Source organism: Spongiimicrobium sp. 3-5, from assembly GCF_046557915.1.
GTDB lineage: Bacteria > Bacteroidota > Bacteroidia > Flavobacteriales > Flavobacteriaceae > JBHEBG01.
This window is the reverse complement of sequence record NZ_JBHEBG010000004.1, coordinates 230687-346029: the sequence shown is the minus strand read 5'-3', so window position 1 is coordinate 346029 and position 115343 is coordinate 230687. Positions and strand designations below refer to the sequence as shown.

At 39.7% G+C, this 115343-nt stretch carries 89 protein-coding genes, 2 tRNA genes, 1 other RNA gene and 2 pseudogenes (1 of these 94 cut by a window edge); 40 read left to right on the top strand and 54 right to left on the bottom strand.

Going from position 1 to position 115343, the window contains the following annotated elements; translation table 11 throughout:
• Positions 1 to 19: 19 nt before the first annotated feature.
• The 11 genes from ACEQ81_RS15825 to ACEQ81_RS15775 form a co-directional block, all read right to left on the bottom strand.
• Entirely contained in the window at positions 20 to 865 is an 846-nt protein-coding gene (locus tag ACEQ81_RS15825) for an ROK family protein (protein ID WP_411031884.1), read from the bottom strand.
• Positions 866 to 870: 5 nt separating this feature from the next.
• The gene (locus ACEQ81_RS15820) at positions 871 to 2136 is read right to left on the bottom strand and encodes an MFS transporter (RefSeq protein ID WP_411031883.1); all 1266 of its coding nucleotides are present in this window, start codon (positions 2134 to 2136) and stop codon (positions 871 to 873) included.
• A gap of 36 nt (positions 2137 to 2172) precedes the next feature.
• Positions 2173 to 3069, bottom strand: coding sequence for a PIG-L deacetylase family protein (locus ACEQ81_RS15815; protein WP_411031882.1), 897 nt, complete (start codon positions 3067 to 3069; stop codon positions 2173 to 2175).
• Positions 3070 to 3249: 180 nt separating this feature from the next.
• Complete coding sequence (locus ACEQ81_RS15810) at positions 3250 to 4644, bottom strand: RagB/SusD family nutrient uptake outer membrane protein (protein ID WP_411031881.1); 1395 nt, start codon at positions 4642 to 4644, stop codon at positions 3250 to 3252.
• 16 nt (positions 4645 to 4660) lie between these two features.
• Positions 4661 to 8185: a TonB-dependent receptor gene (locus tag ACEQ81_RS15805; RefSeq protein ID WP_411031880.1), complete on the bottom strand. Its 3525-nt coding sequence runs from the start codon at positions 8183 to 8185 to the stop codon at positions 4661 to 4663.
• Positions 8186 to 8253: 68 nt separating this feature from the next.
• Positions 8254 to 9408, bottom strand: coding sequence for a FecR family protein (locus ACEQ81_RS15800; RefSeq protein ID WP_411031879.1), 1155 nt, complete (start codon positions 9406 to 9408; stop codon positions 8254 to 8256).
• Between the two features lie 112 nt (positions 9409 to 9520).
• A complete protein-coding gene (locus ACEQ81_RS15795) occupies positions 9521 to 10147 on the bottom strand; it encodes an RNA polymerase sigma factor (RefSeq protein ID WP_411031878.1) in 627 nt (208 codons plus the stop codon).
• Positions 10148 to 10209: 62 nt separating this feature from the next.
• On the bottom strand, positions 10210 to 10578 hold the full coding sequence (locus tag ACEQ81_RS15790; protein ID WP_411031877.1) for a nuclear transport factor 2 family protein: 369 nt from the start codon (positions 10576 to 10578) through the stop codon (positions 10210 to 10212).
• Between the two features lie 3 nt (positions 10579 to 10581).
• The gene (locus ACEQ81_RS15785; RefSeq protein ID WP_411031876.1) at positions 10582 to 11781 is read right to left on the bottom strand and encodes an NAD(P)/FAD-dependent oxidoreductase; all 1200 of its coding nucleotides are present in this window, start codon (positions 11779 to 11781) and stop codon (positions 10582 to 10584) included.
• A 3-nt stretch (positions 11782 to 11784) separates the two neighbouring features.
• Entirely contained in the window at positions 11785 to 12969 is a 1185-nt protein-coding gene (argE, locus tag ACEQ81_RS15780) for an acetylornithine deacetylase (RefSeq protein WP_411031875.1), read from the bottom strand.
• A gap of 19 nt (positions 12970 to 12988) precedes the next feature.
• Positions 12989 to 14323, bottom strand: a complete 1335-nt coding sequence (locus tag ACEQ81_RS15775; protein ID WP_411031874.1) for a sodium-dependent transporter — start codon at positions 14321 to 14323, stop codon at positions 12989 to 12991.
• 169 nt (positions 14324 to 14492) lie between these two features.
• On the opposite strand from ACEQ81_RS15775, the gene ACEQ81_RS15770 reads away from it, so the two are divergent.
• Positions 14493 to 15344, top strand: coding sequence for a MurR/RpiR family transcriptional regulator (locus tag ACEQ81_RS15770; protein ID WP_411031873.1), 852 nt, complete (start codon positions 14493 to 14495; stop codon positions 15342 to 15344).
• A 48-nt stretch (positions 15345 to 15392) separates the two neighbouring features.
• Here ACEQ81_RS15770 and ACEQ81_RS15765 read toward each other — a convergent pair whose 3' ends face one another.
• The 26 genes from ACEQ81_RS15765 to ACEQ81_RS15640 all read right to left on the bottom strand — a co-directional run bounded on the left by ACEQ81_RS15765 (position 15393) and on the right by ACEQ81_RS15640 (position 52666).
• Complete coding sequence (locus tag ACEQ81_RS15765) at positions 15393 to 16445, bottom strand: DUF2911 domain-containing protein (protein ID WP_411031872.1); 1053 nt, start codon at positions 16443 to 16445, stop codon at positions 15393 to 15395.
• A gap of 39 nt (positions 16446 to 16484) precedes the next feature.
• Positions 16485 to 16703: a hypothetical protein gene (locus tag ACEQ81_RS15760; RefSeq protein WP_411031871.1), complete on the bottom strand. Its 219-nt coding sequence runs from the start codon at positions 16701 to 16703 to the stop codon at positions 16485 to 16487.
• Positions 16704 to 16738: 35 nt separating this feature from the next.
• Positions 16739 to 17152 (bottom strand): hypothetical protein, encoded by a 414-nt coding sequence (locus ACEQ81_RS15755; RefSeq protein ID WP_411031870.1) that lies wholly within the window; start codon positions 17150 to 17152, stop codon positions 16739 to 16741.
• Positions 17153 to 17169: 17 nt separating this feature from the next.
• Entirely contained in the window at positions 17170 to 17703 is a 534-nt protein-coding gene (locus ACEQ81_RS15750; protein WP_411031869.1) for an RNA polymerase sigma factor, read from the bottom strand.
• Positions 17704 to 17887: 184 nt separating this feature from the next.
• Entirely contained in the window at positions 17888 to 19243 is a 1356-nt protein-coding gene (fucP, locus tag ACEQ81_RS15745; protein WP_411031868.1) for an L-fucose:H+ symporter permease, read from the bottom strand.
• 23 nt (positions 19244 to 19266) lie between these two features.
• The gene (locus ACEQ81_RS15740) at positions 19267 to 20562 is read right to left on the bottom strand and encodes a TRAP transporter large permease (protein ID WP_411031867.1); all 1296 of its coding nucleotides are present in this window, start codon (positions 20560 to 20562) and stop codon (positions 19267 to 19269) included.
• 4 nt (positions 20563 to 20566) lie between these two features.
• Positions 20567 to 21025: a TRAP transporter small permease gene (locus ACEQ81_RS15735; RefSeq protein WP_411031866.1), complete on the bottom strand. Its 459-nt coding sequence runs from the start codon at positions 21023 to 21025 to the stop codon at positions 20567 to 20569.
• 1 nt (position 21026) lies between these two features.
• Positions 21027 to 21998, bottom strand: a complete 972-nt coding sequence (locus ACEQ81_RS15730; RefSeq protein WP_411031865.1) for a TRAP transporter substrate-binding protein — start codon at positions 21996 to 21998, stop codon at positions 21027 to 21029.
• Positions 21995 to 23461 (bottom strand): tagaturonate reductase, encoded by a 1467-nt coding sequence (locus ACEQ81_RS15725; protein WP_411031864.1) that lies wholly within the window; start codon positions 23459 to 23461, stop codon positions 21995 to 21997. Before ACEQ81_RS15725 ends, ACEQ81_RS15730 begins: the two co-directional genes overlap by 4 nt.
• Before the next feature lie 29 nt (positions 23462 to 23490).
• Positions 23491 to 25128, bottom strand: a complete 1638-nt coding sequence (locus ACEQ81_RS15720) for a UxaA family hydrolase (RefSeq protein ID WP_411032033.1) — start codon at positions 25126 to 25128, stop codon at positions 23491 to 23493.
• Between the two features lie 31 nt (positions 25129 to 25159).
• Entirely contained in the window at positions 25160 to 25825 is a 666-nt protein-coding gene (locus ACEQ81_RS15715) for a bifunctional 4-hydroxy-2-oxoglutarate aldolase/2-dehydro-3-deoxy-phosphogluconate aldolase (RefSeq protein ID WP_411031863.1), read from the bottom strand.
• A gap of 60 nt (positions 25826 to 25885) precedes the next feature.
• Positions 25886 to 26926: a PfkB family carbohydrate kinase gene (locus tag ACEQ81_RS15710; RefSeq protein WP_411031862.1), complete on the bottom strand. Its 1041-nt coding sequence runs from the start codon at positions 26924 to 26926 to the stop codon at positions 25886 to 25888.
• An 18-nt stretch (positions 26927 to 26944) separates the two neighbouring features.
• Entirely contained in the window at positions 26945 to 28342 is a 1398-nt protein-coding gene (gene uxaC, locus ACEQ81_RS15705; protein ID WP_411031861.1) for a glucuronate isomerase, read from the bottom strand.
• A gap of 139 nt (positions 28343 to 28481) precedes the next feature.
• Complete coding sequence (locus ACEQ81_RS15700; RefSeq protein ID WP_411031860.1) at positions 28482 to 30068, bottom strand: glycoside hydrolase family 28 protein; 1587 nt, start codon at positions 30066 to 30068, stop codon at positions 28482 to 28484.
• Positions 30069 to 30298: 230 nt separating this feature from the next.
• Positions 30299 to 31867, bottom strand: coding sequence for a solute:sodium symporter family transporter (locus ACEQ81_RS15695; protein ID WP_411031859.1), 1569 nt, complete (start codon positions 31865 to 31867; stop codon positions 30299 to 30301).
• Positions 31868 to 31903: 36 nt separating this feature from the next.
• Positions 31904 to 32770 carry an inositol oxygenase family protein gene (locus ACEQ81_RS15690; RefSeq protein ID WP_411031858.1) on the bottom strand — a complete coding sequence of 289 codons (867 nt, stop codon included), beginning with the start codon at positions 32768 to 32770 and terminating at the stop codon, positions 31904 to 31906.
• A gap of 164 nt (positions 32771 to 32934) precedes the next feature.
• Positions 32935 to 33747, bottom strand: a complete 813-nt coding sequence (locus ACEQ81_RS15685) for an SDR family oxidoreductase (RefSeq protein WP_411031857.1) — start codon at positions 33745 to 33747, stop codon at positions 32935 to 32937.
• Positions 33748 to 33891: 144 nt separating this feature from the next.
• On the bottom strand, positions 33892 to 37956 hold the full coding sequence (locus tag ACEQ81_RS15680; RefSeq protein ID WP_411031856.1) for a two-component regulator propeller domain-containing protein: 4065 nt from the start codon (positions 37954 to 37956) through the stop codon (positions 33892 to 33894).
• Between the two features lie 25 nt (positions 37957 to 37981).
• On the bottom strand, positions 37982 to 39820 hold the full coding sequence (locus ACEQ81_RS15675; RefSeq protein ID WP_411031855.1) for a metallophosphoesterase family protein: 1839 nt from the start codon (positions 39818 to 39820) through the stop codon (positions 37982 to 37984).
• Positions 39810 to 40046 (bottom strand): hypothetical protein, encoded by a 237-nt coding sequence (locus tag ACEQ81_RS15670; RefSeq protein ID WP_411031854.1) that lies wholly within the window; start codon positions 40044 to 40046, stop codon positions 39810 to 39812. The genes ACEQ81_RS15675 and ACEQ81_RS15670 overlap by 11 nt, the downstream gene beginning before the upstream one ends.
• A 153-nt stretch (positions 40047 to 40199) precedes the next feature.
• The gene (locus tag ACEQ81_RS15665) at positions 40200 to 41297 is read right to left on the bottom strand and encodes a phosphatidylinositol-specific phospholipase C1-like protein (protein ID WP_411031853.1); all 1098 of its coding nucleotides are present in this window, start codon (positions 41295 to 41297) and stop codon (positions 40200 to 40202) included.
• 158 nt (positions 41298 to 41455) lie between these two features.
• Positions 41456 to 43750 (bottom strand): GH92 family glycosyl hydrolase, encoded by a 2295-nt coding sequence (locus ACEQ81_RS15660; protein ID WP_411031852.1) that lies wholly within the window; start codon positions 43748 to 43750, stop codon positions 41456 to 41458.
• On the bottom strand, positions 43747 to 45798 hold the full coding sequence (locus tag ACEQ81_RS15655; RefSeq protein ID WP_411031851.1) for a glycosyl hydrolase 115 family protein: 2052 nt from the start codon (positions 45796 to 45798) through the stop codon (positions 43747 to 43749). The genes ACEQ81_RS15660 and ACEQ81_RS15655 overlap by 4 nt, the downstream gene beginning before the upstream one ends.
• Positions 45799 to 45821: 23 nt before the next feature.
• Positions 45822 to 47918 carry a glycoside hydrolase domain-containing protein gene (locus ACEQ81_RS15650; RefSeq protein ID WP_411031850.1) on the bottom strand — a complete coding sequence of 699 codons (2097 nt, stop codon included), beginning with the start codon at positions 47916 to 47918 and terminating at the stop codon, positions 45822 to 45824.
• Between the two features lie 128 nt (positions 47919 to 48046).
• Positions 48047 to 49672: a RagB/SusD family nutrient uptake outer membrane protein gene (locus ACEQ81_RS15645; RefSeq protein ID WP_411031849.1), complete on the bottom strand. Its 1626-nt coding sequence runs from the start codon at positions 49670 to 49672 to the stop codon at positions 48047 to 48049.
• Positions 49673 to 49729: 57 nt separating this feature from the next.
• Complete coding sequence (locus ACEQ81_RS15640; RefSeq protein WP_411031848.1) at positions 49730 to 52666, bottom strand: SusC/RagA family TonB-linked outer membrane protein; 2937 nt, start codon at positions 52664 to 52666, stop codon at positions 49730 to 49732.
• A gap of 303 nt (positions 52667 to 52969) precedes the next feature.
• On the opposite strand from ACEQ81_RS15640, the gene ACEQ81_RS15635 reads away from it, so the two are divergent.
• Genes ACEQ81_RS15635 through ACEQ81_RS15625 form a run of 3 tightly spaced genes read left to right on the top strand, consistent with a single transcriptional unit; the run spans position 52970 to position 56353 of the window.
• Positions 52970 to 53962: a Gfo/Idh/MocA family protein gene (locus tag ACEQ81_RS15635; RefSeq protein ID WP_411031847.1), complete on the top strand. Its 993-nt coding sequence runs from the start codon at positions 52970 to 52972 to the stop codon at positions 53960 to 53962.
• Between the two features lie 25 nt (positions 53963 to 53987).
• The gene (locus ACEQ81_RS15630; RefSeq protein WP_411031846.1) at positions 53988 to 55187 is read left to right on the top strand and encodes a DUF6786 family protein; all 1200 of its coding nucleotides are present in this window, start codon (positions 53988 to 53990) and stop codon (positions 55185 to 55187) included.
• A 5-nt stretch (positions 55188 to 55192) separates the two neighbouring features.
• Positions 55193 to 56353 carry a helix-turn-helix domain-containing protein gene (locus ACEQ81_RS15625; protein ID WP_411031845.1) on the top strand — a complete coding sequence of 387 codons (1161 nt, stop codon included), beginning with the start codon at positions 55193 to 55195 and terminating at the stop codon, positions 56351 to 56353.
• A 162-nt stretch (positions 56354 to 56515) separates the two neighbouring features.
• On the opposite strand, the gene ACEQ81_RS15620 is transcribed toward ACEQ81_RS15625, so the two are convergent.
• A complete protein-coding gene (locus ACEQ81_RS15620) occupies positions 56516 to 57640 on the bottom strand; it encodes a 1,4-beta-xylanase (protein ID WP_411031844.1) in 1125 nt (374 codons plus the stop codon).
• Between the two features lie 628 nt (positions 57641 to 58268).
• On the opposite strand from ACEQ81_RS15620, the gene ACEQ81_RS15615 reads away from it, so the two are divergent.
• From ACEQ81_RS15615 to ACEQ81_RS15545, 15 genes and pseudogenes are all read left to right on the top strand, one after another.
• Positions 58269 to 59441, top strand: a complete 1173-nt coding sequence (locus ACEQ81_RS15615; RefSeq protein WP_411031843.1) for a serine hydrolase domain-containing protein — start codon at positions 58269 to 58271, stop codon at positions 59439 to 59441.
• Between the two features lie 144 nt (positions 59442 to 59585).
• Complete coding sequence (locus ACEQ81_RS15610) at positions 59586 to 59921, top strand: DUF3291 domain-containing protein (protein WP_411031842.1); 336 nt, start codon at positions 59586 to 59588, stop codon at positions 59919 to 59921.
• 11 nt (positions 59922 to 59932) lie between these two features.
• Complete coding sequence (locus tag ACEQ81_RS15605; RefSeq protein ID WP_411031841.1) at positions 59933 to 60256, top strand: DUF2834 domain-containing protein; 324 nt, start codon at positions 59933 to 59935, stop codon at positions 60254 to 60256.
• 98 nt (positions 60257 to 60354) lie between these two features.
• Positions 60355 to 60795, top strand: a complete 441-nt coding sequence (locus ACEQ81_RS15600) for an SRPBCC family protein (protein ID WP_411031840.1) — start codon at positions 60355 to 60357, stop codon at positions 60793 to 60795.
• Between the two features lie 51 nt (positions 60796 to 60846).
• A complete protein-coding gene (locus tag ACEQ81_RS15595; protein WP_411031839.1) occupies positions 60847 to 61254 on the top strand; it encodes a gamma-glutamylcyclotransferase in 408 nt (135 codons plus the stop codon).
• A gap of 348 nt (positions 61255 to 61602) precedes the next feature.
• On the top strand, positions 61603 to 64710 hold the full coding sequence (locus ACEQ81_RS15590) for a tetratricopeptide repeat protein (protein WP_411031838.1): 3108 nt from the start codon (positions 61603 to 61605) through the stop codon (positions 64708 to 64710).
• Positions 64711 to 64915: 205 nt separating this feature from the next.
• Positions 64916 to 67030, top strand: a complete 2115-nt coding sequence (locus tag ACEQ81_RS15585; protein WP_411031837.1) for a sterol desaturase family protein — start codon at positions 64916 to 64918, stop codon at positions 67028 to 67030.
• 53 nt (positions 67031 to 67083) lie between these two features.
• Positions 67084 to 68361, top strand: a complete 1278-nt coding sequence (locus ACEQ81_RS15580; protein ID WP_411031836.1) for an IPT/TIG domain-containing protein — start codon at positions 67084 to 67086, stop codon at positions 68359 to 68361.
• Between the two features lie 24 nt (positions 68362 to 68385).
• The gene (locus ACEQ81_RS15575; protein WP_411031835.1) at positions 68386 to 69753 is read left to right on the top strand and encodes an IPT/TIG domain-containing protein; all 1368 of its coding nucleotides are present in this window, start codon (positions 68386 to 68388) and stop codon (positions 69751 to 69753) included.
• 25 nt (positions 69754 to 69778) lie between these two features.
• Positions 69779 to 71119 carry an SBBP repeat-containing protein gene (locus ACEQ81_RS15570; RefSeq protein WP_411031834.1) on the top strand — a complete coding sequence of 447 codons (1341 nt, stop codon included), beginning with the start codon at positions 69779 to 69781 and terminating at the stop codon, positions 71117 to 71119.
• A gap of 19 nt (positions 71120 to 71138) precedes the next feature.
• Positions 71139 to 72398, top strand: a complete 1260-nt coding sequence (locus ACEQ81_RS15565) for an IPT/TIG domain-containing protein (protein WP_411031833.1) — start codon at positions 71139 to 71141, stop codon at positions 72396 to 72398.
• A gap of 432 nt (positions 72399 to 72830) precedes the next feature.
• On the top strand, positions 72831 to 73352 hold the full coding sequence (locus ACEQ81_RS15560; RefSeq protein ID WP_411031832.1) for an AAA family ATPase: 522 nt from the start codon (positions 72831 to 72833) through the stop codon (positions 73350 to 73352).
• A 516-nt stretch (positions 73353 to 73868) separates the two neighbouring features.
• Positions 73869 to 76283, top strand: coding sequence for an ABC transporter permease (locus ACEQ81_RS15555; RefSeq protein WP_411031831.1), 2415 nt, complete (start codon positions 73869 to 73871; stop codon positions 76281 to 76283).
• 124 nt (positions 76284 to 76407) lie between these two features.
• Positions 76408 to 76617: pseudogene (locus ACEQ81_RS15550) on the top strand (tyrosine-type recombinase/integrase); the annotation flags it as partial.
• 63 nt (positions 76618 to 76680) lie between these two features.
• Positions 76681 to 78114, top strand: coding sequence for a P1 family peptidase (locus tag ACEQ81_RS15545; RefSeq protein ID WP_411031830.1), 1434 nt, complete (start codon positions 76681 to 76683; stop codon positions 78112 to 78114).
• Positions 78115 to 78400: 286 nt separating this feature from the next.
• Here the strand turns inward: ACEQ81_RS15545 and ACEQ81_RS15540 are convergent.
• Positions 78401 to 78775: pseudogene (locus ACEQ81_RS15540) on the bottom strand (transposase).
• Between the two features lie 204 nt (positions 78776 to 78979).
• Entirely contained in the window at positions 78980 to 79456 is a 477-nt protein-coding gene (locus ACEQ81_RS15535) for an IS110 family transposase (RefSeq protein ID WP_411031829.1), read from the bottom strand.
• Between the two features lie 282 nt (positions 79457 to 79738).
• On the opposite strand from ACEQ81_RS15535, the gene ACEQ81_RS15530 reads away from it, so the two are divergent.
• The 3 genes from ACEQ81_RS15530 (at position 79739) to ACEQ81_RS15520 (ending at position 81562) form a co-directional block, all read left to right on the top strand.
• The gene (locus tag ACEQ81_RS15530; protein WP_411031828.1) at positions 79739 to 80242 is read left to right on the top strand and encodes an RNA polymerase sigma factor; all 504 of its coding nucleotides are present in this window, start codon (positions 79739 to 79741) and stop codon (positions 80240 to 80242) included.
• Positions 80239 to 80826: a hypothetical protein gene (locus ACEQ81_RS15525; protein ID WP_411031827.1), complete on the top strand. Its 588-nt coding sequence runs from the start codon at positions 80239 to 80241 to the stop codon at positions 80824 to 80826. The genes ACEQ81_RS15530 and ACEQ81_RS15525 overlap by 4 nt, the downstream gene beginning before the upstream one ends.
• A 232-nt stretch (positions 80827 to 81058) precedes the next feature.
• Complete coding sequence (locus ACEQ81_RS15520; RefSeq protein WP_411031826.1) at positions 81059 to 81562, top strand: hypothetical protein; 504 nt, start codon at positions 81059 to 81061, stop codon at positions 81560 to 81562.
• 156 nt (positions 81563 to 81718) lie between these two features.
• On the opposite strand, the gene ACEQ81_RS15515 is transcribed toward ACEQ81_RS15520, so the two are convergent.
• From ACEQ81_RS15515 to ACEQ81_RS15505, 3 genes are all read right to left on the bottom strand, one after another.
• Positions 81719 to 81796: transfer RNA gene (locus ACEQ81_RS15515), tRNA-Pro, on the bottom strand.
• A gap of 27 nt (positions 81797 to 81823) precedes the next feature.
• A tRNA-Ser gene (locus ACEQ81_RS15510) sits at positions 81824 to 81907 on the bottom strand.
• A gap of 114 nt (positions 81908 to 82021) precedes the next feature.
• On the bottom strand, positions 82022 to 84067 hold the full coding sequence (locus tag ACEQ81_RS15505) for an HD family phosphohydrolase (protein ID WP_411031825.1): 2046 nt from the start codon (positions 84065 to 84067) through the stop codon (positions 82022 to 82024).
• A gap of 153 nt (positions 84068 to 84220) precedes the next feature.
• On the opposite strand from ACEQ81_RS15505, the gene ACEQ81_RS15500 reads away from it, so the two are divergent.
• Positions 84221 to 85396: an acetyl-CoA C-acyltransferase gene (locus ACEQ81_RS15500; RefSeq protein ID WP_411031824.1), complete on the top strand. Its 1176-nt coding sequence runs from the start codon at positions 84221 to 84223 to the stop codon at positions 85394 to 85396.
• 24 nt (positions 85397 to 85420) lie between these two features.
• On the top strand, positions 85421 to 86176 hold the full coding sequence (locus ACEQ81_RS15495) for an NlpC/P60 family protein (protein WP_411031823.1): 756 nt from the start codon (positions 85421 to 85423) through the stop codon (positions 86174 to 86176).
• 50 nt (positions 86177 to 86226) lie between these two features.
• Here ACEQ81_RS15495 and ACEQ81_RS15490 read toward each other — a convergent pair whose 3' ends face one another.
• Together ACEQ81_RS15490 and gyrA are read right to left on the bottom strand one after the other, a co-directional pair.
• On the bottom strand, positions 86227 to 87489 hold the full coding sequence (locus tag ACEQ81_RS15490) for a tetratricopeptide repeat protein (protein WP_411031822.1): 1263 nt from the start codon (positions 87487 to 87489) through the stop codon (positions 86227 to 86229).
• Positions 87490 to 87525: 36 nt separating this feature from the next.
• Entirely contained in the window at positions 87526 to 90057 is a 2532-nt protein-coding gene (gene gyrA, locus ACEQ81_RS15485) for a DNA gyrase subunit A (protein ID WP_411031821.1), read from the bottom strand.
• Between the two features lie 257 nt (positions 90058 to 90314).
• On the opposite strand from gyrA, the gene ACEQ81_RS15480 reads away from it, so the two are divergent.
• Together ACEQ81_RS15480 and ACEQ81_RS15475 are read left to right on the top strand one after the other, a co-directional pair.
• On the top strand, positions 90315 to 92864 hold the full coding sequence (locus ACEQ81_RS15480; RefSeq protein WP_411031820.1) for an ATP-dependent Clp protease ATP-binding subunit: 2550 nt from the start codon (positions 90315 to 90317) through the stop codon (positions 92862 to 92864).
• Positions 92865 to 93062: 198 nt separating this feature from the next.
• Positions 93063 to 93473 (top strand): STAS/SEC14 domain-containing protein, encoded by a 411-nt coding sequence (locus tag ACEQ81_RS15475; protein WP_411031819.1) that lies wholly within the window; start codon positions 93063 to 93065, stop codon positions 93471 to 93473.
• Between the two features lies 1 nt (position 93474).
• Here the strand turns inward: ACEQ81_RS15475 and ACEQ81_RS15470 are convergent, their stop codons facing one another.
• Positions 93475 to 95022, bottom strand: a complete 1548-nt coding sequence (locus tag ACEQ81_RS15470) for an NAD(P)H-hydrate dehydratase (RefSeq protein WP_411031818.1) — start codon at positions 95020 to 95022, stop codon at positions 93475 to 93477.
• Positions 95023 to 95280: 258 nt separating this feature from the next.
• On the opposite strand from ACEQ81_RS15470, the gene thrA reads away from it, so the two are divergent.
• The 9 genes from thrA to ACEQ81_RS15425 all read left to right on the top strand — a co-directional run bounded on the left by thrA (position 95281) and on the right by ACEQ81_RS15425 (position 104773).
• A complete protein-coding gene (gene thrA, locus ACEQ81_RS15465; protein ID WP_411031817.1) occupies positions 95281 to 97725 on the top strand; it encodes a bifunctional aspartate kinase/homoserine dehydrogenase I in 2445 nt (814 codons plus the stop codon).
• Between the two features lie 2 nt (positions 97726 to 97727).
• Entirely contained in the window at positions 97728 to 98651 is a 924-nt protein-coding gene (locus ACEQ81_RS15460) for a homoserine kinase (protein ID WP_411031816.1), read from the top strand.
• Positions 98652 to 99947, top strand: a complete 1296-nt coding sequence (gene thrC / locus ACEQ81_RS15455) for a threonine synthase (protein ID WP_411031815.1) — start codon at positions 98652 to 98654, stop codon at positions 99945 to 99947.
• A 95-nt stretch (positions 99948 to 100042) separates the two neighbouring features.
• A complete protein-coding gene (gene gcvT / locus ACEQ81_RS15450) occupies positions 100043 to 101131 on the top strand; it encodes a glycine cleavage system aminomethyltransferase GcvT (RefSeq protein WP_411031814.1) in 1089 nt (362 codons plus the stop codon).
• A complete protein-coding gene (locus ACEQ81_RS15445) occupies positions 101128 to 102042 on the top strand; it encodes a glutaminase (protein WP_411031813.1) in 915 nt (304 codons plus the stop codon). Before gcvT ends, ACEQ81_RS15445 begins: the two co-directional genes overlap by 4 nt.
• A 3-nt stretch (positions 102043 to 102045) precedes the next feature.
• Positions 102046 to 102867 (top strand): sugar nucleotide-binding protein, encoded by an 822-nt coding sequence (locus ACEQ81_RS15440; RefSeq protein ID WP_411031812.1) that lies wholly within the window; start codon positions 102046 to 102048, stop codon positions 102865 to 102867.
• Between the two features lie 89 nt (positions 102868 to 102956).
• The gene (locus ACEQ81_RS15435; RefSeq protein WP_411031811.1) at positions 102957 to 103238 is read left to right on the top strand and encodes a 4a-hydroxytetrahydrobiopterin dehydratase; all 282 of its coding nucleotides are present in this window, start codon (positions 102957 to 102959) and stop codon (positions 103236 to 103238) included.
• Positions 103239 to 103323: 85 nt separating this feature from the next.
• Positions 103324 to 104034 (top strand): YebC/PmpR family DNA-binding transcriptional regulator, encoded by a 711-nt coding sequence (locus tag ACEQ81_RS15430; RefSeq protein ID WP_411031810.1) that lies wholly within the window; start codon positions 103324 to 103326, stop codon positions 104032 to 104034.
• Positions 104035 to 104275: 241 nt separating this feature from the next.
• Positions 104276 to 104773 carry a hypothetical protein gene (locus tag ACEQ81_RS15425; protein WP_411031809.1) on the top strand — a complete coding sequence of 166 codons (498 nt, stop codon included), beginning with the start codon at positions 104276 to 104278 and terminating at the stop codon, positions 104771 to 104773.
• Here the strand turns inward: ACEQ81_RS15425 and ACEQ81_RS15420 are convergent.
• From ACEQ81_RS15420 to ACEQ81_RS15395, 6 genes are all read right to left on the bottom strand, one after another.
• Complete coding sequence (locus ACEQ81_RS15420) at positions 104770 to 105309, bottom strand: 1-acyl-sn-glycerol-3-phosphate acyltransferase (protein ID WP_411031808.1); 540 nt, start codon at positions 105307 to 105309, stop codon at positions 104770 to 104772. The genes ACEQ81_RS15425 and ACEQ81_RS15420 overlap by 4 nt on opposite strands.
• A gap of 113 nt (positions 105310 to 105422) precedes the next feature.
• A complete protein-coding gene (locus tag ACEQ81_RS15415; protein WP_411031807.1) occupies positions 105423 to 106550 on the bottom strand; it encodes an iron-containing alcohol dehydrogenase family protein in 1128 nt (375 codons plus the stop codon).
• Positions 106551 to 106553: 3 nt separating this feature from the next.
• Positions 106554 to 107258: an HAD family hydrolase gene (locus tag ACEQ81_RS15410; protein ID WP_411031806.1), complete on the bottom strand. Its 705-nt coding sequence runs from the start codon at positions 107256 to 107258 to the stop codon at positions 106554 to 106556.
• Entirely contained in the window at positions 107249 to 107977 is a 729-nt protein-coding gene (gene kdsB / locus ACEQ81_RS15405; RefSeq protein WP_411031805.1) for a 3-deoxy-manno-octulosonate cytidylyltransferase, read from the bottom strand. The genes ACEQ81_RS15410 and kdsB overlap by 10 nt, the downstream gene beginning before the upstream one ends.
• Positions 107978 to 107984: 7 nt before the next feature.
• The gene (locus tag ACEQ81_RS15400) at positions 107985 to 108551 is read right to left on the bottom strand and encodes a DUF4126 domain-containing protein (RefSeq protein WP_411031804.1); all 567 of its coding nucleotides are present in this window, start codon (positions 108549 to 108551) and stop codon (positions 107985 to 107987) included.
• A 32-nt stretch (positions 108552 to 108583) separates the two neighbouring features.
• A complete protein-coding gene (locus ACEQ81_RS15395; protein WP_411031803.1) occupies positions 108584 to 110014 on the bottom strand; it encodes an ATP-dependent RecD-like DNA helicase in 1431 nt (476 codons plus the stop codon).
• Positions 110015 to 110115: 101 nt separating this feature from the next.
• Here ACEQ81_RS15395 and ACEQ81_RS15390 point away from each other — a divergent pair, with 101 nt between their 5' ends.
• Genes ACEQ81_RS15390 through ACEQ81_RS15380 form a run of 3 tightly spaced genes read left to right on the top strand, consistent with a single transcriptional unit; the run spans position 110116 to position 112117 of the window.
• A complete protein-coding gene (locus ACEQ81_RS15390) occupies positions 110116 to 110766 on the top strand; it encodes a hypothetical protein (protein WP_411031802.1) in 651 nt (216 codons plus the stop codon).
• Positions 110744 to 111577, top strand: coding sequence for a DUF3822 family protein (locus ACEQ81_RS15385; RefSeq protein ID WP_411031801.1), 834 nt, complete (start codon positions 110744 to 110746; stop codon positions 111575 to 111577). The genes ACEQ81_RS15390 and ACEQ81_RS15385 overlap by 23 nt, the downstream gene beginning before the upstream one ends.
• Positions 111578 to 112117, top strand: coding sequence for an RsmD family RNA methyltransferase (locus tag ACEQ81_RS15380; protein ID WP_411031800.1), 540 nt, complete (start codon positions 111578 to 111580; stop codon positions 112115 to 112117).
• Between the two features lie 18 nt (positions 112118 to 112135).
• Here the strand turns inward: ACEQ81_RS15380 and rnpB are convergent.
• Positions 112136 to 112445: RNase P RNA component class A (gene rnpB / locus ACEQ81_RS15375), an RNA gene on the bottom strand.
• A 145-nt stretch (positions 112446 to 112590) separates the two neighbouring features.
• On the opposite strand from rnpB, the gene ACEQ81_RS15370 reads away from it, so the two are divergent.
• A complete protein-coding gene (locus ACEQ81_RS15370; RefSeq protein ID WP_411032032.1) occupies positions 112591 to 114411 on the top strand; it encodes a DNA polymerase III subunit gamma/tau in 1821 nt (606 codons plus the stop codon).
• Here ACEQ81_RS15370 and ACEQ81_RS15365 read toward each other — a convergent pair.
• A complete protein-coding gene (locus ACEQ81_RS15365; protein WP_411031799.1) occupies positions 114400 to 114759 on the bottom strand; it encodes a transmembrane 220 family protein in 360 nt (119 codons plus the stop codon). The genes ACEQ81_RS15370 and ACEQ81_RS15365 overlap by 12 nt on opposite strands.
• A 72-nt stretch (positions 114760 to 114831) precedes the next feature.
• Here ACEQ81_RS15365 and ACEQ81_RS15360 point away from each other — a divergent pair, with 72 nt between their 5' ends.
• Positions 114832 to 115343, top strand: partial view of a tRNA-(ms[2]io[6]A)-hydroxylase gene (locus tag ACEQ81_RS15360; RefSeq protein WP_411031798.1) — the 5' portion only. Its footprint extends 70 nt past the window's final position; only the first 512 of its 582 coding nucleotides appear in the window; its start codon is at positions 114832 to 114834; its stop codon lies beyond the right edge, outside the window.

Below are 115343 nucleotides of genomic sequence, written 5' to 3'. Positions count from 1 at the left end.
TATTAAACTTCTGACAATGTTACTTTTTTAAATTTTGAAAACACAAACTGGCGGCTCCCAACACAGGTGCATCAGATAGATCTGACACCATCACTTTTAAATCTTTCAGCTGCCTTGGATATGCAAAGGTGTTAAGCTTTTGATACATGCTATCTTTAAACAGCGGAAAGGCTTTGCTGATAGATCCGCCCAAAACAATGGCCTCTGGGGCAAACAGATATAGTATATTCTTTAGTGCCTCTCCCAAATGCGTTCCAAATTCCAAGAAAGCTTCTAACGCTCTTTCGTTTTTACGCTGGGCCATATTATGCAAGGTTTTGGCATCTAACCCGTATTTGTCGGAGAAAAAAAAACTACTGGTATACTGTTCCAAAATGGTTTCTTTATAGGATAACATCCCTATTTCACCTGCGCCCGAAAGAACGCCATTATACAATTCGTCATTAATAATTATGCCCATTCCAAGTCCGGTACCAATAGAAAGGCCAACAAAGTTCTTGTAAGCACCGCCTTTACCGAATAACTTCTCTCCCATTGCGAAACAATTGGCGTCGTTATTAATGAAAATAGGCAGCCTATACTTTTGTTGGAGCATATCTGCTAAACCTATTTCTTTCCACGAGGGAATGTTCTGTACATCGTAAACCACTCCGCTTGCAGTATCTACCACCGCGGGTACCCCTACGCCAATAGCTTTTGTTTCTTTCGTAATAACTTCATCTATCCCTTTGAAAAGACGATTTAGCGTAGCCTTGGCAGATTCTTTGGTATCAACATCATTATGGGATTGAGCCAAAACAACAGCTTCCTTCACCCTTCCTACTTTGATGTTGGTTCCTCCAATATCTACTCCAAGAACTTCCATACGTATTAACCTTCTGCCTTTTTAAAACTTATTGTCTTATTATTTACAAGAGGATTGGCCCAAAAACCTATCGACAGAATAAAGACCAAGGGTATTAGGAGTAAAAACATTCCGGTTTTAAGACTAAGCGCCTCGCCAAAGGCACCTACTAAAAAGGGAATAATAGCACCCCCTGCTATTCCTGTACACAAAATCCCAGAAAGTGATCCATGATGTTCCTTCACCGAATTTAACGCTAAAGAAAAAATTACAGACCACATTACCGAAATGAAAAATCCGATGGCTGGAAAAGCGATCAAAGCAATATTTGCATCTCCCGTAAGTGCCAATATTAAGGATATCATGGTAATGATCGTGGCGCCAATAAGAAGCTTTCTACTATCCATAAACTTTAACAGCACCAGTCCCAACAAACACCCAACGGTAAGCATAGCCCAAAAGTAGGCTACGGTTTCGGCACCAACCGTTTGTGCGTCCAACCCATGGTACTCGGAAAGAAATTGGGATATCCAATTGCCTACGCCTTGTTCCGTACCCACGTAACAGAATATTCCGAAGAAAAACAGTATGGTCCATTTATTCTTTAAAAGACTTAAATAGGATTGAGAATCTCCTGCAACCTCATCATCTTTCTTTTTATATTTTGGGTATTTGGTAAAAAATACAACGAACAAAAGAATCAATGCAATAAACGAAAATACAATGTAGAGCGAAACCCAAGGCAAATCTTCTGGTACCACACCTACTAAAAATTCTGCTATTCCCCCATTTTCCTCAACATTGGGATTCACCAAATATTTATATAGAAACGGACTTGCAAAGGACGCCAACCCAAAAACCAATTGTGCTAAAACCGAGTTAAAGGCGAAATGTTCCTCACCCCCGGCTACTCTTAACATTGGGTTTATAATTACCTGTAGCACAGCCATACAACAACCCAATAAAAACAGGGTGATACTGAATACCAAATATCCAGGGAAAAAAGCGAACCCTAACGATGCCAGGGTCATCAACAAGAATGAAAACGACAAAAGCGTTCTATCACTATACTTTTCCGATAAGAACCCTGCGGGTATCGACATTACCCCGTACGCAATAAAAAAAGAAAATGGCAATAGCCCCGTAAGTGTAAGGCTTAAATCAAAACTATTCTTAACATCAACTATAATGGAGTTAAGTATGTTGGTAATGAAGGATATTACAAAGAATACCAACATCACCAAAATAATTATGTTATAATGCCTTTTCGGGACAATTTTGTCTTTAGCCATTTCTTGGTTTGCTTTTATGGGATGGTTATTTAATTTTTACTTCTTACCTACCATTGGAAACATGGCACTTATTTCTTCGTCCGAAGGTTGTTTACCATATTCACATATTTCAAAAAACTCTGCATGCTTAACTGTGGAAACGTCCTTATTTGGGTACCATTTTTTTATGGCTTCTTTTTCGCTATCGTTCCATGTTTTCTCTGCTGCCCATCTATTTTTCAACCAAACCAATCTTTCGGCCTTTCCTGAAGGTATTTGTGACATGTCCGCTCCGCTCACCCAGGGTAACCATTCGAACATCTGTGAATCATGGGCAGCCAAGGCTTCTACCTTGGTATCTATAACCTCATCAATAACAACCGCTATATCTTTAGAAAAGGGGTAGGGTTTCTGAAAGCCATCTTTCATATATAAAAACACCGGATTCTTTTTTAAAGGCGGGGTATCTGGCGTTACATTAGGCACAATAACCAGATACGCGGCATCTTGCACTACGATACCGGCATTTCTATGATCTGGATGATAGTCATTGGGTCTTAAACCTAACACAATATCCGCATCCCATTCCCTAATTTTTCGGATTACCTGATGTCTAACATTAAGGGTCGGTATAAGTTCGCCGTCATGGTTGTCCAATACATCGTACTTAACGCCTAATATCTCCCCAGCTTTTTGAGCTTCTGCCCGTCTTCTGTTTCCAAGTGCTCCCCCACCTTCGCTTTGGTGACCGGCATCGCCGTTGGTAAGCGCCAAAAACTTTACTTTATGTCCCATTTTTGCAAACAGAGCGGCGGTTCCTCCAAACTTGGAATCACAATCGTCTGGATGTGCCCCGATAGCTATAATGTTCAATACTTTCTTATCGCTTTCCTGGGCTTGAACCTGAATAAGGCACAGCGCAAAAAAACAGGCCGTAATAAAAATTTTTTTCATAATTGTTCTATTTTAATTTTATGAATATCGAAATTAAGTTTGGTAACAATACCAAATGTACTGCCTAAGTTTGGCCATCTCTTCTCGAAACCAAATTTCGATCGAGACGGGCCGTAAAACATAAGTAGGAAATTAACAATAATTTGGATTCAAATTAACTAACTCAAAAAAATCAACATTTTAATTACTATTCTGAACAAAATTTGTATTGATATCCAGTTCGCGCTGCGGAATAAAAAACAAGTTTCTTATGGAACCGGCATCAATTAATGGTTCTGCTTGGGTAATCTTTTGCACCGCCACGCCGAATCTTTTGAGATCTGGCCAGCGATGGTTTTCAAAAGCAAGTTCTACCTGTCGTTCGTTTAGCAACTTCTCATCAAATGTACCCGGCGTGGTGGCATCTATATTTGGCAGACCCGCCCTAGTCCTCACCTGATTGATCAATGCATAGCTCTCCCCTGATTCTCCCAGAGCTTCAGCGAGCATTAGTAATACATCGGCATATCTAAAAACGATAAAATTAATGTCGGAGTCGTTCTCCGTAGGAGGGTCGCTTTCGTATTTCCTAACATAGTTTTGAATCTCCACTTCACTATCCTCATTTATCCATGTTGTTCCCATTGAGATTTCAAACCTAAGATCACCGGCCTCATATGCATTCTCCATAGTTTCCGTTGGCCTATTTCTTCCGAAACCTTGTCCGGTCTGCAAGATAGCACTTGGGGAAAACTCGTTAGAAAAGGCACTACCCTGACCAATTCCGCCACTTATGTATTGTACTTCAAAGATGGATTCTTGATTGTTCTCATTGGCAGCACCCCATAAATCGGCGTAGTTGGGAACGAGGGAGTACCCATAGTTATCTACTATCCTTCTGAGTACGGTGGCTGCGTCCGAATCTTGTCCGACGGTCAGCAGTACTTTTGCCAACAAGGTGGCTGCGGCACCTTTTGTAGCTCTCCCTACATCGCTTGCCGGATAACTAACCGGTAAATTAGCTTCCGCCGTTGTTAGATCGGAAATAAGTTGGGTATATACCGCACTGGCATCTACCTGTACCAACTCGTCCCCAGGAATGAACGGCGTAAGCTGAAGTGGGATATTGCCAAAGGCTATCCCTAAATGGTAGTACATCAATGATCTAAGAAAAAGTGCTTCACCAATAATTCTATTTTTAAGAGTGGCATCTATTTCCACTCCTTCTATCCTGCTCAGAACAACATTGCAGTTCGCAATAACAAGGTAAGATCCATCCCAAGCTGCACCCACCTGTTCATTTAACGGGTCTTCGGTAAAGGCGTTTATTTCAGTATATTGTCTAGCCAAACCAGTTGCATCTGGCCCTTGATCCGTATTATCCCCGCGCATCTCGAACATGGTCCAATAGGCTCGTCCATATACTCCCGGGTTTTGCAATGCCGCATAGCTGGCATTTAAGGAGGCTATAAAATCACTGGTATCATTGAAGAAATCCGCTTCGTTCCTATTGGAAATGGGAGCCAATTCTGTAAAGTCCTCACTACACCCCCAAAAGGTTACTATAGCTAACAGTATTATTATTTTATTTTTCATCTTTCTAAATTTTGTATTAAAAGGTAAGATTAACTCCCATGGTAAACGATCTGGTCAAAGGATACGCTCCATAATCCTCTCCTGGGGTAAGGCTGTTCGTTGAGATATTACTGACCTCTGGGTTATACCCAAGATAATCTGTAATGGTAAACAAATTGGTCCCAGTCATGTATATCCTTAGTTTGTCGATACTTGCTCCAAAAAGCTTGTCTGTTGGAATAGAGTATCCCAAGGTAACATTCCTTAATCGTATGAACGAACCGTCTTCTACTTGAAAAGAAGAAGGTCTGTTATTGTTTCCATGGTTACCCGTTTGCCTATCTGCCCTAGGAATACTTCCGTTTCCTGGGTCGGATGCTGAACGCCACCGGTCGTTGAATACCGCATAGGAATTAAAGTTAGCTTCTCCGTTCTTTAAATGCCTAGAAGTTAAATTTAATATTTCATTGCCCTCGGTACCTTGGATCAAGAAGCTTAAATCCAATCCTTTGTAACCAAACCTATTATTTACACCCCAAGTAAAATCAGGGAAATAACTTCCGGTAACGGTTCTATCATCTGGTGTAATCTCACCGTCCCCATCTACATCTTTAAACCTAAAATCTCCGGGTGAAGGATCTGGCGCTTGTGTATCCACCGGGGCATTATCAATGTCTGCCTGTGTTTGATAGATACCATCTACCACATAACCATAGTAGCTACCGATAGGGTCCCCCACACGGGTAACATGTCTTACACCTGCACTACCTGCGGAAAAAATTGGTTCGTTGTTTTCATTAAGGGATACTACTTCGTTAGAGTTCGTAGAAAAGTTAATATCCGTTTCCCAAGTGAAATCTCCTACGAAATTCTTGGTTCGTAAAGCAAGTTCAAAACCTTTGTTTTCTACTTCACCTAAATTCTGTAAAGTAGTATTAAAGCCCGAAACGGACGATATACTAACATTCAACAAAAGATCCGATGTTTTGGTATTGTAGTAGTCGGCCAATAAAAATACCCGATTTTGAAATAGTCCCAGTTCCAAACCAAAGTTGGCTTGTTCGGATTTTTCCCAAGTAAGCTCCGGATTTGGTATGGTAGATTGTATTAAACCGTTCACCTCATTGCCTGCTAAGTTGTAATTGTTGGCCGACAACAATCCTATGGCTCCGTAATTTGGAATTTCAAAGTTTCCTGTCTGACCCCAGCTAAAGCGTAGTTTCAATTCTGAAATGGCATCTATGGAAGCTAAGAAATCTTCCTCATTTACACGCCACCCCACGGAGAAAGAAGGGAAATAACCTGTTTGATTGTTACTACCAAAACGCGATGACCTATCCGAACGGAATGTCCCGGTAAACAAGTACTTATCCTTATAGCTATAATTGGCTCTGAACAGTGCCGAGGCCAATGACCATTGTTCCCTAATGGAATTACCCGCAAACACTTGGCCGCCACTTATCGTAGTTACCAAATCGTCCAAGAAATTATCTGCCAATACCTGCTTAACGGTTAGGTTGTCTCTCTGTGCCGTATAACCAACTACGGCATTTACAAAGTGATCTCCAAATTCCTTCTCCCAGTTTAAGGTATTTTCCCATAACCAGTTTGTTTCTGTGGATGATGTAGCCTGGGCATAGGACTCTCCTTCTGTAGCATTCCTATAAAGTAGCGAATTGCCCCTGAAAAAATCCTGGTCGAACAAATTGATATATGCGCTACCAAAAGTTTTTAAGGTTAGTTCTGGTGTTATTTCATAGGAAAGGCCCATGGCCGCCCTTGTCTGAAATTGAAATATTTTATCATCTATAGCTTCAATAATTGCCAATGGGTTACTGGCCGTGGTGGTACCTCCTCCTAAAAAGGATTGGTTGTTAGATTGATTTATGGTACCATCTGGATTAAACGGACTTACCGTTGGCGAATGTACTATAGCAGAATATACAATTCCCGGAGGTCTTGCAAAATAAGGTGCGGAAGCTGGTAACCTTTGATTCTCCGTAATGGAAGGAGCTATTCTAACATCTAGGTTCAACTTATCCGTAAGTTGCGAATTAAGGTTCAACAACAGATTATACCTATCAAAGTTGGACTTATCCAAAATTCCCTCTTGCGTAAAGTATCCGAGAGAAGCATAAAAGCTCGTATTATTCTGGATGGGTGAGGCGTAAGAGAAATTATAACTCTGCGTAATACCGGTCTGAAAAATCTCATCTTGCCAGTCGGTATCCGTACCATCCCAATTGATAAAGGATTCTGGCATTTCAAAGTTGGTATCGCCCCTATCTCCATCGCCTATAGGATCATCAATAGATGCTCCTGGTACCGAAGAAAGGTAATTGTTATTTCTTGCATCGCGCGTAAAATCTATTAATTCAGCCGCATTCATTAAGTCCAACTTGTTGGCCACGGTCTGTACACTTAGGAAGGAATTGAAGGAAAACTTTCCCTTATCGCCGTTAGCACCTTTTTTTGTAGTAATAAGTAACACCCCATTACCACCTCTAGATCCATAAATAGCTGCTGCCGATGCATCCTTTAAAACTTCAATGGAGGCAATATCGTTAGGATTTAAAGTTGCTAAAGGATTCACCGGTGGTGGCTGAAAAGCTGAACGTCTTCTTGCCAATCCGCCTTGGATGCCCGAGGTTGTGAGGTTTCTCGAAATAGGAATACCATCAATTACAAACAAGGGATCGTTACCTGCAGAAATGGAGCCAGACCCCCGTATTCTAATATTAGGGCTAGCACCGGGTTCTCCCGAAATTTCTTGAACTTGTACACCTGCCACTTGTCCTATTAAGGCGCTTTCGGCAGTTAAAACAGGAATTTCCACTATCTTCTCGGACGAAACAGAAGCTACCGAACCGGTAATTCTTTTCTTTGATAAGGTTCCATAACCCACTACAACCACCTCATCCAAAGATGCCGCATCGGCAGCCATGGTAATGGATATGGTAGATTGGCCGGCAACATCGACTTCTTGGCTTTTAAACCCTATGTAACTAATTACCAAAATATTAGATCCATCTGGCATAGTCAGTGTAAAGTTACCATCGAAATCGGAGATTACCCCTACCGAAGTCCCTTTTACAAGTACGCTAGCACCTGCAAGGGGTACGCCGTTTCCGTCCAAAATTGTACCCGAAATAGCGGCCTGTACCATAGACCTACTCTTAAGTTTTCTGGGTTCAATTCTTTTTGGAGGAATGGTTTCCCCATTTTTTTTACTGATTACAATCTGCTTGGAGACAATATTAAATTGCATCTCCGAACTTTTAAAAAGATCGGCAAGCACTTGTTCTATACATTCTTCTTTTGCTCTCAAAGTAATTTTTTCGTCAAGATCTAACTCGGAAATTTCGTAAAAGAACTTATATCCTGTTACTTCTGTGATCTCTTCAAATACTTGTTTAAGCTGAACATTCTCTAAACTAAGAGATATGAGTTCGTTGGTCCCACATGGGGCAGCTTTGGCATAGGCGAAAAACAGTAGGAACAAAATACTCCATCCTGTCTTAAGGCCTTTCCAACCTCTACGTACGGTCGACTTTTTTTTCATTGAGTGTTAATTATTAGTTAGTAATAGTTTTGTTAGGTACTTTAAAATTTTTCATGGATCTGTCTATTTTAGTTAGTTGGTTCTATAATTATGATGTTACCATCTTTGGTATAAGAAAATGGTGTATGTGTCTTTATTACACCAAGAATTTCATCTACATTTTCGATATCGAAGGTCCCGGTAAACAAACGGGTATCCAAAGCAGCACAATTGTTCGTGATCCGAAGGTTAAAATGACGTTCTAGTTTTTTGATGATGGTAACGATATCATCGCTCTGAAAATGTAAAATACCTTTTCTCCATAGTGTATAGGAAGAAGCTTCTACTTCCGATACCGTAATATTTTTTTCGCCATTGTGCCCTTTGGCCGCTTTTTGGTTGGGTACTAATCTTATTAGGTCATCGGTATTTGGCAATGGCTTGCCAAAATCCTTAACACCTACCTTGCCTTCTACCAAAACTACCTCACATACCGCATCATCCGCATAGGCCGATACATTGAATTCCGTACCAAAAACCTGGGTCTGTAGGCTCCTTGTATTTACTACAAAAGGTCTTTCGGGGTTTTTGTTGACATTAAAATAGGCTTCTCCTTCCAGAGCAACCTCACGTTTATCTTTGTTTGTGAAAGTAGCAGGGTAACGGAGTTTGGAGCCCGAATTAAGATAAACAATGGTACCATCTGTAAGGGTTACCTGAAACCTTTTACCATAGGGCACTTTAATTGTATGGTCATGGACCACATTGTCCCTCCCTAATTTGACATTATAGGTAAAGTTTCCGCCTTTTAGGTGTCCCAAATACGCTCCATCGATACGAACCTCGGTCATTTCTCCTTCCAAAGCAATGGTTTTTGTCTCCTTACCATGTATTTGTAAGGTAATGGCATTTGGATCTATTGTAACTTCACTTCCTTGCTGATTTAGATATACCGCCGCGCTTAGAGCGAAAATTGCAATGAATATTGCAGTGTATTTTAGAACCTGAGGCACAAAGGCTTTTCGGCGCTCCTTTTTTATCTGAACAAGAAAGTCCATAAACGCTTCGTCCTCATCGAACTTTTTGGATTGTGACTTTAGTAAAGATTCCGTTCTTACATATCTTTTAAAAAAAACCTGATTTTCCTTGGATTGAAGCCATTTTAAAAGTGCAGCTTCCTCGCTGGCACTCGCCTGCGAATCCATATACTTTACAATGATTTTTTTTATTTTGGACTGCTTCATATAAGGGCAATACTACTTTCTTACCATTATGACGGGAAGTTTTGGAAATACCCCCACTCTATTCCTATAATTTTAACAGAAAAATTGAAAATAACTTAACAAACGTTGGTTCTTACTTCATAGAACTGACTCTATACATGGCCAGGTAGAGTATTACGGGTGAAGGTTCTGTACTGGAAGTATTTCTATTGAAACCGTCTCGTAATCTTTTCAGTGCTTTCGCCATATGCCTTTCTACCGTTTTAATGGAAATATCCAACTGCTCCGCAATCTCTTTATACTTTAGCCCGTCTTTTTTGCTCAGTAAGAATACATTTCTACATTGTAAGGGTAATTTATTGATTTCGGTTTCTAGGAGGCAAATCTTTTGGTCCAAGTCCTCCGGAGTACTTTCGAGCAATTCAATGATAGCTTCATATTTTAGGTCCTCTATCAATTGGTTTTCGCGTTTTTTCTGACGTACCGCATCCATATATTGATGATAGGCTACTTTAAAAATATACTTTTTCAAACTTCCGTGTATAAACAGTCTATCGCGCTTGCGCCACAATTTTATGAAAGTCTGTTGGGCAATTTCTTGGGCCTGAACTTCATTTCCACTAATGGCGAACATGTAGCTACACAATTCGGCATAGTAAGTTTTATACAAAAATCCATAAGCATTTTCATCTCCGCTCTTAAGATGTTCTTTTAGAATTTCTTCATTCCCATATCGGTCATATTTCATTAATTTCTTCATGGCAATAGTGCTATTAATGAGTGTCTTATACCTTCTTTTTTAATGTTTGAAGTCGGTTCGTTTTAAAAAACCAATTTCTCCATGTTATCCCATACTCTTCGTACGAACGAAGCTCTTTTTATTAGATTATCCTCCAGTTCAAAAATGGAAGTGGCCATTATGGTTTGTCCTCCATCAAAACCTTCGATAAATTGTGCATCCACAACCACATTGTCGTTTACTATTCTGTTAAGGGTAGTGACGTAGATATTTGGGTTCTCCGAAAATCGTTTGGTATATATCTTTCGTGCTTCCTCAATATTGGAACATAATAACTGTTCCGTATCATAAAGCAATGCTGTAAAATTTGGGTGCATATAAGATATGTATTCGTCTACATTTCTCCTGTTATAGGCTTCCATAAATTTTTGGACTATTTTACCTGCTTGCATACCTTATAATTTTCGATTGATTACATATCTTGCTTCTTCCACTTGATGCGTGGTACTACTAAGGTTTCTCCACCTATGTCTTTTGGAAAACTCGTGCGATTTTCCTTCTACTATATCTGCTGTCATTTCTCCAAGTAAGGGGCCCATTTTTAGCCCATGACCGCTTCCCCCTGTGCTCACGGAAAGACCTTTGATCTCTGGATGGTTGTCTATCCAAAAATGACCGTCCAAGGTATCTATATAAAGACATCGTCTGGTATATACCAAAGGGGCTTGGGATAATTCTGGGAAGGTCATTTTTACAAATGATCGCATATCTGTGACTTCGGCATCCGTAATTTGCCTATCGTCCTTATCTGGATGAACGGGGGTACCGTTGGAATGTTTGGCGATTTTCACTACTCCTTGTTTGTGAAGAAATGGAAAACCATACCAGCCAGAATTTGAGATATCTGCCGTAAAAACCGAAAACTTTGGAGGTACAAAATTGGTGTAATCCCCAGGTCTCAACCAAAACACAGGATGCCCTGTAGTCTTCATAAAGGGTTGTAGTTCTGGTAAAAGCAGGGGAGTGTGTGCACCTGCGGCCACTACTGCATGCCCACATTGAAAAGTTTCGCCCTCTTTGGTCTTTACTGCTTGCAAGACACCATTGGTAATCTCAAAGCCATTCGCTGTTCTTCCCTCATGGATGGCAACACCAAGGCTGCGGGCATAATCTGCCAATTTTTGTACCGCTAAACCAGACTCTACATAACCGGCCTTAGGATTAAAACTGGCATCTATATACTCCGATGTATTTACTGCGGGGAATCGGGTTTTAATACCTTCCACATCCAACCTGTCCGGTGAATAGCCTGCATCCAATAGATTTTTGTAACTGTGTTTTTCAAAGGTATGTTTGTCACTTTCGATCTTGTCCTTGCAAAGCATCAGAAATCCTACTTCGTGATATAGTTTCTCATTAAAAAGATCGTTCCATTCCAACCACTTTTCTATGGCGATCTCCACCATACGAAAATACTCCCTGTCCGATCCGTATTCCATCCGCACCGCTTTGGTTACATCCGTGGAAGCCGCCAAATGATGCGGTATAGTGTCTGGGTTTATTAGTCCTACGTTATACTTACGTTGAGCCAATGCTACGGCGGTAGTTATACCATAAATTCCTCCACCCACGACTAAGACATCATACTTTTTCATTCCTTATTTAATTTTATCATTCTTGCACCAACTGACCAGTTCGTCCAAAAAATGAAGGCATTTATTCATCTCGGTGATTTCAATATATTCATCGGCCTTATGACCTTGTTCCATGCTCCCCGGCCCGCATAGTACCGCGGAGAAACCTTCTTTGGAAAACTGTCCGGCCTCTGAAGCGAATGCCACGGTTTCAAATGATTCCTTACCGGTAAAGGAATTTACCAATTTTACTACCTCGTCAGTTTTGGGAGTATCTAACCCAGGGACGATAGGAAATTCTGCAGTGGTAATAATATTAAAGGCAGGAAATGATTTTTTCTTTTCCCTTATTCTCTCTAAGCAAAATTCCTGAAAGGACCGCTCAATTTTTTCAATGGAATCTGACGGAATGTTTCTAACGTCCCAATAAAATTCACAATAATCGGCAACAATGTTCACAGCTGTTCCTCCTTTGATCTTTCCTATATGGATAGTGGTATATGACGGATCGAAGCGATTGTCTATATTGCCCTCAGCTATAAAACCGTCCATCTTGTTTAGTAGCCATTGTGTTAAATAGGTGGCTTCCTCAATAGCACTTACACTTCTTCTTACTTGCGAACTATGGGCCGCCTGGCCGTAGACTTGCGTTTTAAAAAAAGCAACTCCTTTTTCGGCAATTATAGTTTTCATGGAAGTGGGTTCGCCAATAATGGCAAACCTTGGTTTTTCTTCATACGTTTCCTTAATATGTTTTATAAGGGTCGGTCCTGCCAAGCATCCTACCTCCTCATCATAAGAAAAGGCCAAATAAACCGGTTTGGAAAGCGGTATTTTTTTTAGGTGTGGAACCATGGTTAGGCAACACGCCAAAAAGCCCTTCATGTCCGTAGTGCCCCTACTATATAACCTTCCGTTGCTCCGTGTAATTTCAAAATCTGGTTTGGTCCATGGTTGTCCTTCGGTTGGTACAACATCCGTATGCCCTGAAAGTATTATGCCCCCGTCCGCGTTAGGACCAATTCTGCAATGGATAGACATCTTATCTCCCTTTTCGTTTGGAACCGTGGAATAAGAGATTTTATTCTTCTTCAAATAATCGGTAATATAACCAGCTATGGATGTATTGCTCTCACCTCCCAAAACGGGGTATTGCACCAAGTTTCCTAGGATTTCAATACTTGTCTCTATGTTTTTATGGTTATACATCACTTTCTTTACTAAAAAATCAACTGTTTAAAAGGCCATTGACTAAAATTACCGTGACAGCTATGGGCAGTACCCATACCAACACTATTTTCCAGTGCTTGCTTATTTTAAAATTATTTAGACCCACCGACAAATGTTCTTTGAGTGGTTTAAAACCGATGACATGGGCCGCAAACAAAACCATAAACAGTCCGCACAATGGCAATAATACGGTGGTGGTGAGGTAATCTAAAAAGTCAAAAACGGTTTTACCAAAAATATAGATCGGATCATCTGAATAGGAAAAAACGACAGGTATAGCCAATAGTCCAATAACACTGGTTACCAGCAGTAACCCCTGTAAATTGGAAAGCTTGTATTTATCCTTAAAACTATCCTTTAATCCCTGTATGCAAGAAATTAGCGTGGTGAACCCTGCCAAGAACAATAATAGAAAAAAAACAGCACCAACGGCCCAGCCGTATTCCAATTTATTAAAGACCGAGGTCATGGTAACAAAGATCAGGTTAGGGCCAGAATCTGGCGAAAGTCCAAAACTAAATATCATTGGAAAAAGCATGAAACCCGCGAGGACTGCAAAAAAAGTATCAGCCACCACAATCCATATAACACTGCTTATAAGATTTTCTTTCTTGTCCGTATAGCCGCCAAAAACAAAAGCTACCGCCATACCCACCCCAATGGAAAAAAACAATTGCCCCAAAGCGGTCATTATCAGTTTAAAATCTACCTTCGAAAAATCTGGAGACAAAAGCCATTGATAACCTTTCATTGCTTCGTCCAGGGTAGCCGCCCAAATCACCAATCCCAATATTATGGCACATAGGCCGACCATTAAAATTTTGGCATATTTTTCCAATCCAGAATGTAGCCCTCGTTTTACTACAAAAAAGGCGGTTGCCAGAATACCAAAAACAACGGCAATAACTTTTCCCAGCTGAGAGGCTACCGTATCAAAATGTCCAGAAATGGCATCGGGAGCTAGTTCAGAAATATTTCCAAATAGGCATTCGCCGATATATATGAGTATCCATGCCATTATCATAACATAAAAACCCATGATAAGCAGGCAAGAAATTACACCCAACCATCCTAGACCATTCCAGAGTGGTTTTCCACTGAGGTTGCCAAATCCCAGCAACATGGTAGTTTTGGCCATGCGTCCCAAAGCTACCTCTATTGTAAGAATAGGAATCCCTATAAGGGCCATTAAGGCAAGGTATACCAATAAGAAAGCACCACCACCGCTCTCTCCGGTGATATATGGAAAACGCCATATATTACCCAGACCTATGGCGAACGCCGAGGTTGTTATAATGAAAGAGAGTTTATTGCTCCATTTGCTATCGGACATACTTTTAAGAAATTAATGGTGCATGGCTTTACTCAAAAACCGTTAGCAATTATTTATGGAAAGTAAATAAAAAAAATCAAATAACAATATCGATATTAGTATTTTTGAAAAAGCAATATCATAAATGTTTTTTTATGTGTTTATCAAAAATTTTTGTTTATTGCGAAGTATGAAATCCATTAAAGATATCGATATTACTAATCTTCCCAAGAAAAGACGCTTGGTAATCCAATATGCATTGACCCACCCGGACAAGGTGGTTTTAATGCGTATGGAAGAACTTGGTGATAAGCTTGGGGTAAATCCGGCCACAGTGGTGAAAGCCTGCAAAGCCATTGGATTGAACGGTTTTTATGAGTTAAAGGAGATCTTAAAAGAGGAAGTGCAACTTACCCGGGTCGATTCTGTTTTTAGTGGTATGATAAAAGAGGTTAAGGCCCACTCCAATCCCCAGAAAGTTGCCCAGGATGCCATTCTGGGAGACATAATGATGCTTCAAAAAACGTATGATGTCATCGATTTTGAAACGGTTGAAAAAATTGCCAACGCTATAATAGGCTCTAAACAAACCTATATTATAGGGCTGGGGCATATAGGTATGGTAGCCAATTATATGGAACGTATTTGTAGGTCGGCGGTGCCTCAGATACATGCCAGCACCGAGTATCATGGGGAACTTTTCCTTAATATGGCGCATTTCTCCGACGAGGATGTGGTAATTGCAATCTGTTTGGACAAATGTCAGAACCAGACCATAAATGCCCTTCAATTTGCAAAAGAGAATCGGAAAGCAACAACAATTTGTATTGTGGATAGTGCACTCTCGCCACTTATAGATTTCAGCGATTACCACGTATGCATCAACAGTACCAACAGTTTTTATTTCGGAAGTATGGTAGGTGCCTATTGTATAATAAATGCAATCTTTTACAGCATAGCCAATATTCTAAAACCCCACACTGTGGCACATTTCAAATATTTCAGAAATATGTCGGAAAAAGAGAATGTCTATAAAATTTAGAAGTGTTTTTTTGTAATAGGATATTCTTCCTCTAGTTTTACCCGTCTTTTAATTTGCTTCCATGCTATTGCGTATCTGCGCCTTGGCGCCTTCCGGAGCGTAGTTTAGGGCCATACTAAAAGCCTTTTGGGCTTCTTTGCTTTTTCCCATACCTTTTAAGGCATTTCCCCTGTTAAAATGTGCCCGCCAATAGGTTTTGTCTTTCTTTAGAGCTTCCCCAAATAGGTATTCGGCATGCTCAAAATCCTTTTTATTTAAAAACCTGCGCCCGTAGCGTTCCAAATAGATATGGTTTCCAACTTCTATAGCTCGCGCAATGGTCTTTTCTGCTTCGGTTTCTTGGCCTGCCTGCTTCAAAAGTTTTGCCTTTACATCCAAATTGGAAAAATTTTCCTGAAGTGCAATGGATTTTTCTACCCATTCCAAAGCTTCTTCAGTGTTAATTCCGTACTCCGCACAGTAATCCGCGGCCTGGCACCAGCTAAACCATTCCCAATAGGCATCGGATCGTAATTGCAATCGGATATTTTCCAATGCAATTTTATCAATATCCAAACTAAGTCCAAAAGTGGCTTTCTTATCTGCCCAACCCAGTACAATGGTAGCCTCGCCCCTATCGCGTTTATTAAAATCAAAACTTACCCATTCGCTATATTCATTTGTATCTTCCACGGGAACGGTGACCCTAAGGGCATCTTCTTGGGCATCATAAAAGTAGCTGCCCCATGAGGTATGGTTTTTCGAAAAAATAAATGTCCATTGATCTTTTTCCGGAAGCAGGTGAAGGCCATAACTACCTGCTGCCAACGTTTCACCTTCTATAATTACATCATCGGTTATCGTAAAGATGGTATTTTCATTTGCTCCTGCCCGCCAGACCTTTCCGTAAGGTATCATTTTGCCCCAAACTTCCCTGCCTCTGGCTGCCGGGCTATGATAACTTATGGTAATATCCGTATATCCAATGCGCTGCATTATCATTGCCTTCTGGCTTTTAGCCGGAAGTTTTATTGGGTTATGTATATTAAAATGCTGCGCCATCGCTACCGGGCCACAAAGCCATATTGCCAAAATGAACAGGCAAAATTTGAAATTCCTCATTAGTATTTTATTTAGATGTACTTCTTAACGTTTTAACCCTCAATAGGTTAATTCCTCGCATTGAAAACCATAGTTGCCCAATAAATTGATGACATCTCTTTCGTTTAAACCATCAGTCGTTTCAATCCTTAAAACATTATCCACGTCCTCCAAATCTACAGACCATTTGGCCACGACGGAAAGTTTTTTAAAAATAGGTTTTACTTCCTCAACCTTTTTCTTGGTTCCGATATCTGTCCGTAATATTAATACTTTCATAGTTATAATTTGCAATCTTAGTAATATTTCGTAAATCAGTTGTTGTAATTTTCCGGCGGTTCTGGCATATCATTTTCTAGACGATCCAGATATTCTTTGTATGCCTTATCGCCTTCTTCTTTCCAGAACTTATCGTAGTGTTTCCATTTGGAAAAATCGCTTTTCTTATCCTTTTTACAGGGTGATTTGGAGTGTTTGGAAGAGCTGCTGCTCTTGCCATCCCCAATACCGCCCAAAAGAATTTTAAAGAGTATGTAAATACCCACGGCCTGCCAGTAGGTTAAGACGGGCAATCCAAATATTAGTGGCATTAACCAGTTCCACAGCCACATAATAACAAAGCCGAAAAGTATGGCCAGTGCGGCGATTCCTATTACCCCTAGAATAATAAGGCCTGCTATCTCTCCAGGGGATTTGCCCCTCATTTTATGTTTAAAGAAATTTGTCATTTTTTATTTGTTTTAGATTATACTTTTTTGTGTTTTAAATTCTTGTAAAGCAAGGAAATGGCCCTGTGACGTCTAGACATAAGTGTACCTTCGGATATACCTGTTTCCAAGCTTATTTCTTTATAGGAGTATCCTTCAAAATCTACAGCTATGATAATATCCCTATAATGAGGTTTTAGCCCCATGATGGTCTGTTTTAGGTCGCTCTTTAACTGCTCGGAATAAGAATTATCAGGTTTTCCATACAATATTTCGGCAAACTCGATCAGTTTGGATTCGTTTTCCTCATGACTTCTATTTCCCGGCTTGGCCGTCCTAATAACATCGATGATTTTATTTCGAATAGAATGGTAAACAAAACCTGCCACATTGTTAATGGGCGAATAATGATGGCTATTCGAAAACAATTTTAAAGCAACATCCTGAATAATATCCTCGGCATCGCGGGCAACACTATCTTTTATTTTTGAGTTAACATATGCTTTAAGCAAATGATATTCCCTGCCAAAGAATTCTTCAAGTTTTTTATTGTTTTCGGTTTCCGATGTCATTTCTAAGCTTTTAGGCTAGCCTACAATTATAAAGACGATACTTTTTCAATCTATTGCATTTTTTTTCAATAAATCCATAAAAAAGAAAATAAGATAAGGTTTTGCAGTTGGTAAGGTCACCTAAAACGAAAAAGGCCCACCAAAACCGGTAGGCCCTACATCCATCAAATTTTAAACTAATGCCCTAAACGGAAGTATAATGGGTATACACCCTTCTTCCGTAGTACGCTATAAACACAAAACACAACAATGGAAGTACAAATGAGAAATTAACTTCGGAAACTCCTGCTATAGTGGTATCATTCACCGAAGTTCCCCCAACATCTATGATCATACCCTGAAAAGCTGGCATAAGGGCTCCTCCCACAATGGCCATAATAAGGCCTGCGGACCCAACTTTTGATTCTTCCTCGGTTAAATCGCCAAGCGCAATACCATAGATGGTTGGAAACATTAAAGAAAGACAAAAGGACACCGCCACCAAACAATAAAGTCCGCCCATGCCTACGATAAATATAGTTCCCAGAATACAGACAATGGCCATTAAGGCGAATGACATTAGCAACTTTCCCGGGCTTAAGTACCTTAGCATGGCCGTGCCTATGGCCCTACCTACAATAAAAAGAATGAAAGCAATGATTTGATAATAAAATCCATCCTTAACTATTTCCGATCCAAAAAGAACCATAACATCTTCTTTAAAGAGGCCCATGTTGGTTAACCCTTCCACATATTGATAAATATAGGTCCAGCACATAATCTGTGCTCCCACATACAATATTTGGGCCAGTACACCTAGCGTATATTTTTGATTTTTGAACAATACCTTAAAAGTTTCTTTGATACTTGGCATTTCCCCATCTGCAGAAGTCTGCGGCATTTTACTTATTAAAAACAAGAAAAAGAAACCGATAAGGACCAGACCCAAAATAACATAAGGATCCCTTATAACGGCGAGATCTGCTGCACGTATGGCGGCCCTTTTAACCTCATCCAACGCACTAAAATCTTCAATATTATCCGATTGTAGTTTCTGGGCCACAAAGATCTTTGCTACCAAAATACCTGCTATAAGACCTACCGGATTAAATGCCTGAGCCAAATTTAACCTTTGTGTAGCCGTTTCCCTAGCACCCATTGCCAAGGCATAGGGGTTGGCCGCAGTTTCCAAAAATGCAAGGCCAAAGGTTAAGATATAGAGGCCAAGACAAAAGAAACCGAATTGTTCGGTTATTGCCGCCGGATAAAACAATAAAGCTCCGGTTGCAAACAAGGCCAGTCCTATTAAAATACCAACTTTGTACGAGTATTTTCTCATAAACATGGCTGCGGGGAGCGCCATACAAAAATAACCTCCATAGAAGGCCATTTGCACCAAGGACGCCTTGGTGTTTGAAAGTTCCAAAACCTTTTTAAACGCATTTACCATAGGATCGGTTACTGCATTGGCAAACCCCCATAAGGCAAATAAGGAGGTAATTAGTATAAACGGGATAAGGAATTTTTTTGGTACTACGGCTGGTTTCTGTTCTTTTTGCATGGTATTCGTTGAAGGTTTTATAATTACAAATCAAATAAACTAGGCAACCACAGGCTTAACTGGGGAAAATAGGTCACTAAAAAAAGTGCCAGTATCATCGCCACAAATAATGGTATCAAAGGTTTTATCACTTTTTCGATAGTTGTTTTGGCTATACCAACGCCTACAAACAATACGGAGCCTACTGGCGGGGTACAAAGGCCAATACATAAATTTAATATCATGATAATTCCAAAATGAACCGGATCTAAACCCAGTTTTGTCACGATAGGTAAAAATATAGGAGTGAAAATAAGTACTGCGGGGGTCATATCCATAAATATTCCGACCAACAACAACAGCAGGTTGATGAGCAACAAAATAACAATCTTATTATCACTGATCCCAAGTAGCACAGTACTAATATCTTGAGGTATATTTTCATAGGACAATACCCACGACATGCTCATGGAAGCTCCTATCAAAAGCATCACTATGGCCGAGGTGGCGCTAGAATTCAACAATATTTGGGGCATTTTGGGCATTGAGATCTCGCGGTATACCAATCCCAATACAAAGCTATAAAGTACAGCAACTGCCGAAGCTTCGGTAGCGGTGAAAATTCCTGTAACAATGCCCCCAATGACCACTACCAACATAAATAGGCTTGGTAAGGCGTCTATAAATGTCTTTGCCATTTGTTTTAAGGTGCTCCTATTACCTACTTTATAACCTTTCTTCTTGGCCCAAACCGAAGCAACGATCATAAGTAAAAGACCGGTAAGAATTCCGGGGATATAACCGGCCAGAAAAAGAGCGGCAATGGAAGCGCCACCACTGGCCAAGGAATAAACAATTAGTACATTACTGGGAGGTATTATTAGGCCGGTAGTCGCCGCCGTAATATTTACCGCCGCCCCAAACTCTTTGGAATAACCTTCTTTCTCCATTTCGGGCCCCAAAATACTACCCATGGCCGATGCCGATGCCATTGCAGAACCCGCTATTGCCCCCATTAACATGGCCGACATTATATTGATCAGTGCCAAACCACCTGGCATAGCTCCCACCAACGTTTTGGCAAATGCAATAAGCCTGTGTGCTATTCCTCCTTTGTTCATTAGCTCTCCAGAAAGTATGAACAGCGGTATTGCCAACAGGGCAAAACTATCCAATCCGGTAGCCATCCGCTGAGAAACGGTAGTAAACGCGGGTAAGGCCTGTATACTCACCAACATGGTAAGGACAGAAGAAATGGCAATACTCCAAGCCACGGGTGTTCCAATGGCCAATAGGGTTAGAAAACTAATTACTAAAACAAGTATTGGTATGTATTCCATAGTCCTATTTTTTTATAATATCTGAAACTTTATAGTAGATAATAAGCATGCCACTTATGGGTAATACCAGATATACCAGAGCCAGTGGCAGTTGTAAAGCCGGGGAATACTGCTCTAGAACATGGGTAATATATACCAATCTAGATCCTCCGATAACGAAGGCACCCAAGCTGAAAGCCACTATCAGTAAGCGTACTGCCAACATTAGTCTTTTTTGAACTTTAGTACCAAAGCGGGAAGGGAGTACGTCTATGGCAACATGCATATTTCTGCCAGAAACATAAGAGGCTCCCAAAATGCCTAACCAAATAAGTAGAAATCTGGCCAGCTCGTCCGTAAACGAACTTGGAGAACCCAATAAAAATCTGCTGAATACCTGCCAAAGTACATTCAATACCATTAAAGTCATTATCGCAATTAGGGTATAGGCCAAAAACGTATCTATTTTTTTTCGTAATGCCATTTTATTGTGTGTCTTTTATTTGTTGAATAAGGGTGTAGAATGCCTCGTCGTCCTTAAAATCTTCCAAGAGTGAAGCCGTTTGTTTGGAGAAAAGGGATTTATCTGGTCTAATGATCTGCACACCTGCCTTCTCTACTTCGTTTAAAGCTTCGCGTTCCGCGATAAGCCATAACTTTCGTTGATACGCCAAAGAACTTTGTACAGCTTGCTGTAACCAACCTTGTTCTTCTTGGGTAAGTTTATCCCACAAATGCGTTCCAGACAATAGCACATCTGGTAAAACCGTATGTTCGTCCAAAGCATAATACTTACATACTTCGTAATGTCTAGACAGATAAAAGCTAGGCGGATTGTTTTCTGCCCCATCCACTACGCCCTGCTGAAGTGCAGTATACAGTTCGCCCCAGGATATTGGGGTTGGTGAGCCCCCAAGGGCCCTTACCATATTTACGGCATTGACACTTTCCATTACCCTTATTTTTAGACCATTAAGGTCTTCGGGCGAATTAATGGGGCGGTCTTTGGTATAAAAACTGCGACTTCCTGCGTCATAATACCCTAAACCTTTCAACCAATATTTCTCCATTCCTTTAAGTAAATCTTGGCCTATTGGCCCGTCCAATACTTGAAACGAATGCTCCCGATCCCTAAATAAAAAAGGTAGGCCCAATACTTTTATTTTAGGCGCAAAATTTTCCAGTACACCCACAGAGACCTTGGTCATATCCAAACTACCAATCTGCAATAGTTCCAGGCACTGTCGCTCCGTGCCCAATTGTTCGTTGGGATAAATTTCTAATTTTAGTTTACCATCTGATAACGCTATCAAATCCTTCCCCATTTGAACCATTGCCTTATGCACAGAATGATTCACATCCAGACCATGCCCTAATTTTATGGTTTTGGTGGTTGACGTGTTTTCGCATCCACATAGTAGTACTATCAAAATGAATAACTTCGGTAGTGCTTTCATTGTTGCTTGTATAAAGTTTTTTTCTCGATGCTGGCTATCATCCCAAGGTTTAGAATATCAGTAAGATCCATGGCCACCAGACTAGCCAGTCCTTTTATTTTGGTAAGGTCTTCTCCCCAAACAATGGTATGTCCTAAAAGGCTAAATACCAATGTTTCCGAGTCAATCTGTTTATTATTAAATGCCTGCCAAGCCTCTTTAAAAATTAGGAGAACCTTGTCATTATCCTTTAACGGAATGGGGTCACCGTCCACATCGCCCTTATAAAAACAAATCAACGCTGCGAGGGAAAAAGCGATATGTCTTGGAAGCGTACCCTGATATTTATTAAAATCTATTAAACTAGGGAGTAATCGGGTGCTAAATTTGGTGGTACTATTAAGAGCTATGCTGATCAACTTATGGTTTAGGGCGGGGTTTCTAAACCTGTCCAATACATCCGCTATATAGGCACTTACATCAAAATTTGTAGACGGCAGGGTCTTTTTAACCTCATCGGACAAAAGCGCCCTTATGAAAGCGGCTAATTTGGGATGGTCCATAACTTCCTTAACCGTTCGGAACCCGCACAAATAACCAATGGGTACCATTGCCGTATGGGCACCGTTAAGAATGCGAACCTTCATCTCCCGATAAGATGCCAGATCGTCCAAGAAAGATATATTAAGGTCGGTTTTGGCACTAGGCAATTCATTTACCAAAAAATCAGGGCCCTGTATCACCCAATCGTGATAGTACTCCCCTGTAACCATTAAACTATCGATGTAGTTTAAATCGGCCCGCAGCTGGTCTTCACTATCGCTAGGATAGCCAGATACAATTCTATCTACCAAAGTAGAACAAAAGTGATTGGACTCTTTAATCCATTGGGCAAAACCTTCCCCCAATTCCCAATGCGTTGCATATTTCAAAACACATTGTCTTAAGGCTTGTCCATTTTCTTCAATTAATTCGCAGGGTAAAAAAACGCAGCCATACCGCGATGCCTCAGTACCAAAAAAAAGATAGCGTTCGTACAGCCATAAGGTAAGTTTTCCCGGAAATTCGATAGGCACATGGTTTGCAATATCGCTCTCACTAAATGCTATCCCTGCTTCGGTAGTATTGGAAACAATGTATCGCAAGTTGGGATTTCTTGCCAAGTCTAAATAATCTTGCCAATCCGTATAAGGATTAACTACTTGTTGCACACAGGTGATCAATTTTTGATCTGTAATCAATTTGCCATTTTTAATCCCTTTCAAAATAACGGTAAACAAACCGTCTTGCGTTTTAAGCTGCTTGTAGTTGCCTCTTTTTGTGGGTTTTACTACCGCTATTCCGGCAGAAAAATTAGTTTCTTCATTTAGAATTTGCACCATCCAATCCACAAATGCGCGCAAAAAATTACCGCCACCAAATTGCATAATGCGTATTGGTAGTATCTCTTGCGGTTTTACTGATTTTCTATTGAGTTGCTGCATTTATTGGTTTCTGTTCACCACTTTTTTTATTATAGTGATATACCTCTTTTCCATGGAATAAAATCTTCCTGGCCCAGCCGTACTGCAGCTGGTACTTCTTCTCCGCTTGCTACTTTGATGATGTATTCCAACAAAGCCACACCTAGCGTTTCTACGCTGTCTTCCCCACTTATAATAGATCCTGTATCGAAATCTATGATATCTTTCATTCTGTGGCCTAGTTTACTATTGCTGCTAATTTTTATTACCGGGGCAACGGGGTTTCCGGTGGGAGTGCCCAAGCCGGTGGTAAATGCAATTATATTGCACCCAGATCCTGCCAAGCCTGTAGTACTTTCCACATCATTCCCGGGTGTACATAGGAGGTTTAACCCCTTCTTGGTTATTTTCTCGGTATAATCCAACACGTCTATTACAGGTGAAGACCCGGCCTTTTTAGCTGCTCCGGCAGATTTCATGGCATCGGTTATCAGTCCGTCCTTAATATTGCCAGGAGAGGGGTTGTTTTCGAAGCCAGAACCCACTGCTACCGCTTTTTGCGAGTACGCTTTCATTAGGTTAGAAAACTTAATGGCTTCGGTTTCTGTATGGCACCGATTGATCAGTTCTTGTTCTACCCCATTCAGTTCCGGAAATTCTGCCAAGACCGTGGTGCCCCCCAATCCTACTAATAAATCTGAAGCATATCCCAAGGTAGGATTGGCGGTAATTCCCGAAAATCCGTCAGAACCACCGCACTCCAAGCCTAAAGTTAGTTTGCCTAAGGGTGCCTTTTGCCTAGTATTCTTATTTGCCTCTATGAGACCTAAAAATGTTTTTTTAACCGCCTCTTCTATAAAATGTCGTTCACTGGCACTCTGCTGTTGTTCCAATACATAAAGTGGTTTTGCAAAGCTGCTATCTTTCTTTTGAATTGCATCTTTCAGTATGCTCACCTGTGCATTCTGGCACCCCAAACTTAAAATGGTAGCCCCGGCTACATTGGGGTGGGTAATATAACCGGCCAAAAGATTACAAAGCGTTTCAGAATCTTGGCGAATACCTCCGCAACCCCCGTCATGATTTAAAAATTTGATACCATCAACATTGGGAAAGGTTCTGTTTTCAGCTATTTCTTCGGAATTTTTAATTAGGTCGGTAGCCAGGAGGTCGTTTTCCGATTCACCTCTCTTATATTTTTCCACCAATACCTGGGCGTCCACTATAAAACTTGCACTGGTATTGTAACCCAAGGCATTTAGCAAGGAAGACTTTATAATATCCACATTTCGGTTTTCACAAAATACCAAAGGAATTACCAGCCAATAATTAGCCGTACCTACACTGCCATCTTTACGGTGATAACCATTAAATGTGCTGTTTTTAAATCTACTTATATCTGGTGCCTGCCAGGAATACCTTTGCCCCATCGGTTTATAATCCGCTGCTGCATGCTCGGTATTATCGGTGCGGATTGCGGCACCCTTGGCAATGGATGAAACGGCCCTACCAACCAAGGTACCATACATTATAATGGTCTCTCCCTTCGGAATTGCCTTTAGGGTAAACTTGTGTTTTTGTGCTATATCTTCCTTAAGCAAAATAGATTGTGAACCCCATGGTATCCTCATCCCTTTTGGTAGGGTTTTAAGGGCAACGGCGATATTATCGCGCTCATCCAACTGCATGTATTCTTTTGACTTCAGCACCACAAAGGTTTTAGCGAACAGATTTTATGGTTTGCAATGCACTCCGCACATCCTCCTCTAATTTCTTATAATCTTGCTTTTCCAATATTTCTTTAGAAATAAGTTTTGAACCCATTCCAACACAGGTAACCCCGGCATTGAACCATCCTCTTAGGTTACTTTCTTCGGTGCTTACCCCGCCTGTTGGCATAATGTTTGTCCAAGGTTGCGGACCCCTGATAGCCTTTACAAAGCCCGGTCCATAGGTAGAACCTGGGAAAAGTTTAATGATTTCACAACCCAGTTCTTCGGCCCTATTGATCTCTGTTAAAGAACCGCATCCGGGAGACCAAAGTATTTTTCGTCGGTTACACACCACGGCAATATCTTCTCTCAGGGAAGGAGTTACTATAAAATTAGCGCCCATTTGTATATATTGGGAAGCTGCAGCGGCATCGGTAATGGATCCTACTCCCATAGCCATACCCGAAAGTTCTTTGATAACGTATTTGTTCAGGGCCGAAAACACCTCATGGGCAAAGTCGCCCCGGGCCGTAAATTCCATCAATCTAGCACCACCATCATAGCAGGCTTTCAATACTTTCTTACCAATTTCAACATCGGGATGGTAGAATAAGGGTACCATGCCCGTTTCTTTCATTAAGGTTGCAACTTCAATTCGTGTGTACTGTGCCATAAAACTAACATTTAGGATGCTTGCCATATTTTTGGCAGGCATCGTTCCAATTTCTATTTTTTATCTTGCTACCCGCCCCGAGGCATCCCCGCCCATTAATTTTTCTACTTCAGAGACAGTTACTAAATTGGCATCGCCCTTAATAGTGTGTTTTAAACAAGAGGCCGCTACCGCAAAATTCAATGCGTTTTGATCGTCATCCGGATATTGGAGCAGACCATAGATTAATCCTCCCATAAAGGAGTCACCACCACCTACCCTATCTACAATATCGGTAATCTGATATTGGGGCGATTTCAACATTGTTTTTCCGTTGTACAATACACCGGCCCAAGTGTTGTGCGAGGCTGAAATGGAGCCTCTTAACGTGGTAATTACCTTTTTGGCTTTAGGGAATTTTTCCATCATCTGTTGGCAGACCGATAAAAAAGCCTCAGCCTTTACATGTTCCCCTTGGGTAGTAATGTCCAAACCTTCTGGTTTGATACCAAAGTGTTTTTCAGCGTCTTCCTCATTACCAAGAATAACATCGCAATAAGAGGTAAGTTCGGTCATAATGGCTTCGGGCTCTACCCCATACTTCCATAATTTGGCCCTATAATTTAAATCTGTGGAAACGGTAATGCCTTTTTCGCTGGCAGCTTTTACCGCCTCTAGGCAAACGTCCGCCGCTCCTTGCGAAATTGCCGGCGTAATACCGGTCCAATGAAACCAGCCTACATCCTTAAAGACCAAATCCCAATCGACCATACCACTAGCAATTTCTGCCATGGCAGAATGGGCCCTATCGTAAACTACTTTGCTTCCTCTACTTACAGCGCCTGTTTCCAAAAAATAAATACCTAAACGGTCTCCACCATAGATTATCTTGTCCGTGCCTACTCCCCTTTTCCGCATTTCCATAAGTGCACATTGGCCAATATCGTTATTGGGTAGTCGTGTTACAAAATCTACGGAAACCCCATAATTGGCCAAGGAAACCGCTACATTGGATTCTCCACCACCATAGACCACATCAAAACTATTGGCCTGTGAAAATCTTAAAAAACCCGGAGGGGATAAGCGAAGCATAATCTCTCCGAATGTCACTACTTTTTGCATATAACTTGATTAAATAAATTAGAAATTAAAATAATTTTTTGCGTTGTTATAAGAAATATCCTGAACCAGTTTCCCTATCCACTCCATATCATTTGGCAACTGCCCGGTAGCTATCTCTTTTCCCAAAAGGTTACACAAAATACGCCTGAAATATTCGTGCCTTGGAAAGGAAAGGAAGCTTCTAGAATCTGTGAGCATCCCTATGAAACAACTAATGAGCCCCATGTTGGAAAGCGCGTTCATTTGTTTTTCCATACCATCTTTTTGGTCTAAGAACCACCAACCAGAACCAAACTGAATTTTACCTTTTACGGAACCATCGTTAAAATTACCGATCATAGCGGCCACAACCTCATTGTCCCTTGGGTTTAAATTATAAATAATGGTCTTGGCCAAAGCATTGGAGCTATCCAATGTATTTAAAAAATTAGAAAGGCCTTGCGCCTGCGACCAGTCCCCAATAGAATCCCAGCCCGTATCCGGGCCTAACAAATTATGCATTCTACTATTGTTGTTCCTTAAGGCCCCAAGATGAAACTGCTGTACCCAACCGTGTTTATGATATTTATTGGACAGAAACAGGAGTATGGCCGTTTTGTACTTCTCTGCATCCGAAGCACTTATTTCTTTATGCTCCCTTCTTTTTTTAAAAATTGCCTTTACCTCGGTTTCGGTAAATTTGGTATAAGGGACATACTCTAAACCGTGATCTGATAGGGTACATCCATTTTCATTAAAATAGGTAATCCTATCCTCCAAGGCCGTACATAACCCATCGAAGGAATCGATACTTTTTCCCCAAACCTCTTCAAGGGAATCCAAATAGGCATTAAAGCCTTCTTGTTCAATTAATATGGCCTTGTCCGGCCTAAAAGCCGTACTCACCTTAGTGGAAAAATTACTTGTTGCCAATTCCTTATGATGGCTAAGATCATCGGTAGGATCTTCCGTAGTACATAACACGGATACATTCATTTTAGAAATTAAGCCCCTACAGCTGTTTTCTGGTTTGGAGAGCATCTCGGCTGTGGTCTTATAAATTTCCGAAGCATTTTTTGAAGTCAACAACTCGTCAATACCAAAATAACGCTTTAGCTCTAGATGTGTCCAGTGATATAGCGGATTGCGCATGGTATATGGTACTATTTGCGCCCATTTTTCAAACTTTTCGCTATCGCTGGCCTTTCCGGTAATAAACTCTTCTGCCACGCCCATGGTGCGCATGGCCCTCCATTTATAATGATCGCCATCAATCCATACGTTGGTAAGGTTATTAAAATTAAGATCGGCCGCTATTTGTTGTGGCGGCAAATGATTGTGATAATCAATAATGGGCATTGAAGATGCGTAGGTATGATACAGCTCCGAGGCATAATCATTCTCCAATAAAAAATCGTGATGTATAAAATCTGTCATGTAATAAATACTTTCTTTTCTTCTTAAATACTATTCTAAAATACTGCTATTCATGGTTATAGCAATGGAGAGTTTCTTCAAATGCATGGACATACCATTACCCATTACTCTATTTGTTTAACCAATACTTTTATAATTTCTATTTAACCCTCCTTGTCTGCGCCCGTAATTCTTCGGGAACGTCTTCTTTGGACACCTTTTTTAGAATGATTTGCTTATGGCCCGTTACCGGTACGGTTAGATTCTTAATTGTGAGGCCTTCTACGTCTTCAAAAACCAAAGCGGGTCTAAAATCCGAATCCCTTACCAAAAGTTTAATGTTTCTCATTTTCACATCTTTGGCATGGCGTACATAGAATCCCCATGAGGGAAGTTCCCTAAACATTGTGTATTCTGGATAACCTTTTATATTTTCTGGAACTTGGTCCAACCTGCTTATCGGAACATAGGCCATTCCTTTGGATGCTCTTCCCGGATATGAAATGGTTATATTTTCGAAAGATATATTTTCAATGGGATGCCCTGGGATTCCAGCAATCGGAGCTGGAAACTGATTATGAAAATATCCTACTTCCGGTCCTCGCATATCATAATCAATATCCGGTCTTCCAAAGGGAACTTCCACATCGATATTCTTGAACGAAACGTTTTTTACAATACCGGGGTTTTCTCCTGCCCTATGGCCTAGTCTTACAAAAATTGCGTTTCCGGTATTTTTCGCAATGATATGGTTAACCTCAACGTTTTCTATAATTCCGCCATCCACCGATTCTAGCGCAATGGCCGATCTAAAGGTATCGAAGACTTTTATGTTTTCTATGACAATGTTTTTGAAGCCACTATACGAAGCGGTTCCAAACTTAATTGCGCTGGCGCTAGATCTTACGGTACAATTGCCAATATAAATACCATCGTTAACATAGCCGGGATAATACGATTTTAAAACAATACCATCGTCCGCGGTGTTTACATTACAATCGCTGATATGCACATTGGTACAATCTGTTATGCCAATACCATCATTGTTCCAATACGCCCTACTTTGGATGGTTAGATTTTTAATCTTAACATTATCGCAAATTTCATAACTCTGCACCCATCCTGAAGCGTTTTTCAGGGTAAGGTCCGTAACCGTAATATTTTCACAAAGCATAAAATTTATGATTTTGGGACGTACTGTTTCGTTTGGTCTCATACTTCGTGTATTGTAGTCCGGATCTATAACCTCCCCAATATGGTGCAAACTGTCTATCGTTAATGCCAGTTCCCTACCCTGCCCATCTATGGTGCCTTTGCCACTTAGTGCAATGTTTTTTGCATTTTCGGCAATCAAAAATGCCAATCTGGAATTGTCATCGGTTTTTTTGGGTGTAGGTGCTCCCTTTACCTCTAACTTTCGGTAATGTCTTGGATCTGTACTCCCCAGCAATACCGCTCCTTCTTGTAGATGTAGTTCTACATTACTTTTTAACGCTAATGTACCACTGAGATAAACACCTCGGGGAAAAACAACTTTACCACCATTTTTATTCCCTGATGCAGCGTCTATGGCCTTTTGGATGGCCACAGTATTCAGTGCAGTGCCATTACCTATAGCATTATAGTCCAAAACGGAAATTTGTACGGCATTTTTGGTCGTTACCTGTCCAACACAATATTGGCTTAAGGTAATGACCGCTATAACTGCGCACAAAAGGCTTTGTTTTATATGCTTAGTTTTCATCATCTAGGAACGTTATAAATACATTGCTGTTATGTTTTAAGTAACTATTGATTGTCTATTATCCTTGGGTTATTGGGACTAAGGTACATCAAAGGCGTTACTGTTTTTTACTATGATTGCCATATTAAGCCCAGATGCAAAATATATATCATATTTGGCAAAAATAGGCTCAAAATTTTGTACTATTCGGTGCCTCTTTTTACCTAAAATATAGAGCAACCGGTAATATAGACTTAAGAAAGTAGTACGTAAATCAGTATCGTCAAAATCACCAGTATGATACCAGCAGTATTAACATGCGGCCATTTTTTGCTAGGGTTTTCATAAACTTTTTGAACATAATCGCCCGTAAAATAATATTTGGAAACCAAGAACATGATGACAAAATTTAGGACGAATTCTATGCCCCATAAATGCACAAAATGGATATCCAACTTCAAGACAAACGTAGTAAGCAGGTAGAAAAGGAAACCAAAGAACAGACCTGCTTTTGCACCTTTGGCATTTATTTGCTTTACAAATATTCCGGCTATGATTACGGAAGAAATAGGAATAAAGAAAATACCGTTCAATTCTTGTAATAAAAAATACAGGCCATCTGGCGCATAGGCTACCAAAGGTGCCACGGATATGGATAACACCGCCAATACCACGGAAGTGATTTTACCGTAACGCACCAATTTCCCGTCCGAAACGTTTTTGTTCACCAATTTTTTATAAATATCATAGCAAAAAACAGTGCTCGCAGAATTCAATACACTATTGAAGGTACTTAATACGGCCCCCAAGATTACTGCCGCAAAAAAACCGTATAAATAGGTGGGCAGTACTTTTTTCACCAACATGGGATAAATTAGATCGGGAGTTTCATAAAACTGATCCTGAAAGTAGTAATAGGCAATTAACCCGGGCAGTACAATGATAAGGGGAACAAACAATTTTAACACCCCTGTATAGATAAGTCCCTTCTGGGCCTCTGCCAGGTTTTTTGCTCCAAATGCCCTTTGTATAATGGCTTGGTTCATCCCCCAGAAATATATCTGATTTATCATAAGCCCTGTAAACAAGACCGAAAAAGGCAATACGGAATCGGGACTACCAATAATATCGAACTTCTCGGGAGCAAAGTTATATACGGTTCTCATACCACCAAAAATGCTTCCTTCCCCTATTTGATACAGGGCAATAATAGGTATTAAAAGCCCTCCCAACATTAAACCCACTCCGTTAAGGGTATCTGAATATGCTACCGCCTTAAGACCCCCGAAAATAGCGTAGAGCGATCCAATAACCCCAATCGTAAGTACGGAATACAACAAGGCCTCGTTCTTGGAAATGTTGAACATCGCCGAGAAATCGAAAACGCTTTCAATATTTATGGCCCCGGTGTATAGTACTATGGGTAAAAGTGTAACTACAAAGGATAACATTAAGAGAAAAGCAACGACGGATCTAGTAACGCCATCAAACCGTTTCTCCAAAAATTCGGGAATGGTGGTCAACCCCATCCTAATGAATTTCGGAATAAAAAAGATCGCCGCAATAACAAGGGCAATGGCAGAAGTCACTTCCCAAGCAATTACGATAATACCATTTTTATACGAACTCCCGTTCATCCCGATAAGATGCTCGGTAGAAATATTGGTCAGGATCATAGACCCGGCAATTATGGGTCCGGTTAGGGTTTTACCTGCAAGGAAATACCCTTTTGCGGTACTAAAACTGTCTTTTCTTAACTTATAGGTAGTATAAACAATAACCAGCAAGGTAAACCCGAAAAAACCCAAATAAGTTGCTAGCATGCTTTTGTTATTAATTTATACTGCATACAAGTTTTATTAAAATTTTAGGGTCTCGGGTAAATATTTAGCGACCAAATCCTCATAGTAAGGACGTAAGGCTTTGGAATCTGGTGGTACAGGGGCCTTGGAATAAAGATCATAAGGGTTAAACTTCTTCACCCATTCGAACATTTCGTGGTCCTTATCGTCCATTAAATGATCATAGGAGTTTTCCCTGTGTTGCGCATAAAAAGAATGGTACCTAATCATATAGAGCGCCTCGTCTGGTAAATGATCTTTCATAATTTGATACAAGTACTCGTCGTGTCCCCAACTCATGGTAACATTGTCTAGGCCACATTTCTCCTTGTAAACTCCTAGTTTAGAGTTGTATAATGAATTATCATAGTCTGGATTCTCCTTAAAGAACTCTGGGTATACTATTTTATCGGAAAATGCGCAGCCTACCGGAAAAGTATCGCCTACAACTGCCCATTGCGGTTCTCCAAAAAGGCATAGTACCTTGCCTAGATCATGAAGAAACCCGGTTAACACAAACCAATCTGGATGACCATCGGCACGTATAGCCTCCGAGGTCTGTAACAGGTGTTGCAACTGGTCTAACTCTATATCCGGATCGCTATCATCTACCAAAGTATTTAAGAAATCGACAGCATCCCATATCGACATTTCCCGTTTATCAAATTTTAAAAATTCGGCTTCCTTTTTCTTTACAAAATCGTAGGTCTGATTTTTATGGTTTATCCGATAAAATTCCTTTACCGTATCTACACGTTCCGAATCTACATAATTCCGGAACTCCTCTTTTTCCTTTATCTCCTCTGGATCTGGATAACGATTAAGTAAGTCGTGTTCCCAGTCGTCTATATTCTCCATAGGGTTATTTTCAGCATTTTTTTTCATTGATTTCCTCTTTTATTATTGAACAACGTCTCAAAAGTATCGGGTTACTTGCCCTATCGCCTTACAAATTACATTAATCTTGCTAAATGTCAATGATATAGGTATACTATGTTTAGCATGTTCCATTTTCCTTTTTAATGGTTCACTCCTTATTTTTTACCTGCTCATACTCCACTAAATGCACTGAAACCGCCATCTATGGGAATTACAACCCCGGTTACAAATCGCGATGCTTCGCTACATAAAAAATGAATTGCCCCATTAAGTTCCTCTGCCTCACCAAACCTGCCCATTGGCGTATTTTTTATAATCGTTTCTCCCCGTGATGTATAGCTACCATCTGGGTTTAACAATAGGTTCCTGTTTTGATTGCCTATAAAAAAACCTGGTGCTATAGCATTTACACGGATATTGCCACTAAATTTCATTGCCATTTCAACGGCCATCCATCTTGTGAAATTTTCCATAGCTGCCTTGGAAGCGGAATATCCTACCACTCTGGTTATGGCACGTTGCACAGTCATTGAGGAATAATTGATTATGGCACCGGCTTTTTGGTTGGCCATTACTTTTGCAAAAACCAGGGAAGGAATTACGGTACCGTTCAGGTTTAAATCCGTCACCTTCTTAAAATCTTCAATAGACAAATCAAAAATGGTCTGGTCTTCACCGATAGTGGCGCCGGGTAAATTGCCACCCGCAGCATTTAAGAGTACATCTATACGGCCAAAACGCTCAACAATCTTATCTTTTACCTCGGTTAAAGAGTTTTCGGACAGCACATCACAACCAAAACCTAGTGCATCTCCTCCTTTAGTGTTGATTTCATTTATGGATTGGTCTACCGCCTTCTCATTTCTGTCCAACAGTACAATTTTGGCACCTTCGCCAGACAGGCTTTTTGCCGCTGCCCCACCTAAGGCTCCACCACCACCAGTAATAACTACTACTTTATCCTTAACGCTAAACGTATTCATTAATTTGTAATTTATTGAAAACCACCAGAGGGTTACAACCAATTAATACCCCAATAGTACTGTTTTAATCGATTTCACCAATGGATTAATAAATCAAAAACATGGACATTCTTAAAAAGCCCCTCCACATCCCCATTTAACATCCTATTTTATAAGATTGCTAGGTGGAAACCCAAACTGCTTTTTAAAACACCTACTAAAATATAAAGGGTCATTAAATCCTATTAAATTGGTTACTTCGGACACATTATATTTTTTGGATTTTAGCAGTTTAAACGATTTCTTAAGTCTGATGGTCCTAATAAACTCATTGGGTGCCAAATCTGTTAATTCCTTTATTTTTCGATATAATTTGGAAGAACTCATGCCCATTTCCCTGCACAAATATGTGGTGGTTAGGTCTACACTATTCAGCTCACGCTCAATCAGGGCAGTAACTTTGGTCATAAATACCTCATCAATGGGCGAATGGGCAAGAAGGCTTACCGGACTTTCAACATCTTCGGAAAATTTAACCTTTAGATCGTTTCTAGATTTTATGATGTTTTCAATCCTTGTCTTAAGCAAAGAAGGGTCAAATGGCTTTACCAAATAACCATCGGCCCCTAATTTATACCCACTGATCTTATCTTCATTTTCTCCCAAAGCAGTTAACAAAATGATTGGGATATGACTAATAGATTCATCGTTCTTAAGCGTTTTGCAGAATTGCAGTCCGTCCATAACGGGCATCATAACGTCCGAAACGCACAGCACCGGTTTTATCTGTCTACATATTTTAAGGCCGTCTTCCCCATTCTCCGCTTCGTACACTTTGTAGTAATCCGTAAGATAATCTACCAAATACTTCCTTAACTCCGCATTGTCCTCTACCACTAAAACTTTCTCTTTAAGGTGCGTACTCTGAATTATTTTTTTGGCTGCCAGTACCTGTACCGACCCTACCTCATCTTTTTTGGTCTCCTTATGATACTCAAAGACCTCTTCCGATTGGTATGCATTCTTGTTAATGGGTATTTCTACGCGGAATATGCTTCCCTTATTGGGCGCACTGTCCAGGGCTATATTACCTTTGTGAAGTTTTAAGAGCGACTTCACCAAGGACAGTCCTATTCCTGTACCCGTATTATTTTCTTTGCTGTTGGAAGCTTGATAAAACCGTTTGAAAATCTTTTTTTGACTTTCCATGGGTATTCCAATGCCATCATCGCTTACTTCTACGATAAGCGTATTTTCTTCTCCGTCTTTTAATCCAATAAAAAGATCCACACTTCCATACCTCGGGGTAAAATTTAAGGCATTGGAAAGTAGGTTGTAGATAATTTTATCATATTTATCCATGTCTATCCACCCTATTATTTCTTCTTCCTCGGCATTCATATAAAAATGAATGTTTTTGTTATTGGCCAACTCTTGAAAAGAATTGAAAATAGTTCTTGTATATTTAAGAATATCGGTTTGTGACACCTTTAATTTTAGCTGGCCCGTCTGTGCTTTTCTAAAATCCAATATTTGATTTACCAAATTTAAAAGCCGATTTGCATTTTGGTGAATAAGACCCAGCCTTTTTTGTTGAAATGCTGTACCATGGGCTTCTACCTCTTCTATCAGTTGTTTGGCAGGGCCAAGGATAAGGGTCAATGGAGTTCGTAGTTCGTGCGATATATTTGTAAAAAAACGTAATTTCTCGTTATTCAATTTTTCATCACGCTCTCGCCTAACCCGTTCTAAAACCAATTCTTGCCGTAATCTACTCCTTCCCTTTACTTCTCTCCGAATTAGATATATAATCAATGATGCAAAGACCAGAAAGAGAAAGATGGCTTGGTAAGTAAGCCAAAATGGGGGTTTAACCTTAATGAAATATGCAGTTTCCTCTCCCCAATATCCGTCTCGGTTGCTAGATCTTAGTTTAAAAGTATAATCATCCGGATACAAATTGGTATACTGCACCGTCCTGGAATTGCTATTAGTAGTAATCCAATCTTCATCAAAACCTTCTAATTTGTATTGATATTTGTTAAGTCCTTCATCGGCATAGGAGGGTGATGAGAATTTGATGGCAAAATTACTGTTGTTGTAATTAAGGGTAACGGTATTGGAAAAGTTAATGTCTTCCGACAACATTTTTAAACCGTCTGTAACAACACCGGGCACAAGTTCCTTATTCTGTACCTTAAACTCTGTGATAAACGGTTTTGGAGTCCATGGATTCTCGTTAATCTCATAAGGGGCAAAATGGATGATTCCATTTTTACCTGCCAAAAAGATCTTATCCTCCCTCGTCCTATAAAACCCGCTAGAGCTGAAAACGTCCAGTCGGTTGCCACTATCTACATCGTAAAAATTAGCTTTTTCATTCTGTTGATTGTAAACCGCTACTTTATTGTTGTTCATATTCAACCAAAGATCACCGTTTGTACCCGCTACCAGATCCGTAATCCATTGTCCTTGCAACTCATTGGGTTTAAGCACCGTTTTAAAGGCATCTTCGGTAGCATCATAAACCGCCAAACCCAAACGTGTAGCTGCCCACAAACTCCCTTGTGGCCCCAAGACTATGTCACTTACGTTCACATGAGGCAATCCGTAGGCGCTGTCCTCTGGGTTTATCCCATACTCATGTATCTCTAGGCTCTCAGTATTAAACTTCATAACACCGGTCTCCGTGGCATACCAGATATTATTTTCCTTGCCTATGACAATCTCATTAATTTGATATCCTGGTAAGATGGTTCCAAATCTGGATTCTATGCTATCGGTATTTGTATTGATAACCCTTACACCCTCCCCAAAAGATCCGGCCATCAGTAAATTATCACCTAGGTCGGCGAAGGCCACGACCGGCGATCGTACCCTCCCTAAGTTTATGAGCTTTGAGCTGTTCTTGGCATAGTCATATGCCATAATCTTACCGTTCCAAAGACCGCAATAAAAACGATTGCCATCAATGGTGAAAATACTGGCAATATCGTAATTGCCCTTGTACAAAGGTTTAAAGCTATCGCCTTCCGAGATAAAAAGACCATTGTGCCTGGTAGCCGCGATCACCTTACCATCTTGGGTCTGCGAAAAACCCCGTATCCTAGGAGCTTTATTTCCGATATGGAAAGATATATCCCTGTTAAGGATAAACTGGTTCTCATAGGGGTCGTACTTATCCAAACCATCTTCCGTGCCTATCCAAAGTACTCCTGAGGTATCAAAATAAAGCGCTGATACCAAATTATCCACCAAAGAAGTATCATCGGACAAAACAGACTCGTACCTGCGGTAATTCCCTGTCTGTACATCTTCCAGTTTATCGCAAATTAGAATGCCTCCCAAAGTTCCTAGCCAGTAGCTACCTTCGGGAGATTTTGCAATGGATAAAAAATAGGGTCCAAGGCTCTCTCGTTGTAATTTGTTCTCTATATAGAGGTTTTTGAAATCTTCATTGTCATTGTTCAATTTGTAGAGCCCTTCCCTAGTACCTACAAAAATAGCTTCCCCTTCATCTTCATATATAAAATTTACATAGGGATTTACTTTTTCCGAATTTGGAATTTGCAGCGTATAATTTTTGATATGCACGATAGCCCCTTTGGGATTTAAAGTGATTCTGGCCACGCCGCCCTCTCCATAACTTCCTACCCAAATACGCCCTTTTTTATCTTGTATAATTTCCTTTACATAGGCAAAATCATCAATGGGTACCTTTTCAAAACGATCTTCATCTATGTGCAACAAATAAAGTCCCATAGTTTTGGTACCCACCCAAACCCGATTAAAAGTATCTAAATGCACGGATCGTATCTCGGATTCTGGCAGACTATTGGGGTTGGCTTTTTCTGGCAAATAAGTATGAAACCTGTGCGACTTAATATTGAATACCGAAAGGCCATTCCTGGTCCCGATCCATAGTTTTTCTGTCCCACTATCATACTCCAATGCGGTAATATCGTCATTTTGCAACTCGTTGGGAACGGCAAAAGTGCTTCTGTAGTTCTTAAATTCGTACCCATCGAAACGATTGAGGCCAGAAAACGTGCCAAGCCATAAAAAACCTTTACTATCTTGGATAATATGGCGTACGGAGTTATGGGATAATCCGTTGCGCTCATTATAATGCTCCAATCTAATGTTTTGGGCGTTAAGTACGCACACCATGCCTATTGCTATTACTAACAACAAGCGTATCTTACTACATGTGGGCCAAATATCCATCATAACAATGTACTTAATATTATGAATATTAATAAATTGCTTTTCGCTTTAAATCGATCCTAAAATTATCGGAGGGCAATCCGTTCATGAATTTTTGAAAGATTTTTGCCCATAGCACCAAATTTTTATCATTTGTCTTTTCCAAAAGTCCACAAACAAAAGAGTACTGGGCAATCCTCGCTTCTCCAATATCAATTATGGCAAGTTGATCTGCATTTCTTAGGCGGTAGAAATCGTATATCATATCAAAACCCGACCATTGTTTTAAATCTACAATTGTAAATTCTTCATTTCCGGTAAGCGCTTCCAATGTTACAGAACTTGTGGTCATTGCCATTTGAGCTATTTCTTTTCCATTCTTTTCAAGTATAAGATCGGTTAGCTCCTTGGGCCAATCTTCTGGTAAAAACCGAAGTCTTATCAGCTCTTTCAAATGCTCTTGAGAATAGGCCTGATACGTCTTGGCATACAGAATATCCTTGTTCCATAGCCCATCAGGGTTGTTATTTTTGAGATAGGCATGCTCTTGTTCGTACATGGAGAAGAGTTCCTTAAAGTTAGGCACGGTATCCAAGATTACCGTTTCAACATCGATATAACTGTCTTGGGTTACCGTCAAAATTTTGTAGGCCGCCGGATAGGCCGCCAGGGAAGGTACCTGAACATTAAAAAGAACATTGCCCGCTTTTGTTTTTTTCATTCCGGTATCATTGAGATGCATGTGCCCTCCTATATGTACCTGAAGACCTGCATCGGCAAATTGAGTTCCTACCTCTTCGCGGGGAACACGGTTCAACTGCATGTTATCCTTTCCAAAAAGCGCAACCATCTCTTTGCCAGCATCATCAAAATATTCTAACATTGGATAATGGCTAAAACTTATTAGTGTTTTATTATTTTCATGAGCTTCCAAGGCAATTTCCTCTATCCATTTCAATAGATATCCTTTGTTCTCTAGAAGTAAATTATAACCAATACTTGCCCCAAGAAATTCTTGTTCATCACTTTTAGAATCTACATTTACACTTTTGGGTAGGTATACGTTGGCATCTATGCCTGCAAGCCAAACATGCTCCCCTACTTGTATTACATAACTCATATCCGGTAAAGAAATGTTGCTGTTAGGAATTGTATACTTACGGTTGTCCAAATCTCCAAACTGCTTGGCTTTGTCCAGATTATAATCTTTATAGGTATAGTTCGTAAAAGGGGTATTCCAATAGGTGAATTCTTTGTTCGGATAAAGTCCAAATGCCCTTAATTCTGAAAAGATCTCTAGATAGCCCCATTGTTGAATGGCCTGGTCAACAATGGGTTTATGCTGCGTTAAGGTATCATCCACCACAACCATGCTGGGTTTGCTCATTATTACCTGTTCCTTTCCACCTTCACCTAAAAAATCATTTTTTTTCGCTGGTATGCTAAACGGTCTTACCGGATCGTGATTTCCCGTAATTACCAGAAATGTTATGTCATACGTTTCGGAATATTCGTTTAAAATCTTTCTTAACGCCTTAATGTTCATAGGTTGACCGTCATCACTGAAATCACCGGGAAGTACAACGAGTTTTATTTTTTTGGCAACAATATCTTCCAAAGCAGCTATAAAAGCGAAGTAGTTTTCATTGAAAAGACGTGTAGATCTAAGTTGCGCCTCCATGGTCCTAATCGTATTATATCTTTCCGTTTTAGGATTCTTGACCCCCACGAAATCAGATTCTAAAAACTCCCCGTAAATGTCTTGCAAATGCACATCAGATAAAAAAGCTATGGTAATAGGCTGAGCGGTCTTATTAGCACTGCTATTGCAGGCCGCAAAAAAAAGGCAACAAACAAAAAAACAACTGAAATAATATCTATTTTTCATCTGATGCTTCTGTTTTCATCTGTTTGGGGAAGGTGTAACTTTTTTTCCGCCCCCCCAAATCTATCCGAATTTTGTCTAACATTAACCCAGGGCCTACCATCCAAATTTTTAGGGTATGTTTTCTTGCCCGGTCCACAATTTGCTTAGCGGTACGCATGGCCGCATTTCGCAATACATTTTGCTTCCATTTTTCCCTACGTCCGTAAGTTTGAAAATCTACAATCACTGGCAAACATTTTTGCGGCAATTTCTACCACCTTAGGATCATTTCTATCTAGCACAATGGGTGTTGTACCTTCACTTGTTACCATATTAAATTCCTGGCCAAAGGCACATATGGTGCCGGCAAACGTCAAAAAAAGAAGAAATCGTTTTTTGATCATTTTTGATTTTCATTTAGTTTTTGGTAACCACCGCCCTCCAAAACCACCTGAAACTTAGAGGGAAATAATCTGGTAGGTATGTAATAATCTGTGGAAATTACTTGTGCTCCGGACGATTTGGCCTTCTCAAAACGTTGATAGTCATTTCCCCGAGCTTCTTTAGTACCGGCATCTGCACGCGTACGGACCATATATCCCCGGGATACCAATTCCTTTATATAATCGTGATCCTTCACCGGATCGTTGATTATTCGGAATCCTGCCTCAGGATTACCTTCTTTGCGATTAACGAACAGGGCCGCATTTTCCAAATTGGGATACGTCTTTAGATACCTTCCGATCTTCTCTTCATTTTCATCCAAGACAAAAAGGACCTTTCCCGTTACTTTTTTTAGTAGTGGCCAGTTGTTATGCAGCACCGCTTCTTCCAAAGTACTGTAATGACCCCGCACTGCATCTGGAGTAATTAATCGATCGCCTTTGAAAACCTCTCTAATTTCCTCATCAATTTTGTTCAAAGCTTCGTTATCAAATTTAAAAGGGTCCCGTGTATTGGGGATTTTGGAGTCTTTAGCATTTATCAAAATAAAAATGGGCCAGTGATCTTTATGCCTATCACTCCAATCTTTTATTTCTTTCAGGCCTTCTTTAAATAGTAAATTATGACTTCTAAAATCTATTTCTTGGATGTGAAACATTTTTAGGCCTGGTTTTTTTAGATCGCCATGCAAATCAAAGGGCGCCGCTTCCGCACCCCTCTGTTTTACAAGTTCTAATCCATGGGGATCACTATAGTAACCACCTTCAGGATCATAAAAAACATCCAACTCTAAGTTGCGAAGGCCAAGATCCAATTGTTTGGCAATCGTTGGATGATCGTATTGTAAGGCCAGTGCCTTTGAGGAATCAATCTCATATAAATAATCTAATAGAGGCTCTTCAATGGCAATTTTATAGCTGTTATGACTGCCTATCACCTGTACTTGGTTCAGGTTTATTTTTTCTTTCTTACAAGCGCCCAATACCATTAGTACAGAACAGGCCATTACCCATAGGTACCCCATTTTAATGATATTTACTTTTAATTTGATCATTTTTTTCTTTTATTAATTTTCACCTTAATAAAAATCACCTCAACCTTTATTGGGAGCTGCTTGTATGATTACCCTATTTCTCCATGCTCAAAATTTGCTTTACACCTTACAGATTTTGTATACAATTTAATTTCAGATTCTATAATTTAATTTATGTCCTATTCTAAGCTATCTTTTTTATTTATTTTCAAAGTACCACCCGCGTTCAGTTGAGAATGAGCAAGTTCGTTAACATCCAAAACAGAACCGTTCCATTCCATTTCGTTTAGCGATTGCTCTTGGTCATTACCATCAGTGCTTATTTGAATTGTTTTACCATTCCTTAAGTTGATGGTTACCTTTTTAAAAATTGGAATTCCAAGTTGATACACGGGGTCATCTTCCAGGCCTCCGGTCATTTGGAACAACCCAATTTTCATTAGTACACATAAACTGCCCATTAGCCCTTGATCTTCATCTCCGTTGTAACCGGTACTTGGGGAAAGACCACTGAAAGCAGATTTAATAACCTTATGGGACCAATACTGTGAGAGATCTGGGCGATTTAGTTTGTTGAAAATAAAAGCGGTTTGTATGGAGGGCTGATTTCCATAGTTGATAGGAATTCTGCTGTTTTCGGGATGCATTTCCAGATCATGGGAAGTTCCTGCTGTAAAACCTTGTTTTTCCGCTTGCTCAAACTGGGTATTTAGTTTGTCGACTGCCATTGCGGAACCTCCCATTAGCTGGGCCAACCCTTCAATATCGTGTGGTACAAACCATGTGGCTTGGGCCCCGTTAGATTCGTTGAAACCATTTTCATAAAGGTAAGGATCAAAATCCTCCTTCCAAACACCTGCTACATTCTTAGGCCGCATCCAGCCCGAAGCACTATCAAAAACGGTTTTATAGTTCTGCCCTCTTTTTGAGAAGTATTCATAATCTGCTAACAACCCTAGTTTTTTGGCCAACTGTGCCAGGGCCCAATCTTGATACGCGTATTCCATAGTAAGGCTTGCACCATCTTGATGGCCACCAAACTTGCCCTCAGGAATTGGATAGGGTACAAAGCCATTTTCCAAATAATGACTAAGCCCTCCACCTAGGTTGGTATCATGCTCGTAACCAGATTTTTCCATTATTCCGCCGGGCATATGGTTTTTTTTGAGTGCCTGGTAAATAGCTTCCAAATCTTCGGTAATAAGCCCCTGTTGAATGGCACTTACAATAAAGGGGGTGCTAGATGCCCCGGTCATCACATAAGTGTAATTTCCTCCCGAAGGCCCACGCGGAATTAAACCGCCGTCCGTACCGTATTGAAGGAGCGATTGTACAAATTCCTTTTTAATCTCGGGATATGCAAGACCCCATAAAGTGTTTATGGTCCATTGGGCACCCCAGAAAGCATCAGAATTATAATGGTTAAAGGCGGGTTTACCGTCTTTCGTTAAGGGTAATTGACCTATTCTAAAAGTCTCCCCCGTATTATCAGGATAGGCGCCGTTTACATCGCTAATGGTCCTTCGGCCTTGCATGGCATGCCAAAGATCGGTGTAAAACCTACGTCTATCTGTTTTCGTACCTCCTTCTACTTGGATCCTTCCCAACAAATCGTTCCATTCGGATCTTGACTCCTGAACAACCTTATTAAAATCCCAATGCCCCAATTCTGAAACCAGATTTAATTTTGCATTTTCCTTAGACGTATAGGATATGGCAACTTTCATTTTTACCGCCTTGTTTAGTTGCCCCAAATTCAACAAATAATTGCCTGTTTTGTTGTCTCGGTCCAAGCCTAAAATAGGAGTGTCAAAAGTTGCTTCAAAAAAGACTACGTTGGCTTTTGGTCTGCGACTGGTTGGTGCAATAGTAAACTGCCCGCTTAAGGTGGTAGTCCCGGTCTGTTCTAAAACACCATCTATAATTTTACAAGGCCCCAAAGGTCCGTTTAGGTTAAACAAAATTTCTGCCTCTTCTTCTTTAGGAAAAGTGTACTTATGAAAACCAACCCTCTTGGTACTGGTAAGTTCTGCCCTTATACCATAACGTTGAAGTACTACGGAATGATAACCGGGAGTTACGTCTTCTTTATTGTGATCGAACTTTGAATAATAATCGGTAAATATTGCTTCTTTCTGTTCTTTTTTTGAGATAACGGGCATTACGGACAGGCCGGAAAGCTGCCAGGCGTGGATATGGCTAAACCCTTTTATCGTATCTATTTCATACCGATACCCACTACCCCATGTACCTCCAAGTTTGGTGTCCGGACTTAAATTGACCATGCCAAAAGGCCTGCTGGCAGAAGTGAAAAAAAACCAGCGCGAATTTTCGGTATCCAATTGCGGATAGACCAGATCGGTATAGATAGATTTTGCTTCACTATCGTAGTTTTCTTGTTGAACAGTGCTGTTGCAAGCGCCGAACAAAAATATTATAAAGCCATACGATACGAGCACTCTGTTCATATTCATTTTGTCTTGTTTAGAAGTAGGTTTAAGTTTTGGGATATTGCCTCCAACATCTCATTCGTTGGAAAACCATTATTGGGCCTCCGAATTGCCGGATCGTACCAGCGATCCCATTTTATATTCTTATCTCCAGCTAGCCGGTTCGCATAAATTTGATCCAACCCAGTGCCGGCATCTTTCAATAACACCAATGCCTCCTTTAGGTTAGCAGGGTCTCCAGAAGCTTCAAAAGCTTTCTTTAACTTAGACATTTGGTGCAGTGATGTCTCAAAGGCAATTAAATCTGAATACAATTGCGCGGGCAAATAAATATAAGAATAGTAAAAATCTTTATCACCTTCCAATACGTCCAAACCTTTTTTGGCCTCATCCAAGGCCATTGCAATAAGAGCTTTAGTAGCCCTAACATTTTCCAGATCATTGGCCACCCTACGATATTCGTAGGGTACCGGTGATTTCCCCGGTCTTTCTATGGGGGCATTGGACAGGTAGGACACGGCCTCCCTAATTTCCCAAAGATGCTGTACATACCCCGCATGTCCTTCTTGCGCCTTATGTAAGTTCTTCATTGAGTTTATGGCATATGGCGCAGCCACCTTACCAAAATAATGTGAGGTCCAGGATTTATAGAATTCCGCTCCATCAAAATTTTCCGGGTCGCGACAAACCTCACTATATGCTTCCAAATTAAGTAAGTAGGGTCTAAAGTTCTGACCATTTACCATACAATATTTATCCGCATCATAGTCGTTGAACATGCCCTTCATAACAGTAGCTACCCGCTCAGGGTACGGATTGTGCACAGTATGGTTTAACCAGAAGCCTGCATGCATGTAGGTGCCAAAACCAAAACCCTTGGTATCTTCTGGTTTAAATTTAAAAGAGCCAAAACCATCATCGGACCATGCTACCAACCAATCTTTTGGAGGACTAAGTCCTTCGTTGAACATGCGCATGCCATCGGCATAGCATATCAAAACTTTAATCGCGTTGGGGTTATGGGCACTTACCACATCTCCGAAGGCTTTATAAACTTCATTGAATACTTGGATCTTATCCTCCCCACAAGTACTTTCATACTCCCAATCCCAAACCTGATTCCGTGGCCTTAAACTAAAAATATCGGTTTTTGCCAAAGGGGTCTTTTCCAAATAATACCGCCAAGCCGCAATCCAATCATCTTTATAGCTAGACCAACAGCTGGCCTTTTCTTCGGGAAAATCATAAAACTGATATCCGAGACCAAAATCTACCTGAATCTTCATGCCCTTACTATGTACATAGTCCATCATTTTCTCCAAATAGGAAATATCCATTTTATAATCTGGGTTTAGGTCTATGTATTCTGGGCGAATAAAAAACTCGGGCCTACCCATCATATCAAAAAAATGAATTGCATTGTATCTTAATCTTACCAAGGAATTCACCATTTCGGTAAAACTTTCCCAATCATATTCCAATAACTTTCCCCTATAACTGGCCAACTCGTCCACATCATTTTCGAAGTAGCACAAAATGGGCACTTTGGGTGGAGCAATGGTTCTATTTTCAAAATTGAACAAATCTAACGCTCCCGTATTGGAAGGTTCTTTTCCGGTCCAATATGCCAAAGGATCCACGCCTAAGATTTCTTCGGCATAGTCATAAACGGTATACTGTAATCCCTGTACATCCGAACCTCCCAAGATTATGGCAGTTTGTCCTGTGGGTAACTTGGCCTGGGTCCAAATGCCACCTCTAGGCCCGGGAATGGCTGTAGAAAGTCTTATATTATGCGATGCGACCAAAGTTGCCAGTAGCTTGTTAGACTTTGGAGTGCCCACTATGATTAGAGTACCATCTGATGGTAAAGTCTCCGTTTCTAGCAGTATCGTTACACTTGCAGACGATACTTTTTCAATATCCATTTTCAAGTCAACAACGGTTTGTTTCTCTACCTGATCAACAGCCGCCCCTTGCACAATATAAAAAGTGTTATCTGGTTTCCCTTGCGAGCATGACCAAAACAAACACACGGAAAAAAGAATTTGGATATAGTTTTTTGTTTTCATCTTGTTGTTTTTAATACCGCCCACTAGTTTAGGGTTCCCCAATCTTTATTAGGTTGATTGCCAAGTTGTATTTCGAGTATTCCCCCTTTTACCAAATCGTTGAAATCTATAAAGGGCGAATTGTTCGTTACCCCATTAAATGTTACTTCTTGGATAAATCGGGCACTATCCGAGAAATTTTTGGTCCTTATTTCCAAGTCGCCCTCTTTTAAATGCAAGGTTATTTTGGGAAATATAGGTCGGCCGATCACCATATTGGTGCTTCCTGGAAAAACAGGATAGAGGCCCATTGCGGACCAAACGTACCAAGCGGACATGGTCCCGGCATCATCATCCATTTCCTTTAAAAAGCCGTCTGGGGTATCTTGGAATATTTTCCTACGCATAGGTTTTTTAAGCTTTTTATGCGTACCATACCAATTGTTGGTTGTGTCCAACAAAATTGCATTTACCCGTAGCTGGGTTTTCCAAGCAGCGTTGGTATATGCATATAAATAAGGTACCTGAATATCTGGCTGATTACCTATGTTGAAAAGTTCCTCATCAAAAAAATAATCTAGCTGCTCTTCAAAACTGTCTTTGCCACCCATTAAATCTTGGATGCCCTCTATATCGAAAGGGACAAACCAGCGGTATTGCCAAAGCGTGCCTTCATAAAGTCCATCACCATGCATAATATCGGATTTATCATCCATTATCATAAATTTTTTCTTCCAGATCTTCTTATAATCGAAGGCCTGTTGCCTATATTTTTTATAATCTTCTTCCTTGCCTAAGGTCTTGGCAATTTCCGAAAGGGCCCAAAGATCCAAACTAGATTCTAAGATATTATCGGGCGTTTCAAAGGGTAATGCTTGTGCCTCGTCTTGTAAGTGACTGTATAAATCGGCAATGTTATAGGGCAATAGGTCTTTTTGAAGGGCCTCTAACAATACTACAACGGAATGTTCCGTACGAACGGTAATAAAAGGTTCGTGATCCGTGGCCCAATTGGCCTTTCCCTGTTTGTACAGTGCGCTTATGGATTGAACCATATGGCTGTACTTATCGGGGAACAAGAATGAAATCAACGGTAATTTTGTTCTAAAAGTGTCCCAAACAGACCACCCATGATAATGGAGCCGTTGTTGGGTATTATAGGTCTTACCATCGCTGCCTCTGTAACTGCCATCTTGCTCGTTGATAAGAAAAGGAGATTGCAACGTATGGTACAGACTGGTGTAAAACGTTCTTTTTAGGGAAGGGTCGTTACCTGCTACTTCCACAGTGTTTAACAGCTCTCTCCATTTGGAAGCGGCACTCTTTTTTACTTCCTCAAACGATGCCTTTTTGCCTTCTACCAATTTAACCAGGGCATTTTCAGGACTAATAGTCGACAGGGAACAATAAAAAAGGACTTCTTCCGCCGCTACCGTGGAGAAGGTAAAAGTAACTACGGAGGTGGTATCGGAAACAAGGGTGTGTGCCTTGTTAGTGGCAATAGCAAAATAGAATTTATACTGGCCCATGTTACAAACATTGGCCCCACTTAGTTCACCTGTTATATATCCTTCTTTTGATACCTTATGTTTTTCATAATTGAATTCAGCAAAAGAACTTGCCAAGTTAACTGTAAGGCCAGAGCGATCGGATTTTGGAAAGGTATATTTATGATATGCTATTTGATTTGTAGCCGATAATGCCACCTTAATATTATTATCCAAGCCCACGGCATAATATCCGGGCCTGGCTATTTCGGAAGCCTTGTTAAGACCTATTTCCGTGGGTATTATGGTATCTTGGTTTACTACAAAAGGCAATACCCTAATGTGCCCCCCAACACCGTGGCAACCTACACCAGAAAACCTTGTATTGGAAAAGCCCGTTGTTTTCTGTGCTTTATAATCGTATCCGGAATGTGCAATTGGATGAGTATCGGGAGCTGGTTTAACCATACCAAAAGGAGGTGCTGCTGCAACGTCTGTCTGTCCGTGGTCGTCCGAAGTGGCTATAAAAGGATCTACATAAACCGAGTTATCCATGCCTATTTCGGTGATTTTTTTTTCGGGTGCATCGCTGCAATCCGTTAAGATGAAGAACGAACATAAAAAAAGAAGGACTATGGCAGGTTTAATTTTCAATTTCGTTCAATTACGTTTTAACAACGGGTTAGCATCTATATGCCAAAAAGGATTAGAAGATAGATAATACAGGCAGGCAAAGTATACCTGCCCGTACATCATAAATTAAACTAACTCAAAAAACTAAACTAATATCCAGGGTTTTGTTCTAGACCTGGTGTTTGTGCCAATGGTCCAGGGGGTATTGGAAATAATCTCTTATTAGGGTCAGAATCCGTTTTATCTATCCAAACGTCTTCCCAGGTCTCGAATCGGATTTGATCGGTCCTTCTATGATACTCCCAGTAGAACTCAAAACCTCGTTCATTGTAAACATCTTCCAGAGTAGCACTGCCTATTGCAAAACCATCACCAGCACGTGCAACCCTAACGGCATTTACATCGGCTAAAGCATCACCCGATCCTAATCGTAATTGAGCTTCTGCCCGCATTAAATATATATCGGCCAACCTAAACACCACTATGTCAACACCGGTATCATCTCTGTTTGAGCCTAAACCATCTATGCTCCATTTTGAAACTCGCACGCCTACGGATTGGTTCTCGGCAATTAAACTCACTTCCCTTGTATGATTTGCCATCGATTCATCTCTGGTCCAAAGTTGAACCGGAACAATATCAATAGTACCGTCATCATTAATTATAGGTGTTCCACTATCGTTGTTAAGACCATATATTTGCCCTTCAAGAAACCCTCTGTTCATTTTATAATCAGACAATGGTATGGTACCTAATTCGTTAGGATAGTTTTCCTTATAAAATCTAGGGTCATTAGCTGAGTCCCATGTGTCTAAAAAGCCTGGTAACGTACATCCTGCATCAGAACCCGTTTCAAATCCGCCATCGACCACATAAAGAAGACCCCTAGATAGCCCATTGGTAGTGTTCCTTGAAACGCTTCTGCCTCCAATTCGTAGAGAAGTTTTCTCGTTCTTTACTGACCATATGATTTCTGGGTGATTTTCATTGTCTGGGTCGAACATGCTGAAATAATCATCTGTTTCCAAAGAATGTGCCCCACTATTGATTATCTCAGTGGTAAGATCAACAACCTTCTGCATGTCTTCACTGGAGAAAGAAAAGCTAGAGGCATATCTGTCCTCATAAACTGCCTTGTTTAAATACACCCTTGCCAAAAGTGATTTTGCGGCGTCTTGAGTAAAACGAACCGTATTTTTCCCGGTAGGAAGGTTGGATATAACCGATTCCAAGTTTTCAATGATGGTACTTACGGCCTCAGCCCCTGTAAGGATTTGAGGGTCCGTGTTAAAATTAATTTCGGTAATGCCTCGATATGGCACCTGACCATATGCATCCAAAGCCACCCACATGAAATGTGACAACAAACCTACGGCTTCGGCATGCTCTTGTGTGCCGGCATCTAAGAAATCAATTGCCTGAGTTGCGCTGGCCAATCCTGATACAACATGCTCAAATGTCTCTCTTGTATAGCGATGATTAGGGCCCCAATCATGTCTGTGTAGTTCCTGAAAAGTACCTCCGTCGAACCAGTCACTTTGTCTAGTGGGTACCATGCCCTCATCTGCTGAAAAGGTCTGTAAAGCAAAAAACCATCGATGCCCATAAACTCTTCGCATATTATTGTATGCTGGGGCCAAAAGGTTTAATGGATCAGCATTGGTCAACAAATCCTCACCTAGGGCTTCGTCGATAATTTCTTCTTCGATATCACATGATTGAAATCCGAAGAGAACAGTCAATATGATGCTGAAAATAATAGCTTGTTTTTTCATATCTTATCTTGTATTATATATTTCTTTTATAAATTATATTGCTTTCCCATTTTTAAATTAGAAAGAAAGGTCAAGGCCAAACATAAAGGTTTGAGGACGTGGATAACCCCCAAAGTCTACGCCATAGACATTCTCGCCGCCTGTATTGATTTCAGGGTCATATCCTGTATAGTCGGTTATCACAAAAATATTTTGCCCTGTAACATATACTCTTAAAGTATCAAGAAAACCATTGTTTTCGATGTTCCAGCCCAAGGTGGCATTGTTCAATCTAAAGAATGAACCATCTTCAACGTACCTAGATGAAGAAACGGGGGCAACCAATGGACTTTCGTTAACATCAAGATATTCCCTAAAAATATTATTCCCGTTTTGCCCCAAAGACGCTGCACTGGAATAGGCCCTTGCCGTATTATTAAAAATATCTATGCCACCTACACCATTAAAGCCCAATGCTAAATCAAAGCTTTTGTACGATGCGTTAATGTTAAATCCATAAACTGTATCGGGTAATGCGTCTCCTACTATTTCAGGATCTGATATTATTTCTACACCATCGCTATCGAATCCTTGAAATCTAGGTAAAAAGAACGATCCCGCAGATTCTCCATTGGTAAAAATGCTACTATTTTCCCCTGATGCCCCGGGGCCGTTAATATTTCCAACAAACAAATCTGTTGTAAGTCCCTCAATGGTATTATCCAAAAATGATATGTTACCTGAAAAATCAAGCGAAAAATCATCTGTTCTAATAGCATTTACATTTAATGCAAATTCAAAACCTTTATTAATGATTTCTGCCTCTGAGTTTATAAAAATAGTACCTACCAAGGAAGGAACTGGTGCAGAAACTTCCAAGAAGAGATCGGTAGTGCTTTTATTAAAATAATCAAATGTACCGCTAACTTTACCATTCAATATGGCCCAATCAAGTCCTACATTGTATTGTTCCGTAACTTCCCATTTTAAATCTGGGTTAGGTGTTCGTGTTGTTGTTACACCATTAATAACCGTTGTTCCATCAAATGTAAAGCTATTATCAAAGCTCGTATCAAAAGAGGCCTGCGTAACCCTTACCGGAACGGCTTGATTACCTGTTTGTCCCCAACCTAGTCTTAGTTTTAAATTGGAAAACACCTCAGAATCTGCAAGAAATTCTTCTTCATTGATTTTCCATCCTAATCCAACCGCCGGAAAATAACCATACTTATTATTGTCACCAAATACTGAAGATCCGTCCGCCCTAAGCGATGCAGTTATCAGATATCTATCTAAGAAATTGGTGTTAACCCTTGCAAAGAACGATTGCAACTTTCTTTCCGTATTGCTCGTTGCTATAATAGGGGTTCCTTGAGCAATTCCTAAATTAAAAATTGGATCAATTTCTCTGGTACTAAAATCAAACTGTTGAATCCTTAAACTGGTATTGTTGAAAGTCTGATATGAGTGACCGGCAAGAACATCAAAATTCCATTTGTCATAGCTTTTTGCATAGGTTAGAAAATTCTCTATTAATATATTAGAATCTTCTCTTGAATCTTGCGTAACCTGATCCTGACCTTGGTCTCCTCCATCAACAGAATTATTGAACAGCCTGAAAAAACGATCTGTATCCGAGTTTTCGTAACCGAAGTTGAGCTTATAATCCAAGCCATCAATAATAGTATAGGTAGTAGTGAAGTTAGCCAAAACTTTTTTGCTTTCAGCTCTATCGCGATATAAATCAAAAAATGAAACAGGATTGTCCGTAGCACCCGCCCTTGTAGTTACTTCACCTTCAGCACCAAAAACTGCAGCTGTTGGATTGGCTCTAAGCGCCCCGGTAATCACGCTTCCTAAAGCCTGACTTTCGTCCGTAAGGTCGGCCACGGCAAGGTTAGCCCTAAATTTTAATCGGTCATCCAATAGTGAAGTGCCTATATTTATTCTTCCAGTAACACTTTCATGCCCTGTAGTTTGCACTACTCCTTCCTGATCTAAATAACCCAATGATATATTATATGTTGTTGTACCAGCTCCGCCAGAAAACCCTAAATTGTAATTGCTTATTTGAGCTGTTTGATAAACCTCATCTTGCCAGTCGGTATCAGCATTTGCTGCATCAATATAGGAAGCCGGATCCCTACCTAATATAGGAGCTAAACGCGCCGTTTGCTCGCGATATTCACTGGCACTAAGCACGTCAACATCTCTAGCTACCGTAGCAAAGCCTCTTGATGAACTGAAGGTGACCTTTGGTTTACCTATCTTTCCTTTTTTGGTTTGTATAAGCACAACTCCATTGGATGCCCTAGTACCATAAATTGCCGTAGCAGAAGCATCTTTTAATATGGTAATGCTCTCTATATCTTGAGGATTTAAAAAGTTTAAAGGACTTTTTGGTCTTGAAGTTCCTCCAACACCACTAAGACCATCAGTAGTAGATGACCCTCCATCCAAAGGAACACCATCAACCACAAACAGGGGATTACTGGAGCTACCTATTGAATTTACCCCACGAATGTTGATGTCTACAGCACTTCCAGGTTCCCCAGAACCTGTTGTTACATTAACACCGGCAATCTTACCTTGTAATAATTGACCTGGCGAATTTGAAATACCTTTGTTGAAATCTTCGGCACCAATGACTTTAACAGAACCTGTTAAATCTTTTGATTTTACGCCACCATATCCAATTACCACTACTTCGTCCAAGCCTGTGGATGAAGATGTTAATTGAACCGTGTACGATGAAGACCCGTCCAAAACAATCTCCGAAGTCTCAAACCCTATGTAAGAAACTACAAGGGTAGCATTGCTATCGTTTACCGAAATAGCAAAATTTCCGTCAAAATCCGTCACAACACCGTTCGTTGTGCCTTTTTCTACAACATTGGCTCCAGGAAGTGGTACATTCGCATTATCTACCACGATCCCCGTAACTTGTGCTTGCGCCCAAGATGCAGTTGATACACCCATTACAAGGAGTGCCAATAAAAGTTTAAGTTTTTTCATTTTGATTTAAGTTGTTATTTTTAGTTGCTTCAAACGTACCACTATATCATTTTTGGTAGATGGACATACTATTCAAAAAGATGGATAGATTGTTTAAACTTGGATATAAACACAACATGTGATTACTTTTCTTACATTTTAATAGAAGATGGTCCGTTAGGGAAAAGTAAAATGCAACCAGGATATTTTAAACGTGAATATAGTGAATTGAAGAAAATTTATATATGGTACTACCAATACTTTTGAAACTATTAAAAATCCATTAGATTAGAAGCACAATCAAATTGTTAAAAACACATTTACATGGCAGACAGCATTAAATTTTCCGCTCCAATTCGTTGGGGTATTATTGGTTGTGGTAATGTTACGGAAGTTAAAAGTGGCCCCGCTTATAAACAAACGGATGGTTTTGAACTAACGGCCGTTATGAGACGCGATCCGGATAAATTAAAAGACTATGCCAAAAGGCATAACATAGCTAAACACTATACCAGTGCGAAGAAATTAATTGCTGACGATGAAATTGATGCGGTTTACATAGCCACCCCTCCGGACACCCACAGGTACTATGCCCTTAAAGTAGCAGAGGCGGGAAAACCTTGCTGTATAGAAAAGCCGCTGTCTCCTTGCCATACGGATAGTTTGGCCATCCATGAGGCGTTCAAAAATAAGGGCATCCCTTTATTTGTGGCTTATTATCGGCGCTCTTTGCCCCGGTTTAACCAAGTGAACACATGGTTAAAAAACAACGAAATTGGTGAAATTAGGCACATAAGTTGGTGTCTGAACAAAGCTCCAAATGCCACGGATTTATCCGGGACCTATAACTGGCGTACAGACCCTAAGGTTGCTCCCGGTGGTTATTTTGATGATTTGGCCAGTCATGGCCTTGATCTATTTATCTTTCTATTAGGGGATATACAGCAGGTGTTTGGGTTAAGCCTTAATCAACAACAACTATATTTGGCAAAAGATGCGGTTGCTGCTTGCTGGGTACACCAAGGGGGCGTAACCGGAACGGGAAGTTGGAATTTTGGTTGTGAGGATAAAGAAGATCGGGTAGAAATATTTGGAAGTAAAGGCAAAGTGCAATTTTCTGTTTTTGAAGAAAATCCGTTGATTTTGGAGCGCAATGGTGATAAACAAGAGTTTTTTATTGAAAATCCAAAAAATATTCAGCTTTATCATGTGGAAAACATGAAAAAACATCTTTTGGAAGAAAACTACGATCACCCCTCAAACGGGCGTACGGCGACCCATACAAGTTGGGTAATGGACAAAATACTTGGTATTTAGGATTAACATATGCAATAATGACTACATGAAGAATATAACACCTATTGTTACACTGCTAGTTTGCGCAACCTTCTTAAACGGTTGTAGCAACAAAAAAAACGTAAAGGGTACATTTGGATATGATTTGGAGTACTTAAACAAGCACAAAAAAACCATTGTGCTTAAAAGTAACAACGATCTATGTCAGATTTCCGTGGTTGCGGACTATCAGGGTCGCGTAATGACAAGTACATCAAATGGAATGAACGGAAAGAGCTATGGTTGGATCAACTATGATCTTATTGCCGCCAATAAGTTTGAAGAGCATATCAATGCTTTTGGCGGTGAAGATAGATTTTGGCTGGGGCCAGAAGGGGGTCAGTTTTCAATTTTCTTTAGAAAGGGTGATGACTTTACATTGAAAAACTGGTTTACACCCAAGGAAATAGATACCGAAGCATTTACCCTTGTGCATAGCAATGATACCGTAGCACATTTTACCCGTAAGATGAATCTGCAAAATTACAGTGGAACTGTATTTGATATTGAAATTGAAAGGAACGTATCCATATTTAGCAAACCAAACATCGAAAAAAATCTGGATATAGCACTGGGGGATAAAATACAGTTTGTGGGATATCAATCCGAAAATACAATGAAAAACAGCGGATCCGAGGCCTGGAGTAAGCAGCAAGGGCTTTTGTCCATTTGGATTCTGGGTATGTTTCTCCCCTCCGAAAGTACTACGGTCATTGTCCCATATAAAGACTCTTTAGCATTGAACACCAGCTATTTTGGTGAAATTGGCCCAGATAGACTACAAATTGTTGATAATACCGTGTTATTTAAGGGCGATGGGAAATATAGGTCAAAAATTGGATTACCCCCACAAAATGTCTTACCAAAATTTGGCAGTTATGACAGTGACGAAAAAATCCTTACGGTAATAGAGTATTCTTTTTCCGGTGATTCAACTTATGTAAATTCACTCTGGAAATTACAGGAGAACCCGTACGGCGGGGATGTTATAAATTCATACAATGATGGCCCCCTGGAAGACGGCAGTCAACTTGGTCCATTTTATGAATTGGAATCTTCGTCGCCAGCCAAAGAATTGAAGCAAAATGAAAGCATAAAACATATTCATAAAACCTATCATTTTGAGGGAGATTTTGAGGCTTTAAATGCCATTTCGAAAAAGGTTTTAGGTTTTGATCTGACAAAACTCGGACATCAAAAAAAGTAAATCGTATGCTCATCATTGATATAATAGGCATAAGCATTCTTGCTATTTTTTTGCTGTTCATTTTTCAGAAAAAAAGAAAGATGCTTAGCGATTATGTGCTTATTATAACCATGGTTCTTATAAGTATTATTTTCATAAGCGACATATGGGTTAGAAGTGGGCTCAATGAATTTAATTTTATCCTAGAAAAATTGGTGAGTTTTTATATCCTTCCAACCTTTCTAACTTATTCCATGCTCCTTATAAGTAAGGATAATAAATTAAAAAAAGAATGGTGGTGGTTTGGTTCCTTCGCCATTGCTTTTACAATTTTTATTTTGGTAGATTTTGTCTTGCTGACAGATTATGACAGTGAAAAATTAACCACGCAATATAAGACACCCTCATACTTGTACCAGTTTTTCTATAGAGGGGGCAACGTTTTTGTTTTTGTCGCCCTGCTTTGGTACCTAAACAAATTGAAACAGTATCGTAAAAAAATAAAGGATGATTATTCTTTCATAGAAACTATTAGGTTAACCTGGCTTGGGAACTTTACTTGGGTATATTTTATTAACAATCTATTTGTTTTTCTTATATCGCTTGCATTTAGCTTTTGGCATATAGGAAGCTTAAGTATCCTCTATATTATTGTTTACACCTCTATTGTAATCTCCTTGTTTTATTTATGTTATAACGGAATTAGGCAATATTCTTTGGCGGAATACGAAAGTGCTTTAAAACTAAACAAAATAAATGCTGAGGATAGGACAGCTGTAATAGAAGAAAAAGAAGGCAATTCTTTACCCAAATATCAGTCATCCTCACTTTCTGAAGATGAAATGGGAGCTTTATTTTCAAAAATTGAGCAACTATTTGAGTTGGATAAAATTTATCTCGAACCCCAACTTAAGATTCAAGATTTATCAGAAAGTATAAATGTAACCACGCATAACATCTCCCAGACCATAAACTCCATAGCCCAACAATCCTTCTATGATTTTGTAAATGGGTTTCGGGTGAAGCATTTTAAGAGCCTTTTATCAAATCCTGAAAATCGTAAATACACCATTTTGGCCTTAGGAATTGAAAGCGGTTTTAATTCTAAAGCAACCTTAAACCGTATTTTTAAAAAGCAGGTCGGAATTTCTCCCAAGGAATATCAAAAGGCACAGGCTAAGGACTAATTTTTTATTTTATTTCTTTACCAATAACGCAAATAGTTCTTGAAACTTAAATTATCTACTTTAAGCTTAATTCTTCAATGCAGAAGGGGCATAAGTCAATTTACACTTGTACCCATCCCAAATAAACTTCTACCGCACAAATTTTCATGGAACTAAGAGACTTTATTCCTTTGTTAGTCGTTTTATTAAATCTACTTCTGCCTGATCGTAGGGTGTACCATCTGGTCTTAATATATCGTGATGCCAAACCTTCGGTTCCGTTGTAAAAGTTTCCTGCCATGAATGCCAAGGGTATATGGTATTGGTTTTCCCAGCAACAAAGCCCCAACTAATGGCCCCAATGTTTTCTGCTTTAAAAATAGGCATCAAATTCTCAAAAGTATTGTTTTCACTACGTGCCATATATTCAGTACAGATTATAGGCCGACCATATTTTTTTAATTCTGAAATTTTCTTGTGAACTACTTTTATATCTTTATCATAAGTGTGAAAGGTAATAACATCTGAATTTTCCATCATTACACGGTCTACATCCGGCATTTTTTTCGGAGTTCCCCAATTATTAACATCGTTCCACCAAATTCCCATGGTTAGCGGCTGCGACGGATTAACTTCCCTTGCCCATTTGAATGTTTTCTTTACTAATCTAAGTGTATATTTACGTTTTACATCTGGAGCCAATTCCGTTTTATTAACCGATTCTTCACCATACCAACCTGTATTTTCTTGCGTAGGTTCGTTGTACAAATCCCATACGGCAACACGGGTATCATTTTTAAATGCCGTGATCACGCCTTTAACATATGCCTCTAACAATGGATGCAACTCCTCATTTTGTAAATACTCTTTACCAGGTGCTTGCAACCAACCAGAATTGTGCCTGTGCGGAACCGGTTCTCTTTGTTTTCCCAATTTCGGATTAGGATCCCAAACGTCATCAAATAGAACAAACATAATTTTGATATTGTATTTATCCGCTACATCTAGAAATTGATGCATTCTATCTATAAATGCGCATGAGTTTTGCTGCCACAATAAATTGTGTAAATACACTCTGTGAAGGTTGAAGCCTAAATCTGCTGACCATTTTAATTCTCTATCTATGGTTTCTAGATCAAAGGTCTCTGCTTGCCACATTTCTAACTGATTGATTGCTGTACTTGGACTAAAATTTGTGCCCGCTAACCAGTTATAACTATTATACCATTTATTCGCTTTTTCTTTAGTCCATTTACCTTCGTAAACTTGCCCAAATACCGTTTGAATAGTTAAAAAGCTTATAAGCAATATGCCAATGTTGATTCTCTTACTCATGTCTTTGCTTTTATGTCTTGAATTAAAAAATACGCGCTTACCTAGATTTATAAAAATAAAGCTGCCAAACCATGAAAACTACAAAACTCTAATTTAACTTCTTATTCAAAATTTATCATTCTTTACTTAGAAATAATCAATTTGGGTATTATTTAAACAAAAGGCGATGTTTAACACATCCCGTTTCGAATAGAGGTAATCATAAGTTATTAAATATGATATCTTTTTTCAAAACCTGATTGATAACATTCCCAAATAAAAACATATTGCTACTAAAAAAGGTTGTAGGGATAAAACAAGTTTGATTAACCCACTTCCTGTAATACATCGGTACCGAACATCACCCTGGTATCTAGACGGTTTTAATTCTTAAGCAACCTTAAACCGTATTTCCAAAAGGCTGGTTAGCGTTTCTCCCAAGGAATATCAAAAAGCATCCGCCAAGGACTAATTTTTTCCTTTATCGCAACATGTTTAAGTCAACAAAAAAGTCTCAAATCATCGTTTGAAGCATTTTATCAACATAGACCCTTCACATTTGCATCGGTTAAAATAAATACTCGATTCGGTTATCGAGAGCCAAAACATAAACATATTAACTATGGAACTTCAAAAAACAATAAGCAAAGCAAGACTTTATGGTCTTTTCACATTTACACTTTTTTTGGGTACTACCTCATGCAGTAGTGATGACGATAACGCAATAACAATTGATGACGACAATGTTACCCCAGTAGAGGAACGCAATTTACCAACCCAGTTAACGCAATATTTAGACGAAAATCAATCAGATACCGATCCTGGTTTAAGTATCTTAATTAAACACCAAGGAACTGTGCTATATCAGCATAATAAGGGGCTAGCCAGACTACAAGGGAATCACCAAATACATGAGCATACGGGTTTTAGGATTGCTTCTATTACCAAGCCATTTACTGCAATAGCAATAATGCAACTGGTAGAGCAAAACCTAATCTCCCTAGATGATACTTTGTTGGAAATTTTACCTGAACTGCCCAGTTCTTTTGAAAACATTACAATTTCTCATCTGTTATCGCATCGTTCGGGTCTACTGGATTATATTGATGATAATGACGATTTGTCTACATTGGATGGCTTAACGGTTTCTCAAATACCACTCATAATTCCGGGGTCTGGACTAAACAATTTACTGTTTGAACCAGGTACTGACAGTGAATATTCAAATACGGCCTACGTTTTTCTCGCTTTGATTATTGAAAAAATTACAGGAATGAGTTACCCAAATTTTATGAAAACCAGTATTTTCGATCCGGTGGGTATGCCAAATTCTTTTGTAATCAGTGAGAACGCGCATCTAGGCGATCTCAATAACGATTATGCATTGTCCTTTGGTAATTCAATCAAAGTCTTAGGTTTTGACTCGCTTATCTATGGGGCCAATGGCATCGTAAGCTCTACCCATGACCTTGGCTTATTTGTGGAGGCTCTTTTAGATTACACTATCATTTCCGAGGAAAGTCTCAATTTAATGATCACTGTTCAAAGTTCTTTGGAAGGAATAGCAGATTATGGGTTTGGGTGGATGACCGGAACAGGACAGTATGAACATACGGGAGTATTCACAGATCCTAACGACTTTTGGCACACTGGCGGATTTGATGGTTACCGTTCAATACTATCGATCAATCCTGATTTGGATTTACAGGTTATTCTACTTACCAATAATGGGGATGATGGTCAACAAAAAATGTTCGATATATTTAGATTAACGCGAGCGTATTTAAAAAAGTAACCTGCAATTCCCCTGATGAAGCGGCCAATCTAACTCTGCAAACTAGTGGCGTACTATGTAGAAAGTAAGGATTTCTCCTGAAAATGTGTTAGGTTGGCTATAAAATAGTCGTACAACAGATAAATTTCATCCAAAAAAAACTATATGAAAGTAAGCATAACGTCCATAGAGCTAAAATCTCCATTACATTTCTTTAGATTATCCATATTTGCATTTCATATATTTAATCAACTAAAAACAGCCAATTGTATAGCATTTAAGAAAAAAGGATTCTGGACAAAGCATTATACGATGACCCTTTGGAGAAATGAACAAGATATGAGAGCATTTGCATACAGTAAAGCCCATCTAGATGCTATTAAACGATCAAAGTTATTGGCAAAGGAAATCCGTACCATCACAATTGAAGCGAACGATATTCCTAAATGGAAAGAAGCTCAAATTCTTTTGAAAAGTGAAGGTAAAAAGTACCAATACTAAATATCCATCAAATGAAAAAAACGTATTTAACGCTAGCAATTTTGGGGTTTATTCTCCCTTCAATTTTTGTAGCAATTGAATCCATAGAAACAGGTAACATATTATTATACACCAAACCTAAAGTCACTCTTAATGGCATGTTTTCCAATAGGATATCTTCTATATTTTCTATTGATCTGTTATTTGCCGTTTTAGTATTCTTTATTTGGTCGTACAGTGAAACTAAGAAGTATAAGATTAAATCGCTATACCTGGTTTGGCTGTTAACCTTGCTTTTTGGATTGGCCGGTGGCTTTCCTTTGTTTCTCTATTTACGCGAAAAAAGAGGTGAGTAAATATTATTTGAAGCAATCCAAACTAGACAAAAGCAATACCACCGAAACAAAATTGTATTTAAGAGTTGAAGTGAAATGGTTGAAAAAAACTTTTGGAAATGAAAAAAACAGATAAACCAATAATTGTTGAAGAAATATACCAGACGTCTTTAAAAAATGTCTGGAAAGCCATTACTGAACCAAACCAAATGAACCAATGGTTTTTTGAACAAATCCAATCATTTAAGGCCGAAGAAGGTTTCCAAACCGAATTCTTGGTTGAAGTAGAAAACCGAAAATTTACTCATTTGTGGACTATAGCAGAAGTGAAATTACACCATAAAATTAAATATCAATGGAGGTATAGGGAATATCCGGGAGATTCATTTGTTACGTTTGAATTGATGGAAGAAAATAAAAAAACAAGACTTAAACTAACGGCGGAAGTGAAAGAAGATTTTCCGGGTAATATTCCTGAATTTAAAAGAGAAAGCTGCGTAGGAGGATGGAATTATTTCATAAAGGAAAGTCTTAAAAACTACTTGGATACTGGTAAATAAAAACGTCATCCGTTTCATATACGCACCGTTTGATATAATTAAAAAACAATTATGGAAGTGTTCTTTTATGGATTATTTATGGATGAGACCATATTATTGAAAAACGGTATTAGACCGTCAAATCCACGAATGGGTTACTTAAATGATTATATCCTAAAAATTGGAAATAGAGCCTCATTAATTCCTTGTAAAAATGAAAAGTCATATGGAATCGTGATGACCATCGATAAAGATGCCATTCATAATTTGTATGCCGAAACAAGCGTAGCGGACTATATTCCGGAAGAAGTCAATATTATAACAAACACTAATGATTCCATAACGGCAATATGTTACAATCTGCCTTCCGAATTGCTAACCGGAACCAATGAGGCATATGCCAAATCACTCTACAAATTAGCAAAAAAGTTAAATTTTCCGGACAAATATTTAAACATTATCCAGAAGAATTATAATTAACAATCTCTTACAGAATATTCATTTACCGGACTTGTAAATGATGTTTTAAAAAGTACAACATACCAACATGTTTTTTTATTTATCTTATTGATATTCAGCACATTAACTCCGTTTAGATAATATTTTAAACACTAATATGACATTTAAATCCTGGTAACAACTAAAATTTTGAGCGCTTATATAAGTAGTAAATACATAAAACAGAACCAGGGATACTACATCGGATAACCTTGTATGATTTGCGCCATAATTTTGAAAAGGATTACAAGGGAAACCAACAAATTATTAAGCCGTACTATTCTCTGGCAAACGAGTATGATACCTAAAATTAGTATCTTGTATTATCATATGATAACCAGGTGCCAAGCCACATATCGACAAACTATTATTCTCTTAAGTTGGGCTTTGTTTTTCAATGCTTTTTGTGTTTTCTCCCAAACCGATAGGGCCGACATTTTATTAGATCAACTGAAATCTTCCAAAGGAGAAGTTTATTTTTCCAAGGCCAATGAGTTGGCCGAAATCTACCTTGATAATTCGTTGCCGAAAGCCAAGGAATTGATCGGTACAATTTTAAATCATAACCATGTTAAGGACTTCCCTTTACAACTTGCCCAAACATATTATATACAGGGAAGATTGCTGACTCTTAAAGGGAAATACGAAGCAGCATACGTTCCCTTTGACAAAGCCCTGGAAATTTTCAAAAAAAATGCTGCCAATAGTAAATATATAAGGTGTCTTTTAGCAAAGGGAGCTACCCAAACCTACCAAGGATTATATACCGAGGCTAAAGAAATATTTGATGAATGCTTAGAGTTTTATAACAAGAACAGTGATGAAGAAGGTTTGGCAATGACCTACTACGAGTATGGCCATTTAAAATATTTTTTGTCCAATTATAATGAGTCCTATGATTATTATAAAAAAGCTATTGCCATTTTTGAGCAACTAGGTAATAAAAAGAAGCTTTCTGATTGTCATTTCAGGTTGGGTGCCGCTTATGCATTTAACGGAGATGAAGGCAGTGCACTCAAAAATTTTGTAAAAAGTAGAAGTATAAAAGAAGAAATTGGGGATATGATTGGTCTTGCCAGGGTAAACATATCGTTGTCCAATCTAAACGAAGAGAACGGAAATTACGAAAAAGCCCTGGATTATTTAAGACAAAGCTTAAGTGCCAATAGCGGGTACGGCGATAGGCGAATCAATTCAATCATATATAATAATACCGGTGTTCTCTATAGGAATTGGAAAAAATACGATAGTTCCATTGTATATTTTAAAAAAGGACTGGAAATACGACAAATATTAAAAAGTGAAGAAGGCATCGTACAATCGCTGGCCAACATCGGTGACGTATACCAACTAAAAGGAGAACCCAATAAAGGAATTCAGTACTATAAAGATGCATATCGTCTTAGTAATACAACCGAATACCAGCCCAGGCTATTTAATATCAGCAATAAATTGGGATTGGCCTATCTCAACGAGAAGCGGTTGGATAGTGCTGAATTTTACCTTTCAAAAGCTTATAATGGCCTGAAAGAAAAGAACGATTATTACGCCTTGGGGGATTCATACAAAAATCTGTCCCTGCTTTCTGAAAAAAAAGGAGATTTTAAAAAATCGTTGGAGTATCATAAGCTGTACAAACAGGTAGAGGATAGTATCAGTGAATTCAGCAGAAACAAAGAATTGGCCGAAGTCCAGGCCAAACACGATACCGCAAAACAAGAAAAGGAAATCAATGAGTTGCAACAAGAAAACAAATCTCGAAAGTTGTGGCAAAACATATACGCAGTCGGTGGCTTATTGGCATTAATTTTAACTGTGATAGTATTTCAATTCTTTAGATTTCGAAATAAAAAGAATAAGGAGTTGCTAGCGATAAAAGAAACTCAGAGGCAACAATTGGAAGAAGTCAACCAATTAAAAACACGATTTTTCCATAATATCTCACACGAATTCAGAACACCTTTAACACTTATATTAGGTCCCTTAGAGCAGTTAAAAAAAGCCGTAGATGCCACTATGCAGCCAACGGTAGATATTATAGAAAGAAATGGAAAGCGTTTACTGAAGCTCATAAATCAATTGCTTGATTTATCAAAAATTGAAGAAGGAAAAATCAGCCTAAAAGCAGCACATATTGATATTGTACCACTCCTTAAAGGCTGTGTAACCTCCTTTCAATCCATGGCGGAAATAAAAGAGGTTGATTTATCTCTCGACTTAAAAAAACAGTCCTATTTTCTCTATGTTGACCAAGCAAAATTAGAGGAAGTCATTATTAACTTACTATCAAACGCCTTAAAATATACGCCTTCGGGAGGGAGAGTTACTTTAGATGTTGATCAGAGCAAAAATCATTTATGTGTTACTGTTTCAGATACAGGGAACGGTATTCCAAAGGAAGAGCTTTCATATATATTTAATCGATTTTATCAGGCATCCAATGCAAATACCGAGAACCAGATTGGGACGGGCATTGGATTGGCACTGGTAAAAGAACTGGTAGAATTACATAAAGGCACTATAACCGTTGATAGTGAAGTGGGTAAAGGAAGTAGCTTTAAAGTGAATTTACCATTAGGAAAAGAACACTTATCAGCGGATGAAATGGTAACAATTACTTCTACATCCAAAACGCTAATTGAACAGAAAGTACCAGATGTTCTAATTGAGGATGAGATCATTGAAAATGATGAGTTGCCAATTTTACTATTAATAGAAGACAATGCCGATTTAAGAACTTACATAAAGAGTATCTTAAAGAACGATTATTGTATTAAAGAGGCAATTGACGGCGAGGACGGTATATCGCAGGCAATTGAGTTAGTGCCAGATATCATTATAAGCGATTTAATGATGCCCAAAGTGGATGGATTGGAGGTTTCTAAAACACTTAAAGAAGATGTACGTACAAGTCATATTCCCATTATCTTACTTACCGCCCGCTCCTCCAAAGAGGATAAAATAGAAGGTCTAAAAAGTTTAGCCGATGACTATTTAACCAAACCCTTTAACAATGAGGAGTTGTTGGTTAGGATAGAAAATTTGGTAGCGGTGAGAAGCAAAATACAAAAGCACTTTTCAACGGGGGACATCTTAATGCCGAAGAAGGTGAAGTTGAATTCTATTGACCAAGATTTCATCAAAAAAGTTACCGAAGTATTGGAGTCCGAAATTTCCAATGAGATTTTTGGCGTTATAGAATTGGCAGATGCCGTAGCATTGAGTAGGTCGCAATTATTTCGAAAAATAAAAGCCATAACCGATCTCACTCCAAACGAATTTATCAGGTCGTTTCGTCTGCATCGTGCAATGGATATGCTTAAACAACAGAGCGGCACAATAGCCGAAATTGCATATAGTGTTGGATTCCAAAATCCTTCCTATTTTTCAAAATGTTTCCACGAACAATTTGGAACATTGCCGAGCGATGTTTCTTAAAACAACTTACATCCCTCAAAAGCCTTAAAACAGATCAAATGCAACATGCTTTGCATGTATTGCAACATCCCTTGTATTCCATACAAATTTCTGAAAAACAATAAGTTACCGTGCAACAAATCTGTGTTATAATGACACTTTTCAGGTTGAAGTTACAGCTGGTTCGGTAATATGTTTGCGGTGTTAATCTTAAAAACAAATTATTATGATAACGCCATTGGAAATTTTATTAGACCCAGTATCTATTACAGTATTAGTAATGTACGCTTCATTAATGTTTTGGGAAGCCGTATATCCGGCACAGCAACTACCCAAAGTTAAGTTTTGGAAATTAAGAGGATTATCGGCATTTGCTTTTTTCTTCTTTTTATCGTCTTATTTACCATTGTTTATAGACCCCTATCTAGAACCTTACCGTTTAATAGACCTTACCAACTTAACCACGGTAATTGGTGGATTGGTAGGTGTTGTAGTGTATGAGTTTGGTGTATATGTTTGGCATAGGGGCATGCACAACTCCAATTTCTTATGGAGAACCTTTCACCAGATGCACCACAGTGCGGAACGGTTAGACACTTACGGAGCATTTTACTTTAGTCCGTTGGATATGATAGGTTGGACAGTGTTGGGAAGCATCTGTTTTGCCTTATTGGTTGGTCTTTCTCCCCAGGCAATTACAGTAACCCTGTTGGTAACCAATTTTCTGGGCATGTTCCAACATGCCAATATTAAAACGGCACCTTGGTTGGGTTATATCATTCAACGCCCGGAAAGCCATACGGTACATCATGCCAAAGGTATTCATAGGTATAATTATTCCGATTTGCCAGTATTCGATATCCTTTTTGGAACGTTCAAAAACCCAAAGAACTATGAGCATAAAACTGGTTTTTTTCATGGAGCATCGGCCAAAGTATGGCAAATGTTAACGTTTAAGGATCTCACCAAGAAAAGGGAAGAAGAAACCAAAAAGAATAGTGTCAGAAAAGTAACCAAAGCCCTCATGCTGGTTGGTTTTGCTTCTTTGAGCATGAATTGTAGTAAGGAAGACAATGTAGTCGTTGCCCCAGATCCTATAGGGCAAGTCCCTGATCCGGTAGAAGAAAGTACCGATCCCAGTCTTGGTGACATTATCCCTTTAACAGGTGAGCATAAAACAGAAGTTACCATCAACGGTTCCAATTTTGGTACCGATGCTTCCAAAGTGAGTGTCTTTTTTAATGATAAAGAGGCCATTATAGAGAGTGTCTCGGATACGATAATCCAGACAAAAGTCCCCACAAGAGCTTTTACAGGGGATATTAAGGTAATGGTAGATGGAACTGAGTTGGTAGGCCCTGAGTTTACCTATGTGGTTTCCGGAGTTCGCGTGAGCACGTTTGCTGGAAGCCTCAGAGGAATGTCTGACGGGATAAGTTTGAGTGCAAGATTCGCAGCACCTTGGGATGGTGTTTTTGACCAAGAAGGTAACCTTTATGTTGCTGATAGAGAAAATTATCGAATTCGAAAAATCACCCCCCACAAGGTGGTAAGCACCTTTGCGGGAAGTACCAGAGGATTTGAAGATGGTGATGCTTCCACTGCCAAATTTAGTGCCTTAACAGGAATTACTATAGACGAAGATGGAAATTTATATGTAACAGATGCATCCCGTCATGCCATTCGGAAAATCACCCCTGATGGCGAAGTGACCACTTTGGCGGGAAATGATTCTCTTGGAGATGCGGATGGTATCGGTGCAAATGCACAGTTTAGTTGGCCCAATGACATTGCCTATGGTAATGGTTGTTTATATGTAGCGGATATGAACAACCATAGAATAAGAAAGGTAACGTTGGACGGGGCAGTTACCACTCTGGCTGGTGAAATTTTGGGCGATAGTGATGGACAGGTGGAAAATGCTGAGTTTAAATACCCCCAAGGGATAACCATGGATGGCAATGGAAACATTTATGTGGCAGACACGGGCAATTACAAAATAAAAAAGATTACTCCTGAAGGTCTGGTAAGCACTATTGCGGGATCATCGTTAGGAAATGAAGATGGGGCCTCGGAAGAAGCAAAATTTAACAGGCCAACGGGTATTGCCATTGATGCGAACAATACAATTTTTGTTAGTGACGTGAATAATTTTAGAATACGCAGTATAACTACGGACGGAACCGTCAGTACGGTTGCTGGTATAGATGAAGGTGATATAGATGGAAAGACCACAGAAGCAAAATTTATTTACCCACAAGGCATGGCCGTAGATAGAAAAGGGACATTGTATGTGATGGATGCGGGAAGCCATAAGATCAAAACCATTAAAGAAGAATAAGAAAGTAAAATTGAGGATTCATGCATAGCGGATTCAACTTAAAGAACAGGACAATGAACAAGACCATCATAAAAATAAGCATGCTTTTTGTGCTCATTGTATTAGAAAGCTGTAGCAAGGAAGAGGACATCGTTGTTGTACCAGAAAAACCGGTAGCAACACTACTATCCATATACCCGACAAATGGTCCAAAAAATACTTTGGTAACAATTAACGGTACCAACTTTGGTTCCGATAAGACAAAAGTGCAAGTATTTTTTAATGGTAAGAAAGCAGAAATTGATAACCTTAGTGATACTGTGATAACAGCAATTGTTCCACCCAAGGCAAGTACCGGGACAATTGGCTTGAAAGTTGAAGGCAAGGAGGCAGTTTTAGGTCCCAGGTTCGTGTACGAATTAACTGCAGAGGTAAACACCTATGTGGGAGCTGAAGTATATCTAAGCAATGCAAGAGGTGTGGCCATCGATAAAGAGGGTACCTTATACATTGCTGATAAATTACGTCACGCAATTTTCTGCAAGAAGCCGAATGAAGCAGTTAAAATATTCGCAGGAAATGGCGAAGGTATGGTCAATGGCAATATAGATGAGGCCAAATTTAACAGCCCTTCCGGTATTGCTGTGGATGAAGAAGGCAATATACTTATTGCAGATTCGGGAAACAACAGAATTCGCAAAATAACGCCCGAAGGCATGGTTTATACCCTAGCTGGTGGTAGGTCTGGTGGTTCTGATGGTCAAGGAATGAACGCTCAATTTAGTAACCCTAGTGGAATTGCATTGGGCCCAGAAGGAAATATCTATGTTTCGGATTCCCGAAGTCATAGAATCCGGAAAATTACTCCAGAAGGACTTGTAAGCACCTTGGCAGGGAGTACGGTTGGCTATTCTGACGGTTTTGGAAACGTTGCCCAATTCTACAATCCAATGGGACTGACAGTGGACTCCAATGGAATAGTCTATGTGGCCGATAACGAAAATCAAAGAATTCGAAAGATAATGCCCAATGGTGAGGTCACCACTCTTACGGGTAAAACAGAAGGGTTTAAAAACGGGTCACTGGAAACCGCCCTCTTTGATTATCCTTCCGGAGTGGCTATTGATAATTCTGAAAACTTAATAATTGCCGATACGGATAACCATAGAATTCGAATAATTACCAAGGACGGTTCTGTAAAAACACTGGCCGGGTCGTCCGAAGGAACCACCAACGGTACAGGAGTGGATGCAAAATTCAAAAATCCGTATGGAATTTGTATAGGCCCCCAAGGTAGCATTTATGTGGCCGATACCGGAAACCACAGCATCCGTAAAATCATATTGGAATAAAAATTATACAACCTTAAATATTAAATGATGAGAGTAATTATAAAATTATGGGGAACAGCTATGCTTATGATAATTGTTTTAAGCTGTAGCAAAGATGATAATACGGTTTTAGCACCAGACCCGGTAGAACAAGCTCCTGATCCGGTTGAAGAGACACCTACCGTACAAGTATCATCAATAAGCCCCACTAAAGGCACAAGAAATACTTTGGTAACCATTAATGGTAACAATTTTGGTAATGACCCAAGCAAGATAGAAGTATATTTTAATGACAACGAAGGTGCAGTACAATCGGTTAATAATACACAGATAACAGCTTTAGTCCCACAAGTGCCAATTCATGGGGTAGATGCAGCAAATGTGGCAATAGTAATAGAGGAATTACTGTATGAAGGTCCCAAATTTACCTACATACCCGTTGGACAGGTAAGCACTTTTGCCGGAAGCAAAATAGGTGATGCCGATGGTACGTTGGAACAAGCTAAATTTCATAATCCGATAGGGGTCACAATGGATAATCAAGGTAATATCTATGTAGCGGACACCTATAATCATAAGATTCGTAGAATAGATCCAAATGGCGATATAATCACTTTGGTAGGAAGTGAACCAGGAGATGTGGATGGAATTGTATCACAAGCAAAGTTTAACGCCCCAAAAGGTATTGCCATTGATGCTGATGGAAACATATATATAGCTGACCACAAAAATCATAAAATAAAAAAGATTACCAATGTAGGTTTTGTTACTACCCTTGCGGGCAGTACAGAAGGATATCAAGACGGCAAAGGAAGTGATGCAGAATTCGCTTTCCCCCAAGATATCGCGTTAGATACTCAAGGTAATGTGTATGTTACGGATGGATACAACAACAAGATTCGTAAAATCACCCCAGATGGTACGGTAACCACTTTGGCGGGTGGAGATCTAGGTTCAGCTGATGGCTTGGCATTAAGTGCCCAATTCTTCAACCCTCACGGTATTGCATTAGATGCCAACCAGAACATCTATGTAGCTGACCAAGGCAATCATAAAATCAGGAAAATAACGCCAGATGGAATGGTAAGCACCTTGGCAGGAAGTGTTGAAGGTTATGAAGATGGTGTGAGCGGTAAAGCAAAATTCCAGGACCCAAGTGGAATAGCAACAGACGTTTTGGGCAATGTGTATGTTTCAGATGAGTTGAACTTTAAAGTCCGGAAAATTTCCCCCAGTGGTATTGTAAGCACACTTGCCGGCAGTGATAAGGGATTTTCAGATGGTGAAGGTGCTGAGGCCCAATTCGATTCCCCTAATGGAATTGTTGTTGCCCCACAATCGGTACCTTCCTTAGGGACAATATTTGTGATTGATTCCGGCAACCATAGAATCCGTAAAATCACCCAGAAATAAAATTTAAAACGTAAAGGATATTACAATGAGAAAAGTTATAAAAACAACTATGCTAATACTTGCATCAGTATTGATATTTGGTTGCAGTAAAGAGGATAATGGCTTTATGGGGCCTAATTCTGAGGAAGAAACTCCCGTTCCCATAGAAGAAAGTACCGATCCCGGCCTTGGTGATATAACACCCTTAACAGGTCCACATAAAACAGAAGTAACTATCAATGGTTCCAATTTTGGTACGGATATATCAAAAGTGACTGTATTTTTTAATGAAAAAGAAGCCATTGTAGAAAGCGTCACGGATACAAAAATCGTAACAAAAGTACCCACAAGAGCTTTTACAGGGGCTATTAAGGTAATGGTAGATGGAACTGAGTTGGTAGGCCCTGAGTTTACCTATGTGGTTTCCGGAGTTCGCGTGAGCACGTTTGCTGGAAGCCTCAGAGGAATGTCTGACGGGATAAGTTTGAGTGCAAGATTCGCAGCACCTTGGGATGGTGTTTTTGACCAAGAGGGAAACCTATATGTTACAGATAGAGGAAACTACAGAATTAGAAAAATTACACCTCACAAGGAGGTAAGCACTTTTGTAGGAAGTACTAGAGGATTTGAAGATGGTAATGCCACAGCAGCAAAATTTGATTATCCAACGGGCATTACAATAGATGAAGATGGAAATTTATATGTAACAGATGCATCACGTCATTCCATTCGTAAAATTACCCCAGAAGGCATGGTTACTACTTTGGCAGGGAATGGCTCTGAAGGAGATGCAGATGGTGTTGGTGCTAATGCACAATTTAGATGGCCTCAAGGTATTACTTATGGTAATGGTTACCTATATGTCGCAGATATGGACAACAGTAGCATAAGAAAGGTGGGGCTAGATGGAACAGTAACCACCCTTGCAGGTGGAACTATAGGGGATTTAGATGGTCATGGAGTAAATGCAAGGTTTAAATACCCACAAGGAATAGCTACAGACTCCCAAGGAAATATTTACGTAGTTGATTCGAGTAATAATAAAATCAAGAAGATAACACCTGATGGGATGGTAACCACAATTGCTGGGTCATCAGTAGGTTATGAAGATGGCATATCCGGAGAAGCAAGGTTTAACTACCCAATAGGTATAGCCATTGATACGAACAATACCATTTTTATTGGCGATTCAGATAATTTTAAAATACGAAGCATTACCACAGAAGGAGTGGTTAATACCGTTGCCGGATTAGACGAAGGTGATGCTGATGGATTGATTACTGACGCCAAATTTAAATATCCAAATGGTCTAGTTTTAGATACAGATGGGGTGTTGTATGTTATGGATAAAGGAAACTATAAGATAAAAACTATAAAACAAGAGTAAAGCTTAAAAAAATAGAACAATGAAAAATTCAATAATAAAAATCGGTTTGTTTTTTATGTTGATTGTAATGACAAGCTGTAGCAAAGATGATGATACGAGTGCTACTCCAGTAGCTATGCTATCATCCATAAACCCAACAAGTGGTCCAAAAAATACTTTGGTAACCATAAATGGCAGCAATTTTGGCACAGACCCAGGTAAGGTGCAAGTGTTTTTTAATGATAAAGAAGCCATTGTTGGCCAAGTAAGAAACACCAAAATTGGCACTACAGTCCCAGTAGGAGCATATACAGGGAAAGTCAAAGTAATAGTTGACGGTACCGAGTTAACAGGTCCTGAATTTGATTATATCTTATCAGAAGCAATTGTAAGCACATTGGCAGGGTCAAGAGAGGGGTTTGTAGATGGCATTGGTACCGATGCTAGGTTTAACAGGCCCACCGGATTAGCTATAGATTCAAATGGGGATGTATTTGTTGCCGACCCCAGAAACCATCGCATTAGAAAAATCACCCCAGATGGTACAGCAACGACCTTTTCAGGAGGAACTAAAGGTGATAGAGATGGTTTTGGTTCAGCAGCCCAATTTAATGCCCCTTGGGACATTGATATTGATGCAGACGGAAATGTTTATGTGGCTGACTCTGGAAATCATAGAATACGTAAAATAAGCCCGAACGGAAATGTAATAACCTTGGCAGGTAGTACTCAAGGAAATTCTGACGGAAGAGGTACCGAGGCACAGTTTGATGCACCAATAGGAATAGCAGTTGCACCGAATGGAATTGTGTATGTTGCGGATGCAAGGAATGGTCTAATCCGAAGAGTAGACCAAGAGGGATATGTGACTTCGTCTTCCGGTAATTTTGGGATAGTATCAGGAATTGCAGTAGACCAAGAAGAGAATGTCTTTTTTACAGAACCCAATGGTCATCAAATTTGGAAAATTAACTTTGAAAATGACACAGCTGTAGTCATTGCAGGTAGTGGAGAAGGTGATGTTGACGGACATGTAGAAGGTGCGCAGTTCAGATATCCAAAAGGTTTAGATATAGATGCAGAAGGTGATATTTATGTGGTCGATGAGCAGAATCAAAAAATTAAAAAGGTTAGTGGTGATCAGGTAATCACCTATGCAGGTAGTATTGAGGGGTCAACTGATGGATCTGGTCTTGATGCTCAATTTAACCACCCATTCGGGGTAACCGTAGATACCCATGGAATCGTATATGTTACCGATACTTCGAATCATAGAATCCGTAAAATAATTCAAGAATAGATAATCAATTCCGAATTTAAAAAACCATGAAAAGCTCAAAAATTGAAAATACCTGTTTCTTGATAGTTATATTTTTGATAGACCTTGTAGCATATCTATTGATAACGATTCTTTTAGAAAATGAAGAAACCTATACGGGGGACATTGTTGAGATGCTCTCTTTTATTCATCCGGTTTGGCTTGTAATTAATTTTTGCTTGATAGTTTTTCTGTTTTATTCCATGTTTCAAAGACGAAAGACGTCCATCAAGCAAGCAGCAATGAAGAAATAATATCGTCTTATATATAAATGATTTATTTTGATTGCAGTTACCGCCTATAACCCTTTACTATGTTTGGTTGGGGCGGTAGTTTGTTTTGGACACATGAAAAGTAATTTTCAGTTTCATTTACTATGGGTTATTTTAATAGTTTAGAACAAATGAAGAAAGAATGAAGCATAAAACAATTTATTTGTTGATAGGCCCAAAAGGAAGTGGAAAATCCTTTATTGGAGAAGTAATGCAAAAGGAACTGGGGACGCATTTTGTAAGGGTAGAAGACTGGGCAAAAAAAATTAGAGAAGACAGCAACATCGAAGATGTTTCATATCTAAAAGAGGTGTTTAAGAGTATTGAAATAGGTATCCGAAAAGAACTTATTGAGTATAATCATATAGTCTTCGAATCTACTGGTCTTACAGAACATTTTGATCAAATGTTAGAAAATTTGAACAGAGACTTTAGGGTAATTACAATTGGCGTCAAAGCCAACCACGATATATGTTTGGAAAGAGTAAAAAAAAGAGATCAGTCCATACACATTAATTTATCCGATGAAATGGTGAAAAGGATAAATCAACAAGTAAGGGCGAAAAAAATAGACACAGATTATACGATAGTCAATGAAGACAAAACAAGGGCACAACTTAAAAGTGAGCTCAGGTTAATCATAAATAACCAAACAACCTTATAGTTTTTATATCTCTTATGCTATTCTACAGTTTCTTTTGGAGCATAAATAATTTCTTTTTTCAGTTTGTTCAAAAGGCCCCATTAACGAAATAGAATGTTGAAAATGTTGTTGTCCCATATGCGGTTTGTTTTAAGACACTCAATAATTATAGCAGAAAAGCTTTAGTACAAACGCTTCAAAAGCATATCAACTTATGTTTAGGACATGAAACCCCGGACAACGCATTTTAATATACCAATTTAAAAATACCGAGATCCTCGGTGTGAGGAAATGTGCAAGTCACAAAACAGGCAATTTCCTTTGGTGGAAACCGTAAAAATATTTGACGATACTTGTACAATTGCTTTACAGTTAAAAAGGTAATTAAATGCACAAAAACGTGTAATATATTGACATTTAGTTGCTTATGATTTTGGCACGGATTTCGGTGCCATACATTTGAGCCATCATTTTTTAATACATGCAAACTTATACCTAGAGTGTCTCTACCGTATCATAAACAATACCTAGTATACTATGTTAAAGAATTATCTAAAGATTGCCTGGCGAAATCTTCTAAAAAACAAGTTGTTTTCATTTGTCAATATTTTCGGTCTCTCCATTGGCCTATCCACATGTTTTCTTTTGGTGCTCTACATCAACGACGAGTTGAGCTATGACAAACACCACGAAGGTACCGACCGGTTGTACAGGGTAGCCCTAGACACGGAAGATGAAAAATGGGCGGGCACCCCGGGTGTCATGGCAAGGGGATTAAAAAACGACTTTCCGGAAATCGAGGAAGTTACCAGAGTCCTGAATTTTCCCAATACGGGAAACCTACTTTTGAAAAGTGAAGAACGTAATGTTCAAATTTATGAACCAAAAGGCTATTATGTAGACTCCACTTTCTTTGATATTTTCACGTATGAATTCAAACACGGGAATATTGCAAATGCCCTGAACAGTCCTAATACAGTCGTTATCTCCGAGGAGATTGCAAACAAGCTGTTCGGGAACAAAAATCCCATAGACCAAGTAATTAATGTTGAGATTCCCTACGGGAAAATCGACTATACGGTGAAAGGTGTCTTTCATAAAACTATAAACAAATCACATGTGGATCCCAACCTCTTTTTATCCATGCAGAACGGAGATATCGGACAATGGGTGAAGGGCCAAACAAACTGGGCCACCAATAGCATATTCCACACTTACATAAAATTAAAGAATGGTACAGATCCCATGGCCTTTGAAGAAAAGCTTCCCGCGTTTCTTGAAAAAAATGCAGGTGACGATTTTAGGGAGATGGGACTGAAGAAAAGTCTTTTTCTACAACCTGTGAAAGACATATACCTGAAATCTTCCATTGGACATGAAATATCGAACAATGGAAGTATGTTGTACATCTATATATTTAGCTCAATAGCCATTTTTATACTTATTATCGCGTGTGTCAATTTCATGAACCTATCGACGGCCAAATCCGAGACACGGGCAAACGAAATAGGGGTAAGAAAAGTGGTAGGTGCCACCAAAAGTTCCCTGATCAATCAATTTTTGGCAGAGTCAATTTTCATGTGTCTACTTTCTTTGTTGCTAGCGCTGCTCATAGTAATGGTCTGCCTTCCCACCTTCAATGCTATCACACAAAAAAGCCTATCCTTGACCGCTAATCCCGAAATACTTTTATGGATAATCGGCCTTGCCGTCATGACCGCCTTACTTTCTGGAAGCTACCCTGCTTTATATCTTTCTTCGTTTAAGCCCGTAACCGCCCTTAAGGGAAAAGGGAGCGGAAAAAATGCCGCAACTACCGTTAGAAAGGGGTTGGTGGTCTTCCAGTTCTGTGTTTCCGCCTGTCTGATCTTGGTTTCGATCCTTTTTTGGCAACAAATGAGTTTCATCGATAACCGAGATCTTGGTTTTAAAAAAGAAAGACAAATCGTCCTACCTTTTCGAAATGCATCAACGGCAAGAAACTACGCTGGTTTAAAGAACGAAGTTCTACGTATTCCGAGCGTGGTATCCGCCTCTGCCGGATCTACATATCCCGGATTTGAATTGGTTCAGTCCAGAATGTTCTTCGGGGAGGGGAAGACCAAGAATGAACAAGTGGACGTACGCTTAGGCCAGATCAGTGATGATTATGTGGAAACCTTGGGATACGATCTCTTGTATGGCCGGACTCTATCAAAAGGTGATATCGACCGTTCCGATGCCATAGTCCTTAATGAAACTGCCGTAAGGCGCTTGGGATACGTCGCATCAGATGCGGTCGGTAAGAATATTTACTACGTAGATTCCGGACAAAGGAAATCTTATGAGATTTTGGGGGTAGTGCGAGATTTTAACCATCAAAGTTTGCACAAGACCATAACGCCTTATGGACTCGTAGGATTGGAAGAGGCTCAACCTGCCTATTTTATCGCCAATGTTGGGCGAGGTAATTTGGATGAAGTAGTCTCAAAAATTCAAAATGTGTGGGGCAAAGTGAACAAAGGTACCCCCTTTGAATACTCATTTTTGGACGATGATTTCCAAAAGAATTACGAAAAGGAAAAACGGACTTCGATGGTCACCATAAGTTTTACGCTTATCGCCATATTCATTGCCTGTATAGGATTATATGGGCTGGCCTCTTACACGACCGAGCAACGAAAGAAAGAGGTCGGAATAAGACGGGTACTGGGGGCATCGGTTTTGGGTATTACAATATTGCACCTTAAGAACTTTTTAAAACTTGTCCTTATCGCATTGTTGATCGCCAGTCCTTTATCCTATTACTTGGGCAACAATTGGTTACAGGATTTTACCTATCGCATCGATATAGGTTGGCAACTGTTCCTTATCGGAGGGCTTTTTGTTATTTGCATCGCGTTTATTACAGTTGGCTCCCAAGTGGTAAAAGCCTCAATGGCAAATCCCATAAAGAATTTAAAAACGGAATAGTCCCCTAAAACGAGCTTTTAAGGGAAAAACTACAAAAGCAGACTTTCTATTGACAAGGCGTTCTGTTCTTGGGTTTTTTATGGTTTAATTTGCTAATTAAAGGCTATACACGGCATTGCAAATTTTAACACAAATAGCGGCACAAAAAGCTAGTATAAAACAAATTGTCACCCCTCATGTATTACGCCATAGCTTTGCCACCCATCTTTTAGAATCAGGAGTAGACCTAATAAAGATACAAGTTCTGCTGGGACATGGCTCTACCCGAACAACTGAAATATACACCCATGTAGCCGACAGATCGTTCATGAAAATCGAAGATTTACTATCTTAGGCGTATAATGGATATATGATCAATAATCATATACAATTGTTATGTCTCATTAAAAATCAAATTATGAAGGGTTATCTTCTTACACTATTTGTTCTACTCAATTTTCACTCAGTCAGCAGTCAAAATGCCAGAGCACGGGATTTGGGGATTCCTTTCGTGGGTATAACCGGAAAATACAATGCCATTACAGATGTTAAGGGGGTTGAAGTGGGCTATAGCACCATAATTGAGGGTGAAGGAAAAAACACTATAGGCAAAGGTCCTATCAGAACTGGGGTTACGGCAATATTTCCAAGAGGAAAATCAAAGAAATTCAGCCCTGTTTATGCGAATTGGTATAGCTTGAATGGCAATGGCGAAATGACGGGTACCACATGGATAACCGAATCCGGATTTCTAGAAACACCCATTATGATAACCAATACCAATAGTGTTGGTACTGTAAGACAAGCAGTTCTAAAATGGTTTGTAGATACGGACTGGTATAATGGTGAAGAATGGTGGTATACCTATCCTGTTGTTGCAGAGACTTACGATGGTTTTTTAAATGACATCTACGGATTTCATGTGCAAGAAAAACATGTAGTTGAAGCAATCAATAATTCATCAGGTGGTCAAATCGCCGAAGGCAATGTAGGTGGTGGGACAGGTATGATGTGTCTGGGTTTTAAAGGAGGCACAGGAACTTCATCAAGAATTGTTAGTATTGATAATTCAAACTACACATTGGGAGTACTTGTACAAGCCAACTTCGGAGCAAAACAAAATCTTACGATAGCAGGGGTTCCAGTTGGCATGGAACTCATGCATATGGAAAGTGAGGAATATAATGGTGCGCCTAAATCAACCAGAAAAGAAGGTACTGGTTCCATCATCGTTATTGTTGCTACAGACGCACCTCTTTTACCACATCAATTGAAACGTATTGCCCAACGTGTGCCCTTGGGCATAGGAAATGTTGGAGGGCGAGGACACAATGCCTCAGGTGATATTTTCCTAGCGTTTTCTACTGCAAATGAAAATGCTTTTAATCGTGAAGAAAGTACATCCGTTATTACGCTTTCAAATGACAAGATCAGTCCACTATTCAATGCTACGGTACAATCGGTAGAGGAGGCAATTATTAATGCCATGGTAGCTGCAAAAACCATGGACGGAATTAATGGAAATAAAAGCTATCGCCTACCTCACAAACCCACAATCGAAATTTTAAAGAAATTCAATCGCTATCAGATTGAACCTGAAATTCAAATGGACAGGTATACTGGAGAATATGAGTTAGCATCGAAATTGAAAATTATTATATCTAAAGAGAGAGATAAGTTATTTTACCAAGTTTCTGGAAGACAAAAATGGGAAATGACTCCAATTGATAAGTCAACTTTCAATGTATTCGGTATTGGAGGACGTATTGTTTTCAATATTGATGAAAATCAAAGTATATCTGAACTGATGATTATTAAAAATGGAGAGTTTGTCGCACAGAAAATAAAATAACGAGAAATAACAACATGTCCTATGAAAAGCCCTAGTCCAGTTCTTCAAAGTTAATATTTTTATTTTTTTACTTAAACCACCTTTTTTCCTTTAATATAACTTGCTCCGCATCCTATATGTGATCGGTCCTGAAAATGGGTCGTCACCGGCATCTGTATGATTATACGTTATAATAAGCCCGGCCACTTGCTATAAATATGTGATCCCCGCCCGGGGCGGAGCCACCCACGTTGTTTTGTGGTACAGGCTTGTCTACTTCCGTAGTGAGCTTGGTTATGTTCGACAATTATTCTATAACCCCTATCTCATAGGGAGTTTCCGTTTTTATTACTGCCAGGGTCCTGCAAAGCAGTTTTCTGGCCACTTTTATGATGATCTTCTTTGTGTCCTTACCTAAATGTTTGCGGTAATAGGCCTGCATTGCCGGATCTGCCCTTATGGCCTGCCAGGCGGCCTCCACGAAATAAGAGCGCATCAATCGGTGCGCGCGCATCGTCATGCCCATCGTTCTATGGGTGCCCCCGCTCTAGTGCACCCCTGGGGCCAGACCTATATAGCCGGCCAAATGTTTCACGCTCCCGAACCTTCTCAGGTCGCCCAGTTCGCAAAGTATGCCGCAGGCGACTATACCGCCGATGCCCGGTATGCTCCTGAGCAACATATAATCCTTCTTGTAATGTACCTTGCAATATCTTCTGAGCTGTGTCGATACATCACGCAGTTCTTTGTCGACGAACCGGAAGAAGCGCATTCGGCTCTCCAAAGTCGCTTTTGCGGTCGGGTACCTGAAAACCCTATCGTCCAACCATTTGCGGTACCTGTGGCTCCAATGGTCGTTATCGAACTCCTCCGGGACCTTAATGCCCTAATAGAGCAGTTGCATCTTGATGTAGGATCTCACCCGGCGGAAGTCCTTTACCAGGTCATTGCGCCGCCGAAAAAGACTGCGAAGCTGCTCACGTTCCCGCTCGGGAACAGCGATACTTTCCAAACGACCGTCCCTGAGTTCACGGCTGATAAGCTGGGCATCGATACGGTCCGTCTTGGTATGGCGCTCCTTGCCCTTACGGTGGATATCCGCAGGGTTCACCACCAGGGATCCCCATCCATAGGAAACAAAACAACGATGGGCATAATACCCGCAGCAACCTGCCTCATAGGCCGTACTTACCTCATGGCCCGGGAAATGTTTCGTTACATAGATCAATAATAGTTCGGGATCTGGAGGCATGCTAAATGATTTGCCGCAGAAAAGATCAGTGGTGCAATGTACCTTCCAACTTCGTTTGTGAATGTCGATACCAATGAATAGCTTTGGTAGAGCAGTTTGTTGAGATTCCATATCTTATAGTTTTAGAGAACTTTAAAGATACTTGACCGACTGCTTTTTCATCGATGCTATAATTCATTGCGACGGAATTTCCTAAACGGAAATTCCTATCTTGCAATGATGGCTAGGTTATCTCGGAATGTCCTTGCGGACGATTCCGCAACGAAACCATAGCCGAACCGTTGCCATTAATACTGACCATCCTTATAATTCCATCTTTTTTAATAAAATGTTCTCTAAATTGTCATATTTCTCAAACTATGGTAACTAAAGTAATAAAGGGACGTACTAAAAATGGAAAAACAAAAAAGCCTATTTCTATCCAAACTTGAGGAAAACCAAGATAAATTATATAGGCTTTGTTCAATATATTCTGATAATAATGAAGACTCAAAAGACCTATTTCAAGAGGTTTTAGTTCAAATCTGGAAGTCGATGAGTTCATTTAAAGGCAATTCATCTATTGGTACTTGGATGTTTAGGATAGCATTAAATGTTTGCCTTCGTTTCAAATCAAAATACACGAAAAACCAAAACCGATTTATAAGATTAGATAGTATGACTATTTGTAATATCGGTTCTGAAGTAGAAGACAAAAATAATAATGAAAAACTAATAACTTTAAGGAAGTGTATTAAAAAATTGAATGATGGAGATAAGGCAATAGTTGCTTTGTACTTGGAGGGTTTAGCATACCGAGAAATTTCAGAAATACTTGGGTTATCTGAAAATCACGTAGCCGTAAAAATCAAACGAATTAAATTAAAATTATTTAACTGCATAAATGGAATATCATGATAGAAGATGAATTAATTAAAATCTGGCAATCGTCCAGTAATCAAGAGCGTATAAAATTTGAGAAATCAAAATTAATGATTGAACTACAATCAAGTTTAAAGCGTTTAGACAAATGGTGGAACTATCTGGAACTTTCAGAAACGGTTTTAGCTGTATTTGGAGTTTTATTATCTACTCTTTTATTATTCAAAATTCCATTCATTCTGACAAAAATAGCATTGGGTTTAATGATTATTTGTGCAATTTATTTAATAATAAAATATCGAGGTGTAAAAAAGTTTCAGCCTAGTGACTTGGAAAAAGATTACCTCAGTTATCTCAAAAAAAACAGGGAATATCTTCAAGCACAAAAGAAATTCCTTAAATCATATTTCTATTGGGGAATATTACCAGTTTATCCAATAATGTTATTATTCACTATCAGCATTTGGGAAAAAGTTCCAATATATTTGATTGTCCTTATTAATGTGGCTTCAATCGGAATAGGTGTTTATGGATATTTCTTAAATAAAAAAAGAGTGAAAAAAGAAATAAACCCAAGAATATCTGGAATTAAGGAATTAATAAATCAATTGGAACAATAGCATATGAAATCCGAAAATAGACCATCAAGAGTTTCAACAAACTTTTTAAAACAATTATCAAAAATCTTGAGTTTTTCAACTTTAAAAACAAGAAGAGAAACAATCAAACAAAAGAGAAATCAAATTAGAAATAAAAAGTACTAATGGCAACAATTTGTATATTGTATATGCTCCCTTCGGGTAGCAAACGCATCATACAAGAAACGTTACCTGCAAGCTTAATAAAACGGAAATGAAAAAATTAATCTGGACATTTATTTTATCATCATTTTTCGTGCAAATCGGTATTGCTTGCGATTGTGGATTCAAAAGTTTGGAGGAACTCCAAAACCGGGAAATGGAGAATTCAGAATGCATTTTCATTGGAGAAATTATCGAAGTGAATAATGACCTGACCTATAAAATAAAGGTTATAGAATCATTGGACGGGGGGGACTTACAAGACAATATTTATATTGGCAAAAATTGGAAATCTTGCCAACCTTATGCTGAAAAAACAGGAACTTGGTTAGTCTATGGCAGAATGGAAAACGGATTTTTACAAATGAATGTCTGTGGCCTGAGCAGAGCTTTCGATAAGCCCATTGCGCCATCATCAAAGTCTGACCAAAAAATAGGTGATGGAAAAAATAAAATGACCGAAGAAGAATGGTATGCGGAATTTTGGAAAGGACAGAGAATAGATTTAGCGAATGAAATCATCGCTTTGAGAAGAAGAAGGGACGGTTTAAAGTAAAAGCCAGTAGCTAACAAAGCCTATAATTAATCCGGACTTATGGCTTATGGGCCAAGGTCTGTGTATATTTATAAAGGCGCAAAATCTTTGGGATTTTGCTTTCGAACAAAAAAAGAAAAAACAAAAAATCCGACCATTTTCATGATCGGATTTTCTTGGTCGGGGTGGCAGGATTCGAACCTGCGACCTCCGCGTCCCAAACGCGGCGCGATAACCGGGCTACGCTACACCCCGAGTGTATACAAAATATACTTAAAAAAGCGGAGAGACTGGGACTCGAACCCAGGCGACAGTTACCCGTCGACAGATTAGCAATCTGCTCCGTTACCACTCCGGCACCTCTCCTTTATTTCCAGATAAAAAGTATCCGAAAATGCGGATGCAAATGTACTTCTTCATACATTAGAACGCAACATTTTTTTTATTTTTTTACCCGTATTTAATCAGGTACTTGGAAGGTTATTCAGGATATTCTACCCGTAAATGGTAGATATTGGTCAACTTTTGTTTCAATATCTTTTTTACCGCTTCTATTTCTTTAAAAGTGATGTTGGCATTTAAAAATTGACCCGCCTGCATCTGTGCACTAATAATACGATCTACAAACTCGTTGATCATTAAAAACGTTGGGTTTTTTAAACTTTTGGAAGCAGCTTCTACCGAGTCTGCCATCATTAGGATAGCAGTTTCTTTAGAAAAAGGTATGGGCCCCGGATAGGTAAAATGCTCCCGGCTGGTATGAGTGTCGAGTTCTTGTTGTTTCTTGTAAAAATAGTAGACCAAATTTGTACCGTGATGCGTTCTAATGAAATCGATCACCCGATCTGGTAAGTTGTTTTTCCGGGCCATTTCAATACCTTCAATGACATGATCTATAATGATTTTAGCACTGTCTTTAGGGTTTAGCTCGTCGTGAGGATTTACATTGGTAATCTGATTTTCGGTGAAATAGGTGGGGTGGTTCATTTTTCCTATATCATGATATAGTGCCCCTACCCTAACCAGCATGGCATTGGCGCCAATTTCATTAGCTGCGGCCTCCGCAAGATTGGCCACCTGCAAGGAATGGTGAAAGGTGCCGGGGGCCTTATTGGAAAGTGTTTTTAATAAGCGGGAATTGGTATCCGAAAGTTCTAAGAGCGATACATCCGAAACCAGACCAAACATTTTCTCATAGATATAAATCAAAGGTTGTGCAAAGAGCGTAATCATACCGTTTAACAGGAAAAAACCAAAAGCCAACCAGACAATATTATCCAGATTTCCTTCATGGATGATATGAAAAGCCAGATAGCCCACAATATAGATCAAGGTAATTTGCCCTACGGAAATAAAGAGATTGGCCCTTTTGTATAGTTCCGATACCGAAAGTATGGTAACAATACCCGCTATAATCTGCAAAAAGATATATTCAAAACTGTTTGGTACCACAAAACCAAGGATCAAGACCGTAAGTACATGTACATAAAGTCCTAAACGGGCATCAAAAAAGGTCTTTAAAATAAGCGGTAAAATACATAGGGGTACCACATACACATAAGTTTCATTATACTTAACCACCAAGGTCGTAACAAAGACCATGAGTAGTATATTAAAGAAGATGAAAGTAACCTTGGTATTGTTCCTAAAAATTTCTTCCCGGTATTTTTTAAGAAACAGAAAAAGCATCATTAACACCAAGGCCACCAAAATGGTATAACCGAACAATATAAAATAATAATTGTTTGCCGTCCAGAGTTCGGATTTGTATTCCTCTTTGAGCGAATTCAATATTTTAAAATTCTCCGCTTCAACAACTTCGCCTTTAACAATAATCAGTTTTCCCTCATCTATGTTGCCCCTAGTATAAGATATCTTGGAGATTTCGTCCTCTTGCTCTTTTTGCGTAAGGCGTTCATCATAAAACACATTAGGTTTTACGATATCCGTAAACAAAGTGGTAAATAAATTTCTATAGCTCCTGTACCCCTTGTCCCTTAAAGTTCTGCTGATTACAGCATCAATGTCTTTGGAAGTATATAAATCTTGATAAAGCATTCTTTTTGCCTCATTGTCCCTCACCAGATAAATGCTCGAACTCGCGTTTTGAGTATCTGACGCAATAACTCCATTGGCATAGATGGCATCGAAGATTTCCTCACCGACCGTTTTTATCGCCGCCAGTTGCCTGGCACTAACATTTAGATTGGAAAAAAGGTCGGAAAATTTGGTGTCGAAAGCCTCTTGGGCGGCCGCTACCTCAGCATCGTTATAGGTATAGTAGTCGGTCTGATTGTTTTGGATGGCCAAACGTTCCTGTGCTATCTCTGTCTCCGTTTTTTTTATGGAAAAATCGAATGGCGCATAGAGGTTTTCATATTGCCAAGGTTTGCCCTTTTGAAATTCGTATTTGAACTTGCCCCCTTTTGGAAGAAAAAAAACGATTAGAAATATAGATACTAGATATAGGAAATATTTGTAAATAAGCGATTGATTCCTATAAACATTATCCAAAAATTTAGGCATAGTACAAAAGTATGTAATCAAAAATAGAAAAATATACGTTTAAAAAGTGTTTTTGTTGCGATAACCCATATGTGGATGTTCATATTTTATTGTATTAAAGGGCAACTTATAAGCTTTTGATTTATTAATTTCGTAGCATTAAATTTGTACCCTATGAAGGAAGTTGTAATTGTATCTATGGCCAGGACGCCCATTGGGAGTTTTATGGGATCGTTGTCTACCATACCGGCACCTAGGCTGGGTGCTATTGCCATAAAAGGCGCATTGGAAAAAATTAACCTCGCACCGGAATTGGTGGAGGAGGTTCTTATGGGCAATGTGGTACAGGCCGGCACTGGGCAAGCTCCTGCCAGGCAAGCGGCTATCTATGCGGGTATCCCCGATACGGTACCTTGCACTACCGTAAACAAAGTATGCGCTTCCGGGATGAAAACCGTTATGCAGGCAGCCCAGGCAATTGCTTTGGGAGACGCTTCCATTGTTGTTGCCGGAGGTATGGAAAATATGAGCTTAATTCCGCATTACGTGCATATGCGCAATGGGGTAAAATTTGGGCCAGGTACGCTTACAGATGGCATGCAAAAAGACGGTTTGGTAGATGTATATGATGAAAATGCCATGGGTGTTTGTGCAGATGCATGTGCCGCAAAATATGAGTTTAGTAGAGAAGATCAGGATAATTTTGCCATCCAATCCTACCAGAGATCGGCCGAAGCTTGGAAAGCCGGAAAGTTCAATGGGGAAGTAGTTCCTGTTGAAGTTCCGCAAAGGCGAGGAGAACCTGTTATTGTAAGTGAGGATGAAGAGTTTAAAAATGTAAAACTGGAAAAAATCCCGGCCTTACGCCCTGCATTTTCCAAAGACGGTACGGTTACGGCAGCAAATGCTTCTACCATAAACGATGGTGCTGCGGCTCTGGTTTTAATGAGTGCCGAAAAGGCCAAGGCCCTAAATTTGGAACCGTTGGCCAAAATAAAAAGTTATGCCGATGCGGCCCAGGAGCCAAAATGGTTCACTACGGCTCCGGCCAAGGCGCTTCCCGTGGCCTTGGACAAAGCAGGAATAACCATCGATAAGGTAGACTATTTTGAATTTAACGAGGCTTTTGCCGTAGTAGGATTGGCCAATACCAAGTTATTGGGTCTTACCGATGAGAACGTTAATGTTAATGGTGGAGCCGTTTCTCTTGGGCACCCGTTAGGATGTTCCGGGGCCAGAATTATAATTACACTGCTTAGTGTTTTGGAACAAAACAATGGCAAAATAGGAGCAGCGGCAATATGTAATGGAGGGGGTGGTGCTTCCGCAATGATCGTGGAAAGAAATTAATAACAGCTCCTCTAAAGAAGTCCTATGCAATACGGTATTTGCCCCCTAAGTGTCATTCCAGTAAGACAAATTACGGACCATGGGGGCGAAATGATTACCCAGCTATTGTATGGAGATCATTTTAAGGTATTGGAGCAACAAAAAAAATGGAGCAGAATACGCATCGCCTTTGACAACTCCGAAGGATGGGTAAGCAACGACCAAATTACACTAATCCAAGAGGCAGATTTTAAAGCCATCGAGGAATCTAAAGAATCCAAATTTATAACGGACCTGGTTGCCTTTGCCGCTACGGAAACCGAGGTGTTGATTCCTCTTGTAATCGGATCTAACGTGGGGCATTTGCATTTGTTTTCGCATAGGTACGAAGGTGCTCATAGTTGTGGTGTTAAGGGAAAAGATCAGCTGGTAGCAACTGCCTTACTCTATTTAAACGCACCCCATTTGAAGGGGGGCAAAACTCCTTTTGGACTGGATTGCTCCGGATTTGCCCAAATGGTATATAGAATAAACGGTCACCACTTACTACGAAGTGCCCTGGAACAATCTACACAAGGAGAGGCACTGAGTTTTATCGAAGAAAGCGAAGCCGGTGACCTAGCTTTTTTTGATGACAAAGAAGGAACCATAGACCATGTGGGCATTATACTAAAAAACAACTACATCATTCATGTCCATGGAAAGGTAAGAATAGATCGTTTGGACCACACAGGAATCTTCAATACCGAAATAGGGAATTATTCGCATAAGCTGAGGGTCATAAAAAAGATTGTCCAATAAAAAAGCCTCCAAACAATTGGAGGCTTTTTTATTGATTGGGATTGGAAATTTTACTCACCTAATAATTTCTTTACGCGCATAAAGTTTTCGTTGTCACCCATAGCACCGTAAATGTTCTTCAGTTGAGACAGAATACCCTGGTTGTCCGGGTTTGTTTTGAGCGACTCTTCCAAAATATTGGCTCCTTGCAAAAACAAATCATCTTTCTGCTTTTTTAGCTCATCATATCTGGCAATGTCCGCTCTAGAATTACCCAGGCTGTTCATTTCATCAATCAATCCGTTGCCTTCGTTTACATAGGTAGTAGAAAGGTTCAACTGGGCGTTGATGTATCCAGGGTTTATTTCCAAGGCCTTCATATACGAAGCACGAGCTTCTTCTATATTGCCCTGTTCCATACTTACTACACCAATATTATAATGCAAGTCTGGATTATCAGGGGCCATTTCAGTAGCCTCGGCCATTAGCGACTTAAATTTTTCCTTATCACCTAACTTAAAATGTAAGTTGGCTTCGCTAAGGATTAGGTTAATATCGGAGGGGTCGTCTGCTCTTGCATCGGCATAAGCTTTTAAAGCTTTGTCGTCTTGTCCCAATTGCGTATAGATCAACGCCATATTCTTAACGATCTCCGAGCTTTTAGAGGGCGATGTTTCATCTTTTGGATCGGTGTACGTACCAGATTTAACCATTAGATCGCGTTGAACTTTTTCCATGGTCTCCACTTCACCCGTCGCTGAATTAACAGCAGTATAGGTTACTTCGCTACCATTATATCCTAAATTCTTAAGCTCTTCATAATAGGCCAGTGCTTCTTCGTAGTGATGACCGTTAACCGCACTACTCGCCGCATAATAAAGATATAGCGTATCCTTTGGACTTAGTGAATAACCCAAATACAATTTTTCCGCAGCCTCCTTAAATTTCTTCTGATTGTTGTCCTCTACGGCGCCATTGACCAAATCCGCCACCATAATGGCCAGTTTTTGTTCGGCTTCGGCCTTATACTTAACTTTTCCAGTCGCTTCTTCTATAGAAACCACCTTTTTAAATGAAGCGATCGCCTCATCAAATGCGCTGGTATCCCCAGCTTTTGCCAAGGTAGAATAGGTATTGCCCCTTACAAAATGATATTGTGCCTTTAACTTGTCATCGGCTCCGTCTATTAAACCAGCAGCTCCGTCCAAAGCGGTCTTGGCCGCTGCCGCATCTCCCGCTTTTAACGCCTTCTCCGCAGTTTTAATTTCCGCCTTTTGCGAAAATCCGACTATGGAAAAGGTCATAGCCGCAAGAATTAAAAATTTAGTTTTCATAGTAATGTGTATTAATGTATTAGTGTTCATCTATCTCTATTTAGTTGATTCGTTATCATCCTTATCAATAGCCGTACCATTTTCTTCATTCACCTCAATATCCATGATATCAATTTCATCAACGGCCTCTTCATCCTTCATAACTTTTGCCACTGCGGCAATGGAATCGTTCTCTTTTATATTGATAAGTTTTACGCCTTGTGTGGCCCTACCCATAACCCTAAGGTCCTCTACGCTCATACGGATAGCAATACCCGATTTATTGATGATCATTAGGTCGTCAGCGTCGCAAACACTTTTAATCGCCACCAAGCCACCGGTTTTTTCGGTAATGGATATGGTTTTAACACCTTTTCCTCCCCTATTGGTAATTCGGTAATCATCTAAATTGGAACGTTTGCCGTATCCGTTTTCAGAAACGACCAAAACTTCGTCATCAAAATTATGTACGGAAATCATCCCAATTACCTCGTCATTATCATCGGCCAAAGTAATTCCTCGTACACCGGAAGCATTTCTTCCCATAGGCCTGGTCTTTCCTTCTTCGAACCGGATAGCTTTCCCCGATTTTAATCCTAAGAAAATCTGACTGGTACCAGTAGTAAGTTTGGCTTCCAACAATTCGTCCCCTTCTCGTATGCCTATGGCATTTATACCATTCTGGCGAGGTCTGGAGTATTGCTCCAAAGAAGTCTTTTTAACAGTACCCTTTTTGGTGGCCATAATTACGTAATGGCTGTTTACATATTCTTCATCCTTTAAATCCTGAGTACAGATAAATGCTTTGACCTTATCGTCTTGCTCAATATTGATCAAATTCTGAATGGCTCTACCCTTAGAGGTTCTGCTACCTTCGGGAATTTCATAAACCCGCATCCAGAAGCACTTCCCTTTTTGGGTAAAGAAAAGCATGTACTGATGATTTGTACCTACAAATAGATGTTCTAAAAAGTCTTCGTTTCTTGTGGAAGAGGCTTTTTGGCCAACTCCGCCCCTATTTTGAGTCTTGTACTCCGTAAGTGGGGTACGTTTTATATAACCCGCATGTGAAATGGTAATGACCACTTGCTCATCCGGAATCATATCTTCTATACTAAGGTCGCCTCCCGCAAAATTGATCTCCGAACGTCTATCATCGCCATATTTTTCTTTAACCAGTAATAGCTCGTCCTTAATAATTTGCATTCTTCTGTCCTTTTTGGCAAGAATGTCCTTTAAATCGGCAATGGTCTTAATAATTTCCTCGTACTCGGACCGTAGTTTATCTTGCTCAAGACCAGTAAGTTGTCTTAACCTCATCTCAACAATGGCCCTAGACTGTATTTCGCTCAATTTAAAGCGTTCCATAAGGTTCTCCCTAGCTTCGTCCGGATTGGAAGAAGCACGGATAATGGCAATAACCTCATCAATATTGTCCGAAGCTATGATAAGACCTTCGAGTATGTGCGCCCGGTCTTCCGCTTTCTTAAGTTCGTACTTGGTACGGCGTACCACCACATCGTGCCTATGTTCCACAAAATAGTGGATCATTTCCTTTACATTGAGCAGTTGGGGCCTTCCTTTGACCAATGCAATATTGTTTACACTAAAAGATGACTGAAGGGCTGTATACTTATATAGCGTATTTAGTACAATATTCGGAATAGCATCCCTTTTAAGAATATAGACCACCCGCATTCCGTTCCTATCGGATTCGTCCCTTATCGTGGAAATACCATCAATTTTCTTTTCATTGATCAAATCAGCGGTTTTCTTGATCATATCCGCTTTGTTGACCTGATAAGGAATCTCTGTAACCACAATACATTCCCTACCCTGAACTTCTTCAAAAATAGCCTTGGCCCGCATTACCACTCTTCCACGACCTGTGTGAAAGGCTTCTTTTACACCATCATAGCCATAAATAATACCTCCGGTAGGGAAATCGGGGGCCTTAATATGTGTAATGAGTTCATCGATCTCTATATCGTTGTTATCAATATAGGCCACGGTACCGTCCACAACCTCGGAAAGGTTGTGGGGAGGCATGTTTGTTGCCATACCCACTGCAATACCTGAAGCTCCATTGATTAATAAATTAGGAACCCGTGTAGGCAATACGGTAGGTTCTTCCAAAGAATCGTCAAAGTTGAGCTGGTGATCAACAGTGTCTTTATCTATATCCGCCAACATGTCGTCAGCTATCTTTCGCATTCGCGCCTCCGTATATCGCATAGCCGCCGGGCTGTCCCCATCTATGGAACCAAAGTTTCCCTGTCCGTCTACCAACATATAACGTAAACTCCATTCTTGGGCCATACGCACCATGGAATCATACACGGAAGTATCCCCATGGGGGTGATACTTACCTAAAACCTCCCCTACTATACGGGCCGATTTCTTATGTGAGCTGTTAGATCTTACACCCAGTTCGTGCATTCCGTACAACACTCTTCTGTGCACCGGTTTTAGACCATCTCTAACATCTGGCAGTGCACGTGACACAATGACCGACATTGAGTAGTCAATATAGGCCGATTTCATTTCGTCCTCTATGTTGATAGGAATCAATTTTTCTCCTTCCGCCATTTCAAATTTTAATGTTTATTTTTTGGTTAAAAAAGCAAGCCAATATACATAAAATCACACCTTTTAGAGCATGGAAAGGATACTTTTACCAATAATTTATTAACACCTAATATAAGGGTTTTGGTTAATAATTTGCGTGTTAATTTTTTTGTAAATCATGGTTTTTTTCGTCATTTAGGCCAACTTTATCGAATATAGGTACGGTATTTGCTCAAGTATCGCATAGATTTACTATTTTTAAAGTTGAAAGGATAATTATGGACGATAATTTTTCCCCCAGGGTAAAAGATGTAATTGCATACAGTAAAGAGGAAGCATTGCGACTTGGTCACGATTTTATTGGTACCGAGCATCTAATGCTTGGCCTTTTGAGAGACGGAAATGGGAAGGCTATCAACATTCTTGATGCATTGGATGTTGATTTGGACCATTTACGCAGAAAAGTGGAAATTCTGAGTCCGGCCAATCCAAATTCTGGCAATACCCAAAAGGATAAGAAAAACCTACATTTGACAAGGCAGGCAGAGCGTGCGCTGAAAACTACTTTTTTAGAGGCAAAACTCTTTCAAAGTTCTTCAATAAACACCGCACATTTGCTATTGTGCATCCTTAGGAACGAAAACGATCCTACCACTAAGTTGCTGCATAAACTACGTGTGGACTACGATGGGGTTAAAGATCAATTTAAGTCGATGATCACCAGCGATGACGATTTCATAGATTCTCCTACTTCCGAATCCTTCCCGAGCGACTCGGACGAAACCAATGAAGGTAAGGAAAGTACCTTTGGTACCCCTACTAGCCAAAAAGGAAGTAAGAAATCCAAAACACCTGTGCTAGACAATTTTGGCAGAGATCTTACCCAACTTGCAGAAGAAAACAAATTGGATCCTGTGGTTGGCAGGGAAAAAGAAATTGAAAGGGTCTCTCAAATACTTAGTAGAAGAAAAAAGAACAATCCCTTACTTATAGGGGAACCAGGCGTTGGTAAAAGTGCCATTGCAGAAGGCTTGGCCCTCCGTATAATCAATAAAAAAGTATCGCGTATCCTATACAACAAACGCGTGGTAACTTTGGATTTGGCATCACTGGTTGCCGGTACTAAATACCGCGGACAATTTGAGGAACGCATGAAAGCCGTGATGAACGAATTGGAAAAGAACGATGACGTTATCCTGTTCATTGACGAGATACATACCATCGTTGGCGCTGGTGGAGCTACTGGTAGCTTAGACGCTTCCAATATGTTTAAGCCCGCACTTGCAAGGGGTGAAATTCAATGTATCGGCGCCACTACTTTGGACGAATACAGACAATACATTGAAAAAGATGGTGCCTTGGAACGCCGCTTCCAAAAGGTAATGGTAGAGCCTACAACCGTAGAAGAAACCATTGAAATACTTAAAAATATAAAAGGCAAATACGAAGATCACCACAATGTCAACTATACGGACGAAGCGCTTATTGCTTGCGTTAAATTGACAAATAGATATATGACCGATAGGTTTCTGCCAGACAAAGCTATAGATGCTCTGGATGAAAGTGGTTCTAGGGTACATATTGTTAATATGGATGTTCCCAAACAGATCCTTGAGTTGGAAAAACAGTTGGAAGACGTACGCGAGCTTAAAAACAGCGTTGTAAAAAAACAACGTTATGAGGAAGCTGCCAAACTTAGGGACGATGAAAAACGGCTAGAAAAAGAACTGTCGGTAGCCCAAGAAAAGTGGGAAGAAGACAGCAAACTTCATAGAGAAACCGTTAGCGAAGACAATGTGGCCGATGTGGTTTCCATGATGAGTGGAATTCCCGTTAACAGAATTGCACAGACAGAAAGCAACAAGTTGGCAGAACTACCCGACCTAATCAAAGGAAATGTAATAGGCCAGGACGAAGCCGTGGCAAAAGTGGCAAAAGCCATACAAAGAAACAGGGCCGGCCTTAAAGATCCCAATAAACCTATTGGATCCTTTATATTCTTAGGGCAGACAGGTGTTGGAAAAACCCAATTGGCAAAGATTTTGGCCAAAGAATTGTTTGATTCCGAAGATGCCCTTATCCGTATTGATATGAGCGAGTATATGGAAAAGTTCGCCATTTCGAGATTAGTAGGAGCACCTCCAGGTTATGTAGGTTATGAAGAGGGCGGACAGCTTACCGAAAAAGTAAGACGCAAACCCTATTCCGTAATTCTATTGGATGAAGTGGAAAAGGCGCATCCAGATGTTTTTAATATGTTATTGCAAGTATTGGACGATGGTTTTCTAACAGATAGCCTTGGTAGAAAAATAGACTTTAGAAACACCATTATTATAATGACATCCAATATTGGTGCACGACAACTAAAAGATTTTGGACAAGGCGTTGGTTTTGGTACTGCAGCGAAGAAGTCACAGGCAGATTCGCATCAGAAAACGGTTATCGAAAATGCCCTAAAAAAGGCCTTTGCGCCAGAATTTCTGAATAGAATAGATGATGTCATTGTCTTTAATCCTTTAGAAAGGGAACACATCCATAAAATTATAGATATTGAATTGGATAAATTGTTCGCAAGAATAAAGGATATAGGATACGACCTTAATCTAACGGAAAAAGCCAAGGATTACATTGCCGATAAAGGTTTTGATAAGCAATATGGGGCTAGGCCGCTAAAACGGGCCATACAGAAATACATTGAAGATGCCCTTGCCGAAGAGATCGTTAATTCCAAATTACAGGAAGGCGACAGTATATTCATGGATTTGGATAAAAAGAAGGAAGAACTTACCATAGAGATTAAAAAAGCACAGAAATCTTCCAAGGCATAAATTTGTACGAATTTAATGATAAGGGAGTCGAATTAATCGGCTCCCTTTTTTTGTGCCTGCCATCCAACAAGTAGGAATTAAAATACAGTATGGTATATTCTAAAGCCATATAAACGATATTTAGGCCTTTAGTCTAATATTTTTCTCAAAATCTCACTATACATCTACTTTCGTTTCAGACACTATAAATTACAGAAAATGAAAGTCGGACCGGCTAAGAAAACGATTATCGTTAAGGAGTATAATTTGGAGATTGGTAAAATTCAAGTATTTGATAATTACATGGTCTCCATATTCGAAGAGGGGTCTACCCTAACTTTGGAAAGGGCCTATCAAATAATTGGCATTTCCGAAATTCACTTCAGGGGAAGGAATTTTGGTTTTATCAGCATGCGCAAAAACTCTTATGCGATAGATCCAACCATTTACAATTATTTAAGGGAATTGGAAAATCTAAAGGCTTTTGCCATTGTTTCCGTAAAGGAAATAGATATGCACAATTTTAAGATTGAAAAATTGTTCTATAAGAAATCCATGAAATTCTTTATTAAATACGACAATGCCCTAACCTGGGTAAAAAGAAGGGTAAGGGCCAAAAAGAAGATATAAGCTATTCTTCCGGAGTTTCCTCAGGCTCCGGTGCTTCCTGAATTTTGAAGAGGTCTAAAAAGGCCTCCCCAAGATGTTCTATTATTATTGAGGCGGTTAACGCCTGATATCCCCATTTTTCTATTGCAATATCGGCCGCTCTTCCATGTAAGTAAACGCCAAAAACGGCTGCCTTTAAAGCCTCATATCCTTGAGCCAATAACCCTGTTATAATACCTGTAAGTGCATCCCCGCTGCCAGCGGTAGCCATTCCCGGGTTTCCAGTAGTATTAATGTAACCCCTACCCTTATAGATCGTAATGGTATTACTACCCTTAATCACCAAAATACTATTGTGCTTTTTAGAAAAAGCCATGGCTTTTTTAAGCTTGTCAAAGTCGTCTTTCCACGCGCCAATCAGTCGTTCCAACTCCTTGGGGTGCGGGGTAAGCACCGTTTGATCGGGTAAGTTTTTAAGAGCTTCTTTATTTTCTGCCAATATGTTTATTCCATCGGCGTCTACGACCAAAGGTTTATCATTTTGGGAAAGAAAATCAATAAATGCCTTTGTCGTGGCTTTTGCCTTCCCCATTCCCATTCCAATACCGATTACCGTTGGATCTATACCAAAATCTATCTTGGTTATGTTACGGTCATCTACATCGGTAATTACCATACCTTCGGGGAAAGAAGATTGCAAAGGAATATAACCACAAGAGGGCACGTAGGTTGTTACTAGGCCACTACCTGAAGAAAGAGACGCTTTGGCAGCCAAGGTTACTGCTCCTATCTTACCATAACTCCCTCCAATAATAAGTGAATGCCCGTATGTTCCTTTATGCGAGAATTTGGTTCTGGGCAAATACAAGGGCAATACTTCATGCTTACCTATGAGTTCGTAATCGGTTTGGGTACCCATCATATACTCCGGGTCCAAACCAATATCCAATACCTCCCATTGTTCTATAAAAATGCCCGTTTCTGGGAGGAAAAAAATCAATTTTGGTGCCTGAAAACTAAGTACGTAATTAGCCTGCATTATTCCCTCTTGTGCTCCTCCAAGAAATCCATTGGCGGAAAGCCCAGAAGGTAGATCTACAGAAAGTACAAACGCCCCTGAGGCGTTCAAATGTGCCATTAGTTTTACCACCCATTCGGCTGGTGGCCTGTTAAGACCAATACCAAAAATGGCATCTACAATAATGTCATCCACATCAATTAAAGGTAACTCGGAATCCTCGTTCAAAAAATCGGGCCATAATTTTCTTTCCTTCAATCTATTAAGGTTGATCAAGAAGTCCTTGGACCGTTTTTCGCTATAGTTTACTACGTATACCGCAATATTGTAACCGTGCTCTTGTAAATGTCTTGCCAAAGCAATACCATCGCCCCCATTATTTCCTATACCACAGAACAAATGTATTTTAACCTGCGCGCCCTGCATACGTAAATGCATCCAGTTAAAAATTTGTATCGCCGCGCGCTCCATAAGCTCTTCGCTCTGGATCTGTTGTTTTTCAATTGTGAATTTATCAGCTTCGTATATCTGTTTAGCAGTAAAAATCTTCATTCAATATAAATATTTGACAAATGCTGACAATTTTGTAAAAATTTCGGAAAACATTTGATTAGGGTACCAAAAATACTACATTTGAGGCTTTCAAAGAAGTATGCTTTATTTAAACGCACATACCCAAGATTCCCTATCTACATCTAACAATGGTTGTGTTATTGCTACCACCACTACCCCATTGGGGTAAGCTGCTATATATCTGTCCGTCTTTCGCATATTTTGTATTAATACATCATTACCTTTTAATTTGACACTATGAAAGTTCTAAAATTTGGCGGTACCTCGGTTGCCAATGAAGAAAATATCACCCATGTAAAAAATATTGTTGCACAAGTAGATGACCATAAGGTTATCGTTGTGGTATCCGCTCTTGGTGGCATTACAGATCTTTTGCTAGAGACTGCGGGGCAGGCTGCTGAGCAGAACGGTGATTACAAGAATAACCTAAAAGTAATTGAAGAAAGGCACTTACAAACCATAAAAGCCCTTATTCCCATTGACCAGCAAAGTAAAACACTTAGCAAAGTAAAAAGTGAACTCAATAGTCTGGAAACTCTGTTAGAAGGCGCTTTTTCCATTGGAGAGATAACACCGAAGCTTTCGGACAAAATAGTTAGTTACGGCGAGCTCTTGTCTTCCTATATTATCAGTGAATTCTTTATAACCGCTGATTTGGATGCAGTACATAAAGACGCTAGGGAACTAATAAAAACCAACGACATACATGGAAAGGCAGTAGTTAATTTTGACCTTACCAATACAAAATGTCGGGATTTTGTTTCCAATTCATCCAACAAAATAATTGTTTTAGGCGGCTTTATAGCCAGTGCCACTAATGGAGACTCCACGACATTGGGCCGAGGCGGGTCTGATTATACTGCCGCGATTATCACCGGTGCCATCAATGCCGATATCCTTGAGATATGGACCGATGTAAGTGGTATGTACACAGCAAACCCAAAAATTGTAAAGCAAGCCCGGGCCATAGACCATATCTCTTACGAAGAAGCAATGGAACTATCCCATTTTGGAGCCAAGGTACTGTACCCTCCTACTATACAACCTGTGCTTTCCATGGGTATTCCGATCCGCATAAAAAATACCTTTAAGCCCTCCGATCCCGGTACTTTAATTACCAAAAATCAACTCAAAGAAGGCAAAACGGTAAGAGGAATTAGCCATGTAGAGCATATTGCCTTGTTATCTTTGGAAGGATCCGGTATGGTAGGTATCCCCGGAATTTCAAAACGTTTTTTTGAGGTGCTCTCATTGAATCAAATAAGTGTCATCCTCATAACCCAAGCATCCTCTGAACATTCTATTTGTGTAGGAATTTCATCGGACGATATTGATCGTGCCGTTCTTGTGGTCAATGAAGCTTTTGAATATGAAATCTCCTTGGAGAAAATAAAACCCGTAATCGCTGAAAAAGATTTGGCCATTATTGCCCTAGTGGGCGACAAGATGAAGAGTCATCAAGGACTTAGCGGTAAAATGTTCAGTACTTTGGGAAAAAATAATGTAAACATCAGGGCAATAGCGCAAGGCGCATCCGAAAGAAATATCTCCGCGGTAATTGACAAGGAAGATGTTAAAAAAGCGCTGAACTCCCTGCACGAGGAATTCTTTGAAGAGAACATAAAACAATTAAACCTGTTTGTAATGGGCGTAGGAAACGTAGGTTCCAAATTGCTTACCCAAATACAGCAGCAACAAAAATACCTTAAGGAGAACTTAAAGCTTAATATCCGGGTTATAGGTATTTCTAACTCGCGTACCATGGTCTTTTCAGAGAACGGTATTGCCTTAGATTCATGGGAAAAAGCCTTGGCGGCAGGTGAAAAAGCAGATAAAACAGCTTTTTTTAACAAGGTAAAGGAACTAAATTATAGGAACAGTATTTTTGTGGACAATACCGCTAGTGATATCGTTTCCGATACCTATGCTACCTACTTGGGACAAAGTATTTCTGTGGTTACCTGCAACAAAATTGCCTGTTCATCGGAATACAATAACTATAGAAAACTTAAAAACCTGGCTAAGGAATACAACGCCCCATTTTTGTTCGAAACTAATGTTGGTGCCGGACTTCCCATCATAGATACCCTTAAACACCTAATAGCCTCCGGGGATAAAGTGCTAAAAATACAGGCCGTATTATCTGGTAGCCTAAACTTTGTTTTCAACAATTTTAATGCGAAAAACACCTTTAAAGATATTGTAAAACAGGCACAGGAAGAAGGCTATACCGAACCCGATCCAAAAATTGATCTAAGCGGCGTAGACGTAATGCGAAAAATTCTAATTTTGGCACGTGAGAGCGGCTATCAGCTCGAAATTGAAGACATTGAGAACAAATCTTTCTTACCACAGCAAGCTTTGGACACCAAAAATAACGAAGATTTCTTTTCATCATTAGAGAAAAACGAAGCGATTTTTCAGGAACTTTATAAGGAGGCTCAAGCTTCGGAAAGTAAACTAAAATATGTAGCGCAATTTGAAGATGGGAAAGCCAGTGTTGGATTGCAAAACATTCCCAAGAAACACGATTTTTACAACTTGGAAGGTAGCGATAACATTGTATTGTTTTACACGGAACGTTATCCAGATCAACCTATGATCATAAAAGGGGCCGGTGCAGGGGCGGAAGTTACCGCTTCCGGTATCTTTGCAGATATCATTAGAATTGGTAATTTTTAATTATGGAAGAAATAAGAGTATTCTGTCCGGCCACTATTGCCAATATTTCTTGTGGGTTTGATGTATTAGGGCTGGCCTTGGATGCTGTAGGTGATGAGATGGTTGTAAGGAAATGCAAGGAAAACACTATAAAAATCACTAAACTCGAAGGGCAAGATCTACCTAAACAAACATTGCAGAATGTTGCGGGCGTTGCGGGATTGGCTTTACTGGAAAAGGCAGATTACAAGGGTGGGTTCGAAATCGAAATCTACAAAAAAATAAAGGCCGGTAGTGGTATTGGTAGCAGTGCTGCCAGCAGTGCCGGTGCCGTTTGGGCCATGAACCAATTGCTAGGCAAACCGTTTGCAACCATAGACTTGGTAAAATTTGCCATGGAAGGGGAGCGTTTGGCCAGTGGAGTTGCTCATGCTGATAACGTTGCCCCCGCCCTTTTTGGGGGTTTTACCTTGGTACGTAGTTATAGCCCGTTAGACATTATACGAATAGATGCTCCCACTGCCCTATTTGCAACCGTAATCCATCCACAAATAGAAATTAAAACCTCGGACTCCCGTAAAATACTTAAGACAAAAATATCTTTGGAAGATGGTATTAAACAGTGGGGCAATGTAGGCGGACTCATAGCCGGACTATATACAAACGACTATGATCTTATTGGTAGATCATTGATCGATCATATTGTAGAACCTATAAGATCTATCCTTATTCCCGGTTTTGATGAAGTAAAGGCCAACGCCAACGCCGCAGGTGCCTTAGGTTGTGGAATTTCCGGTTCCGGACCCTCTATTTTCGCGCTTAGTAAAGGAAAGGAGACAGCCGAAAAAGTAGCCATTTCCATGGACAGCGTATACCAAAATATTGGAATCTCCCATGATATACACATATCCAAAATTAATGTAGAAGGAATAAAGATCTTAGCATAAATGAAATTCTATAGTCTAAATAAGCAAGCCCCTCAGGTATCCTTTAAAGAGGCAGTGATCAATGGTATAGCCCCAGATCAGGGTTTGTATTTTCCGGAGGCCATAACGCCTTTACCAGATTCTTTTTTTAATGCTATCGATGATCTTCATCCGCATCAAATTGCTTTTGAGGCCATTCACCAATTTGTGCACGAGGATATTCCCGAAGATGTGCTTAAAACGATTATCGCGCAGGTACTCGACTTCGATTTTCCCGTCGTGGAAATCGAGGAAAATGTGGCTACTTTAGAGCTCTTCCATGGTCCTACCATGGCATTCAAGGATGTAGGTGCCCGCTTTATGGCGCAATGTCTTGGGTATTTTTTTGAAGGTGAAGGTAAGGAGGTTACCGTTTTGGTGGCGACCTCGGGTGATACGGGAGGAGCCGTGGCCAATGGGTTTTTAGGTGTTAATGGCGTAAAAGTCGTTATTCTTTATCCTAGTGGTAAGGTAAGCGATATCCAAGAGAAGCAACTGACCACATTGGGTGAAAATATTACGGCATTGGAAGTAGATGGTACTTTTGATGATTGTCAGCGCATGGTTAAAACTGCATTTTTAGACCAAGATTTGCTTAAGCATATGCGGCTAACCTCGGCCAACTCCATAAATGTGTCGCGTTGGCTGCCACAGCTGTTTTATTTTTTGTTCGCTTACCAAAAGGCAAAATCCAAAGGGAAAGAAATAGTTTTTTCCGTTCCCAGTGGCAATTTTGGAAATATTTGTGCCGGTATGGTTGCGCAACGCCTTGGAATGCCAGTACAACATTTTATAGCGGCCACTAATGTAAATGATATTGTACCGCAGTTTATGAAAAATGGCAACTACCATCCTAAACCATCGGTAGCTACTATTTCCAATGCCATGGATGTAGGAGACCCTAGCAATTTCATACGTATTCGACATCTATATAAAGATAATTTTGACCAGCTCTCGGAAAACCTCGTCTCCCATTCCTTCAATGACGAGCAAACCAGGGCAGCCATTCTTAAAATTTACAATAGCACTGGTTATGTTGCAGATCCCCATGGGGCTGTGGGTTACCTGGGACTTAAAAAATATCAGGAAGAACATCCGGAAACCTATGGTATATTTTTAGAGACCGCCCATCCGGTAAAGTTTTTGGACGTTGTAGAGGACACCATCGAACAACACATAGATATCCCAGAAAAAATTGCAGCGCTATTGGACTTGGAAAAGCGGGCCCTCCCCATTTCAAATTACGAGGAGTTAAAGACATATCTGTTGGCAAACTAAATCTATTTCCCTAAAATTTTATAATAAAAAGATTTCTAAATACAGCCTTCTTTATCGATTATTATTTCGATAAATTTGCCCCTCAATTCACCAGTATGAAAAATACAGCATTGACCGAAACCCATGAGGCCTTAGGGGCAAAAATGGTTCCATTTGCAGGATATAATATGCCTGTTTCCTATGAAGGTGTAAACGTAGAACACGAGATTGTCCGCAATGGCGTAGGTGTTTTTGATGTTTCGCATATGGGAGAATTTTTAATAGAAGGACCTAACGCCTTGGATTTAATTCAGAAGGTTACCTCTAACGACGCCAGCAAACTTACCGTTGGAAAAGCACAATACAGTTGCTTGCCAAATGAGACCGGTGGTATCGTAGATGATTTGATCGTTTATAGGATAAAGGAAGAAGTATATCTATTGGTAGTAAACGCATCCAATATAGAAAAAGATTGGGACCATATCTCCAAATACAATAAGGATATTGGTGCTACTATGCGTAATATTTCCGAAGATTACTCCCTTCTGGCCATTCAGGGACCAAAAGCCGTGGAGGCAATGCAATCGCTTACTTCGGTAGATTTATCTGCAATAAAATTTTACACTTTTGAAGTATCCGATTTTGCTGGTATACCCCATGTAATAATATCGGCAACGGGCTATACGGGTTCTGGTGGCTTTGAAATCTATTGCAAGAATAGCGAGGTAAAACAAATTTGGGATAAAGTAATGGAAGCCGGAGCTGCCTTTAACATTAAGCCTGTAGGTTTGGGAGCAAGGGATACCCTTAGATTGGAAATGGGCTATTGCCTCTATGGCAATGACATAACAGATGAAACATCGCCCTTTGAAGCTGGCTTGGGGTGGATTACAAAATTTTCCAAGGAATTTGTAAATAGTGAAGGGCTCTCCAAAGAAAAAGAGCGTGGGGCCGAGCGAAAATTAATCGCTTTTGAATTGGACGACAGGGGTATTCCTAGAAATGGATATGATATAGTTGACAATAACGGCAAAGCTATAGGAATTGTTACCAGTGGTACCATGTCGCCCTCTATGAACAAGGGTATAGGATTGGGTTATGTACCTGTTGTTTTCTCCGATGTGGGAAGTAAAATACATATTCAAATCAGAAAAAAAAGGATTCCGGCCACTGTTGTAAAACTTCCATTTTACAAAGCCCAATGATCAATTTTCAGGAGACATTGGATGAAATTTACGCGGATCTTTCCTCAATAACAACAAGGGGAACGGTAGCTACTTACATCCCCGAACTTGCTTGTGTTAATGGTGATAAATTTGGCATTCATCTAATTGATGCCAACGGGATGTCCTATTCGGTTGGTGACGCAGACGAGGCGTTTTCCATTCAGAGTATCTCTAAAGTACTTTCCCTAACCCTTGCCTTTTCCATAAGGGGCGATAAATTATGGCAGAGAGTGGGTGTAGAACCCTCAGGAGATCCGTTTAATCATCTTTCTTTACTGGAAATGGAAAACGGAATTCCACGTAACCCACTGATCAATGCAGGAGCAATCGTAATTGCAGATGTTTTGGTAAGTCAACTTAAAAAACCCAAAGAAGACTTTCTCTCTTATATACAAAAAATCACCAACGACGAAACCATTGATTATGATCCTAAGGTGGCCAAATCCGAAAAGGATACCGGTTTTAGGAACTATGCCGCAGCAAACCTTCTAAAATCTTATGGTAATATAGAGAACGATGTGGAAACCGTGCTCGATTTTTATTTTCACCAATGCTCCTTACGTATGTCTTGTAAACAATTGGCCAATGTGTTCTACATGTTTATGAACAGGGGAAAATGCCTCATGAACAATGAGTACTTAAATATTAATCATGTAAAAAGAATAAATGCCCTGATGCTCAGTTGCGGTTTCTACGATGAGGCCGGGGAATTTGCTTTTGAAGTTGGGCTTCCGGGCAAGAGTGGTGTAGGTGGCGGTATCGTTGCGCTTTTGCCCAACAAGTTTTGCGTGGCCACCTGGTCTCCCGGACTCAATGCCAAAGGAAATTCGCTTCTTGGAATGAAAGCACTGGAACAATTGACCACAAAAACGGGACTATCAATTTTTTAGCTTTTGGATAAAAGGAAAATACTAATACTAGGCGCAAGCGGTTTTATCGGTAATGCCATATATAAAGAGCTTTGTTCGTATTTTGATACTTATGGCACCTATTACTCTGCCAGAAAGTCCTTTGGGGACAATCAACAGTTCTTTCGGTACGATTTAGAGGAAGATGATATTTTTAAAGTGTTGGAAAATTTAAGACCCCACATCATCATTTCCTCGCTCCGGGGTAATTTTGGGGCCCAGATACAGGCACATCAGCATCTGATCGAATACTTGTCCAAAAACGATTGTAAACTGTATTTTATATCCTCGGCCAATGTTTTTGATGCCTACAGTAAATATCCTTCCTATGAATACGAAAAGACCCTCTCAGAGAGTGTTTATGGTAGATTAAAGATTAAAATAGAAAATATGATGCTTAGAATGCCCAAAGAAAAAATGGGTATCCTAAGGGTGCCCATGGTATTTGGGAACAATTCGCCAAGAATAAAGGAATTAAAAACATTCATGGCCAATAACGAACCCGTGGAAGTCTTCCCCAACTTAATCATAAACGTTACCAATGATCATCGGTTAACGCAACAGATACATTACCTGATAAACCAAAACAAACACGGGATTTTTCATTTGGGGAGTAAAGATTTGGTGCATCACGAAGATTTTATCCAAGAGATCATAAAGCGTATCGGTGTTTATAATCCAATTTTTAAGCGGGTTTTTACCACAAACGAAGATCGTTATCTTGCCGTACTGCCCAAAGCAAATAAATTACCCAAAAACCTGCGAATAAATTATCAGGAAATTATTGACCATCATATTCTTAGCTAACGTTTACCTTGTTTAGGTTTTAACTTGGATTCTTAAGCCGCAGACCATTGTATTTCTGTAACTTTATGGAAAAATAGAACCTTTGGGATATGGAACGTTTAAATACTGAGGAAATAGAGAATCGACTTCAAAAACTGCAGGGATGGGAACTGGTGGATGGTGCCTTGGAAGCTTCTTTTCAATTTGAAAACTTTAAAGAAGCCTTTTCGGTCATGACCCGTATTGCATTTGAGTGCGAAGCGCAAAATCATCATCCGGACTGGCACAACGTATATAATTCCCTTACCATTCGCCTTAATACACACGATGTAAACGGAATTACAAACAACGATTTTGCCCTTGCGGAAATCATTGAGAAATTGATAGTGTAAAGTGGAAAACAACACTGAGATTTACATTTGCAACCCTTTCAAATTTTGTTAAATTTGTGGCTGTTCAATTAAATATGATGAGATAATGGGAAGAGCTTTTGAGTTTAGGAAGGCACGTAAAATGAAGCGATGGTCCGCAATGTCAAAAGCATTTACGCGCATAGGCAAGGACATTGTTATTGCAGTTAAAGAAGGCGGCCCCGATCCTGACTCCAACTCTAAACTCCGGGCGGTTATTCAGAACGCAAAGTCTGTAAACATGCCCAAAGACAACATTGAAAGGGCAATAAAAAGGGCTTCGGACAAAAACTTGGGCGACTTTAAGGAAGTTCTTTTTGAAGGGTATGCTCCCCATGGTATTGCTATATTGATAGAGACTGCCACCGATAACAATACGCGTACGGTAGCCAATATCCGTAGTTATTTTAACAAATGTAACGGTAGTTTAGGCACCTCTGGTTCTGTAGAATTTATGTTTGATCATACTTGTAATTTTAGAATTGATGCGGAAGGAATAGACGCGGAAGAACTAGAGTTGGAAATGATCGATTATGGGGCGGAAGAGGTCTTTGTAGATGATGATGGAATTCTGATCTATGCGCCCTTCGAAAGTTTTGGTGCCATCCAGAAAGAATTGGAATCGCGTAACATTGAAATACTATCTTCGGGTTTTGAGCGTATCCCTCAGGTTTCCAAAGAACTTAATGATGAACAAGTGGCCGAAGTAGAAAAACTACTCGAAAAAATAGAAGAAGACGATGATGTACAGAACGTGTATCATACCATGAAAGAGTAGAAAAAACCAAATCCTCCATTTTTTTCCTTATCCCTTGTAATCTGGTCCAAAATCTTGCGACTTAATTTGTTAGATGATATTTCCATTATTTTGGTGCTCATAAAATTTGCATGCGTTGTTGTTACATTAAATGGGGCAACCATATTGTGCTTCCAATGAAAATTAAAAGCTACAACGGCGCTATTTTTTGGACGTTTACTGTCTTAATAACAATACCTTATAATGAACTAAGCCACTGATTATGAAAAAATACATGCTTATTCTTTTTTGCACTTTTAACCTACATGTACTTACCGCCCAAGAGATGACCCCCGATACATTGAAGGCCTTAATTACCCAGGTAGCGGATACACTTCAAAACAATGGAAATTCCATACAGTTTCTTTACGAAGAAAAAATGCTGATTTGCATCTATGATGAGAATGCAAACAGGATGCGTATTATTTCACCCATAATTGAACGCAACAAAATAGAGGAAAAAGAGCTTTTGAATGCTTTGGTAGCCAATTTTCATTCTGCTCTAGATGTAAAATACGCCCTAAGTGATGAAATTATTTGGTCCGTGTTTACCCATCCATTGAAAGAGCTAACAGAGCATCAGGTATTGGATGCCATACACCAAGTTTATGCGGCAGCGGTTACTTTTGGCACTACCTACTCTAGTACCAACCTTGTCTTTCCCGGAAATACTAAGAAAAAAGAGGAAGAAAAGCCCGAAAAAATTCTCAAAAAGACTTAGAAACTGTATTCTGGCACCTTGCCTACCACACCTTTAAAAAAAGAAGTGTAAAGCTCAAAATCAGCTGCCCTATCTTCCGTAGGGTAATGGGCCTGTGAGACCTTCACCTGTTTTTTGCCATAATCAAAAGCTACCATAACAATGGGTACATCCGCAGCTTTGGCAATGTAATAGAACCCGGTCTTCCATTTGTTGACCTTTTTTCGAGTCCCTTCGGGTGACAGTGCCAATCTAAACACTTTTCTATCCTTAAAGATCCCGGAGATCAGTTGTACACTGTCATGTCTTTCACTTCTGTCTATTGGAGCACCACCGGTTGCCCTTAAAAACCAACCTGCCGGAGGTTTAAACAGGCTCTTTTTTGCTATATAATTAATTTCAATATTAATTATCTTACGAACTACAAGACCTAGGAAAAAATCTACCCAACTGGTATGTGGCACAACAATTACAATGCACTTGTCCAAATCAGGGAAAGTGCCCAAGAGTTTCCATCCTAATATCTTAAAATATATAAACTTGGCCAGAAATTGCATATAGCTATTTATTATTGTCCCATGCCTTTGTTGAAACTTTTTCAGGGCAATAATGCCAAATGCGAATCAAAAAAGAGTATTGCTGTATTAAGGATTCATTGCGAACAATGGATTTAAATTTTCTTATAGATGGCTTTTAATTTGCCAGGTGTAATAATGTTTTTCCAATTTTTTCCCAAAGCGTTCTCCCAAAGCGGTTCTAAGCTTAGGGCAATAGATATCATGGTGTCTAGTTCAGCATCGGTCAGTCCGGCGCATACCCCTGTAGGGAACTCAATACCGTGTTTTTCTTTCATTCTGTTGAAAAGACATACTCCTTCCGGATAAAACTCGCTTAAGTGTTGAAACACCAAGCAATTCCCCATTCCGTGTTTAACCCCCAAAACAAAACCTAGTCCGTAACTCATTGCATGGGCCACACCAACTTGGGAATAGGCTATGCTCATCCCACCATGCCATGAAGCCATCATTAATTTTTCTCTGGATTCAGACTCGGAAAGGTCTCCCAAATACACTTCCTTGCACAGCTCTAGTGCCTTTTCGCCATAACTTTGGCTAAAAGCGTTTAAATATGTACCGTTTAAGGATTCTATGCAATGAATAAAGCAATCCATACCGGTATAAAACCATTGGTCTTTGGGTACATTGTTCAACAGCTCCGGATCTAACACTACCTGATCAAAGGTTGTATAGTCAGAATTGATACCCAACTTTCTTTCGGGTCCCAAAAGTACCGTAGTACGGGATACTTCTGCACCTGTGCCACTAATTGTAGGAATACCAACGTGGTAAATAGACGGTTTTCCCACCAGGTCCCACCCCTGGTAATCTGCTGCACAACCACTATTGGTAAGCAAGATGGATACAGCTTTGGCCAAATCCAACAAGGTACCTCCCCCTATTCCAACAATACCGGAAGGCGGTTCGGAAAAGTCTTTCTTAATTTTGTTCACCAAGGCATCTACCTGATAGGTTTTGGGTTCTTCCTCTGCGGAGACAAAAATAATCTGATCGTTAAAAATCAGTGGTATTTTACGTTCTAACCCGCTATTCTCAAAAACATCATCAACCAAAAAAATAAAGGGTGCTTCGGAATGTACCCGTTTTGGCATTAAGATATCTCCTAACTGGTTAAAGCTTCCTTTACCAAAAACAACCCTGGGAACCATAGGAAAGTTCATGAATTTTTTGGAAGATCTTGGGGGGGTCTTTTTTGTATTTTGATAAAGTTTAGACTCCATAGGCTAATTGTTCAAATACTTTAATATATCCAATATCGCACTTAGGGTCAGGTGGTTATTGGTCTGTTCGGCAACGGGTACTTCCTCGTGTTTCCACGTTGTATGAAACGGAATGTGCACCGCTTTTGCGCCGATATTAACAATTGGTAAAACATCGGATTTAAGAGAGTTTCCTATCATTAAGAATTCCTCTACCTTAATCTCCAAATGATCCAACAGGTTTTTATAGTTTTCCTCTTTTTTGTCGCTTAATACTTCCACATGATGAAAATACTTGGATAGGCCCGATCGTTCCAGTTTCCGCTCCTGATCCAATAAATCTCCCTTGGTTAGGACAATAAGTCTATACTTCCCCGATAGTTTTTGTAATACCTCCTCTACTCCATCTAAAAGTTCTACCGGATGGGAAATCATCTTTTTACCTAGATTCAAAATTTCCCAAATCGTTGCTTTTGAAACCTTATTATTTGAAATATCCATTGCGGACTCTACCATGGAAAGCATAAACCCTTTAATTCCATATCCATAGAGTTCAAGATTTTTCATCTCCATTTTAAAAAGTTCTTGATCGATCTTGTTTTTGGTTTCATAATTTTCCAAAAGATCGGCGAACTTTTCTTCCGCTTCCCTAAAGTAGGTTTCATTAACCCATAAGGTGTCATCGGCATCAAATCCAATGACCTTTATATTGCTGTAATCTATTTCCATGCTTTTTTAGCCCTTTCTAAGTCTTCTGGTGTATCAATTTCTATACCAGTTACGTGTGTTTCCACCATTTTTATTTTCTTTCCATATTCCAAATAGCGAATAGCCTCAATTTTTTCGGTAGCTTCCAAGGAAAGCATGGGTAAACGTTGAAAATCCATTAAAGCGCTTTTCCTAAACGCGTAGATTCCTTTATGCTTAAAATATGTTATGTTTTCGTCTTTCGATCTAGGATATGGAATTCGAGAGCGCGAAAAGTACAACGCAAAATTTCTATTGTCCACTATAACCTTTACCGTATTTGGATTGTCTATTTCTTCTGGATCCGTAATCTGGGTCATTAGTGATGCCAAATCTATTTCCTTGTCTATATCATCTTGGAATACGGCCAACACACCGGCCAAACTTTCCCTATCGGTAAAAGGCTCGTCTCCTTGTACATTTACGATAATATCCACGTCCATGGACGACACGGCTTCTGCAATTCTATCGCTTCCGCAATCGTGCTCTTTTAAACTCATAATAGCCTTACCACCAGCACTTACCACCGTATCAAAAATTACCTCGCTATCGGTGGCCACAAATACTTCTTGGAAGAGACCCGTGCGTACCACTGCTTCGTAGGTACGCAATATCACGGGTTTTCCTTCCAAGTCTTGCATTAATTTGGCAGGAAACCTGGAAGCTGCATAGCGAGCAGGTATCACAGAGATAATCTTCATTTTGTTTTTAGTTTTTCTTAGGTCTCAATTTTCTATAAATCAAGAATATCATAACCAGAATAATGATTACTAATAGTGCAGCGAGCATTGGGGCAAAGATAGAAGCTGTGGATACCACTACCGCGGTGCCTGTTTCCATGGTTGACACCAATGGATTTGCCAAACCTCCGGTGGTTGCGGTAGAAGCCAATCTACTTGTGGCACCCGCTCCCTTTATTGCCGTTGCCGTTCCTCCTCCGGCTATAATGGCCAAAGACCAGGTTACTACCGGATCCATATTGGCGATAGTGGAGACCATAACCGCGGTCCCAGCTATTGCAGCTAAAGGAATGGCGATACTATCCAATAAATTATCTACCCAAGGAATAAAATAGGCGAATATTTCTACCAAGGTGGCGATACCCAGCGTAATAAGGGCCGCCAAACTTCCTATCCACTGCCAACTTTCATTGAGTTCCCAAACATTGAAGTAAGCGGCCAAACTTAAGGCAAACAAGGGTAAAAACACCCTAAAGCCCACCGAGGCAGCGAGTCCAATTCCCAAAAAAATGCTAATAATAGTTTCGGAAGTCATGCGTAAATCTTTGGCACTAAAATAGCGTATTCCTAATCAACAAAAAAATCGTCTTTAAAGCCAATTAAATACAGCTGATTTTTAGCTCTGGTAACCGCAGTATACAACCATCGCAGGTACTCCAAATCTATACCGTTAGGTAAGTACGGCTGTTCTACAAAGACTGTATTCCATTGCCCTCCCTGAGATTTATGGCAGGTAATGGCATATGAAAATTTTACTTGAAGCGCATTAAAATACTTATTGTTTTTAACGGCCAGGAACTTCTTGTATTTAGATTTTTCCATGGCATAATCCTTCAACACTTCTTGATACAATCGGTTGCCATCATCATAGGATAAAGAAGGGGTCTCCGCCTTAATGGTGTCTAGCAAAAGTACGGTCTCAAATGGTTTTTGATTGGGGTAATCGACCATTTTTACTTTTACTTCCGCAAACTTAAATCCGTAGAGTTCCTTTATGGCAAAAATCTCCAATATTTCAATGATGTCACCATTGGCTATAAACCCGGCTTCCGTAGTTGGTTTTAACCAAAAGTAGTTATTCTTTACCACCATCATGTAATCACCCGTGGCCAGTTCGTTTTCCAAATATAGAATACGGTTCCTTATGTTTTCGTTATAAAGGTTTGCTCGTTTATTGGAACGTACAATTATGGCTGTTTCTTCCTTTCCATACTGACTATAGGCATTGTCAATGGCTTCTTGGATATCGTGCCCATCAATAAGACGGACAATATCTTTATAAGGTGCCACATTAAAACTAAATGTATCTGCAGCATAACGTTGTTGTTCGCGTAGGTTTGTAGCATTCACCAGTATTCCAGAATTCTCTGCTTGGCGCACCACTTCGTCAAGCTCTAGCAAAATAACGTCCTTATTATAATTTAAGGTCAATTTGTCCTCATCCAAGGCTGGACTGAGGCTTAAATGAACGGGGGGTAATTGTGCCGTGTCGCCAATCAATATCAATTTACAATTATGTCCGGAGTAGACAAACATCAATAAATCATCCAACAAAGAGCCATTATCGAACAATTTTGAGTCGGCCGGCGCATCAGGTATCATAGAAGCTTCGTCCACTATAAAAACGGTATCCCTATGCTTGTTGGGGGCCAGTACAAAACGTACCCCGCCACCACTTTCCTTCTTTGGAAAATAGATTTTTCTATGGATGGTAAAAGCTTGGGTATTTGCGTAATTAGACATTACTTTGGCGGCCCTACCCGTGGGAGCCATTAATACCGCTTTCATTTTGGTATTCCAAAGATTGGTCACAATAGTACCTATTATGGTGGTTTTCCCTGTACCTGCAAATCCTTTTAACAAAAAAATGTTATCTTTTTCCTTGGATAAAAGGAAGTCGGTAAGCTTTTGTAGGGCAAACTCTTGTTTAACGGTGGGTTCGTGTGGAAACTTATCCCTCAAAATTTTGTAGAAAGAAGCGGATGTGAGCATATTCATAGGTTACCAAAGATAATCAGGATTTTTAGGCCAAAACCTTTTACGATTAAAAAAAAATTGTAGATTTGTGATAACCGCTAAATTTAATTAACACTAATAAAATGAAGACCATAATTCAAGTTGTACTTTGGGTAGTATGTATCGGTTTAGGATTTTTAATCTATAAATCCGTGAATGCTCCTATTGAATTTAAAAAGGTAAAACAAGAAAGGTTTGCCAAAGTTATATCCAAACTTAAGGATATCCAAAAATCCCAGGAGTCCTATAAATTTGTTAACGGCAAATACGCAAACGATTTTAAGACATTGGTGAGTTTTGTTGATACTGGTAAAATTACCATTACGCAGCAAAGGGATTCCTCCTATATGGAGTTCGATAAAACCTATGGAATTGACTTGCTAAAGGAAGTTAAAATTATAGATACACTTGGTTTTGTTTCTGTAAAGGACACCCTTTTTGGCAATGACGATAGATATAAGACAATGATGAATGTACCAGGTGCGCCAAACGGCGAAAAGTTTGATTTGGAATCTGGTTTCATTGATAGAAGTGGATACAGAGCAGCGGTTTTTGAGGCCAAGGTTAAAAAGAACGTTGTATTGTCCGATCAACCGAAAGATTTGTTATTGATAGAAAACTCCCATATGAGTGTGGAAGAGGTAAACGGAACGGAAATTAAGGTTGGATCAATGACAGACGTAAGTACCAACGGTAACTGGCCTCCGATCTATGACAAAAAAGAGGACAATTAGCACCTTAGAAAATTCTTCAAAAGAATATCATAAATTGTCCATTCAAGTTAGCTTGAATGGACTTTCTTTTTGTGTGCTCGATACTATCGGGAACAAAATTGTGGTCTCCGAAAATCTCGACTTCGGAAACGAGCTATCGCCATTTGATCTTCAGAAAAAAACAAAAGAACTTTTTGCGGCCCACCAAATCACTGATTTTTCCTTTTCCGAAGTTACGGTGATCCATAAGAACAATTTATTCGGCCTAGTACCCAAAGCCCTCTTTGATGAAAAAGAACTGGCAAATTATCTGAAATTCAATACCAAGATATTGGCGAACGACCATTTAGAATTTGATGAGATCGAAAGCTATGATATGGTAAACGTTTACGTACCTTTCGTTAACATCAACAACTATATCTATGACCTTTTTGGCGAGTTTGAGTTTATGCACAATGCTACCATACTCATACAGACCTTATTGAACACCCACACCAACGGCAATGAACCCGTATGTTATGTGCATGTTTCCCCAAAGCAAATGGAAATTACGGTGTTGTCCCATAAAAAGCTTCTTTTTTACAATAGTTTCCAGTACACTTCCAAAGAAGATTTTATCTATTACCTGCTATTTAGCTTGGAGCAGTTAAAATTGGACACCGAAACAACAAAACTTAGACTTTTTGGGGCCGTTGAAGAAGACGATGAAATTTATTCGATATGTTTCCAGTACATTCAACATATTTCAATTTTTGTTACCTCTAGTGGTCATGATCATTTGGAAGATGTAGCTAAGGACTCCATAGATTTCACCATTTTAAATTCGCTCTAAGTGCGTATCATATCTGGCAAATATAAGGGCAGACGAATAAGTGCGCCGAAAAGGTTACCTGTGCGCCCAACTACTGACATGGCCAAGGAAGCACTTTTTAACATTCTCAACAATACATACTATTTTGATGAAATTTGTGTTTTGGATCTTTTTGCGGGTACGGGTAATATTAGTTATGAGTTTGCATCGCGCGGAACGGACCAAATCGTTTGTGTAGATGCGGACCATGGTTGTGTAAAGTTCATCGATAAAACGGCCCAAGAGTTCGGTTTCGGCATCACAACAGTTAAAAGCGACGCTTTAAAATATCTAGAAAAAACAACGTATAAGGCAACTATTATTTTTGCAGACCCTCCATACAGCATGTCCCTTACGGATTTTTCCAAGATTCCCGAAACCGTATTCAACAATAAATTACTCCTAGAGGGGGGCGTGCTAATCATTGAGCATTCCAAACAAACGGACTTATCGCATTTAGCACACTTTACAAATCAGCGAAAGTATGGCGGGAGTATTTTTAGTTTTTTTGAACGCGAGTAACACTTACCATCACCGGTGTAAAAAAGCAGGCCATAAGCCGGATTCTGTGACCGTCAATGACGGGTCCTTATCATTTATCTAGACATTTGGTTGCCCAAATGCTCTAACCGCCTACCCTTCAACTTGGGCGTGCAACCCTTAAACGCTGATATACATGGCGTTGCACCGTATAGAGTTTACCTGATTTCACTACAGCATTACCTGTACCTGCTTTCTGTTGCACTAGTCCTCTCCCGTAAAACGGGATGACGGGTGTTACCCGCTATACTGCACTTTGGTGTCCGGACTTTCCTCCCCAAAACCTTGAGGCGATAAGGTGACCTGCTATTTACAAAGGTACGGCAATAGGGAACAATTGTTGATAAAAAAACGCTTAAACTAACCAAAACAAACCACAGAATAGCCTGCTATTTTTATATTTGTAGGTAAGCCATTGGCATTCCATTTTGAATGCCAAAATAAAGTTGATTCTGTTGGAACCTTTCATTGTATCTGCAAGAAAATATAGACCACAAACCTTTAAGGATGTTGTAGGGCAGCAGGCCATTACCAATACCCTGACCAATGCAATAGACAATAATCATTTGGCGCAAGCTCTGTTGTTCTGTGGCCCAAGGGGTGTAGGAAAGACCACATGTGCCCGGATTTTGGCCAAAAACATAAACCAAGATGGTACAGAAATTGCCGATGAGGATTTTGCCTTCAATATTTTTGAGCTAGATGCCGCTTCCAACAATTCCGTGGACGATATCCGAAACCTCATCGATCAGGTACGTATTCCTCCCCAAGTAGGGAAATACAAAGTGTACATCATTGATGAAGTTCATATGCTTTCTCAATCTGCTTTTAACGCTTTTTTGAAAACGTTGGAAGAGCCGCCCAAGCATGCCATCTTTATTTTGGCGACCACAGAGAAACATAAAATTATTCCTACCATTCTTTCTCGTTGTCAAATCTTTGATTTTAAAAGGATTACGGTAAAAGACGCCGCAAATTATCTAAAATATATTGCTGAAAGTCAGGAAATTGAGGCCGAGGATGATGCCTTGCACATTATTGCTCAAAAAGCGGATGGCGCTATGCGCGACGCCTTATCCATCTTTGATAGAGTGGTGAGCTTCTCCGGAAAAAAATTGACCAGAAAGGCCGTTACCGAAAACTTAAATGTACTAGATTACGACACTTATTTTAGAGCTACGGAATTGATATTGGACCACAATATACCTTCATTATTGATCCTTTTAAACCAAACCTTGGCGAAGGGTTTTGACGGACATCACTTCATTTCCGGACTGGCATCGCATTTTAGGGATCTTATGGTGTGCAGACACCAAGAGACCATTGGCCTCTTGGAAGTGGGTGAGGAAGCAAAAAAGAGGTATCTGGAGCAATCCACGAAAACTGCTCAAAGTTTCTTACTAAAGGCCCTAGAAATAGCGAACGATTGCGACCTTAAGTATAAAACCAGTAGAAATCAACGTCTTTTGGTTGAACTATCCTTAATGAAACTTTCCTCGATTAATTTTGAGGACGAAAAAAAAAATCCTGATTCCGGAAATGTAGACCTCACGGCAACCGAGTCCTTGGTACCTGCATCTCGCTATAAAACTCCAAATAGTACCCCAACCACACCTGTTTTAACGTCACAACCCACCGAAAAAGAGCCCTCCCAAGAAATGGTGGCCGATACAACGCCCATTGAGGACGGCATGGCCGAAACTTCTCCCTTACAAGATACTACGGCTACAACCGGTACTATAGTGGCTTCTAAGGTAGACACCCTCACCAAACCGAAGCCGGCTACAAAAAAAATTAAACTAGACATTCATTCCAAAAGGGTATCGGCACTGTCCTTATCTAGCCTAAAGGCGAAAAAAAACCATGAACTAAATAAAAAAGATACCCAAATAGATGAGAGCGAATTGCCCAAAACGGCTTTCACAGAAGAGGAAATGATACATCATTGGGACAATTACATAAAAAAAATAGATGCCAAAGGGCAAAAAATATTGGCCTCTAATCTAAACGCCGATGTTCCCAAATTAGGAAAAGACCATACATTGCATATAGAACTTCCCAACGGCACCATGAAAAAAGAAATTGAAAGGGAACAATATGGGTTAATGACCTACTTAAAAGAAAAACTGAATAATTACGCTATTAGCCTGCAAATAAAGGTAAATGAAGAAACTGCCAAAAAATTTGCTTTTACTCCAGAAGAAAAGTACCAAAAACTTCGAGAAAAGAACCCGGCAATAGACCTGCTAAGAAAAGAGTTTGATTTAGATCTTTGACTTTTTAACAAAGCGCAATCTTAGTACAAAAGCAAACATTACCAGGGCAATGATTAAAAGCCCAAAGGCTTCTCTACCTTCCTCTACCGTAGCAATATCCCCATCACCAATTGCAAAGCCCTGAAAATTTTTCGGAAACATATAGAAAAAACCCATTAGTCCAAAAATTCCTAGTAGCAGAGGTACCCTAAAGGAGATGCTTTTCCACACAAACCAAAAAGAGACAATCGCGGCCGTACCGTAAATAAGTATCCAAATAAAAGGATCGGGGTCGTTGTATTGCAACACTGCCGAAAATACGAACAGCAGGCCAAAAGCAAAAGCAAAAATCTTAAAGAAAATCTTCATGTCTTACAAAGATAAAGATGATATTTTGATGAAACCTTTAATCGCTCTATTTTTGTGTACAAATACTAAATAATGCTAGGTTTAAAACTACCGACCGATCCAAGGTGGGTGAACATTGTTGAAAAAAACATAGACGAAATCCTAACTGATCATGCCTATTGCGAACAAAAAGCTGCCAGTACGGCTATTTCGCTTATTGTGAGCTTTCCGGAATTCACCGATCTTACCAAGGAGATGATTGCGTTATCCCGCGAAGAAATGGGGCATTTTAAAATGGTACACGACCGCATCCTTGCGCGTGGAAAGTCTTTAGGGCGCCATAGAAAAGATGACTATGCCATTGCATTGCTCAAATTTTTCCCTAAAGGTGGCAGTCGTACTACCCAATTGGTGCATCGCCTACTATATGCTGCGCTTATAGAAGCGCGAAGCTGTGAACGTTTTAGGTTGTTATCGGAGCAATTGGAAGACAAGGAACTGGCAGATTTTTATCATAAGCTAATGATTAGCGAAGCAGGCCATTATACCATGTTCCTTGCTTTTGCCAGACAATATGGAGATCGGGAAGAGGTAGACAAGAAATG

What these genes read in the sequence shown, in the direction of transcription:
- ACEQ81_RS15825 (WP_411031884.1), bottom strand. Translation starts at nt 865, where the DNA reads ATGGAAGTTCTTGGAGTAGATATTGGAGGAACCAACATCAAAGTAGGA.
- ACEQ81_RS15820 (WP_411031883.1), bottom strand. Translation starts at nt 2,136, where the DNA reads ATGGCTAAAGACAAAATTGTCCCGAAAAGGCATTATAACATAATTATT.
- ACEQ81_RS15815 (WP_411031882.1), bottom strand. Translation starts at nt 3,069, where the DNA reads ATGAAAAAAATTTTTATTACGGCCTGTTTTTTTGCGCTGTGCCTTATT.
- ACEQ81_RS15810 (WP_411031881.1), bottom strand. Translation starts at nt 4,644, where the DNA reads ATGAAAAATAAAATAATAATACTGTTAGCTATAGTAACCTTTTGGGGG.
- ACEQ81_RS15805 (WP_411031880.1), bottom strand. Translation starts at nt 8,185, where the DNA reads ATGAAAAAAAAGTCGACCGTACGTAGAGGTTGGAAAGGCCTTAAGACA.
- ACEQ81_RS15800 (WP_411031879.1), bottom strand. Translation starts at nt 9,408, where the DNA reads ATGAAGCAGTCCAAAATAAAAAAAATCATTGTAAAGTATATGGATTCG.
- ACEQ81_RS15795 (WP_411031878.1), bottom strand. Translation starts at nt 10,147, where the DNA reads ATGAAGAAATTAATGAAATATGACCGATATGGGAATGAAGAAATTCTA.
- ACEQ81_RS15790 (WP_411031877.1), bottom strand. Translation starts at nt 10,578, where the DNA reads ATGCAAGCAGGTAAAATAGTCCAAAAATTTATGGAAGCCTATAACAGG.
- ACEQ81_RS15785 (WP_411031876.1), bottom strand. Translation starts at nt 11,781, where the DNA reads ATGAAAAAGTATGATGTCTTAGTCGTGGGTGGAGGAATTTATGGTATA.
- argE (WP_411031875.1), bottom strand. Translation starts at nt 12,969, where the DNA reads ATGTATAACCATAAAAACATAGAGACAAGTATTGAAATCCTAGGAAAC.
- ACEQ81_RS15775 (WP_411031874.1), bottom strand. Translation starts at nt 14,323, where the DNA reads ATGTCCGATAGCAAATGGAGCAATAAACTCTCTTTCATTATAACAACC.
- ACEQ81_RS15770 (WP_411031873.1), top strand. Translation starts at nt 14,493, where the DNA reads ATGAAATCCATTAAAGATATCGATATTACTAATCTTCCCAAGAAAAGA.
- ACEQ81_RS15765 (WP_411031872.1), bottom strand. Translation starts at nt 16,445, where the DNA reads ATGAGGAATTTCAAATTTTGCCTGTTCATTTTGGCAATATGGCTTTGT.
- ACEQ81_RS15760 (WP_411031871.1), bottom strand. Translation starts at nt 16,703, where the DNA reads ATGAAAGTATTAATATTACGGACAGATATCGGAACCAAGAAAAAGGTT.
- ACEQ81_RS15755 (WP_411031870.1), bottom strand. Translation starts at nt 17,152, where the DNA reads ATGACAAATTTCTTTAAACATAAAATGAGGGGCAAATCCCCTGGAGAG.
- ACEQ81_RS15750 (WP_411031869.1), bottom strand. Translation starts at nt 17,703, where the DNA reads ATGACATCGGAAACCGAAAACAATAAAAAACTTGAAGAATTCTTTGGC.
- fucP (WP_411031868.1), bottom strand. Translation starts at nt 19,243, where the DNA reads ATGCAAAAAGAACAGAAACCAGCCGTAGTACCAAAAAAATTCCTTATC.
- ACEQ81_RS15740 (WP_411031867.1), bottom strand. Translation starts at nt 20,562, where the DNA reads ATGGAATACATACCAATACTTGTTTTAGTAATTAGTTTTCTAACCCTA.
- ACEQ81_RS15735 (WP_411031866.1), bottom strand. Translation starts at nt 21,025, where the DNA reads ATGGCATTACGAAAAAAAATAGATACGTTTTTGGCCTATACCCTAATT.
- ACEQ81_RS15730 (WP_411031865.1), bottom strand. Translation starts at nt 21,998, where the DNA reads ATGAAAGCACTACCGAAGTTATTCATTTTGATAGTACTACTATGTGGA.
- ACEQ81_RS15725 (WP_411031864.1), bottom strand. Translation starts at nt 23,461, where the DNA reads ATGCAGCAACTCAATAGAAAATCAGTAAAACCGCAAGAGATACTACCA.
- ACEQ81_RS15720 (WP_411032033.1), bottom strand. Translation starts at nt 25,128, where the DNA reads ATGCAGTTGGATGAGCGCGATAATATCGCCGTTGCCCTTAAAACCCTA.
- ACEQ81_RS15715 (WP_411031863.1), bottom strand. Translation starts at nt 25,825, where the DNA reads ATGGCACAGTACACACGAATTGAAGTTGCAACCTTAATGAAAGAAACG.
- ACEQ81_RS15710 (WP_411031862.1), bottom strand. Translation starts at nt 26,926, where the DNA reads ATGCAAAAAGTAGTGACATTCGGAGAGATTATGCTTCGCTTATCCCCT.
- uxaC (WP_411031861.1), bottom strand. Translation starts at nt 28,342, where the DNA reads ATGACAGATTTTATACATCACGATTTTTTATTGGAGAATGATTATGCC.
- ACEQ81_RS15700 (WP_411031860.1), bottom strand. Translation starts at nt 30,068, where the DNA reads ATGATGAAAACTAAGCATATAAAACAAAGCCTTTTGTGCGCAGTTATA.
- ACEQ81_RS15695 (WP_411031859.1), bottom strand. Translation starts at nt 31,867, where the DNA reads ATGCTAGCAACTTATTTGGGTTTTTTCGGGTTTACCTTGCTGGTTATT.
- ACEQ81_RS15690 (WP_411031858.1), bottom strand. Translation starts at nt 32,770, where the DNA reads ATGAAAAAAAATGCTGAAAATAACCCTATGGAGAATATAGACGACTGG.
- ACEQ81_RS15685 (WP_411031857.1), bottom strand. Translation starts at nt 33,747, where the DNA reads ATGAATACGTTTAGCGTTAAGGATAAAGTAGTAGTTATTACTGGTGGT.
- ACEQ81_RS15680 (WP_411031856.1), bottom strand. Translation starts at nt 37,956, where the DNA reads ATGATGGATATTTGGCCCACATGTAGTAAGATACGCTTGTTGTTAGTA.
- ACEQ81_RS15675 (WP_411031855.1), bottom strand. Translation starts at nt 39,820, where the DNA reads ATGAAAAATAGATATTATTTCAGTTGTTTTTTTGTTTGTTGCCTTTTT.
- ACEQ81_RS15665 (WP_411031853.1), bottom strand. Translation starts at nt 41,297, where the DNA reads ATGATCAAATTAAAAGTAAATATCATTAAAATGGGGTACCTATGGGTA.
- ACEQ81_RS15660 (WP_411031852.1), bottom strand. Translation starts at nt 43,750, where the DNA reads ATGAATATGAACAGAGTGCTCGTATCGTATGGCTTTATAATATTTTTG.
- ACEQ81_RS15655 (WP_411031851.1), bottom strand. Translation starts at nt 45,798, where the DNA reads ATGAAAACAAAAAACTATATCCAAATTCTTTTTTCCGTGTGTTTGTTT.
- ACEQ81_RS15645 (WP_411031849.1), bottom strand. Translation starts at nt 49,672, where the DNA reads ATGAAAAAACAAGCTATTATTTTCAGCATCATATTGACTGTTCTCTTC.
- ACEQ81_RS15640 (WP_411031848.1), bottom strand. Translation starts at nt 52,666, where the DNA reads ATGAAAAAACTTAAACTTTTATTGGCACTCCTTGTAATGGGTGTATCA.
- ACEQ81_RS15635 (WP_411031847.1), top strand. Translation starts at nt 52,970, where the DNA reads ATGGCAGACAGCATTAAATTTTCCGCTCCAATTCGTTGGGGTATTATT.
- ACEQ81_RS15630 (WP_411031846.1), top strand. Translation starts at nt 53,988, where the DNA reads ATGAAGAATATAACACCTATTGTTACACTGCTAGTTTGCGCAACCTTC.
- ACEQ81_RS15625 (WP_411031845.1), top strand. Translation starts at nt 55,193, where the DNA reads ATGCTCATCATTGATATAATAGGCATAAGCATTCTTGCTATTTTTTTG.
- ACEQ81_RS15615 (WP_411031843.1), top strand. Translation starts at nt 58,269, where the DNA reads ATGGAACTTCAAAAAACAATAAGCAAAGCAAGACTTTATGGTCTTTTC.
- ACEQ81_RS15610 (WP_411031842.1), top strand. Translation starts at nt 59,586, where the DNA reads ATGAAAGTAAGCATAACGTCCATAGAGCTAAAATCTCCATTACATTTC.
- ACEQ81_RS15605 (WP_411031841.1), top strand. Translation starts at nt 59,933, where the DNA reads ATGAAAAAAACGTATTTAACGCTAGCAATTTTGGGGTTTATTCTCCCT.
- ACEQ81_RS15600 (WP_411031840.1), top strand. Translation starts at nt 60,355, where the DNA reads ATGAAAAAAACAGATAAACCAATAATTGTTGAAGAAATATACCAGACG.
- ACEQ81_RS15595 (WP_411031839.1), top strand. Translation starts at nt 60,847, where the DNA reads ATGGAAGTGTTCTTTTATGGATTATTTATGGATGAGACCATATTATTG.
- ACEQ81_RS15590 (WP_411031838.1), top strand. Translation starts at nt 61,603, where the DNA reads ATGATAACCAGGTGCCAAGCCACATATCGACAAACTATTATTCTCTTA.
- ACEQ81_RS15585 (WP_411031837.1), top strand. Translation starts at nt 64,916, where the DNA reads ATGATAACGCCATTGGAAATTTTATTAGACCCAGTATCTATTACAGTA.
- ACEQ81_RS15580 (WP_411031836.1), top strand. Translation starts at nt 67,084, where the DNA reads ATGAACAAGACCATCATAAAAATAAGCATGCTTTTTGTGCTCATTGTA.
- ACEQ81_RS15575 (WP_411031835.1), top strand. Translation starts at nt 68,386, where the DNA reads ATGATGAGAGTAATTATAAAATTATGGGGAACAGCTATGCTTATGATA.
- ACEQ81_RS15570 (WP_411031834.1), top strand. Translation starts at nt 69,779, where the DNA reads ATGAGAAAAGTTATAAAAACAACTATGCTAATACTTGCATCAGTATTG.
- ACEQ81_RS15565 (WP_411031833.1), top strand. Translation starts at nt 71,139, where the DNA reads ATGAAAAATTCAATAATAAAAATCGGTTTGTTTTTTATGTTGATTGTA.
- ACEQ81_RS15560 (WP_411031832.1), top strand. Translation starts at nt 72,831, where the DNA reads ATGAAGCATAAAACAATTTATTTGTTGATAGGCCCAAAAGGAAGTGGA.
- ACEQ81_RS15555 (WP_411031831.1), top strand. Translation starts at nt 73,869, where the DNA reads ATGTTAAAGAATTATCTAAAGATTGCCTGGCGAAATCTTCTAAAAAAC.
- ACEQ81_RS15545 (WP_411031830.1), top strand. Translation starts at nt 76,681, where the DNA reads ATGAAGGGTTATCTTCTTACACTATTTGTTCTACTCAATTTTCACTCA.
- ACEQ81_RS15535 (WP_411031829.1), bottom strand. Translation starts at nt 79,456, where the DNA reads ATGGAATCTCAACAAACTGCTCTACCAAAGCTATTCATTGGTATCGAC.
- ACEQ81_RS15530 (WP_411031828.1), top strand. Translation starts at nt 79,739, where the DNA reads ATGGAAAAACAAAAAAGCCTATTTCTATCCAAACTTGAGGAAAACCAA.
- ACEQ81_RS15525 (WP_411031827.1), top strand. Translation starts at nt 80,239, where the DNA reads ATGATAGAAGATGAATTAATTAAAATCTGGCAATCGTCCAGTAATCAA.
- ACEQ81_RS15520 (WP_411031826.1), top strand. Translation starts at nt 81,059, where the DNA reads ATGAAAAAATTAATCTGGACATTTATTTTATCATCATTTTTCGTGCAA.
- ACEQ81_RS15505 (WP_411031825.1), bottom strand. Translation starts at nt 84,067, where the DNA reads ATGCCTAAATTTTTGGATAATGTTTATAGGAATCAATCGCTTATTTAC.
- ACEQ81_RS15500 (WP_411031824.1), top strand. Translation starts at nt 84,221, where the DNA reads ATGAAGGAAGTTGTAATTGTATCTATGGCCAGGACGCCCATTGGGAGT.
- ACEQ81_RS15495 (WP_411031823.1), top strand. Translation starts at nt 85,421, where the DNA reads ATGCAATACGGTATTTGCCCCCTAAGTGTCATTCCAGTAAGACAAATT.
- ACEQ81_RS15490 (WP_411031822.1), bottom strand. Translation starts at nt 87,489, where the DNA reads ATGAAAACTAAATTTTTAATTCTTGCGGCTATGACCTTTTCCATAGTC.
- gyrA (WP_411031821.1), bottom strand. Translation starts at nt 90,057, where the DNA reads ATGGCGGAAGGAGAAAAATTGATTCCTATCAACATAGAGGACGAAATG.
- ACEQ81_RS15480 (WP_411031820.1), top strand. Translation starts at nt 90,315, where the DNA reads ATGGACGATAATTTTTCCCCCAGGGTAAAAGATGTAATTGCATACAGT.
- ACEQ81_RS15475 (WP_411031819.1), top strand. Translation starts at nt 93,063, where the DNA reads ATGAAAGTCGGACCGGCTAAGAAAACGATTATCGTTAAGGAGTATAAT.
- ACEQ81_RS15470 (WP_411031818.1), bottom strand. Translation starts at nt 95,022, where the DNA reads ATGAAGATTTTTACTGCTAAACAGATATACGAAGCTGATAAATTCACA.
- thrA (WP_411031817.1), top strand. Translation starts at nt 95,281, where the DNA reads ATGAAAGTTCTAAAATTTGGCGGTACCTCGGTTGCCAATGAAGAAAAT.
- ACEQ81_RS15460 (WP_411031816.1), top strand. Translation starts at nt 97,728, where the DNA reads ATGGAAGAAATAAGAGTATTCTGTCCGGCCACTATTGCCAATATTTCT.
- thrC (WP_411031815.1), top strand. Translation starts at nt 98,652, where the DNA reads ATGAAATTCTATAGTCTAAATAAGCAAGCCCCTCAGGTATCCTTTAAA.
- gcvT (WP_411031814.1), top strand. Translation starts at nt 100,043, where the DNA reads ATGAAAAATACAGCATTGACCGAAACCCATGAGGCCTTAGGGGCAAAA.
- ACEQ81_RS15445 (WP_411031813.1), top strand. Translation starts at nt 101,128, where the DNA reads ATGATCAATTTTCAGGAGACATTGGATGAAATTTACGCGGATCTTTCC.
- ACEQ81_RS15435 (WP_411031811.1), top strand. Translation starts at nt 102,957, where the DNA reads ATGGAACGTTTAAATACTGAGGAAATAGAGAATCGACTTCAAAAACTG.
- ACEQ81_RS15430 (WP_411031810.1), top strand. Translation starts at nt 103,324, where the DNA reads ATGGGAAGAGCTTTTGAGTTTAGGAAGGCACGTAAAATGAAGCGATGG.
- ACEQ81_RS15425 (WP_411031809.1), top strand. Translation starts at nt 104,276, where the DNA reads ATGAAAAAATACATGCTTATTCTTTTTTGCACTTTTAACCTACATGTA.
- ACEQ81_RS15420 (WP_411031808.1), bottom strand. Translation starts at nt 105,309, where the DNA reads ATGCAATTTCTGGCCAAGTTTATATATTTTAAGATATTAGGATGGAAA.
- ACEQ81_RS15415 (WP_411031807.1), bottom strand. Translation starts at nt 106,550, where the DNA reads ATGGAGTCTAAACTTTATCAAAATACAAAAAAGACCCCCCCAAGATCT.
- ACEQ81_RS15410 (WP_411031806.1), bottom strand. Translation starts at nt 107,258, where the DNA reads ATGGAAATAGATTACAGCAATATAAAGGTCATTGGATTTGATGCCGAT.
- kdsB (WP_411031805.1), bottom strand. Translation starts at nt 107,977, where the DNA reads ATGAAGATTATCTCTGTGATACCTGCTCGCTATGCAGCTTCCAGGTTT.
- ACEQ81_RS15400 (WP_411031804.1), bottom strand. Translation starts at nt 108,551, where the DNA reads ATGACTTCCGAAACTATTATTAGCATTTTTTTGGGAATTGGACTCGCT.
- ACEQ81_RS15395 (WP_411031803.1), bottom strand. Translation starts at nt 110,014, where the DNA reads ATGAATATGCTCACATCCGCTTCTTTCTACAAAATTTTGAGGGATAAG.
- ACEQ81_RS15390 (WP_411031802.1), top strand. Translation starts at nt 110,116, where the DNA reads ATGAAGACCATAATTCAAGTTGTACTTTGGGTAGTATGTATCGGTTTA.
- ACEQ81_RS15385 (WP_411031801.1), top strand. Translation starts at nt 110,744, where the DNA reads ATGACAAAAAAGAGGACAATTAGCACCTTAGAAAATTCTTCAAAAGAA.
- ACEQ81_RS15365 (WP_411031799.1), bottom strand. Translation starts at nt 114,759, where the DNA reads ATGAAGATTTTCTTTAAGATTTTTGCTTTTGCTTTTGGCCTGCTGTTC.